Consider the following 113,457-nt stretch of genomic DNA (forward strand, 5'->3'; position numbering starts at 1 on the left):
GGCACCCTGGCCAACGACAGCTATAACTCCAGCTACGACAACGCCCAGGAAAAATCCTGGCAGGTGCGCCACGACTACAACTTCGTCGCCCTCGGTGTTCCCGGCCTGACGTTGATGAACCGCTACATCAGCGGCGACAACATCCACACCGGCACCATCACCGATGGCAAGGAATGGGGCCGCGAATCGGAACTGGGCTACACCGTACAAAGCGGCCCGTTGAAGAGCTTCAACGTCAAGTGGCGCAACTCGACCATCCGTCGCGATTACAGCACCAATGAGTTTGATGAAAACCGTTTGATCATCAGCTATCCATTGAGCCTGCTCTAACGGTCATCATTTGATTGGCGATTGCACAATCTTTGTAGCAGCTGGCGCAGCCTGCGTCCGACTGCGCAGCAGTCGCCAAACCAGGCGACTCGGTGTGTCAGTAGGAGCGCGCATTCAGAATTACGACTGCTGCGCAGCCGGACGCAGGCTGCGCCAGCTGCTACAGGGCTGCTTCTTCGCGAATCACCCGACGAATCATGTCCATCAAGGCCTGAGCCACCGGTGAATGCAGGCAGCCGTTGCGGTAGGTCAGGCCGATGGCGCGGGTGGTCTGTTTCAGCCGCAGCGGCAGGATGCACAGTTCACCGGAGGCAATCTCCTGTTCGAGCTGGTGGGCGGACACCGCCGCGAGCATGTCCGAGCGCAGCAACAACCCGCGAATGATCGCCATGTCGGCACTTTCCACCACGGGCCGTGGGGCGGCGATGCCGAACCCGGTAAAGCATTCATCAAGCATTTTTCGGGCGGGGGAGCCGGCGCGCGGCAGCACCCATTGCGTGGAGCCGAGCGCCTGGTGCAGATCGGATTGTGTCGCAAGCGGATGATCACGCCGCGCCAACACCACCATGTCTTCGTTGAACAGCGACTCGCCGCTCAGGTCGCTGGCATACGCTGCCGAGCGCAAGGCACCAAAAATGAAATCGACATCGCCGGCACGCAGTTCCGTCGCCAGCAGATCAAACGGGCTCTCATTGGTGATCACCTGAATGCCGGGGTGTTCGGCCATCAAGCGCACGATCGCTTCGGGCAGGATACGCGTGCGGCCCAAGGGCAGGGCGCCGACCTGCACCACGCCCTGCAATGCACCACGAATGGCGGTGATGTCGGTTTCGATATGACGCAATTCGTTCAGCGCCCGGCGGATCGGAAACAGGATTTCATGGCTGGCCCGGGTCGGCTGTAACCCGCGCGGCGTGCGTTCGAACAGGGTTTGACCACAACCGCTTTCCAGCACCTTAAGCGTCGAACTGACCGCAGGCTGGCTCAGGCCCAAGAGGCTGGCCACGGTCTGCATGTGGTGAGTTTCACAGAGTTTGACGAACACTTGCAGGCGCCGGGCCTGGAACAGGTACAACGGCTCGACCGCCTGTTTGTCGCCGGCGCCAAGCATTCTCGGCACGCTGTCCAGTTCAGCCAGCACACGCCGTGCGCGGGGCAACAAGCGTTCACCAAAATCGGTCAATCGCATGCCGTTGGCGTGCCGTTCGAACAAGGGCACATCAAGCCGCGCCTCCAATTCGGAAATCGAGCGGGTGACCACTGACTGGGCGCGAAACAGCGCCACCGAAGCCTTGGACACACTGCCGTGATCGGCCACCCGGACAAAGGCGCGCACGTGCATCAGGCTGGGAAGTTCAAGGGTTTCCATGGGGGGGCATGCTCGGCTGATCCGCGTTCAGCCGGACTATGCCTCTGCGCTCAAGGGGAGGCAATAAAAAAAACGCATACCTCGAACACTCGAACGCATTACTCCGTCGATGGGCCCCGGTGCGATGCTCTTTCGAACCGCAGGAGGAGCCCCCGCAATGATCGAATCATCCCAAAACGCGCTGGTTGTCAGCGCACACTCTGCCGATTTCGTCTGGCGTGCGGGCGGTGCCATCGCACTGCACGCGCAGCAGGGCTACAGCGTGCACATTGTTTGCCTGTCGTTCGGCGAGCGCGGTGAGTCCGCCAAGCTCTGGCGTAAGGGCGAAATGACCGAGTCGAAAGTCAAAGCCGCACGCCGCGAGGAAGCGCAGGCCGCCGCCGATATTCTCGGTGCCAGCGTCGAGTTCTTCGACATCGGTGACTACCCGATGCGCGCTGACAAGGAAACGCTATTCCGCCTGGCTGATGTCTTTCGCCGGGTCCAGCCGGAATTCGTCCTCAGCCATTCGCTGAAAGACCCCTACAACTACGACCACCCGCTGGCCATGAACCTGACGCAAGAGGCGCGCATCATCGCCCAGGCCGAGGGCTACAACCCGGGCGAGAAAATCGTCGGCGCACCGCCGGTGTACAGCTTCGAGCCGCACCAGCCAGAACAGTGCGAATGGCGCCCGGACGTGCTGCTGGACATCACCGATGTCTGGGACAAAAAGTACGCGGCGATCCAGTGCATGGCCGGTCAGGAACACCTGTGGGAGTACTACACCCGTGTGGCCCTGCAACGTGGCGTGCAAGCCAAACGCAACGTCGGCATCACTTCGACTCGCAATATCGTTTACGGCGAGGGCTACCAGAGCCTCTTCCCGCGTGTGACGGAGAACCTGGGATGAGCGAACACATCGGAAAAACCGGCATTGTGGTGCGCAACATCCCCCGTGCCGAGGCATCGCTGGTGAAAGAGCTGGGACGTTTCGGCGTCGCCACCATCCATGAAGCGCAAGGCCGCAAGGGCTTGCTGGCGTCGAACATCACCCCGATCCAACAGGGAACCGTCATCAGCGGTTCAGCGGTCACCGTGCTGGTCGCACCGGGCGATAACTGGATGTTCCATGTGGCGGTAGAGCAATGCCGGCCCGGCGACATTTTGGTGGTTGCCCCCAGTTCACCGTGCACCGATGGTTACTTCGGCGACCTGCTGGCGACTTCGTTGAAAGCTCACGGCGTGCGCGCGCTGGTGATCGATGCCGGGGTGCGCGACACCCATACGCTGCGCGAAATGGGCTTCCCGGTGTGGTCCCGCGCCGTCTGTGCCCAAGGCACGATCAAAGAAACCCTGGGCTCGGTCAACCTGCCGCTGGTATGCGGTGGTCAGTTGGTCAATCCGGGGGATGTGGTGGTAGCCGATGACGACGGCGTGGTCATCGTGCGTCGCGCCGAAGTGCCGCAGGTCGTTGAATCCAGCCGCGCCCGTGCTGATCTGGAAGAACAGAAGGCCTTGCGCCTGGCCAAGGGTGAATTAGGCCTGGATATCTACAACATGCGTGGCCGGCTGGCCGAGAAGGGCTTGCGCTATGTGGACAGTCTCGACGAACTTGGAAACTGAACATGGGACAAACCCGTATTCCCTGCCTGCTGATGCGCGGTGGCACGTCCAAAGGCGCGTATTTTCTGGCGAGTGATTTGCCCGATCAGCCGGCGCTGCGCGAGCAGGTGCTGCTGGCCGTCATGGGCTCGCCGGACAAACGTCAAATCGACGGCCTCGGCGGTGGCGACTCGCTGACCAGCAAAGTGGCGATCATCAAACCCTCTGCGCGCGCCGAGGCAGACGTTGATTACCTGTTCGCCCAGGTGCTGGTGGAAGAGGCTCGCGTCGATTACGGGCAGAACTGCGGCAACATTCTCGCGGCGGTCGGACCGTTTGCCATCGAGCGCGGTTTGGTGGCGGTGACCGGCGACGAAACCCCGGTGCGAATCTTCATGGAAAACACCGGGCAGATCGCCGTAGCGCATGTCCCCACGCCGGACGGAACCGTGCGCTATTCAGGCGATGCGCGAATTGATGGCGTGCCGGGGCAGGCCGCGCCGCTGATTGTCGAATTCGAGGACGTCGCCGGTTCCAGTTGTGGTGCATTGCTACCGACTGGCAATGCGCTGGATATGTTCGACGGTGTGTACGTCACGTGCATCGACAATGGCATGCCGGTGGTGCTGATCCGTGCCCAGGCGCTCGGTTGCAGCGGTTATGAAAGCCCCGAGCAACTGGACGCCGACGTCGAGCTCAAGGCCCGTATCGAAGCCATTCGCCTGCAAGCCGGGCCGCGCATGAATCTGGGGGATGTGAGCAAGCGTAACGTACCGAAAATGTGCCTGGTGGCGCCGGCGCAAGGGGGCGGGGCACTGGGCACCCGCAGCTTTATTCCGCATCGTTGCCACACCAGCATTGGTGTCTTTGGTGCGGTCAGTGTGGCGGCGGCCTGTTTGATCGAAGGCACGGTCGCGACGGGGTTGGCCAGTGTTGGCGAGGGGGAGGTGCGGCGGTTGTCGATTGAACATCCGACCGGCGAATTCACCGTGGAATTGCGTCTGAAGGAAGGGCAATTGGCCGGTTGTGGGTTGATGCGCACCGCACGTTTGTTGTTCGAGGGCGTGGTGTTCGTTCCGCAAGCGATTTGGTCGTAGTGAAGATTATTGGGCTGTCGCGCAATCTGGGGTTGATCGTGCTGGCAATGGCCATCGCCTTACCTACCTAAAAACGCGACCGCCGCTTGCGCTGGCAAGCCAGCTCCCACAGGGGACTGCGCGGTCCGTCAGTCCTCGTCATCCTGACCCTCAATCGGCCGCAGTTTGAACCGGCAAACATTCCCGCCCCGAACCATGCATTCCGTATGGTCGACCTCACCACCGCCCAATGCACCGATCAAGGCCAGGTCCAGCTCGCACACCACCGGATGAGCGGCAGCGAGGCGGTGGAACACGCAATTGTGCGCGACGATTTCCTTGTCGCCCGAGGAGCGAAAGATCACTTCGGCTTCGTATCCGGCCTGATTCATGTGCTGCACGATTTTGCCTTCGTCTACCACGTGCTGTTCGCGGTCCAGCGCCAGTTTGCGACCCATGCTGCGCATCAGCGACGCGAGCGCTTCGGGTCCGATGATGTCAGCCACTTCGTCGATCAGGACGCTGGCCAGCAACTGATACTGGCGGGGGAACAGTTCTTTCGCATGCTCGGTGAGCCGATACAGTTGCTCCGGACGCCGACCTGTCGGGCGCGTGTCCCCGCGCAGGACCAGGCCGGCCCCCTCCAGCGCCGCCAGGTGCTGGCGAATCGCGGTGCGGGTGACGGCCAATTGCTCAGCCAGCTCGTCAATGCTCATGCCATTGGCATGGTGCAGCAGCGCATTGAGCAAGTCCTGCTGGGTGCGGCCCAGTCCTTCAAGCATGGCGTGTCCTCGCTCGGTATCAGAATTTGTCCGGAAACTGTTTGACCAGTGCCGCCGTCAGCGCGTCGGCCAACGCCTGTATATGAACGCGCATCATGTGCCAGGTGCTGGCTTCGCCGGCATAGTCATGTGCGGCGATTTGATTGATCTGACTGACATGGTGCCCGCCGTGGGCCGATAGCATTGTGACCAATGTGGCTTCAGGCAAGTTGGGGTTGGCTGTGGCCAGGAAAGCGGCAATTGCCTTGGCGTTACTGGTCAATTCGGCGACGGCGGCTTGCTTGCCTTTCGCATCTTTGGCAACGGTGGCGTCGCTGTAGTGTTTCACTGCAGCCCAGTGACCGGCCAGCAGCTTGAGCAGTTGATCGGCGGCAGGCTGGCCGTAAAGCGGGGCGATGCTATTGGCGATTTGGGTGGCGTTGTTGACGACCTGCTCAGCCGCGACTTTGGCTTGCGCCCTGTCGCCTGCCTGGTTGGCAACCACGTAGTCTCTGATCCAGAAAATATGCTCGGCCCACAGGTCGCGCAATGCGAGGCGAGTGGTGAGGGCCGCGCTGTCGGCGGCGGGTGGTGTGGCGGGAGGCGTCTGGCTCCAGACGGGTTGAGCGCACAGCGCCAACAACAATAAAGCCCAGGTTTTGATATTCATCACGGCACCCTCTATTCGTGGGATGGTTCGACAATATCAATTAAAGCATCAATATATGTTTTTATTGGGCCGCAAAGAAACTTGCGGATCAACGGTCGGGTTGATCGTAATTATTGGCGCGCACCACGTTGTGGCCGCAGTGCGCAGTGTAAGAGCAGGACATCAGTAGATGTTTTTCGAGAACAGCGTGAAGGGCGTCTTGATCAGAATCTTGATGTCCAGCCACAGTGACCATTGGTTGATGTAGTTAAGGTCCTGGGCGACGCGCAGCTGCATTTTTTCCACTGTTTCTGTTTCACCGCGATGCCCGGTCACTTGGGCCAACCCGGTAATGCCTGGCTTGAGGCGATGGCGGGCCATGTAGGCGCGCACTTTGCCGGTGTAGTAGATGTTGTGGGTCACGGCATGCGGACGGGGTCCGACCAGGGCCATTTGGCCGAACAACACGTTGAACAGCTGCGGCAACTCGTCGATGGAACTGCGGCGCAGGAAGCGTCCCACCGCCGTAACGCGATCATCTTCACGGGTGGCCTGGCGCACTTCGCGGTCGTCGTGAACGCGCATCGACCGAAACTTCCAGACGTTGATCACTTCACCGTTGCACCCGTGGCGGTTTTGCTTGAACAACACCGGGCCAGGGGAGCTCAGCTTGACGGCCGCCGCGACCATCAACAGCAGCGGGCTGAGCACCATTAGGGCCATGGCCGCCAGGCTGCGTTCGAACAGATCCTTGCAAATCAGGCTGGCGGGGTGCGAGCTGATCAGGCTTTCGTTGAGGTAGATAGCCGGCATCCGCTCGATTTCCGAGATCGAATGGTTGAGTAGCACCATGCTGCCCAAATCCGGGATCCACACCACGTCGACGCTCATGTCCAGCAGGTCGATGTACATGGCTTCGATGGTGGCGGCATGCTCCATCGTCAAGACGATATAGACGCGCCGCACGTTCAGCCGGGTGATGATGTCTCGAATTCCGTCGACCCGGCCCAGTAGCGGCAAATTGCTGGGTGCCGGGCCGCTGTCGTCGGCGGCGATGAAGCCCAGGACCAGTGCGCGGTTCGGCCGGGAAAGTTTTTCCGCCAGATCATGGGCGGTCGGACTGGTGCCGATGATCACCGAGCGGCGTTCATTGCAGACCTTTCGCGAGTGCAACCGGGCGAGGAAATGCAAAGGCAGAAAACTAAGCGCCTGAATCACAAACCCCATCACCGCCCAGACCATGATGACCTGGCGCGAATAAACCGCGCTGGTTTGGGTGATGAAGGCAATGGCCCCTAGAACAGCCAGCAGGATTAGCCAGCCAGCGAGCAATCGGCCGAGCCCGGCCAACAGGCCATGCCGCTTGTGGTAGACCTGCATCAGGCTGTAGATCGGCACCGAGCCGAGCACGGTCAGAATCAGCAGAATCCGGTAATCGCTGGTCAGGCTGCCGACGCGCCACCACACGAGTAGCATCAGCAGCGAGGTGGTCAGCGTCATTGCGCACACCCACTGCCCCCAGAACGTCAGGCCGCGGCGGTGTGTCATGTGAGCGGTATAGAGCGGAGTCATGGGCTTAACCTCAGAGCAGAAGTAGTGCACCAGCACTGGACGGGCAGACACGGCGTGGCTCCCGCAGGCTTTTCCGTAGTTCGGCAGAGGCGAAGCAAGTTTTTTTGTTATGGCGTTGAGGCAGCTTTTTTTATGGCGGACTGTTTGTTGGTTTCTAATGCCTGGAAGTTATCTTTGTAACTTTCTGGTAATAAGAAAGTGGGTGTGAAGTTAAACCACGTTTTTATGAAGTGGGATGTGCCGGCGTTCGAGATCGCTGCTTGGAACACAAATCGTTTGATCGCGATTAAGAAACTGCAACAGGATCATGACCCGCTCGGCCCCAAGCGAAGATATGAAGATGCTCTCCAGTGGCGACAATGGGCCTCCAATGATTTGAAAGTGTTCGCCGGGAGTCAGGTCATGATCGGCGTGCAGTTCCGTGGATTCAACACAGCGCGCACGCAGATGCTCGATGACGCACTCGGCCACCGTCGCAGGACCATGATTAAATTCGACAATGCGACTGACGCCGCGGGTAGAACGTATGGGCGCCCAATTGTCGTTACGGCTGAGGCGGATAAACAAATACCCGGGGAACAGCGATTCCAGCCCGCTGACACGTTTTCCGCGTATCACGCGTTCACTCACCAGCTGCGGGTGAAATATCACATAGTTTTGTTGAAGCAGGTTGAGGTGGGCGCGCTCATCCTGCCGGGGTTTGCATTGCAGAAGGTACCAATTAGACCGGTCGGAACTCTGTGCTGACATGCTGGTAAACTCTTTGAATTGAAAAGTTTAGGCAGGGCAGTGGCTCTATTGAGACCCAGGAAGTTCTAATCGAATAGATTTGTTTTTTTAGAGGTGCGCAGCTGTGTATCGCTAATGAATCACAAAATGCCTCACGAAAGTGCATGAATCAATAACGTGACGCTATATCGTGCATTACATTGACATAAGCTTGAAGTGAACTTTTCAGCGGGCAAAGCTACCGCACGGTCTGCACATGGACCCGCGAAAAAATTACATTGAAAGAGATCTGCCGAACAGTCGCTAACGAGATAGTCTGCACTCGTGTCCTGTACCAACAGACCGGTATAGTTATCGGCCACTCTTGGCGAACTGTCAAACGTTCCTTGTCAAAAAGCATGCCTTTTATCCTATAGAGATTAAGCGGGTGCTTAAGTAATTGTTTTAGCGAGGGTTCACCGAAGTCGGTGAAATCACCGCAACACAAAGTCCACTGGCACCAGCACCGGAGGTAGTTGGGTTTCTCCCATGGCCGTGGGGATTTCCCGCTCGATGGTGCGCACGAATGCGTCGAGGGGCAGATCGTTTCGTCGCGGCCAAAAGGGTCCTCCAGCTCATCGCCACTCGCGTCCAGGCCAAAATACGTGTAGCTGACAATCGCCGTGAAAATCGGAATCATCCAGCCCAGGGGTTCGGCCATGGCGAAGGGCAGGAGGAAGCAGAAAAGGTAGCTGGTTCGGTGCAGCAACAAGGTGTAGGAGTTCGGCCTTCAGCTGTTTCGCATCGCGCGCAGGCTAAGAGCAAGCGGGGGCTGAGTCCAATCACTCTGCGTTACCGCATGATCGATGCGGTCTATGAAAGGGCGCGCACTCATAATCCATCGCCCAGTAACTTGAGGTATTCGGGGCTGGCGGAAAGGGAGTTGTGACCAGCGTCCGGTATCACCTTCAGCGTCGCCACGCCGGGGGCGAAACGGGTGTAGAGCTGCAGCGTGCTTGAGCGCGGTATGACCTCGTCATGCCCGGCGGCGATCAACAACGTTGGCACCGTGATGTGGGCTGCGTATCGCCAGGATTCGAATCGGTCCTTTAACAGCCACTTCACCGGAAACCACGGGAACCGCTGTTTGGCGACGCCTTCCAGGCTGTCGTAAGGCGTGATCAGAATCAGCCGCGACGCCGGGCGTTGACTCGCCAGGCGCACGGCAACGCCTGAGCCGAGGCTGCGACCGACCACTGCAATAGTCGGATGGCGGTTATAGACCGTGTCAAACAAGGTCAAGGCATCGCGCGCAATCGCCTCTTCGGACGGTGAGCCGGTACTGGCGCCGTACCCTCGGTAGTGCATCAAGTACAACGCATGTTCGGGAAACGCCTGCGAAAACCCGGCCAGGTTGCGAGAGACATCCTCGGCATTGCCGCCGAAATAGATCAGCGCATTGGGGCCGTCATGGGGCCGGACAGTCACCTGCACCTGCGCATCCTCGACAGCCAGCGTCAGCAGCGAAGCCGGTGTATCGACGGCACTGGGTTGCGGGAAGTAGATCAGGGCGCGCTGAAACACGAACAAGGCCGCACACAGCGCCAGGTACAACGCGGCAATGATGACGATGGAAAACGCCAGGGTTCTGAACATTCGACTAACTTTAGGGGGCGACATTGATGGCTCTGGAGTCGAGGACCGCTAACACGTAATCAGTGCCAGAGTTTAGTTCAACGGTATCGGGGCACACAGGGGTGGGCCACACAGGCAAATACGATGAGCCACACTGACGGATACACGCGTCGACAACTACTCACGCTGGCTGCCGGTGCTTCGGCGGTTTTCACCTTCGATCGGGCGTTGGCAACTTCTGCGCCGTCGACGGAAACAGGAGGCAAGACCATGCTGACCCGCGCCATTCCATCCAGCGCCGAGCCATTGCCCATCGTTGGGTTGGGCACGTATCGCGGCTTCGATGTCGAGCCTTCCAGCCCCGCCTACAAACAATTGCCGGAGGTGCTCAGCGCCTTGTTCAAGAAGGGTGGCACGGTCATCGACAGCTCGCCCATGTATGGCCGCGCCGAACAGACGACAGGTGAGTTGTTGTCGATCCATGAACCGCGTTCGCCGGCCTTTCTCGCCACCAAGGTGTGGACCAGCGGCCGCGAGGAGGGCATCGCACAGATGGAGCAGTCCTTTCGTTTGCTGCAAACCGATCGCATCGATCTGATGCAGATCCACAACCTGCTGGACTGGAAAACCCATTTGCCGACGTTGCGCCAATGGAAGGAACAAGGGCGCATTCGCTACATCGGCATCACCCATTACACGGCGTCGGCGTACGACGAAGTAGAAGCGCTGCTGAAGGTCGAACCGGTGGATTTTTTGCAGATCAACTATGCCCTGGACGATCGTGGTGCCGAGAAACGCATTTTGCCGCTGTGTCGTGAACGCGGTGTGGCGGTGATCTGCAACCGGCCGTTCGGCGGCGGTGGTTTGCTCGAACGATTGAAGGGCAAGCCTCTGCCCGGGTGGGGCGCGCAAGTGGGGGTCAACAGTTGGGCGCAACTGGCGTTGAAGTTCCTGTTGTCCCATTCGGCGGTGACCTGCGTGATCCCCGGCACCGGTAATCCGCGTTACATGGCGGACAATGCCGGTGCCGGTTTCGGGCCCATGCTCACGGGCGCACAGCGTGAGCAGTTGATCGATATCGTGCGTTAGGGGCGTGGGTAAAACCGTTGCGGGATGTCTTGCTCAAACGGGTAGAGCGAGAAGTAAGGCCTGGCTTCGTCGATCACCTGTTGTACCGACGGCCTGTCCATCAGCCGGTCGAAATAGGCGTTCAAGTGGCTTTGCTCTTCAGGAATCCGCTCCAGCGTACTGGCATAGAAAAGTGCCGGGGCGGCGGCGCAATCGGCCAGGCTGAACTCGTCGCTGGCCAGCCAGGTGCTGGTCGCCAGTTGACGGTCGAGCATGCCGTACACGGTCTGAAGAGTGGAGCGCTGCGGGGTCAGATTGCCGTTCGCACCGATGATGCGATCCAGGACAATGTGTTGCACTGGAGTCTGCAAATAGTTATCGCAGATCCGGTCCCACAGACGGACCTCCAACGCAGTGTCCCAATTCCCCGGAATCAAGCGGGTTTGCCCGGCAAAATAATGATCCAGGTATTCAATGATGATCGTGGATTCCGCCACATCGAACTGAGCAGTGTGATCGCGAAAAACCGGGAATTTGCCGATCGGCCATAGCGCCTGCAACTCTGCTTTTTCTTCAGCGTTGCCCAGATCAATGATCCGTTTTTCGAAGTCGACCCCGTGTTCATAGAGCGCAATCAGTACTTTGTGGCAGTACGACGACAGTGGATGGTAATAAAGCGTCAGTGACATCGTTCAGCTCCTCCCAGGAAGTGGCCTCCCTCAGCATAGTCGCCGTCCGCGACGGTCCGAATGGCGGTGCTAGACTTTTGAGGTTGAGCCCTCACCTGCGGTGTGAGGACGATAAAGCTGGAGGTATGTCATGGCTGTTCATTCGCTGGACAGGGAGCACATCAGCGTTGTGATTCGCAATTATGTAGAAGGGATGGTGTTCGCCGACGAAGTGCTGGTGCGGCATGCGTTTCATCCCGCTTGTCGCATCATTGGTCACTACCATGGCGAGCTGGAATGGTTATCGCTGGATGATTTTGTCAGCGCGATCAGGGCCGAAGGGCCGGCGCCCAAAGAGGTCAAACCGTCCTGGGAAACGATCAGCGTCGATATCACCGGGGATGCCGCCGCCGCCAAAGTGATTGATGACTACGTTGGCATGCGCTTCACGGATTATTTGTCGTTACTGAAAATCAAAGGGCGCTGGATGATTGTTAACAAGCTCTATTACCTGCACGAATAAAACCGCTGCCTGGGAGCCATCGACTCCCAGGCAGCGTTTTTCGCTTAGCGACGATCCAGCCACACGGTCTGCGCATTGCAGAACTCGCGGACCCCGAAGTGCGACAGTTCGCGGCCAAAACCGCTTTTCTTCACACCGCCGAAGGTCACGCGCGGGTCGGACGCGCAGTAGCCATTGATGAACACGCCACCTGTTTCCAGCTCAGCGGCCATCTGTTGGGCGAGTTCGACATTGCCCGTGTAAACGGTTGCAGCCAGGCCGAACTCACTGTCATTGGCCAGCGCCAAGGCATGTGCAGCGTCCCGCGCCGTGATGATCGACGCCACCGGACCGAACAGTTCCTGCTTGAACGAGGTCATCTGATCGGTGACATCGGCGAACACGGTCGGCTCATAGAAGTTGCCTGGGCCTTCAGCCTTCTTGCCGCCCATCAACAGGGTTGCGCCTTCTTCCAGGGTGGCACGCACTTGTTGATCCAGCTCATCACGCAGATCAAAACGGGCCATCGGGCCAATGTACGTGTTGGCGGCCAGTGGATCACCGACCACCAGTTTGCCCGTGGCTTCGACGAACTTGCGCGTGAATTCCTCGACAATGCCTTGCTCGACGATCAAGCGCTTGGCCGCCGCGCAGACTTGCCCGGTGTTCTGGTAACGACCGATGACGGCGGCTTTGACCGCTTCATCAAGGTCGGCATCGTTGAGCACGATAAAGGGGTCGGAACCGCCCAGTTCCAGCACGCATTTCTTCAACGCCGCACCGGCCTGAGCGCCGATGGCGATGCCGGCGCGCACGCTGCCGGTGAGGGTCACCGCCGCGATACGAGGGTCGGCAATTGCGGTGGAAACACCGTCGGGCGTGATGTTCAGAACTTCGAAAACGCCTTCAGGGAAATCGGCGTTCTTGAAGGCTTCCAGAAGCAGGTAAGCGCTGCCCATCACGTTCGGCGCATGTTTGAGTACATAAGTGTTGCCGGCAATCAGCGCTGGTACTGCGCCGCGCAGCACCTGCCAGATCGGGAAGTTCCACGGCATTACCGCGAGAATCGGCCCGAGCGGGCGGTATTCAATGCGCGCCTTGCCGCCTTCAACCAGGGTCGATTCGGCGTTGAGCATGGCCGGGCCGTGTTCGGCGTACCACTCGCAGAGCTGCGCGCACTTCTCGATTTCGCCGCGGGCCTGGGTGATCGGCTTGCCCATTTCCAGGGTGATCATGGTGGCCATTTTGTCCGCACTGTCACGAAGTGCCCGAGCCAGAGCGATCAATAACTGCGAGCGTTGCTCGACGGCTGTTTTGCGCCAGACGCGAAACCCGCCAGCGGCCCGCGCCAGGGCGGCTTGCAGGGCCGCTTCGGACTCGAAAGGGTAGTGGCCGATCTGCTCGCCTGTAGCCGGGTTGATCGAAATCGCGTGGGTAAGGCTGGAAACGCTGTTCATGGCACCGTCCTGCTGGGTGGGGATGCGCTCAGGTTACGGGGGTGTCTATTTTCTGGAAACTGAATAATACTGAGTATAACGTTCACGTTTGGAGAATGACTTGGATCTGGTTCAGCTGGAGATTTTCAAGGCGGTTGCCGAGCACGGCAGCATCAGCGTGGCCGCGCAGCACATCCATCGGGTGCCCTCCAACCTGACGACGCGGATCAAGCAGCTGGAACTGGATCTGGGCGTGGACCTTTTTATCCGCGAGAAAAGCCGCCTGCGTTTGTCGCCGGCCGGCTGGAGTTTTCTCGACTATGCCCGGCGCATCCTTGACCTGGTGCAGGAAGCCCGCGCCACCGTGGCGGGTGAAGAACCGCAAGGTGCGTTTCCCCTGGGGTCACTGGAAAGTACGGCGGCGGTGCGAATTCCCGAGTTGTTGGCCGCCTACAACCAGAAACACGCCAAGGTTGAACTGGACCTGTCCACCGGGCCTTCGGGGACCATGATCGACGGGGTGTTATCGGGGCGACTGGCTGCCGCGTTTGTCGACGGGCCGGTGCTGCATCCGGCACTGGAGGGCGTGCCGGCGTTTGAGGAAGAGATGGTGCTGATCGCGCCGCTCAACCATTCGCCGATCCATCGCGCGCAGGATGTGAACGGCGAAAACATCTACGCTTTCCGCTCCAATTGCTCGTACCGGCACCACTTCGAAAGCTGGTTCACCCAGGACGCGGCGGTGCCGGGCAAGATTTTCGAAATGGAGTCCTATCACGGCATGCTGGCCTGTGTCAGCGCCGGTGCCGGCCTGGCATTGATGCCGCGCAGCATGCTGGAAAGCATGCCGGGATGCACCACGGTAAGTATCTGGCCATTGTCGCAATCGTTCCGGTATTTGCGCACCTGGCTGGTGTGGCGCCGAGGCACGGTGTCCCGCAGCCTGACCATGTTTGTGCGCCTGCTGGAAGAGCGCGGGGTGGTGCAGCCACAACCCTGAACCCACCCCAAAACCCCTGTGGGAGCGGGCTTGCTCGCGAATGCGGACTGACATTCAAAAGGGATGTTGACTGACCCACCGCTTTCGCGAGCAAGCCCGCTCCCACAGGGGATCTGTGGTGGTCAGTAGGATTTGCGGGTACTTGCCATCCCCTCAGCCTGGCCGGCAAACCATTGCATGATCAGCGCGCATGCCGGATGCGATGCGGCCGAGGGTTGCAGGCATAGCGAATAACATCCTCGGGTCTTCAAGGGATGACCAAACGGGACGATGAGCACGCCACGTTCGATCGATTCCTCGGCCAGGCTCATGTCCGTCATGGCCACCCCCAGTCCGCGCGCGGCGGCATCCAGCGCCAATTCATCGAGATTGAAAGGGATGTGGCGGTAATCCTCCAGCGACTGGCCGCCATTGGCTGCCAGCCAGTCGATCCAGGCTTGCTTGTCCGCCGAACGATGCAGCAGCGCGAAACCCCTCAAATCCTCCACCGAGGCCAATGGCCGGGTCGGACTGCCGAGACCGGGGGCACACACCGGAATCAGCGCTTCCTCGAACAGGGTCAGGCATGCCGGATCGCTGGACGGCTCGGGCAGATAGAGGATGTAGGCGTCACTGTCGCTGGCCGGCTCGACGATCTCGGTCGCCACGGTCTCGATCGACAGGGAAATGTCCGGATGATGGCGATAGAAATCGCTCAGTTTCGGCAGCAACCAGCGAACCGCCAGCGACACATGCATGCGTATGCGCAAAGGGCGTTTTTGCGGGGACAGTCGATCTTCGAGGGTTTTCAATTGCTCAAGGATGGTGCGCGCGCTGCCCAGCACCAGTTCACCCTCCGGTGTCAGGCGAAGGCTGCGACTGCTGCGCACAAACATCGGCACGCCGAAGTGGCTTTCCAGTTGCTGGATTTGCCGGCTGACGGCGCTTTGGGTCAGGCACAGCGTGTGCGCCGCCTGCGTAAAGCTGCCGGCTTCAGCGACTTTCACCAGCGCCTGCAAGGCCTGGAGATTGGGTATGTTGCGAATTTTATCCATGCGTTTTCAGAATAGCTCGATGATTTTATAACGTTGGTTGTATCACCGAAGACCTAATAGATTCTAGCCATGACGGCCGCCATCAATCATCGTCCATGCGATTACTGCATGCGCAGGCCGGGAACGACAATCCAGGCAGGTGATGCATGAAAAATGAATGTGGCTGGATCGCGCAAACCGAAAGCATACCGGCGCGTGATCGTCTGAGCGGTTTGCAAAAAGCCGATTGGCTGGTGATCGGTGCCGGCATTACGGGCCTGAGTGCCGCCCATGCCCTCGCACAATTGCACCCTCAGGCGCGCATCGTGGTGGTCGACCGCCAGCGTGCGGCGCAAGGTGCTTCGGCTCGCAATTCCGGCTTTGTGGTGGCCCACGAACACCCGACCAACGCCGAGTTGATCGGCAGTCCGGGGTTTGCCGAGTTTGAAGTGGACACCACCATTTCTCGCGCCGCTCGTGCAGAAGTCGGCGAGATGATTGCCCGCCACGGCATTGAGTGCGACTTCAGGGACTCCGGCTATTTCTTCGCCGTCAGCGACCCCGGCAAGTTGACCCACGTCGAGGAAAAGCTGCAAACGCTGCGAGCACTTGGCGCCTCGGCGCAGTTTCTGGAAGGTGAACAACTGGCTCAAACACTCGGCACTCGGCATTACCGCGCAGCGATCTGGTGCGGCAATGGCAACGCGCTGCTGCAACCGGCGAAATACGTGAAGGGCTTGCTTGATGCGCTGCCCCAGACGGTCACCGTCTACGAAAACACCGACATCACCAGCCTTGAGCGTCTGGATAAAGGAGGTCTGCGGGCCAACGGTGTCGAGGGCAGCGTCGAGGCGAAACAGGTGCTGGTTTGTCTCAATGCCTTTGTGCCCCGCGCGGGCATCCAGGACAGCGGCACCTTTGCCATGGAACTCAGCGCCAGCCTCACGCGGCCGTTGAGTGACGCCGAGTTTCGCGACATGGGCAACGTCGAACCTTGGGGCGTTTTGTCCACCCGTCCCCTTGGCGCCACGGTGCGCCTGACCCCGGATCGTCGCGTGATGATCCGCAACACGGCGGAATACCGTTCGGGGGATTTGTCCGCCAGTGAACTGTCGATCCGCCGTCAACACCATGTACTCGGCTTGCAACGACGTTTTCCCTGGTTGGGCGAGCAAGACATCCAATACACCTGGACCGGACACCTGAGCGCCTCGCGTTCCGGGCAACCGTATTTTTCACAGGCGCAAGAGGGCGTGTTTGCCGTGGCCGGTTGCAATGGTTCCGGCGTAGCGCGCGGCACTCTGTGGGGGCGGTTGCTCGCCGAACTGGCGTCAGGCGTTGACTCGCCGCTGCTCGATTCGGTGATGCGCCGGGCACAACCCGGCTGGCTGCCACCCCGGCCACTGCTCGATATCGGTGCCATGCTGCGAATGCGCGTTGAGGCCATCCGGGCAAAGTCAGAAATCTAAAAAACCGGTTACCACAAAAGAACAAAAAGGTGATTGAACATGCGCGTTAACACTATGCCCTTGATGGTCCTGCTCACGACGTTTTCGGCAGCCACGTATGCCGACGAACAGGTCAATATTTCCAACTGGAACGGCTACATCGCCGACGACACCCTGGTCAACTTCACCAAGGAAACCGGGATCAAGGCCACTTACGATATTCACGACAGCAACGAAGTGCTGGAATCCAAGTTAATGACCGGTAACACCGGTTATGACGTGGTCAGCCCGTCGAACCATTTCCTGTCCCGACTGATCAAGGCCGGGGCGATTCAGAAACTCGACAAAAGCCAACTGCCCAACTGGAAAAACCTTGACCCGGCGTTGATGAAAAAACTCGAGGTCAACGATCCCGGCAATCAGTATGGCTACCCGTATATGTGGGGCACGGCCGGGATTGGCTACAACGTCGAGAAAATCAAAGCGATCTTTGGCAACACCGACGTCACCCGTTCCTGGAACCTGTTTTTTGATGAAAACAACATCAAGAAGTTGAGCGAATGTGGGGTGGCGATTATTGATAACCCGACGCAGGTCCTGCCGATCACCCTCAACTACCTGGGCCTGCCGCCGCACAGTCATGACCCTGCGGATTACAAGAAAGCCGAGCAGGCACTAATGAAAATCAGGCCCTACGTGCAGTACTTTCATGCCTCCAAATACATCAGCGATCTGGCGAACGGCAATGTCTGCGCGGTGATCGGTTTTAATGGCGATGTGGTACAGGCCGCCGCCAGCGCCAAGGAAGCCAATAACGGCATTAACATCGCCTATTCGATTCCTGACGAAGGCTCGACGCTATGGTTTGACATGGTGGTTCTGCCCAAGAGCGCACCCCACGAGAAGAACGGCTACACCTACATGAACTACCTGCTGACGCCGCAAGTGATTGCCAACATCAGCAACAGCATTCACTACGCCAACCCCAACAGTGCCGCGGATGAGTTCGTGGAGCCCGCCGTGAAGCAGGACCTGGCGATTTATCCGCCAAAAAGTGTGCTGGATAAACTGTTTACCGTAGAGGAACTGCCGGCGACCATCGCACGGTTGACTACCCGGTTGTGGACCAAGTTGAAGACCAATACCTGACATTTGATGAACTTCGGTTGTGCATCACGGTGAGTATCTGGCCGCTCTCGGAATCGTGATGAACGTTAGGAAGAACACATTCAGGCCACGCTGGAGGGCTCGACTTTGTAGTCCGTCTCCTACAAAAACTTAGGACTCGCCAGCGTTACTCCAAAGCCGCACCTGAGCAGAATTCGCCGCCTCTTCTTCTTGTTGTCGGTGGATCCTTATGTTCGCGTTGGGTATGCGGTTGTCTCGATTGTCGGTGTCGGTGTCGGGCGCTTTGTTGGTGCTGGGAGCCACGCCAGGTGAGGCTGAGGCTACTTGCTATTGGTACAGCGGTTGCTACAAGACAACACAGACTTGGGATCTCAATAATGATTACGACGTACGTTTCGGCACCGGTGGCGTGTACAAAGACGGCAGCGTAACTAATAGCAATGTCTTCCTCCACGATCAGGGGCGGGCAACGGGAATCACGGTCAAAGACAAGGGATTTCTGGAGGCCAGAGAGGACAGTTTGATCGAGGACAGTACTCTGCAAGCCGGTGGTGAAATTGAAGTGCAGGGCTCGGCCAAGGCCATTCGCATCACCGTCGAGGGGGGGAAGCTGGAGCTCTTTGAAAACGCTGTGGCCGAGGACAGCACTGTGCAAGCCGGTGGTGAAATTGAATTGCAGGGCTCGGCCAAAGGCATTCGAACCACTGTCGAAGACAAGGGGCGCCTGGAAGTCTTTGACAGTGCTGAAGCCTATGACAGCGTTGTGCAAGCCGGTGGTGAAATTGAATTGCTGGGCTCGGCCAAAGGCATTCGAACCACTGTCGAAGACAAGGGGCGCCTGGAAGTCTTTGACAGTGCTGAAGCCTATGACAGCGTTGTGCAAGCAGGTGGTCATCTTCAAGTCGCCAACACGAGCAAAGCCATTGGCACAACCGTTGACGGGGGAACCCTAGAGCTTTGGAACGACGCTGTGGCCGAGGACAGTACTGTAAAAAACGGTCGTATGACCGTGAGCAACTCGGCCAAAGCCATTCGTACCACCATCAATCAGTCAGGAGTAATGCATGTCGGGATGGGCACCGATGTTAAAGGCAGCATTGTCAACCAGGACGGTGTCATGCGGCTGGCTGATGGTGCCAACCCCTCTCATACGACCATCAATCAGGGTGGGCTGCTGGATCTGCAGGGTAACGCGACGCTCACTGATATCAACTACATCAGTGGTAACGTCCGCTTCGCCGCTCCTGCGACCAAGGGCTTTCACACCCTTTCTATCGACGGTGATCTGATTGGCAGCGGCCACTTTCTGATGAACACTGATTTGGCGACCGGGAATGGTGATTTGCTCAAGGTGCGCGGAACAGTCAGCGGAAAACATACGCTGGTGGTCGCCGATTCGGGCACTGAGCCTGTTGGTGCAGCACAGGGTTGGATGCTGGTGGATGGCAATGGCGGCGACGGTGAATTCAAGTTGCGGGGTGAGCACGTTGATGCGGGAGCCTATCGTTACCAGTTGCGGCAGCAGGGTAATGACTGGCACCTGGCGAGCCTAAACGTGCCAGTGAATCCAGTCGATCCAGTAGATCCAGTAGATCCAGTCGATCCAGTCGATCCGGTAGATCCGGTAGATCCGGTAGATCCGGTAGATCCGGTAGATCCGGTAGCTCCGGTAGATCCGGTAGCTCCGGTAGAACCGGTAGATCCGGTAGCTCCGGTAGAACCGGTAGCTCCGGTAGATCCGGTAGCTCCGGTAGATCCGGTAGAACCGGTAGATCCGGTAGATCCGGTAGAACCGGTAGAACCGGTAGATCCGGTAGCTCCAGTAGAACCGGTAAATCCAGTAGCTCCGGTAGAACCAGTAGAACCAGTAGAACCAGTAGAACCAGTAGAGCCAGACGTGCCAAGCACGCCAGCCGCACCCAAAGCACCAGTCGTACCAACCGATACTCCCAAACCGAAACCGCCGGTGCCCAAGGCGCAAACCCTGAGTAAAGGCGCCAACGCCGCCGTGGCCAGTCAAGCCGCCGGTGCCGCGTTGATCAGTGCCCAGATGAACGCCACCACGGCGCATTTCGCTGAGCTGCGTTCCGGTAAGGACAAGGGTGGCGTCTGGACCCGCACCTATGGCGCCAAACAACGCCTGGATACCGGCACCAGCCGTGCTTTCACGCAACAACTCAACGGCCTGGAAATCGGTGCCGACACCGCCGTGTCCCTCGACGATGGCACGCTTTATGTGGGTGGTTTGATCGGCGAGGGTCGTGGCCGGCAAGATTTCGGCGAGGCCAGCAAAGGCACGATCGACAGCACCACGCTCGGCGGTTATGCCAGCTACCTGGACCGCAGCGGGCTGTATGTCGACGGCGCACTGAAATACAGCTATCTGGACAACAACATCAGCATCACCAGCAACCTCGGCGACAAGGTCAAGGCGGACTACAAGAATCACGCCGTGAGCGCAGACGTTCAACTCGGCAAGCACATCGAACTGGGCCAGGGTTGGTTTACCGAACCCCAAGTCGGGATGCAAGTCGCGCACATCAGTGGCGGCCACTACACCGCAAGCAACGGCTTGAGCGTCGAGCAGGATTCGATGGTCTCAGTGCAAAGTCGCGTCGGCGGGACACTGGGGCGCGACCTGCAAATGGCTAACGGTGTGTCCGTCAAACCTTATGCCAAGGCTACCTGGGTCACCGAGCATGCGGGTGACAGTCACGTGAAGGTCAGCGGTGCGAAACTCGACAGTCGCCTGCCGGGTTCCCGTGCCGAAATGGCGGGCGGGGTCATGGTGACCGCGGCGGACAAACACAACGTGTTCGCTGAAGCGGGATACACCAAAGGCAACAATATCGAACAGCCTTGGGCGGCGACCGTGGGTTATCGCTACAACTGGTAATTCACCGTAAGGCGGTAGCCGCTGGGGAAGATTTCGGCAGCGGCTACAGGCAACTTCACAGCGCGCGTTTCGGCAGTCTCCAATTCGGCCGAATGAAGTGACAGGTGTAACCGTTAGGCACTTTTTCGAGGTAGTCCTGATGTTCCGGCTCTGCCTGCCAGAACGGGCCGGCGGGGACGATTTCCGTCACCACCTTGCCAGGCCACAGACCGGACGCATCGACATCCGCCGCCGTGTCCTCGGCTACATCGCGCTGTTCTTCGTTGAGATAGAAAATCGCCGAACGGTAGCTGGCGCCAATATCGTTGCCCTGACGATTGGCGGTCGAAGGGTCGTGAATCTGGAAGAAGAACTCCAGGATCTGGCGATAGCTGATCACCGCCGGATTGAATTCAATCTCGATGGCTTCCGCATGGGAGCCATGGTTGCGGTAGGTGGCGTTGGGCACATCACCGCCCGAGTAACCGACCCGGGTAGACAGCACGCCGGGGATTCGTCTGATCAAATCCTGCATGCCCCAGAAGCAGCCACCGGCCAGGATCGCGGTTTCGGTTTGCGTGGTCATAGCGTTCACTCCTCAGTATTCATTGATTTGATCAGGTTGTTACGCAGCTTCACGATTGCTTTCTGCATCTGCGTGAACTCGTCCTCGGTCAGGCCCGTCGCGCCGGCAAGACCCGTTTCCGGGCGGCCTTCGCGCAAGGCTTTGCCTTCTTTGGTCAGGTTGATCCGCACCTGACGTTCGTCCGCGGGGTCGCGCTGGCGTTGCAGGTAGCCCATCGCTTCGAGCTTTTTCAGGATTGGCGTAAGCGTGTTCGACTCCAGAAACAGCTTTTCACCCAGGCTGCCGACGGTCTGGTCATCTTCCTCCCACAACGCCACGATGGTGATGTATTGCGTGTAGGTCAGGCCGAGTTTTTCGAGGATCGGCTTGTACGCCTTGCCGAAGGCGAGGTTGGTGGAATAGACCGCAAAACACAGAAAGTCAGAGAGCTTGGGGCTCGCGGGTGCCGCTGGGTTGTCGGGTTTCATCGGTGGCCTCATTCGTCAAAGACTGCTGTCGCGCAAGGCTGAAATATACCTCGTGTGCGATGGTGTCGTAAGAGCGATAAGTTCAAGTTGATCAGCGGCAGGTGGCGGGTTCGACGCACAACTCGAACCCGCCGTGCCGGACATCACGCTGTGAGCACGTTCAAGTCCACGTCGATGTTGCCCCGCGTTGCTTTCGAGTACGGACAGATTTGGTCAGCGGTGTGGGCCAGTGTCCTGGCGATGGCGTCCGTCAGGCCGGGCACGCGCAGGGTCAATCGCGCCTGAAGGAAGTAATCCAGACCGGTCTGACCAACATCGACTTCGATGTCGACGGACATATCTGCCGGCAGCACCACGTTCATGTCATTGGCCACCAGCCCGACGGCGGCGGTGTAGCAGGCCGACCAGGCGCCGGCGAACAGTTGCTCGGCAGTCGGGTGCGGCTGGGTCGCGGCGAACACGTGCGCAGGCGTGGCGTTGCCAGGCGACGAGAGCGCGATATCGAGGCTGCCGTTATGGCCGCGCGAAGTGTGGCCGGTGCTGCTGGCGGTGGTGTGGGTTTTGCCGGTGGCCAGGACTTTTGCAATCTTGCTCATGATGATTCCCTGAGAGTTTGGTGATTTGTGTTTCGCATGCGCTTACATCGCATGCGATATATGTGGGGTTTTTAGAGACCAATATCTGGCTCGGTTACACGGTTCTTCAAGCCGTGATGACGTTCAAGGCCACGTCGATGTTGCCGCGTGTCGCTTTCGAGTACGGGCAGATCTGGTCAGCGTTGTGTGCCAGTTCCGTCGCGACCTCGTGGGACAGGCCGGGTGCACGCAGCGTCAATCGAGCCTGAAGGAAATACGCCTCACCGGTCTGGCCCAGGTCGACTTCGATATCCACCGCCACATCTTTGGGCAGTTCGACGTTCATTTGCTTGGCGGCGAGGCCGACGGCGGCGATGTAGCAGGCCGACCAGGCGCCGGCGAACAATTGCTCGGCTTTAGGGTGTGGCTGGGTGGCTTCGAACACATGCACAGGGGCTGCATTGCCGGGTGACGAGAGCTGGATGTCGACGGTGCCGTTATGGCCGCGGGACGTGACGCCGGCCGCACTCATTTTGGTGTGGGTTTTGCCGGAGGCCAGGACTTTTTCGATCTTGCTCATGGGATGAATCCTCAATGTTGCAGTAAGTTTGATTTCTGTGTCGCATGCGGTTGTATCGTATGCGATTGAATAATAATCTCGCAGACCCCGATTGGTGTCAAGGTGTAGCAGGGCGCCTTCGCGACGAGTGGTCAAAAACGAAAAAGCCCGCATAAGCGGGCTTCGGATTTCGAGTAGGTGGCCAGTGCTGGTATCTGGCTTACAAGGTTTATCAGGACTCTGACAGAACAGTGTTATGTACTTCTGCTTCACACGGCGTAAGGGCTGGATCTCAACGCGGAGATCTTTCTAACCGTGTACCCTTCGGGACGTGCCCCACGTCTCCTTGCTATCCGTTTGCGCATCAGTCTGCGTCTTCACCTACAACTTCAGAATAGCAAAGCGTGCGCGGCGTAAAGCGCGCTTTTTAGACCGATTCCATCCTTGCAAAAGCACCGCAGGACGGAAAAATACTATCGGTACAGCCTGCCCCAAAAGGCAGGCTGTCGCAGGACGCAGAATCAAACCAGATTGGTTTCAACAAATCTGCTGGTCGTCATTCAAACCTGCACGAGAGTTTATTCAGCAAGCAAACGAAAACCGGGAAAGCGAGTTCTTTTTCATGAAGATCAAGCACGTCTTTCCCGGTTTTCTGTGAAGCGCTTTTTTATGAGTGAGTCAGGTCTGACGTCACTTGATTAGTAGAACCGATCAATCACCCGAACTTCGTTCTGGTTTTGCAACGATGCCCATGCCTGTTTCAGCGTTTGCAGAACATTACCTATGAAGTCCTTGTCGGCTGCGGCTTTCTTGCCGACATAGCCCTGGCCGCGACGGTACATCTTCAGTCGGGCGAGCAGGTTCTGGTTGTTCTGGTCGAACTCCGCTTCATGAGCGTGAGGCGACAGGCAGTCGATATGAACCTGGCCCGATTTGCTGATCCACAGAATGTGGCTGTCGAGGCTGTCTTTTTGCGCCGCGAACATACGAGCCAGTTCATCGATAGTTGGTTGATTGTTCAGATTCATAATATGCCCCTTGACCATTTGGTGATTTTTCAAAGTTGAGTCGCTAATACAAGTAGCCCATCGGTTAGTTGATCCCTGGCACCGAAACCAGGACGTCAGCGGTCGGCCGTTGAATTCAACGGGGTCCCGCGTCTGCTGCATGTAGTCGTGTTGAATAACTGCTACGCGTTAGCGTCACAACGAAGAGAAGCAGCGAAAACCTGGAGGCCACTGCCGACTTTTCAGGGTCGGCCACAAGCTTCATGAGGATTGATCGCCAGCGCTTCTCGTCCTTGTACTGGACGTTCGGGCCAGGTCAGCTTCTTCAATCTGCCTTGTGGGCAGCGTGTATCCGGGAAAAACAGCTCGGCGGTCAGACGAGCTTGCTCAAACATGTTGCGGTACTCCCGATCGGGGAGATGTCTGCATCATGCAAGGCCAAATCGGAGGCGTCAACCATTATGTAGTGATTATTTTCAGGCACTACATATTGTCTGACAAAACGGATTGGAATGAAAAAGGGAGGCCGGACACGCCCGTCAGGGCGACGGCGGCGGGCATTGGAAGCGGTAGAAGGTGCAGGGATAACCGTCTACGGGCCGCTGATGCAGGGTGAATTGATCGCCTGTGAGATGAGGCATCACTTTGGCCCAGAACCGCCGTGCAGCCGGGTTCGCATCGATATGAAAAATCTGCCATTGACCGGGGAATTGGCTCAAGAGGGTGGAAGCGACAAACTTCGCGACTCCTTGGCCACGGAAACGTCGACTGACAAAAAAGTAGCCGATATTGTACTCGGCACCCTCGATGTGGGTGTCGTCATCCACGCTCACGAAACCGGCCAGCTCACCGTCCACCCTGATCAGGAACGGCCGGGTCGCGGGGTTGCGCCAGTAATCCGTTTTCGGCTGGATGCTGAAAAAACCATGCTCACCCAGTTTCAGTGGCAGCCATTCGCTGAAGTCGTACACGTAGAACTGCATCAGGTTTTCGAGGGTGTCGAAGTCGTCGCGCTGTGCGGCGTGCAGTTCTATCGAAGGCATTTGAGGGCGCTCCAGATCGCGCAGGGCCGTCCATGGCCTTGTCAGGATCACTCAGTGCGGCGCGAAGTCGTACTTCCCGCCTTTCTTCAATGCGGCGATGTAGGCCGGGCGTGCCTGGAAGCGATCGACCCAGGCCGCTACATGAGGGTAGTTGCCCAGCTTGCCCTGGGCCCTGGCGATCTCACCAATGAAGCTCATCTGGATATCGGCGGCACTGAACTCGTCACCGAGCAGGTATTCGGACTGGCTCAGTGCGGTGTCGAGGTAGCCCAGGTAATTGGCCACTTCCGAATTGATGCGCGGATGCAGCGGTGCACCGGCTTCACCCAGGCGTCCGACATACAGGTTCAACATCAGCGGCAGCATGGCCGAGCCTTCGGCGAAGTGCAGCCATTGGACGTATTCGTCGTAGGCGGGGGTGGACGGATCGGGTTGCAGGCGACCCTGGCCATGGCGACGAATCAGGTAGTCGATGATCGCCGCGGACTCGATCAGCGTCTGCGTTCCGTCTTCAATGACCGGCGATTTTCCCAGCGCATTGATCGCTTTCAGTTCCGGTGGCGCGAGATTGGTTTTCGGGTCGCGCTGATAACTTTTCAGCTCGTAAGGAATAGCCAGCTCTTCCAGCAACCAGAGTATGCGCTGGGAACGGGAGTTGTTCAGGTGATGCACGATGATCATAAATAAGATTCCTATAGGTACCGTCTTGAGCCTCACCGGGCAATCGCGTTTTGTCAGGCAAATCCCAGACGCAGCCTCGCGTTGCTCGTCAGCTGCTACGGGGAGGGTGGTGAGTCAGAGCTGTTGAGGGGATTTGTAGCAGCTGTCGAGTGAAACGAGGCTGCGATGTCTTTTCAAAAACAGGCGGTCGCCGGGTTTGAAGAACAATAGACCATCTTCGTTCATTCGAAGTGCCATCACGCCTTGTTTGCCGGTTTCGCGGGGCGTTTGCTGCCCGTAGAGGGTTTGCGCTTCGCTGGTTTGCGTTTGTTCTTCCATGGCGCAGCGCCACGCCCGGCCGGGCTGGCCGGCCCGCTGATGGTCAGGCTCAGACCGGCACAGCGGGCGACTTGCTTGCTCATCCACGCCGCCTGTTTGGTGACGAATTCTTCCAGGCTCATTTCGCCGCTCTGCACCATGTCCAGTGCCTGTTCCCAGATCGCCGTGGTGCCAGGGTCGGCAATCGCACGCGGCACGGCATCGATAAGGCTAAAGGCCGCCGGGGTGGAGGCCAGGGCTTTGCCGTTCTTGATCAGGTAACCACGGTCGAGCAGGCCTTGAATGATCGAGGCGCGTGTCGCCTCGGTGCCGATGCCGGTGGTGTCCTTGAGTTTCTGTTTGAGCAGCGGATCTTCCACCAGTTTGGCCACGTTCTTCATGGCCTTGATCAGGTCGCCTTCGGTGAACGGTTTGGGGGGCTGCGTCCACAGGTCCTTGAGCTTCACGTCGGCGACTGCGCAATCCAGCCCTTCGGCCAATGCCGGCAGGGTTTGGGGCGCGGGCGCCTCGCGGCCCTTGGCGGGGGCGAGGGCTTCTGGCAGGGCACGTTTCCAGCCAGGCTCGACGATCTGCTTGCCAACGGCGCGCAGGGCTTCACCGGCACAGTTGAAATCGGCCTGGGTGCGATCGTATTCATGATTGGGCAGGAACTGCGCCAGATACCGGGCGCGGATCAACGTGTAGACCGCCCGCTGTTTGCCCACCAGTCGATCCAGATTCTTCGCCGCTGCCGTCGGGATGATGCCGTGGTGAGCCGTGACCTTGGCATCGTTCCAGGCCCGCGAGCGCCGTTGCGGTTCCAGGTGATCGTTCAGCGCGTTCAGGGACGGATCGGCCTGGCGCAATGCGGCGAGAATGCCCGGGGCTTCGCTGTGCTGACTCAGCGGCAGGAAACCGCAATCGCTGCGCGGGTAGGTGATGACCTTGTGGGTTTCGTAGAGCGCCTGGGCGATATCGAGGGTTTCCTGGGCGCCGAGCCCGAGCTTCTTCGAGCAGACTTCCTGCAAGGTGCCCAGATCGAACGGTAGGGGCGCCACTTCTCGCATTCGCTCGGTGCGCAGCTTGATCACCCGTGCACTCGCGGCGTTGCCCATCGCTCGGGCGGCGTCTTGCGCCAGGGACTGGTTCAGGCAGCGGTCCTGATCGTCGCAAGCGTCGGATGCCGCGCGCCACTGTGCGGTGAACGCCGTACCCTCGTGCAACAGTTGCACGTCGATGGCCCAGTAGGCCACCGGGACGAAATCGGCAATGCTGCGATCGCGATCCACCACCAGTCGCAACGTTGGCGTTTGCACCCGACCCACAGGCAATACGCCCTGATAACCGGACTGACGCCCCAGCAACGTAAACAACCGGCTCATGTTCATACCGATCAGCCAATCGGCCCGGGAGCGGCCCAACGCTGAATGATAAAGGCTGAACGTCTCGGCCCCCGGTTTGAGCGCGGCCAGTGCCTTGCGGATTGACGCATCGTCCAGCGCTGACAGCCACAGCCGGCGGATTGGCCCGCGATAGCGGCAGTGCTCCACCAGTTCGCGGGCGATCATCTCGCCTTCACGGTCGGCGTCGGTGGCGATCACCAGCTCATCGGCCTCGCCGAGCAAGCGTTTGACGGCTTTGTACTGGCTGGCTGTGCGCGGCTTGACGGTCATCTTCCATTTCTCGGGGATGATCGGCAGGTCCGCCAGTACCCAGCGTTTGTAACGCGCGTCGTAGGCGTCCGGCGGCGCGGTTTCCAGCAAGTGGCCGATGCACCAGGTCACCGTGACGTCTGTTCCCAGCCAGCAGCCATCGCCCCGACGCTTGGCGCCGAGCACTGCCGCAATGTCTTTTGCCTGGGAAGGTTTTTCACAGAGGTACAGCCGCATAACCACCATCGTTCATCAAGTAGGCAAGAGGCGCACAGAATGGCCGGTGATGAGCAATCGATCAATCATTATCTGTATGGATGTACAGCAAAGCGTTGCTGCCGTCGAAACGCCCCGTTCGGCTGCGAGGCCGTAGACAAGGCGAATTTTGGGTTATACCTGACAGATGGGGTCTCAGGTGTCGGGACCGCTGCGCGACCCATCGCGGGCAAGACGGATCGCCGCACTGCACGCTCCCACAGGTTTATCACCGTCATGAGGAACGTATTCCATGAAAAGCTCCGCTCCTAGTCCTGTCATTACCATCGCCGAGCAGCCGGGCTGCCTGCTGGTGAAATTTCATGGCATTCAGGTGGCCGCGTCCGCGCGCGCACTGGTGTTGTTGGAGGCCAATTACCCACCGGTGTATTACGTGCCGCGCGAAGATATCGACGAAAAATATTTCGCCCGCACCGATCACACCAGCTATTGCCCCTACAAGGGCGATGCCAGCTATTTCAGTTTGCAAGTCCCGGGGCATGAAGGCGCGAATGCGGTTTGGAGTTATGAAGACCCCAAAGTGTCCGTTGAGCAGATTCGCGAATATGTGGCGTTCTATCCGGATCAGGTGAAGTTCGAACTACTCGACTCTGAGGTCTGAGGGTCGTTTTCCCAAAGGTACGTGGCGAGGGGGGCCTCGCCACACAGCCCCATCAGTTTTTATCGAGATCCACGTTTTTGGTCTCACGCAGACAGATCATTCCCACCACCAGGCTCACCGCAGTGATCACCACTGGGTACCAGAGGCCGTAAAAGATGTCCCCGGTGTAGACCACCAACGCGAACGACACCGTCGGCAGGAACCCGCCAAACCAGCCATTGCCGATGTGATAGGGCAGCGACATCGAGGTGTAGCGGATGCGAGTCGGGAACAGTTCGACCATCAGCGCAGCCAGTGGGCCGTAGCACATGGCCGAAATGATGATCAGGATCACGATCAGCGCGACGATCATCGGCTTGTTGATTTGCTGCATGTCAGCCTTTGACGGATAGCCGGCGAGGGTCACCGCACCGCGCAGGGCCGCTTCGTCGAAGCCGTCCAGCGTCACGTCACCGACACTGACCTGCACGCCACTGCCCGCAGGTGCGGCGGCGCTGGCGTAAGGCAGGCCTTGCTTGACCAGAAAGGTTTTGACCTTGTCGCACGGGCTGTCAAATTTCGCCTTGCCCACCGGGTCGAACTGGAACGTGCACGTCGCCGGGTCGGCCAACACGGTAATCGGCGCCTGGCGGCTGGCCTGGTCAATGGCCGGGTTGGCGTAATGCGCCAGGGATTTGAAGATCGGGAAATACAGTGCAGTGGCCAACAGCAGGCCGATCATCAGCACCGGCTTGCGCCCGACCTTGTCCGACAGCCAGCCAAAGAAGATGAAGAACGGCGCGCCGATGATCACGCTGACGATCAGCAGGCCGTTGGCCAGGGCAGGATCCATTTTCAGGAATTGCGTCAGGAAAAACAGCACGTAAAACTGCGCGGCGTAAAAGGTCACTGCTTGCCCGGCGTTGATGCTGAACAGGGCTATCAGCACGACTTTGAGGTTTTCCCACTTGCCGAAGGAATCGCGCAGGGGCGACTTGCAGAGTTTGCCTTCGGCTTTCATTTTCACGAAGGCCGGCGATTCATGCAGGCTCAGGCGAATCCAGGTCGAGATGCCCAGCAGAATGATCGAAAACAGAAACGGAATGCGCCAGCCCCAGACTTCGAACTGGTCGCCGGTGAAGTAGCGGCAGCCGAGCACCACCAGCAGCGACAGCAACAGGCCGAGGGTCGCGGTGGATTGAATCCAGCTGGTGTGGAAGCCGCGTTTGCCCATCGGTGCGTGTTCCGCGACGTAGGTGGCAGCGCCGCCGTACTCACCGCCCAGCGCCAGACCCTGAAGCATGCGCAGCACCACAAGGATGATTGGCGCGGCGATGCCGATGCTCGCGTAGGTCGGCAGCAAGCCAACGCAGAAGGTCGCCAGGCCCATGAGCACAATGGTCGCGAGGAACGTGTATTTACGCCCGATCATGTCCCCCAGTCGTCCGAAGACCAGGGCACCGAAAGGCCTCACCACGAAGCCCGCCGCGAAGGCCATCAACGCAAAAATGAACGCCGTGGTGTCGTTCACCCCGGCGAAAAACTGTTTGCTGATCACCGCCGCGAGGGCGCCATAGAGGAAAAAGTCATACCACTCGAAGACCGTCCCGAGCGATGAAGCGAAGATGACTTTGCGGGTGTCGTGGCTGATCGTCTCGACCGGCACGGCGTCCAGAGGCTGAACATGTTCTGACATTTCGGTATCCCTCTCAGTGATTGTTTTTGTTGTTCCACTGGTGTTGCGTGTTCCTTGCTGGGGTGAAGCTTAATGTCCGTGAACCAAGCGCTAACCGCGATGGCGGTGCATCAGTCACCGTAGATGTTAAATGTCAGTCCGTCATCGCGAGCAGGCTCGCTCCCACAGGGATTGTGTTGTCGTTGGATTCGAGTATTAGCTGCGCCGCTTTTTCGGCGATCATCAGCGTTGGCGAGCAGGTATTGCCCGAGGTGATGCGCGGCATGATCGAAGCATCGGCAATGCGCAATCCAGGAATGCCATGGACCCGCAACTCGGCATCAACCACCGCGTCCGCGTCATTACCCATCCGGCAAGTGCCGACCGGATGGAAAATAGTGGTGCCGATCTGCGCAGCGGCTTCGTGCAATTCTTCCTCGGTCTGCAAGCGCGCACCGGGCAAGTACTCGACCGGGTTGAACGCTTGCAGCGCCGGTGCGGCGACGATGCGGCGAGTCAGGCGAATGGCGTCGGCGGCGACACGCAAGTCCTCCGGATGGCTCAGATAGTTGGGCTGGATCAGTGGCGCGGCTTTCGGGTCGGTTGAGCAAATGTCCACCCGGCCACGGCTGTGCGGCCGTAGATCGCAGACCGAGGCGGTAAAGGCAGGGAAGGGGTGCAACGGCTCGCCGAAGCGTTCCAGCGACAACGGTTGCACGTGGTATTCGAGATTCGCCGAGGTCTGTTCCGGTCCTGAGCGAGCAAACGCACCGAGCTGACTTGGTGCCATCGACAGCGGGCCGCTGCGGTCATACAGGTAGCGCAGGCCCATGCCCATCTTGCCCCACACGCTGCCGGCGATCTGGTTCAGTGTGCGGGCGTTTTCCAGTTTGTAGATCAGCCGCAGTTGCAGGTGATCCTGCAGATTGCCGCCCACCCCCGGCAGCTCATGGGCCAGGCCGATCCCCAGTTTTTGCAGCAGCGGGCGAGGGCCGATGCCGGAGCGCTGGAGGATGCCCGGTGAGCCGACGGAGCCGGCACACAAGACGATTTCCTTGCGCGCCTTGAAGGTTTTCGCCTGACCTTGGTAGCGTGTAATGACGGCTGATGCACGGCCGTTGTCGAGCGATACGCGATCGACTTCAACGTCGGTCAGCACCGTGAGATTGGCGCGGTGGCGGATCGGTTTGAGAAACGCCTTGGCTGCGTTCCAGCGGATCCCGGCCTTCTGATTGACCTGAAAATAGCCGCAGCCTTCGTTATCGCCCTGGTTGAAATCATCGATGCTGGCGATGCCGCTTTGCTCGGCGGCGCTGCGGAAGGCATCGAGAATCGGCCACGACAGCCGCTGACGCTCGACCCGCCAGTCGCCGCTGGCGCCGTGAAATTCGGAGTCGCCGGCAAAATGGTTTTCGCTCTTTTTGAACAGCGGCAACACGTCCTTCCAGCTCCAGCCTGGATTGCCGTCCGCGGCCCAGCTGTCGTAGTCGCCGGCCTGGCCGCGCATGTAGATCATGCCGTTGATTGAAGAACAGCCACCGAGCACTTTGCCGCGCGGGTAGCTCAGGGTGCGCCCTTGCAGACCGGGTTGCGCCTGAGTCTTGAAGCACCAGTCGGTGCGCGGGTTACCGATGCAGAACAGGTAACCCACGGGAATGTGAATCCAAGCATAGTTATCGCGGCCGCCGGCTTCGAGCAGCAGCACTCGGTGTTGCGGGTTGGCCGACAGTCGATTGGCCAGCAAACAACCTGCCGGCCCGGCACCGACCACGATGTAGTCGAACTCATCAAGGGAAGTCTGCATCCCTGACCTCTTATTGTTGTTCTTGTTGTCAGTCATCCTAGTTGTTAGCTTTCGGCAAAAGAATGTTAGTTTTTGCGCAGCCGCTGTGCGTTTTTAAACAGCCTTGCCTCAAGGAAGGATCATGTTCGACTGGAATGACCTGCGGTTTTTTCTCGAGTTGCAGCGCAGCGGGCGTTTGCTCACCGCTGCCCGCCGATTGAACACCACCCACGCCACCGTCGCCCGGCACATCGAGGCCATCGAAAAGAGCCTCGGCACGGCGCTGTTCGTACAGCATGCCCAAGGCTACGAAATGACCCCGGCCGGCGAAGCGCTGCTCAAACACGCCGAAGCCATGGAAAACGTCGCGTTGCTGGCCCAGGAGGAAATCACCCAATCCACCGCGCCGCTGGGCAAGATTCGCGTTGGCGTGACGGAAGGGCTGGGCATCATGTTTCTCGCCAGCCGCATGAACGGTTTGTTCGAACGCTATCCAGGGCTTGAAGTGGAACTGGTGGCCGTGCCGCGCTTTGTCAGCATCCTCAACCGCGAAGCCGAAATCAGCATCCACCTCGAACGCCCGGCCGCCGACATGCTGGTCACGCGCAAACTCACCGACTATCGCCTGGGCCTTTACGCCAGCCAGGCGTATCTCGACCGATCAGCGCCATTGCGCAGCCGCGAAGACCTCGGTCGCCATGCCTGGATCGGCTACGTCGACGACCTGCTGTTCAGCCAGGAATTGATGTTCCTGAACAGCTTCTGCCGCAATCCGCGCGTGGTGTTTCACAGCACCAGCGTCATCGCCCAGCAACAGGCCGCGCGTTCGGGGTTGGGCATCGCCGTGTTGCCGTGCTACATGGCGAGTGCCGATCCGGATCTGGTTCCGTTGTTGCCGGAGGAAAGTATTGAACGCACCTACTGGATCAGTACCCGGCGCGAACTGCACAAGTCGGTCAGGCTGCGGGTGGTCTGGGATTATGTGGTGGGGTTGTGTGAAGCGGAGCAGGGGTTGTTGTTGGGATAGCTTCAGAGCGTGCCGACACTCTTTGGCACGGCACCTTAGCCCCGGCTTAACTGAAAATGACCTGTTAGAACTAACAGTTCATTAGAGTTCTTCGCGATAGCTTCAATCGATTTGTATTAACGGCGAGGTTGTTTGTGCTGGACTGCGCGGCGGTCCTGGCCTTCAATTTGTGAGTTGAAGACAAGGAGCTTGCAGCATGTCAGACGATACAAAAGTAAAAGGCCCGGCGTCGTACTTCCCTTCAATCGAAAAAAAATATGGGCAGCCCATCAGCCACTGGCTGGATCTGCTAGAAACACTGAGCGGCAAGAAGCACATGGAAATGGTGGCCTGGCTGAAGACAGAACATGGTTTGGGACATGGCCATGCCAATGCTTTGGTTGGGCATTATTTGGCCGCAGGTAAAAAGTGAATCTGAATGGGAAGCGGCATATTTATGTCCTCCCAATACCCATCAGATAAAACACAAAAAACTGTGGGAGCGAGCCTGCTCGCGATGGCGGCAGTACATCCAACATGGATGTTGACTGACACACCGTCATCGCGAGCCGGCTCGCTCCCACATGGATTTTTTTGACTGAAGCAATGACAACCCCAAGTACGACACCAAATCCCTGCTGGCCAACGCCAGCGAACGGAATTCATCATCAGCGGTTAAGGCGCCAGATTGAAAAATTCAACGCAGCGGCAACACAAAGCCACACAAGGTAAGGAAACAGGATCAGCCCGGTGATCATATCAAGCAGCAATGTCATCACCACCATTGCAGATACCACAAGCCAGAGTGTCGCCAGGATCACCATGCCGGCGAACATACGCTGCGCGCCGAAAAATACCGGCGTCCACAGTGTATTGAGCGCAATCTGCGCCGCCCATAAACCCAGCACCACCTGACTTCCAGGTATCAAGGTCAAGCGGTACCCGGCCCAGGCAAGCAATAGATAGATAGTTGACCAAGCGACCGGAAACACCCAGTTGGGGGGCGTGAAACCGGGTTTGGCGAGCGATTCGTACCAGTGGCCCGGTTTAAAAAAGAAGCCTGTGCTTGCCGCAGCACCGCAGGCTAGAAGAAAAATCAGAAAACTCATCGCAGGTCCTTTTCTGGAGTCGGATGTTTGGTGGGCAATGCCATGTCAGCAGCATTAAAGAGAGGACGCCCAGCGAGGCGAAAAGTTTGGTTTGATGAGCGACATTTCCCAGCGCACGGTAAGTGAGCCTGTGGGAGATGCAAAAAACTGACTGTGCATTTCGGCTTCCGTCGACCGTCAGGACACGGGCGGCCGGCATCACTGATCCACCCAGAAAATGAAAAAGTGAAAACAGTTTGCATTTTGAAAACGCTTTTCACTATAGTGAGTCAGTTGCCAATTTCGGCCCTGTAACCGCTTGGACTACGACCATCTATGAGCGCCGTTGCTGAACGCATCCTTCGTGTTTTGGAAGAGCTTGCAAACTCGCCGGAGGGCATGACGCTCTCTGAACTCACGGCTGTTCTCGATCTGCCTATCACGGCCATACACCGGTTGCTCGCGGATTTGATTGAGCAGGGCTACGTCCGCAAGGACGAAAGACGAGGTGAGTTCACCTTGACCATGAAGTTGCCATCCCTGGGGCTGCGCTTCTTGAGCGCCGGCGGAGTGGTTGATATTGCTCAGCCGATCCTTGAACGCCTGGCCGTAATATCGGGAGAGTTGGTGCGCCTGGCCGTCGTTGATGGGGAGCAACTGGTCTATGTCGCCAAGGCCCAGGGCGCACGGGAAGGGTTGCGCTATGACCCGGAGATGGGCCGCCCGGTCACCCTGTCGTGCAGTGCCGCCGGTATAAGCTGGCTGGCCGGAAAGACTGACGAAGACATCATGCGGCTTGTCTCCGGACAAGGATTTGGCCTGCCAGCCAACTTTGGTCCCAGCGCACCCACTACCTTCAAAACCCTTCTTCCGTTGATTGAAGCCGCACGCCAGAACGGCTACGCCACGACGCAAGATATGTTCTTGCCAGCAATGAGTTCCCTGGCGACGACGGTGACTACCGGCAATGGCGAAGTTGGCGCGATTCTCATTATTGCAGGACCGATGTCACGGCTCACGCAACAAAGAATGAAGGAGCTTCTGCCGGCGCTCCTGTCGACGGCCGCAGAGTTATCTGAGGCAAGTGGAGTTTCACCGATAATGCGTCGCGCATCTAACTAATCAAATTAACCTGTCAACTTTCTCGATTAAGTTGGCGGGTCAACCTGTGCCTGTGCCTGTGCGGTAAGTTAAAACTTAAACTGCAGTACTTCGTATACCTGACAATAACTAACAATAAACAGTACTGATGTTTGCATCTGCGAGCATCTTGTACAGCGGAGGTAATAAGTATGGAGAACGATTCAAACAGTTCGTCGCGGTCCATGGCGAATCGGGCAGTCACCGCTGCCACGGTCGGAACCGCTTTGGAATGGTTCGATTTCACGTTGTACGGGGTTGTTGCAGCCACCGTGTTGCCCAAGTTGTTCTTCCCTGCGATGGAGCCTGGTTCTGCGCTGTTGGCATCTTTGGCCACTTTCAGCGTGGGCCTCGCTGCACGGCCACTGGGGGCCATTATCTGTGGCCATTTGGGTGACAAGATTGGCCGGCGTAATTTGATGCTCGGCACTGTATCGGCAATGGGTATTACTTCCATGCTGATGGGATTGCTGCCGACCTATGCGCAGATCGGGATACTCGCGCCCATCTTGCTGGTGTTGCTGCGCATCATTCAGGGATTTGCGCTGGGGGGAGAATCGACCGGCGGGCAACTCATGGCGCTCGAACATGCGCCTGCGGCCCGACGCGGCCGTTATTCAGGTCTCATCGGCATGTGCGCACCGCTCAGTCAGATAGTCGCCAATGCCGTGCTCCTTCTGCTTTCAGCCTCCATGAGCGCAGATGACTTTATGAGTTACGGCTGGCGAATCCCCTTCGTCATGAGCTTTGTGTTGGTTCTAGTGGGTATCTACATACGAATGCGAGTAGAGGAGACGCCCGCTTTTGTACAGATGAAACAGTCGGCAGTCGCGACGGTCAGTAGCCCACTTCGCGACGCCTTCAGACTTCACTGGAAAACCATTCTGCGGCTGATGCTGTTCTTCTGCGGCCCTACGGCAATGTTCTATCTCGCCGTTGTGTTCACCCTCGGCTATTTGACGAATACCCTCGGTGTTCCTAAACAGACGGGGTTTACGCTGTTAATGATTGCTAATGCCTGCGCCATAGTCGGTTCAATTATGGGCGGCCTGCTCAGTGACCGGATCGGGCGCAAGCGCACTCTCCTTATCGCGTCGACCGCGACGTTTATCATGATGATGCTGTACTTTCCTTTGCTTCAAACCAAAGACTTCGCCACGATGGCGATTGCAATGGGCTTGTTCTTGGGTTTCACGCAAGTCCAGACCGGTATTCAGCCTGTTGCGTTCGCCGAAGCATTTCCGACCAATGTCCGCTATTCCGCTTCGGCGCTGGCTTTCACGGGCGCTAGCCTGTTCGCGGGTGGCCCGATTCCCATTGTCGCAACCTGGCTCTTGAACTTGAGCAACGGCTCGCCATGGGCGCTCGTGGCCCTTGTCGGAACGCTGAACGTGATCTCTTTCTGCATGATTGCAATAGGTCCGGAAACAGCGGGTGTCGACATGAATCGCCTCGATTCAGTCGACGAGGTCGCCGGCAACCAGCATGCGCAAGTGCGTCACGCGAACTCTTGATCTAATCCAGCGGTGCGCTGGTCGCACCGCTACATCGAAACCGTAAAAGCGAGAACATTGATGACCGACCAATCCAAAGGCTTGCTTGCGATCTGGAGCACGATTGCGGCGGAGGCGGAAACAGACTATTTGCACTGGCTTACACGCGAACATATTTTCGAGCGCGTCAGCGTGCCGGGCTTTCTCTCTGGCCGTGTGTTCAGGCGGCGCGACAGTCAGCCATCGCAATATTTCATGTTGTATGAGTTGGCTGTAGCCAGCGTGATGTCCAGCCCGGCGTATCTCGCACGACTCAATGATCCTACTCCCTGGACGCAACGGGTCATGCCCCAACTGATGCAGTTCCGTCGCGGTGGCGGCTCGGTCGATGTGAGTGGCGGTAATGTCGACGCACATGGAAGTCATCTCGCCATTGCGCGTTTCGATGGCGTGCTGCCTGACGCATTGACAGGGTCGAAGGGACTTCAACTGGCCGAGACGCTGGCGGAGTTGGATTGGGTCGTAAACGTTCAGATGATGACCGTGCAGACCGACGCCACGTCTATCGCCACTCGCGAGAAGTCGATGCGTAGCAGCCAGGAAGGAGAATTTTCGGGGTTGTTGATCATCCAGGCACTTGATAATGCCGCCCTGGAACGCGCCGTGAACTGCGCGCGAGAATTGCTGATGGCAGCCAATGAATTCGAGATCTACGAAGCGGTGTTCTCCTGCCACCAAGGCAACAATGAAATCTGCTAGTGGGGCGGCAACTCGTCGGTAATCTGCGGTAAAGCGGCACGTGTCTGGCTATCAGGAATAGCCAGCGTCGCACACAAACCGCCTTCCGGTCGGTTGACCAGCGTGATGCGTCCGCCCAGCCGAGTGGCGATGGTGTTGACAATGGTCAGCCCGAGCCCCGCACCCTGAACATTCCCGCGACTGTAAAACCGTTCGAACAACCGCTCGCGATCCGCTTCGTCGATGCCTGGCCCCTGGTCCTCGACGCTCAGTAAATAGAAGCCGTCGGCCTGACCCAGCTGCACGGTGATCACGCCTTGTTCGGGTGAAAAGTTTGCCGCGTTGCTGATCAGGTTATTCAGCGCAATGTCGATGGCGGCAGCGTCGGCGACGACTTTAAAGGGGCGGTCCTGGACGTCGAAGGCCAGCTCAAGGTTTTTACTCAGTATCCAGGGCGTGAGCTGTGCCAGGCAGTCGCGCACGACTTCGGCCAGGTCGATGCTGTGCAACGTCGGCGCCATGGCTTTGGGTTCCAGGCGGGCCATGGTCAACAATTGATTGACCAGGCGGCTGGTGCGGTCGACGCCGGCGATCAGAAATTCCAGGGAGTCACGGCGCTCTTCTTCGGTGCCGGCCTCCAGCAGGTTTTGTGCATGCACGCGCAGTACCGCCAAGGGCGTGCGCATTTCGTGGGCGGCATCTGCGATGAAGCGGCGTTCGCGGCCCAGCACTTCCTGGATCTGCGCCAGCATGCGATTGAGCGCCGCTTGCATCGGCTCCAGTTCACTGGGCAGCGGGGTCAGTTGCAACGGTTCCAGCGAGCCGCTGTGCCGCGCCCGCAAGGTCGCCGCCATGTTTTCCAGAGGTTTGAGGCCCCAGCCGATAGCGACCCAGATCAATGCCGCCAAAATCAGACTGCCCAGTACATTGGGCCATAAGGTATGGCGTACGATCCGATCCACTAGATCCGAACGCACGTCGTCCCGTTCTCCCACCCAGATTTTCAGATCATTTTGTTTGTCTTCAAGCAAGAAAGCGCGCCAGTGGCGGTTGGTCTGGTCGACCACATCACTGAAACCGGGTGTCGATGGCGGTGTGCTGAAGGAGGGCGCGCTGGCCGTGTGGACTAGCACTTCGCCGTGGCCATTCCACACCTGAAAAGCCAGTTTGGTTTCATAAGGGTGGCCGTCACCCCTGGGCGCTGCTTCACCCAGGGCTTTGTTGAATGCTTGATACAGCGCGGCGTGATCCTTGCTGGCCATGGGCATGCGCATCACACCTTGCAACAACCGGGCGTTTCGAGCCAATTGGGCATCATAGACTTCGGCGATTTCGTGATTGCTGTCGTGCAGATTGAGCAGGCTGATCACTGTCACGCCGACCAGCATCAGGCCAATGATGAGCGTGAGGCTGCGGCGCCGGATCGACGTCATCGACGCTCCTCCACCAGATAACCGACACCGCGAATGGTGCGGATCAGGTCGGTGGAGAATTTTTTGCGCAAGTGGTGGATGTGCACTTCCAGGGTGTTGCTTTCGGCTTCCTCGTTCCAGCCGTAAAGCAACTGCATCAGGTGATCGCGGGTCATGACCCGGCCAGGGGGCGAGAGCAGTTCGTGGAGCAACTGATATTCCTTGGGTGTCAGTGCTACCGGCTCGCCGTGATAACTGACTTGCTGGGTACCGGGGTTCAGGCTGATGCCGGCGTGTTCGATCAGCATCTGCGCGCGCCCGACACTACGCCGCAGCAAGGCTCGCAGGCGAGCCTTGAGTTCCGCCAGGTCAAAGGGCTTGATCAGGTAATCGTCAGCCCCTGCGTCCAGCCCGGCAATGCGGTCTTCGGTCGCGTCCCGCGCGGTGAGGATCAGCACCGGCAGGTTGGAACCGCTGTCCCGCAGGCGACGCAGCACTTCAAGCCCGTCCATGCGCGGCAGGCCGAGGTCGAGCACGGCCAGGTCAAACGTTTCGCTCAGCAGCGAGTGCAAGGCGCTGGCGCCATCCTGTACCCAATCGACGGTGTAACCTTCGCGGCCCAAGGCTTGATGAATGCCCTCGCCGAGGGCAACGTCGTCCTCGATCAGTAATAAGCGCACACGAACTCCTGTCAGGCGAGTTTCTTGTTCACGTCCACCAGCAATGCTTCGATCTCTTTACGCCGCCCCGCATCGGCGGATTCCCGACCTGGCCTTGGGGGGGCTTGCAGGGCTTTTTGCAGTGCAAGTTTAGCTTCGCTGTAACGCTTTTGACGGTAGAGGTGATCGCCCCAGAAGTACAGACTATCGATACCGTCCGGGTTGAGCTGCAAGGCCTGTTTGAGTAACTGTTCAGCCTTGTCCGAGTCACCGAAACCGATGGGCCAGCCCGGTACGCGGTCATACAGCGCACCCAGACTGGTGTAGGCCGAGCCTTGCAGGGCTTTCGGGTCCAGAGTCAGGGCTTTTTCCAGATCGGCTCTCGCCACCTTGACCTTGCTTAGCGCACCGAGTCCACCCTGTGCACCGGCCCAACCGCTGGTGACGATGCCGGACCAGATCCAGGCTTCTGCCACCGATGGGCGCTCCTGGGCGAACGCGGAAGTCTGGGCCGCGAGTTTTTCAAACGCTGCGGTGCGTTGCGCTTCGGGGACTTCGTATTGAATGTGCGCCCAGCTTTGTTGAATGCCCTTGAGGCGTTGCTGGTCGGCGGGGTCCAGCGCCCAGGCACTTTGGCTCAAGGCCCCCAGCATCAGGCAAGCGATGATTTTTTTCATGGTTTTAAATGCTCGTTATCGGGATTTTCGCTCAGGCGACGGATCAGCGGCAATTGCTTGCGCAAGCCTCGGTCCACCAGATTGGGCAGCAGGCTGTTCAGGCGCACGAAAAAACGCTCCGGCCAGCCCAGGTACAGGTCACGGTGATCACTCGCTATCGCATGCATCACCGCGGCCGCGACCGTTTGCGGATCATCGACGTTTGCCTTGAGCGCATCGTTCAAGGCCTGCGCCGCCGGGCTGTTCATGCGGGTGCGGGTGGCGCGCGGGGCGACATAGAGCACGCTGACACGGGTGTCCGCCAGTTCCCTGCGCAAGGCCTCGGAAAACCCGCGCAAGGCAAATTTGGTGGCGCAATAGCTGGCATAACCGGGGTAGCCGATGGAGCCGTAGGTTGAACCAACGTTCACCACCATAGCGCTCCGGGCTTGCTTGAGCATCGGCAGCAACAGTTTGGTCAAGCAGATCGGCGCGCTGATGTTCACCGCCAGCATGGCGTCGATGTCACCGTCCTCCAGTTGTTCGAGCATGGCGAATTGGTTGACCCCGGCGGCGTTGATCAGCAGGTTGATTCCACCCATGACTTCGGCGGCGCTGAGCACCCGACGTCGATCGGCCGGATCGGTCAAGTCCGCGCCGACCCAGCAAAGGTGTTGCGGATAGCGCGTCAACAATGGCGCCAACGGTTCCTTTTGCCGCGACACAGCCAGTACCTTGGCACCGCTGGCGCACAGGGCGGTTGCGATCGCCAGGCCGATGCCACCGCTGGCACCGGTGAGTACCACGCGAGCTTCATGCAGTTGCATACAGTCTCTCCTCATTGCGCGGCAAGCCACGGAACATGTCGGTGTAGAGCGCGTACACCACTTTGGAGGCGTGAATCACGGCCGCCTGGTCTGCCGGATCGTCGAGGGCATTCATCAGCCGGCGATAGGTTTGCATGTGTTCGATGTCCAGCGAGCCATGAGAGCTGAGGTAGCTGAAGGCGCTTTCCGGCAAGTCCAGGCGCTCGCGGATGCTGCCGGCCGCGTGGGTGGCCAGGGCGATGCTGGTGCCCTCCAAAACGTTGACCATCCCGAACAGGCCGACCGGGTTGTCTCGGGCGATCAGGTCGTAGAGAAAGCTGACCATCAATTCGATCGGCATGCACGGACGACCGTTGCGCACCGCGTCCCTGTCGCCGCCGCTGGCTTCGATGTCATTGAGTACCCATTGCTCGTGGCCATATTCATCCTCGATGTACTCGCAGACGGCTTCACGCAGCCATTCCAGACGCATCGGCAGACGCGCACCGCAGGCCATCATCAAGGGAACCGTGTGGCGCACGTGGTAATAGGCCTGCGCCAGAAACGCCCGGTAACTGTCCAGGCTGACCTTGCCCTCAAGGGCGTCGAGAATGATCGGCAGATTGAACAACGCATGGCGTTCTTGTTGCGTGGCTGCTTGCAGTCGGTCGAAAAAGCTCATGATGCGGATTCCTCGGAAAGTGCCGATTCAGACAGTTGCGCCCGGTAATGCTCGACGATGGCGTCACGGCGCAGTCGACCATTGGCGGTGAGCAGGCCATTGGCGGGTGTGAAAGGTTGATTTAGCCGAGTCCAGTGATGGACCTGGGCGTAATCGGGCAGGGCCTCGTTGGCTTGGGCGACGGCAGCGGCCAGTTCTTCGTCGGTGCACGCCGGGCGATGGGGCCAGAGCAGGGCATGGTTGCGCGGCATGGCTTCGCCGTAGACGAAGGCCTGGGCGATGTGGCGGCGCTGGGTCAACTCGGCCTCGACCCACTCCGGGTTCACGTTGCGCCCGAAACTGGTGACGAATTGATGCTTCTTGCGCCCATTGAGGTAGAGAAAACCTTCGGGGTCGAACTCGCCGAGGTCGCCGGTCGGCCACCATTCATTTGCATGCAGCGCCTCGCCCAGATAGCCCAGCAAGGTCGAGCCCTTGACCAGCACTTCACCGTCCTCTGCCAGGCAAACCTCTAGGTGGGGCAGGGGCCTGCCCACACTGCCGGGGCGATGCGCTCCGGGCCGATTGAGGCAGACCACTGAGGCGCACTCCGACAGTCCGTAGCCTTCGTAAACCGGCAGGCCGACACGTCGCGCGCGGTACAGCAATTCCTCGGAAACCCGCGCGCCACCAACGGCGGCAAAGCGCAATGTGCCGGGGTTGAAGGCTTTCTGCTCGGCGGCACCGACCAGCATCAACAACAACTGCGGCACCAGAATCAGGCTCTCGGGCGCACGGGCGGCCAGGCAGCCGAGCAGCCGTGGCACATCAACGCCGCTGGCACCCTCAATACCCAGGGTTTTCTGGCTGGGCACACTCAAGGTTGCGCCGGCATACAAGGCGGCATAGCAACCGAGGTTTTCCAGCAGGATCGCCAAAGGCAACAGCGCCAGGTGATGCTGCGGGTCAGTGGGTTTGCTGGCCTGATCCAGTTCGCGTGCGACGGTCAAGAGGCTTTGCGCACTCAGACACACGCCTTTGGGTGTCCCTGTGGTGCCGGAGGTGAAGGTCAGTTTGGCGGTCCATTCGGGCATGCGGTTCGAGTCAACGAAGGTCCGGCACCAGAACTCACCGGTTTTCTCGTACCCGGCCAATTGCAGTTCGGCGTCCAGTTGCGGCTCGGCAATCACCCGTTCGGCGTGGCTTTGTTCCAGGCAATGGAGGCGTTGAGCCGGGCTGAAAAACGGCGGCAACGTCAGGCAGGTCAGGCCTTCGAAGAGCGCGGCCAGGTCCCAGAGCATCGCTTCCACGCCATTGTCCAGCGCCAGAGCCAGCACCTTGATGTGTTCATTGCGCAGACGCTGCTGGCGAGTCAGCACTTGGTCGTACAGCGTGGTGTAGTCCACTTTCAGCTGATCGCCCCACAACGCAGTGGCGCCGGGAATACGTTCAGCATGGTCGCGCAGGGTCTGCTTGAAACGTTCGATTTCAGGCGACATTGCTGGATGCCTCGTTGGGCGTTGGCAACCCCAGGCGATCGAACACTCCACCGTTTTGCAGATGGATGAAGCCTGAGCGGATGTTGCCAACGTGCACCCAGGGTTTGCTGTCGTAATAGCTGCCCCAATGGTGGCGTTCATCACCCAGCCGCTCGGGATCGGCAGTGCAGAGCGTCACGGGGTTCAAGCCCAGGCGATGAAAGCTGTTGACCAGGCCGACGTTGCCGGTAAAGGCCACCCATTCCAGGTCACCCATGGCCAGCAGGTAAGTCATGGCGATGATGCTCATGCGTGCGCTGCCGGTGTCGCTGGCGGCCAGGTTGCCGGCTTCGACGATGCTTGCGCGGTCCACGGGGCCGTCGGCAATAGCGCTGATCAACGGGTCGATTGATTCGTCCAGATAACGCTCCAGAAACAACGGGCCGAGATTCGCCAAGCGAATCCCGGCCACCGCACAGAGTTCGCCCTGCGCGTTGCTCATGCCGAACAGCTCGGGCATGAAATGGCGGATGTCAGCACCGTGGGCCTTGCGGAAACGTTGCTGGATAAAATCTTCGAAGAGAGGGCGCCGGGGCTCGTCCGGCAGGGCTCTGTCCAAACTCATCTGGTCGGTTTCGGGTTTGCCGAAACGCAGGGGAAGCGCAATGTTCCAGTCAAAATCGGGCATTGGAAGACGCCTCCACGGGTCAGTTCGGGAGGAGTATCAACGGCATTACTTAAGAGAGTCTGAAGGTGGCGAAAATGGGGGAGGGGAGTTGTCTTCAGAGAGTAGGAGCCGGGACTTCCTTTACGGTTTTCACGCCGCCAGTTTCTCCATAGCGACCAGTGGTCGTTGTCACAGTCAAAAGCAGTCAGTGGCCGGAGCACTATCAACTGAGTAGCTATGCTTGGTCTATTGCCAGTCTCTGGAATCAACATCGTGAAAGGAGGTGTTGAGATGCAACTCATCACGTTGAAAATCGACAAGCCGGACGTAACGAACTTCATTTTGGGTCAGACGCACTTCATCAAGTCCGTCGAGGATATCCACGAAACGTTGGTCAATGCCGTGCCAGGTATCCAGTTTGGTGTGGCCTTTTGTGAAGCCTCTGGCAAATGCCTGGTGCGATGGTCTGGCACCGATACCTCGATGATTGAACTTGCACAGAAAAATGCGAAAGCCATCGCCGCAGGCCATAGCTTCATCATTTTCCTGGGCGACGGTTTCTATCCGCTGAACGTGTTAAACACCCTCAAAATGGTCCCGGAGGTCTGCCGTATTTTTTGTGCAACCGCCAATCCGACTGAAGTGATTCTCGCTGAGACGGAACAAGGGCGAGCCATCCTGGGCGTAGTGGATGGCTTCTGTGCCAATGAGATTGAAGGTGACGACGACATCCTGTGGCGCAAGAACTTCTTGCGGCAGATTGGCTACAAACTGTGAATTGCAGAGCGCCGGTTAATTACTAAAAAAGAGACTAAAAAAGAGACGGATTTATTTAAGAAAGGCAGGGATTTGTTTTTCGGTATTTAAATCTGCTTTCTTTTTTTACTTTTTTTCTATGATTTCCCAATCATCCAAATGCTCGTTTTTATCGACAAGATCTACATCGTCGGTTGGTGAGGGATCTATGATTTCCCAATCATCTAATTGCTCGCTTTCGATATAATTTAATGCCTTCGGCGCTTCTCCAGTCAGGTAAATTTGTACCGGGATGGGGGTGTTTCCAGTGCCGTAGTTGCTGTCGAATCTATACCGCCCCTGATGTGTATTAAGATTGTAGGTTTTTCCGAACTGACCATCAATGACTACCACTCCATTGTTTGAGTTGATCAAGTTCACTGCGTGGCCGAATCCCTTGTTTTTAACAGGGATGGATATGATGTATCGGTTGTTGACTTGGGTATTGTCAAGAAGTTGCCGGGAGAGTGCTTCGTCGGGCATAGGCAGGAAAGCCGAATAGGTTTCAGGGGAGATGTTGCATGGAAGGTAGCCTTGTTTGGTACTCTCGGCAACCCAGAAATCATTGATCACTCCCTTCACCACCGCTTCTAAATTGCGCTCCACAGCCTTGCTGCAAATAATACAATTCTGGTTAAGTGCGCCAGTGGAGAAGCACGAAAATAGATTGTTAAGCATGCCTGATATCTGGTGAGGGTTCGTGTGTTTGGCGATGTAGTCATATACCTGAAAATGACTTGTCTCTGCTGCTGATCGTAACTCCCCAGTGCGATGAATCTCATGACCTAATCCATCATCAAAATGAGGATGGTCTGATAGGTTGTTTAGCAGTTGGATGCACGCATCATTCAGTGTTCCGAATGAACCCGTAGCGCAATTATCGAAGCTTTCGAAATCTTGTGGGCTGGATACTGATTTGATAAGCGGCATTGAAATAACCCTCTTTTTATTTAGACGATATCATCGTCACGAGGTGTTTCTATTGCATATTTCGCTCATGGTGAACGGTATTTACAAAAAAGTGAAAAAAGGGGGCGGAATTATTTTCCAGAAAAAAGGGGGCGGATTTATTTTCTGATTTATTTTCTGGGAAAAAAGTAGAAAATAAATCTGTCCCCTTTTTCTTTTTTCTTGATTGGCTACAAACTGTGAATTGCAGAGCGCCGGTTAATAGCGAATCCATTCACTGATCCGCAGATCCGGTAACGGCGAAAATGTTGCAGGGCACTTGATACAGAACATGCTCTGTCGTACTACCCACCCATTTGCCCAGTCCCTTGCGATGCGCATTTCCCATGACAATCACATCGGCTCGGTGATGCGCTGCAAAGTCGGCCAGCGCTTTGCCAGGCGGCCCCTCAACGAAGTGTTGTCGCTCAGTGGGCACGCCGTAGTGGGCAGCCAATGCGATAAATGACTTCTTCAGTGACTTGCGTACATCGCTGCTGAAGCCCGGCATTGTCACTGCACCGGCGCCTGCGTCGGATATATGTGTCTGCGATAGATCGTAGGCATGCAGCAGATGCAGCTCCGCGCTGCATTGCATCGACAATCCGTTCGCGGCCTGGATGATGCGGTCGTTGATGCCAGTGATCTGAGTCTCGGGGCGCGACGGATCGACTGCCGCCACGACCACCCGCGGAAGTGGACACCTGACTTCGCTGACCAGATGCACGGGCACCGGGCATTCGCGCAACAGGTGCCAATCCAGAGGCGTAATGAACACGCGTTTGAGCGCTGACTCGTGTTGCACGTCCTTGATCACCAGGTCCGGCTGCATTTCTGCCACATGCCGAAGTATTTCTTGCAGCGCGGTTCGCGTAACAAGCACTTCGGTACTCACCACGACCCCGCGCCCCCGGATGAGATCGGCCTCATCCTTCAACCATGTTTCGTTCTCTTGCTGACAGACCTCACGAAACCGCGCACCGGCGCTCTTCAAGCCCAAGAGGTGGGAGTCTTCGATAAACACCGTGATGTGCAGCGCTGCACCAGTGGCTTCGGCGATGGCTGCCGCTCGCTCCAACGCCGGGGTGTGACGCATGGCGGGACCGGCTATCAGTAAAAGTCGTTGATATTGGCTCATGTAACACCTCCAAACGTTCCGGGATATCGAGCGCCCCCAGCACCTTTGCCTGTCACACCACCGACGATTGACTATCGCCTCAACTATCTGGACCAACACTATCAATATACGCCTGGATTCCAACATCGGCGCGCATATGGCAATTGGGGTGCGTCAGCGGCAACAGTGAGGGTCTGCCGTGACGCTTTTTTTGACTAATTCACCTTCCCGGTTACCCGCATCAGGTAGGCATCACCCGTGCGCTGGCCCTGGCCACGCTCGCGGCGTCATCGCAGACTATTCTTGATCTGGGGAACCAACGAAACGGAGAAGCCAGAATGAGCACCTTGCAACTTCACCCCGCACTGGACAATGGTATCCAACCCGCCGCCGCGAATTTCACAGGTGGCACCCTGCAATGCCTGTGTGCGACCGACAAGGTCGAGGTCAGGATCGACGCACAAACGCTGCATAACCACGCGTGCGGCTGCAGCAAATGCTGGAAACCACAAAACGCGACATTCGCCGTCATCGCCGTGGTGCCCCGAGACAAGGTCAGCGTCATTGCCCACGGCGAAAAACTCGCGATTGTCGACGAATCCGCCACCATCCGGCGCCACGCCTGCCAGCAGTGTCACGCCCATCTCTTTGGGCGCATCGAGAACAAGGACCATGCGTTTTATGGTCTGGACTTCGTCCACACCGAGCTTTCGCCACAGAGCGGATGGGCTGCGCCGGGATTCGCGGCGTTCGTGTCATCCATCATCGAAACCGGCACACCGCCAGCGCAAATGAAGGCTATCCGCGAGCGCTTGCGCTCGCTCGGCCTGGAACCCTATGACTGCCTGTCCCCGGACCTGATGGACGCACTGGCGACTCATGTCGCCAAACAGAAAGGCCTGCTCCCTACCGCCTGATTGATCGGTCGCCGCGGTTTCTTTTCCGGACCGCGGCTCCGATTCACCGGTAGAATCTTCTTCAAGCGCAATCGGCCAATTCAGGCCCTTCAGGAAAATGTCGGATTTGCCAAAAACCTCGTTAGAGTGTTCATCAATGCCTGTTCATAAGGGCCCGCCACTCGATTCGCATCGTCGCGCCAAGCAATTGCAGCGAACGAACCGGGCAAAAAAAACCGTACATCAATCGTTGTTTGAAGCATGAATCGTCCGCTGTTTGTTTCTCTGGATGGGCCCAAGGGAACCGGCAAAACCACACTGTTGGAGGCCATTACGAAAGTACTGAGGGCAGACAACAAAAAGGTGATCCGACTTTGCGAGAAAAAAAGCGATCCCTATAGGGGCGAAACAATGGCCCTCGTTAACAAGCTCGTCAGAAATCCCACCCGGGATCTGGAGTTGGGGGTTTGTGAGCGCCTTGCTGATAGCCGTACCTGGATATCCCGGCACGTGCTGGCGAAACAGCCACCAGACAGCATCATCCTGATAGATCGCTGGTACCCGTCTGATGCCGCGTTTCGCCGGATAGTCCCGTTTGCAGAAATTCTCCAGTTGAACATTGATCGAAACGTGCGAGTGCCAGACCTGCATGTCGGGGTTGTCACCGACCCTGATATTTCATGGGCGAGGGCAGCGGCACGACGACGTGGGCTGAGCAGTACGGTGATCCATAAGCTGGAAGAACATGTCGCTTGTACCAAGGCGTTCGAGCGAGCGACTGCCGATCACGGCTGGGTTTTATGCCGTAATGAAGGAACGATCGAAGACGCAACGATGCAGGTGGTTTCTGAGATCTATAGAGTCCTCGATGTCCAGTAGGCGAAGTTTGCACCTTGAATTTTGCGCCACCTCCGTGAGGCGGGGAGGCTGGCCAGATGATTCTCGGATTTATTGTCCAACGGAAATATAAATCCGTCCCCTTTTTCTGGGGTCCCCTTTTTCTGGGGCAAATGGGGCACTTGGCAGGTGACGTGCCGGCGCTCTTCATCGTGGCGGTTGCCTTGGCCATCTTGACGCCCCGCTCGCAATTGGCCGCTCGGCCCCGGACACACAATGGGGCCTGAGAGCAGGTTTGACTGTCAGGATCGGGGCGAGAATGCTTTGGCTGCCTGCGGCTTGGATAGTAGAGGTGATAACCGGTCACCGCAGGACTCCAATCGTCTAATACACGTAGCAGGCGGCCTTCCAAAATATCCTGTTCAACGATGTCTTCGGGAAGATGAGCAAGTCCGACGCCAGCAAGCGCGAAGTCTTAGCCATGAACACTCAACAGTCAGGGTTTTACTGCGTGACCATCGTCGATGTGGGGGCGCCCGTTGGTTTTTTTCCGGCACTGTAAAACTCACCGTCGTACTGGTGAGGATTTTGTGAGTCGGGTCGGCCACTTCAAGAAGAACCTTATGAGTGCCGGGCGTCAGTCCGACCAGGATAATCGGATCTTCACTGGTGTGCGCCCACGTCCCTTTCCAGTCGTCGACGGTCACGTGAAGGTGACCGAGACGCGGTGATACCTCAACAGCCGCTTTGCCAAAAACCGGCATGATCCTGGTGTGCTCTGTTTGATACTGGATAATGACAACACCGCGGGCGAGCGGCTCGGCAAGCGGTGGATAGGCAATGAGTTTGGGTGCCGTCTCGGATTCCAATGGGAGTAGTGCCGGTGGGGGATGTGTGTCTGCTACCCCTTGACCGCACGCAGCTGTGCAAAAGAAGAAACCCAAAGCAAGGGACGGCAGTTTTCCGAGGGCGACGGGCATGGCATTTTTCTCCCGCGTGATTTGATTAAAGACTAGATCATTCCCGGTCAGTGAGCAGTGACCGAAGCACCATCCGTTGTACGTCCCTGATGAGTACCTCCGTGCGGAAATCATGAATGAGCGGCCCCAGCACCACGCCATCAAGCATGGCCCGCACGGCGGCCACCGTGATGTTCAGGTCATCGACCTGGAACCGTTTGCCAGCAATACCCAGCGCAATAATGTCTTTCAAAAGCTGCGCCTGCCTGGCGCGCAATCCCTCGATTTTCTCCCTTCGAACGGGCTCCAGGCAGTAGCTCTCGCGCGTGGACAGTATGTGCCACTGGCGCCGTGGCAACGCGAACCGCAAGTAAGCGCCGAGGTAGTGCCCTAATGCAGACCTTGGATCGAAGCGGGCAAGGGGCGTTTTGCTGACGCAGTGGAGCAGGTGATATTCATGTTCCTCAATGAACTCGAACAGAAGGCATTGTTTGCTTTCGATGTAGTGATAAAGCGAACCCGCTTGCAACCCTGCGTGCTCGGCAAGCTGACGCAAGCTCACGGCCTGATACCCCTCATTGACGAACATGCGCAGAGCAACACTGCGGATAGCCTCCAGCCTGGACGCCGATGCGTTACTGACATGAGTGGTTGCAATCTTGGTCATCATGATTACCGTTGCCCGGCCCCGAACAGGGCGGCCGGGGCTGTCGTAGGGAAGCCCTTGATGGGTTCGAATTCAAAACAAGGGAAGCGTGTAGGACATCACTAGTCGCGTCTGATCCTGGGCGCCGTCACTCGGTACATCACTTCGAAGCATCGCGTTTTTCAAGCCCAATCCCAGCCCCTTGAGGTGGCCGCTTTGAATGACGTAGTCAACAATGATGTCGCGCTCCCACTCTTGAGCATCCTGTGCACCAGACTGGATGATATGGGTGCCACGGTAGTAGCCAACGGACGCTGTCAGGCCGGGGAATCCAGATGCAACGAAGTTATAGGAGTACATGCCGAACACGGTATCTTCGCCCGCCCGCAGGAAGCTCGAGACGAATCTGTCCGTAGGTAGATAAGTACTGGAGCCGGCGGCACCTTCGCCAGTGCTGGCCTGGTTCAATTGGGTGAAGTTGCTGCCGGAAGACACCCTCTGATAGCCACCGGTGAGCGAATGGCCGCCCACGTTGTAAGTGAATATCGCCGCCCAGGTGTCATTGTCTATTCGGCCCGGGGTATCGCCAAAGCCGCTGAGCGTATAGCCGGAAGCGCGTCCCTGGGCACTATCGTTTTTACCCTCCGCCCGGGTTCGGAAGTAGCGCAAATCGGTTTTGAATGTTTGCCCTTCGGCAATGGGGAACGTGTGTATCAAGCCAAGAAAGTCTTGATCGTAATAATTTTCGAGTTTGGCATGGTAATACTGTAGTAGAAGCGGCTTGCTCAATTGATAGTCTGCTCCGGCGAAGGAGAAATTGTTGCTTTCACGCCGCCCTCCGGCAACGGCCAGCCCCGAACGGTTAGTCGAAGCTCGCCCGGTGGCTTCGTTGATGCGCCCGCCAACCAGAGTCAAGTTGTCCAGGGGTTTGGAGGTCAACATTGCACCTTCGAACAATTGCGGGAGCAGTCGGCCGTCGTTCGCTACCAGGATCGGCAGTTTGGGGAGCAGCGTTCCGACCTTGAGTTCGGTGTCTGATAATTTGGCCTTGGCGGTAACACCCAGCCGGCTGAACTCATGAACAGCCTTCCCATCGCTGTCATCGGGAAACATGGAACTGCCCCGATGATTGCCTGCCCCTCCGTCCAGGCGTACGCCCAGGGTACCGAGTGCATCAAGCCCGAAGCCTAATGTGCCATCGGTGTAGCCTGACTTGAGATCCAGCATGAAGCCATTGCCCCACTCGCGTATTTTGCTTTGGCCTTGAGGACCGGGCTGATTTCTATAGTCGTTATTGAAGTAGAAATTGCGCACGTTCAGGTTTCCCTGGCTGTCCGCCAGGAAGTCAGCGAAAGCAGTGCCCGGGCCGGCCAACAAGCAGCCAATGGCGGACAGCATTAAAGGATTTACAGGGGAAGTTTTTGTCATTGTTATGTGCTCCTGTTGTTTTTTTAATTGTTGTTTTGTAGGCGCGCAGGTTTTTTCGAGGCGAGTTCAGCCTGGCCCTGACAGTTTCATCAGGGCGTACTGGGCCTCAGCGCATGTGCTTTAAAATTGACTCGAAGGTGCTGTCGGCGATTTAAACTGTCTGGGCGACAGGTGTCGGGCGCAGGCGGTAAACGAGCAAGCCGAGCCCACCACCGACGACCAGTATCGAAGCCATGATGTACATCGCTGCATGGGTATTGCCGGTCACTTGAGTCAACCAACCCACGACAATCGTGCTGAAGAAACCGGCAATATTGCCCAGTGAATTGATCAACGCCACGCCCGTCGCGGCGGCTGCGCCACCAACCACTGCACTGGGCATGCCCCAGAAAACCGGCAGGCTGCTGACCATCGCGGCCGTGCCGATGGTCAGGCCAATCATGCCGAGCAACAGGTTGTCGCCGAAATAGGTGCCGAAGGCTATGCCCAGTGCGCCGATGCAGGCGCAAATTGCCAAATGCCAGCGGTACTCCCCACGCCGGTCGGAACTACGCCCTACCAGCACCATAGTGATTGCAGCGGCCGCATAGGGGATGGCACTGAGCACACCGATCACCGCCGGTTGCTGCACGCCGCTGTTACGGATAATGGTCGGAAGCCAGAAGCTGATCACGTACTGGCCCAGCACCAGGCAGAAATACACGGCGCCGAGCAGCCAGATCTGCGGATTGACCAAGCCGTCGCGCAGGCGATGGCTCTGTTTCTGCGAAGCCTCACGATCGATGGCCGCCTGCATGCCCTGGCGTTCTTCAGGCGTGAGCCAATGCGCATCAGCGATTCTGTCGCGCAGCAGGAAGAATACTGCCGCCCCAAGGGCTACTGCAGGCAGCCCTTCGATGACAAACAGCCACTGCCAGCCAGCGTAACCCGCGACGCCGTTGAGGTTTTGCAGGATAAAGCCCGAGATAAGCGCGCCGAGCATGCTCGAGACGGGCAGGGCGGTAATGAACATCGCCGTCATCACCCCGCGTCGATGGCTGGGGAACCAGGTGGTGAGATAGAAGATGATGCCGGGAAAGAATCCCGCCTCGGCAATACCAATCAGCAAACGCAGTGCGTAGAAGGCCAGGGGCGTCTCGATGAACATCATCGCCGCCGACAAAAGCCCCCAGGTCACCATGATGCGAGCGATCCAGCGGCGAGCGCCAAAGCGGTGCAGGGCGATGTTACTGGGGATTTCGAACATCAGGTAACCGACGAAGAAAATGCCCGCGCCCAAGCCATAAACGGCATCACTGAATTTCAGATCGTCGAGCATCTGCAACTTGGCGAAACCGACGTTGACCCGGTCCAGATAAGCGACCAGATAACAGACGATCAACAGCGGGATAATCCGCCAGGCTGTCTTGCGGTAGGCTGATTTCAATGCGTGGTCGGGCATTACGCCCGCCGGGAGTGGAGGTTGGTTCATGTCTAGCCTCTTTATTGTTGTTGTCGAAGCGAAGATGAAACTCTTGTTCAGGTAGCAGGCAGTAAGCGTGTCGAAGGCCATTCGCCTGATCGGCACATGTCGTGTACCACCTGGCTAATCAGTTGCGCGATCAAGGTCCGCAAGTTGCTGGCGGGTCGCGTTCCGCAGGTGCAGATACCCAGCGTCCGGAATACGCCAGGCGCAGCGAAGGGGTGGGCAACCAAGCGCCCTTCAGCCACTTCCCGCACCGCCAGATTGAGCGGCATGATGGTCGGTCCAATGCCAGCCTCGACGGCACTTTTGAGGATGTAGACCGAGTTGACTTCCATGGCTACTGCGGCGGGCGCTCGCTGTTGCTGTTCCAAGGCCCGATCGACGATGGCCCGGGTGCTGTGACTGTGGGCCTTGCTGGGAAAGACCAGCGGCCGCGTGACGGCCTGGGCCAGGGTCACCTCGCCGGGTGGCGGCGCCTCAGGGTCGTTGGCGCGATGGATCAGATAGAGGTCCTCTTCAATCAGTGGCGTAAAGCTCACTTCCGCAGGCAATCCCGTGGGCGTGAACAGCGCGATGTCGACACTGCCACGGATCAACTGGTCGACCAGATTGCCGGTCAACTCTTCATTCAATTGCAGTTCCACCTGGGGGTATTTCCGGCCCACTGCCTGCAGCAGCGGCAGGGCAATGATCGGTGAAACGCTCTGCGGCAGCGCCACGACGATGGAGCCCGTCAATACGCCATGCCCCGGCAGGACCGCTGCCTTGGCATCGCGCAATTGCTTGAGAATGCCCAGGGCATACTCGTAGAACACCTGGCCTGCCTCATTGATGGCGATGCCGCTATTGCTGCGATGGAACAGCGTCACACCCAATTCGTCTTCCAGCGCGCACATCTGCTTGCTCAACGCCGATTGCGCGATGAGCACCTTGCGGGCTGCTCCTGAAAGGCTGCCCGCATCGGCAACGGCCAGGAAGTATTTGAGCTGGCGGATTTCCATAAGCGTACCTCTTGCAAGTCTCGGGTTTACGCCGCCGGGGTACCTCGGGCAAAAATCTTCCCGGGGTTCATCAATTGTTGTGGGTCCAGCGCTGCCTTGATGGCCGCCATGGTGTCTACCGCGTTCTGGCCAAATTCCGACAGCATGAATGATTGCTTGGTCAGGCCGACGCCGTGTTCTCCGGTGCACGAACCGTTCATGGCGATGGCGCGTTCGGCCAGACGGTGAGCGACGAGGGTTGCCCGTTCCAATTGTGCCGGGTCGGCCGGGTCGATCAGGATCACCGCATGAAAGTTTCCATCGCCAACGTGGCCGAATATGGGGGCCAGCAAGTCGTGTTCCTGCAGATCGATGGCCGTCGCCTCAATGCATTCGGCCAGTCGCGAGATAGGGACAACCGCATCGGTCGTGACCGAGCGACAACCTGGGCGCAGCGCCAGTGCGGCGAAGTAGGCATCATGCCGTGCCTGCCAAAGTCGGCTGCGGTCTTCAGGGTGCAGCGCCCATTCAAAGTCCTGTCCACCCTGTTCGTCGGCGAGCATGCGTAGCGTTTCCACCTGTTCCTTGACGCTGGACTCGGAGCCATGCAGTTCGAAGAACAGGGAAGGGGCCTCTTGCAGCGTGGTCTTGCTGTAGGCATTGAGCGCGCGAACCGTCAATGCGTCGATCAGTTCAATGCGCGCCATCGGTATGCCCAACTGGATGGCCTGGATAACCGTGCGCACCGCGTGATCGACACTGGGAAAATTGCACACGGCCGCCGAAATGGCCTCCGGGATCGGGTGCAGTTTTACCGTCAGTTCGGCAACGGTGGCCAAGGTGCCGCCGGAGCCCACCAATAGGTGAGTCAGGTCATAGCCTGCCGACGACTTGCGTGCCCGGCCGCCGGTCTGCAGCACACGGCCATCGGCAAGTACGGCCGTCATGGCCAGGACGTTTTCGCGCATCGTTCCGTAGCGCACCGCGTTGGTACCCGAAGCTCGGGTGGCCGCCATGCCGCCCAATGAAGCATCTGCACCCGGGTCGATCGGGAAGAACAAGCCGGTCCCGTGCAAGGCGGCATTCAACTGTTTGCGGGTCACCCCTGGTTGTACCGTGACATCCATGTCGTCGACGCGCACTTCGATGATCTGGTTCATGCCCGACACATCTATGCAGATGCCGCCGTGTACCGCATGTAACCACCCCTCCAGAGAGCTGCCGCTACCGTAGGGGATGATCGGCACTCGATGGGTGTGGCAGGCCTTCTGCACGCTGACGATCTCTGCAAGGCTGTTCACAAAGGCCACCGCTTGCGGCGGCATGGGATCAAGGGCGGAAATGTCACTGCCGTGGTGCTCACGAACACTCGCTGAAGAACTGAACCTGGCACCGAGCAGGGCAGTCAGTTCTTCGAGCAGCGCTGATGGCAGCGATTTGAATTCAAACGTATTGATCGCAGGGCCTTGCATGCAGGGATCTCCTGTTGTTTTTGTTCATGCCGAGCGACGTTGGAGTACGAGGCATCCGGCACGGGGAGTGGAGTTGGCTATATCTTAGCCGCATGGACGGGCTTGCGGTTATGCAGAATAGAGATGGCCCTATCCCTGGGGCAGATGGTGGCCCCAACGGTTCTTGGGGTAGTCCGCTGCCTGCGCGGGCGCTTTTTTCCGGCATAAGGAAAACCGATACCTGCTTAATGACTTCACAGACGACGCTGGGCAAGCGTTTGCTTTAAGTTCGACGCTACCGACTTGACGGTAGTAGCGGCGATTGACTCGCTATAGCCGCCATACTAATAAATCAAAGGAATTGAACATGGCCATGCGTTTCGATGACAGCGGGTTCTCCCGCCGCTCGCTGCTCAAAAAAAGCTCCGTCGTGCTGACAGCCAGCGCCGCGCTCAGCATGCCGATCCTCAGTCAGGCCGCCTCAAACAGTGGTCAGCAGAGCGCAGACAAACCAGGCAGCGATCAATCACCAGGTCCGGTTATGGATGCCCAACAACTCACTCTGTTGTCTCAGCCCAAGATCGATTGCCACCATCATGTGATCGACCCGGTCCAATTCCCCTATCCCGCGGACGCTACCTACCAGCCGGCAGGACCTGAGGTCGGTCCTGCGGCGTATTACGAGCAGGTCATGCAGGCCTATGGCATTCGCCATTCAGTGATCGTGCAGCCGACCTCCGCTTATGGCTACGACAACAGTTGTCTACTGGACACGCTGGCGCGCAACAAGGGGCGCCATAAAGGTGTGGTCGTCGTGCCGAGCGACATCTCCAGCGAGACGCTCGCGCAGTACAAGGCGCAGGGTGTAATCGGTGTGGCACTCAACGCTGCGCTGCTGGGCCCCGAGCGTTTTCTGAAGGTCGATACCCTGATGGGGCGCTTGGCCGAGCTGGACCTGTTTGCCCAGATCCAGGTGAAGGACGATCAGTTGCTCGCGCTGTTGCCCTTGCTTGAGCGCACTCGTGCGCGTGTGCTGATCGACCACTCCGGCCGGCCCGATGCCAGTGCCGGCTTGCAACAACCGGCCTTCCAGGCACTGCTGTCTCTTGCCGGCAACGGACGTACCTTCGTCAAACTGTCCGGGCTGTCGCAATACTCCAGGCAGAGTTACCCCTATGCCGATGCCCAACCCTACCAACTGGCATTGCTGCAGGCATTCACTGCCGAAAACTGTATGTGGGGCACCGACTGGCCGTTCTTGCGCGCGCGTCAAAACATGGAGTTGGGCACCGTTCTGACAAACTTCGGCGAGATGTTCCCGAATGCCAGCGACCGCCAGCAGATACTTTGGGAGACCCCCAAACGCCTGTTCGGCTTTACTGCCTGACCAATACGTCACGATTGACTCGGATGGGTAGGCAGTGCCCAGGGCCGGATGAGGGCTTAGTTGACCATCACCTCGTCCAGTGCCTGCTCGAGGGTGCTGACCGTGCGCTCGATATTTTGCAGTTTTTCGAGTCCGAACAGACCAATGCGGAAGGTCTGGAAGTCGGCCGGCTCGTCGCATTGCAACGGCACTCCGGCGGCGATCTGTAGGCCGTGGTTGGCAAATTTCTTGCCGCTCTTGATGTCGGCATCATCGGTGTAGCTCACCACTACGCCAGGGGCCTGAAAGCCGGCTGCGGCCACGCTTTTGATGCCTTTTCCGGTCAACATTGCGCGCACCCGATCACCCAGAGCCTGTTGTTCGTCGCGGACCTTGTCGAAACCGTAGGCTTGCGTCTCTTTCATCACTTCGTTAAACCGCGCGAGGGAATCGCTGGGCATGGTCGCATGGTAGGCATGTCCGCCCTGTTCGTAGGCCTGCATGATCTGAAGCCACTTTTTCAGGTCGCAGGCGAAGCTGCTGCTCTGCGTCTGTTCGATGCGTTCGAGGGCCAAAGAACTGAACATCACCAGGGCGCAGCAAGGGGAGGCGCTCCAGCCTTTCTGCGGTGCGCTGATCAGCAGGTCGACTGCGCATTTGTGCATGTCAACCCAAAGCGTGCCTGAGGCAATGCAGTCCAGCACGAACAGGCCACCCACCGCATGCACGGCGTCGCCGACGGCCCGCAGGTAATCGTCGGGCAGGATAATCCCTGATGAGGTTTCAACGTGGGGGGCGAAGACAATCTGCGGCTTCTGCGCCGCAATGGCTGCCAGCACTTCGTCCAGAGGGGGAGGGGCGTAGGCAGCCTGGCGACCCGTGTCGACCGGTCGGGCTTTCAGCACCGTGGTGTCCGCCGGGATGTTGCCCATCTCAAGGATCTGGCTCCAGCGATAACTGAACCAGCCGTTGCGTATCACCAGGCATTGCTGGTCGGTGGCAAACTGTCGCGCCACCGCTTCCATGCCGAATGTGCCGCTGCCCGGCACCACCGCAACAGCCTGGGCGTTGTAGACCTGTTTCAGGGTCCTGGAAATGTTCTTCATCACGCCTTGAAATGACTGCGACATGTGGTTGAGCGAGCGGTCGGTGTAGACCACTGAGTACTCGACCAACCCCTCGGGATCGATACTGGGATATAGCTTTGACATGGGTGACTCCTTTGGCAGAGATGTCAGTGGTATCGACCCTGCCCTAAGCCTTGGCAAATGACAAGATTGCCCGGGATTGAATTGCGACTTCTGTCGAAAGGTTGAATCCACAGCCAATAGCGGACATTCAGTCCAGGCTATTGGCCAATGATCGGGACAGTTCGTCCCCGTCTCTCAATTGACTTTGTTCAATTGTGGCAACTGCCACTTGCCCGAAAGCACGTCCTCTGAAGGCTGGTAAAGGCGCAACATCACGTAGAAACCGCCTTCGGCTGCCGGAAGCCAGTTAGCGGCATTCTCTCCCTGCGGTTTTTTGTGGGTGTGAGTTATAACTGGTAAATCCAGGCTGATCAGGTACAGTTTTGTACCTGATCGCCGGCTATACCCTGTAACTCTCGGCAATCGTGGATACATAAGGATTAGTACCGAACATGACCGCCCGAGCCTTGCGTATCGGGTATCTGGTCCACAAATGGCTATGGTGGCTTGCCATTGAAGGTCATCTGGGCACTGCTCGACCTGATTTCCATCGTCGTATTGGGTAGTGGTCTGTATCTCTGGTGGGGCCGACGCAAGGTACCGTTGGAAAAGCGCCTTGCAGAGCTGAATGCCAGTGGCCTGGCAACGGAGGGCAGGGCATGAGGCGCGGTCTGTGGATGATATTTCGTTGGCCGCTGCTGCTGGCTCTGCTGAGCTTTCTCGGTTTGCTTTCGGCTTTAATCGGCGATGAATTCTATGACGTGGTGTCGTGGCTCAGCCTGGGTGTGCTTTTGCTGCTGGTCGGGGTGGTCTGGATACGCATGCGTCGTGTAAAACGACCGCGTTCGTGATCGTAATCGGCGTTCTGCTCGCAGAGTGGGGGGCGAAACAGTCGTTACGATTTTCTTTCCCCACTGATACCGGTGCCTCTCTGTTTCAGGCTCGATCATTACAACTATTGGCTGGACGTATGCGCGGCTTGACCGTCCGCTTTTGGCCGTTCTCTGCCGGTCGTAACTACGGCGTGTGCTGGTCCATTCAGTTTTCAAGCTGCGAAACACGCGCTCCATCGGGCATTATCCCAGCAGTTTCCACGAGGGAATTACCTGGTTGCTATAAACCACTTTTTTGAGTTGTTAACCTCAGTGGTTTACAGATCAAAAAATTGGTTTGCAAGGTGTCTAGCGAATCCACTGTGATTCAAGGTGCGTTGACGATGTCGCCTAAGGTGAAATGGACCTTGTCGCGCCCACTGTTCTTGGCCGCATACAGTGCCTTGTCGGCTTCGTTGAGCCAGTCTGCGGCGTCGGTCATTGCACTGCAGCACGATGCCAAGCCGATACTCAGGCTGACTCGCAGCTCAGGCAGTTGCTCATTGCGGTAGTTGCCCATTGCCCCTCGCAGTCGCTCCATAATTTCGCCGGCCTGGCTCAGTGGGCTGTTGGGCAGGATCACACAGAACTCGTCTCCACCAAAGCGACCGGCCAGGTCACCTTGGCGAAGGTTTTTCTTAAGTTCGGCGCTCAGCTGGCGTAGCACGCTGTCGCCAACGAGATGGCCGTAAGTGTCGTTGATCTGTTTGAAGTGATCGACATCAATGATCGCGATCACCGTTTCGAAGCTCTCCTGCCGGAAGGCGAAAAACTGCAGATGAAGCAAATCCTTCCACGCCCCATGATTGAGCAGGCCGGTGAGACTGTCGGTACAGCTCAGGGCGCTAAGACGGCGCTTGTGGTCGGCGAGCTTAATGGCCAGGCGATAACAGACCCAGCCCAGCGCTAATGGGTAGAGCGTCAGCATCGGCAAGCAGGCGTAGATCTGTAGGGCGGTTGCAGTAAGTTGCACCTGCGGGCCGAACAGTGTTATCGCAAGCAGAATTCCGACAACTTGGGCCAGCGCGCCATGCACGAATAAACGCTGGCCGCCTGCAGCGACGTTGTTCATCGTCATCATCGAAAGGATGGTGACGGCAGGCAACGGATTGAACTGCATGGTCGCGGTCCAGAACCCGCCCATCACTGAGTCGTAGAGTAAGTTGCGCCGCTCCGCCTGATACGGCTCACTAGCACGGGTGGCCAATTGATAGGCCAGATGCGGCCAAACCAAGCCGTTGAAAAGCAACAGTACCCATACCCATCCCGGCAGGCCCAGCGGCGCAATGGCGGCCAGTACGCTCAGCATGCCAATCGCCAGGCCAATAAGGCGTGGCAAGTAGATTCGTTTGGCAAAAGACTTTCCTTTGCCAATCTTATTTTCCATTATCCCATCACCATTCATGTTTCGCTCCCTCGATAGTTATTGTCTTCAATATTAACGCGAGGGTGAAGAGCGACCTTGCAAGCGCTCTCAAGGCTTAGGCAAACCGCTCTAACTCCTGGCCTGCCACGATCGTACAAGCCTCGCTGGCCTTTCGATCATAATATTGAATCGCCAGCAGAGCGACTTCTGAATCGGTCCTGGTTTCATAGGCACATCTGACGGGCTGTTTTTGGCCGATTTCTGCCTGTCGCGACCGGTTGAATCCACAAGTGAAACCCGGCCAGTGAGCCGTAATGCTGTTCACTTAAGTCAACGCGAACCTTGTAGCAGCTGGCGCAGCCAGCGTCCGGCTGCGTAGCAGTCGTGAAATCAAACGATGCGGTGTTTCAGGAAATCAGCGCGTCGAGGATTTACGACTGCTACGCAGCCGGACGCAGCCGGACGCAGGCTGCGCCAGCTGCTACAGAATTGTGTCGCTCCTTAAATGAACAGCATTAGGCCCGTGAGCCGGGTTTTTTGTTCTCGCCATTCGTCTATTGCCGGGCACTTACAGTGTTTCCCCTACCTCTCATGTTCAAGCACGGACATTTACATAACTATCGGAGACCAGCATGGACATTGATGAGAATGCACCGGGAAACATATCGCAGCATGGCGGTACGAGCAGCACGGATAACGAAACGGGTCATGACCCCAAGCGGTCTGAAGTTCCGTCGAAAACGGCCGAGGTCGACGCACCCAATAATCCAAAGCAGGACCCCGCAGCTAAAGAAAACTCGTACAGTCCCGACTTCAAATCAGAACCTGAACATAAGCCGGTTCAAGATGCCGATATTGATACTCAGGGGGGTTAGTAACATCTCCCGAATCAGTACGCAGACTCAGCATGGAAATTGATGAGGATGCAGCTGGAAACATCTCCCGGCAGGGTGATGATCCAAAGCGAAATGAAACCGAAGTCCCGCCTGCTGGGTAATTGCACAGTCGTGACAGGCAGAAACGCCCCAGGCTGTGAAAAAACGCGGGCACAGCTGAAGACTGCGTTGCTGCGTAAAATCTTTCGGCGCTCGGTTGATCAGCAGACCAAAAAATTGCCTGGAAACTCGATTTTCGTCCCGATCCTGACAGTCAAACCTGCTCTTAGGCCCCATAGTGTGTCCGGGGTCGAGCGGTCAATTGCGAGTGGGGTGTCAAGATGGCCAAGGCCAACCGCCACGATGAAGAGCGCCGGCACGTCACCGGCTAAATCGTTCAGCGGCTATTTCGTAGTTTAGTGTTTTTCGAGGGCGGCTATTCACTGCGCAAAGCAGCCACCGGATGCAGGCGGGCCGCCCGCAGTGCCGGAGCCAGGCCGGCGAGAATGCCGAGCACCGCCGCCAGCAGCAGCGCCAGTAGCAGAAACAGCGGCTGCAGCGCCAAGGGCAGGCTCGGCATGGCCAGGTGCAGTAGCCCGAGCAGGAGGCCCATCAACAGCAGACCCAGCAGACCACCGGCCAGGGACAGCAGTGTCGCTTCGGCGAGAAACAGCCCGAGCACCTGCCGCGGACTGGCACCAATCGCCCGCAACAGGCCGATTTCCGCCGTGCGCTCGCCCACAGTGGTCGTCATGATGGTGAGAATGCCGACGGCGCCGACCAACAGGGAAATGCCCCCCAAGGCAGCGATGGCCAGGCTCAGGGTGCCGAGAACGCGATTGAAGCTGCGCAGCATGTCGTCCTGGGTGGTCAGACTGAAGTCCTCCACGCCGTGCCGTTCGCCGAGCACCTGGCGAATCTGCCGACTCAACGTTCGCGAAGTGGTGCCGGCGCTGAACACCACATGGACTTTGACCACCCCGGTGCGGTTGAACAGGCTTTCGGCCCAATCCACCGGGATGTAGGCGATATCGTCGAGGTTGAAGCCGAGTAACTGGCCCTTCTGCGCCATCACGCCGATCACCCGGAAACGCACGCCGCCGACGCGGATCAGCTCGCCCAGCGGATTGCGTGCACCGAACAGCTCGACACGCAGCTGATGGCCGAGCACCACATAGGGCGGCGAACGACCGTCACGGGCCAAGGGCAGGAACTCGCCCAGGCTCAGTTGCATGCGCCAGGCCTGCGCCAGCTGATGGCCGCCACCGATTATGTCGCTGCGCCGGCTCAGTTGACCGAACTGGATATCCCCGCTGCCCTGAATGATCGGCACCGCCGCCTCGACATGTGGCAAGCGCCGCAGGGCGTCGGTATCACTGATTGTCAGTGGCCGTACGCTGCCGAGCAGACCGCCGAGGCCGCTGGTCTGGGTCTTGCCCGGGCGCACGGTGATGATCCGCGTACCAAACTGCGAGAAGTTCTCCAGCACATAGCCGCGCACGCCTTCGCCTATGGCCGTGAGCAGCGCCACGGCGGCTATCCCGATCGCTACCCCGAGCAGGGTCAGCAGGCTGCGCAAGGGTCGACAGGTCAGCGCCGAGCTGGTCAGCCGGAAACCATCTAGCCAGCGCATCAGTGCGCTCCCGGCGGGCGTAGCGCCGCCACCGGCTCCATCGCCGAGGCCCGAGCGGCCGGCAGCCAGGCGAACAGCAGCGCCGTGCCGAGTGCCAGCAGCACCGCGCTAGCCCGCGCCCACCAGGGTGCATAGAGCGGCAGATCGAACGCCAGGCGCCCCAGCCAGAGCAAGGTTTCGGCCAGAAGTAGCCCTGCCAGCGCCCCCGTCAGGGCGAGCAACGCCGCCTCGCCGAGGAACAGCAGGCGCAGCTGCGCCGCCGTCACACCTATGGCTTTGAGCAGGCCGATTTCGGCGCTGCGCTGGCTCACCGCAATCCAGGTCACGTTCATGATCAGGATGCCTGCCACCAGCAGGCTGATCGCGGCAATCCCGGCCACCGCCAGGGTCAGCACCGCGAGTATCTCGTCGAAGGCGCTGAGCAGGCTGTCCTGGCTGATCAGGGTGATGTCTTCCTCACCCTCGTGGCGCTCCTTGAGCGCGGCGAGTATCAGCCGCTTGCTACGGTCGAGAAAGCTCGGACCACGCACCTCGACAAACACCCGCAACAACCCCTCGCGATTGAACAAGGCCTGGGCACTGGCCACCGGGATGATCAACATCTCGGCGAAATCCATCCCCAGGGATTCGCCCCGCTCACTGAGGATGCCGACCACTCGGAAGCGCCGGTCGCCGGCGCGCAACCATTCACCCAGGGCCGGGCGCGCACCGAATAGCTCGCGCCGGAGTTTGCCGCCGATCACGCAGACGGCCTCGGCCTGCTCAGGGTCCAGCGCCGGCAGGGGCTGGCCCTGGACGACCGTCAGTTGGCGAATGGCGAAGAAGTCCCGGGTGGTGCCCAGGGTCAGCACCTCACGATTGCGGTTGCCGACTATCACCTCCATCTGCCCGGCCTGCAGCGGCGCGACCCGGCGGATGCCTGGCAACTGGGTGATGGCCTGGACGTCCTGCAAGGTCAACTCGTGCGGCGTCAGGCCGGTGAGCGGCGGCATGCGCCCCGTGGTTTCCTTGCGGCCCGGGAAAACGATCAGGATGTCGCGCCCGAGCAGCGAAAACTCGTTCAGGACGAAGGCCCGCGCCCCCGCGCCAAGACCGGTGAGCAGATTGACCGCAACCACTCCGATAGCGATGGCCAGCAGCAGCATCAGGCTGCGCGAGCGATGCCCACGCAAGGCGCCGAGCCAGAAGCCCAGGGTATCGGCGGCGCGCATCAGGCCAGCGCCAGCTGTGGAGCAGCACTGTGGATCCGCCCGTCACGCATGTGTAACTGGCGCTGCGCGCGGGCGCCCAGGCTGGCGTCGTGGGTCACCACTATCAGGGTCAGACCCTCGCCGTTGAGCTCCTCCAGCAGGCTGAAGACCTCGGCGCCGGCCTGGCTATCGAGATTGCCGGTGGGCTCGTCGGCCAACAACAGCGCCGGTTGCATGACCATCGCCCGGGCGATGGCGACGCGCTGGCGCTGACCACCGGATAGCTCGGCCGGGCGGTGGGCAATGCGCTCGCCCAGCCCCAGGCGCGCCACCAATTGGCTGCTGCGCTTATGCCGTTGCGCCGCGCCGATGCCGGCGAGGACCATCGGCAGCTCGATGTTTTCCAGTACCGTCAGCCGTGCGATCAGGTGGTAGGACTGGAACACGAAACCTATCAGGTGGCTGCGCAATTGGGCGCGTCGCGCCTCGCTCAGCGTCGCCGTGGCCTCGCCCTGCAGCCAGTATTCGCCGGCGCTCGGCGCATCGAGCAAACCGAGGATATTCAGCAGGGTCGACTTGCCCGAGCCCGACGGGCCCATCACCGCCATGTAGTCACCGGCGGCGATGTCCAGATCCAGGCCGTCCAGCCCCATCACCTGCTGCTCGCCCAACTGGAAGCTGCGGCTGCCGCCGCGCAGACGGATCATTGCTCAATCTCCGCCGCATCCATCGGGATCACCGCCACGGTGTCCTTGAGCCCTTCCTGCTCGAGGCTGGCGACTATACGCGTGTCCTCGTCCAGCCCTGCGAGCACCTCGGTCCAGCGCCAGTTGCTCAACCCGGTTTGTACCTCCACCTCGCGCAACACCCGGGCTGTCGGGTCATATCGCAGCACACGCTGTCCCTCCAGCAGGGTCTCGGTGGGGATGCGCAAAGCACGTGCGCGCTGCTCCAAGAGGATCTCGACATCGGCGCTATAGCCGGTGAGCAGGACCAAGTCGGCCGGCGGCTGGTCGAAGCGCACCTCGACATCGACGGTGCGCGCCTGCTTCTCCAGTTCACGCACATAGGGCGCGATGCGACTGACGCGGCCGGCGAAATGCTGGCCACGGAAGGCATCCAGGCTGATCCGTACGGCGGTTCCGGGGCGAACCCGGGCAGCGTCCACCTCATCGATCGGCGCCTCGACATACAGGCAGCTGTCGTCGATCAGGTCGACCGCCGGCGGCGTGGGAATACCCGGCGGCGAAGGGGTGACGAACTCGCCGAGTTCGCCGTTGATTTCTGCGACTATGCCGGCGAATGGCGCCCGCAGTGTCGCCTGCTCCAGCAGCGAACGCTGTAACTGCAGGCTGGCGTCGGCCTCGCGGATCAGCACGGCACTGGCACTGCACATCAGCTTCGTCAGGTGAGCCTTGGTCTCGGCCTGATCGAGGCGATCGGCGGCAACCAACTTGCGGTCGGCCAGTTGGCTCAGGCGATCGAGGTCGCGCCGGTCCAGATGAGCCTGCTGGCAGCGCTGTTCGCGGGCGTTGCGTTGGGCCTCCAGCCGCGCCTCGGCCTTCTGCAGCCGGGCCTGCTGCTCGTCCTGCCGCAGGCGCATGAGCACCTGACCCGGCTGGACCCGCTGGCCTTCGCTGATCAGCAACTCGGCTACCTGGCCGCCGACATTGAAGGACAGATGCGAACGTCGACAGGACTTCAGCGTACCCGCGCGAGTGTTGGCCACCAGCGTCTCCACCGGTCCCCGCTCAACCTCTAGCAGCCTGACCGGCAATGGCTGTGGTCGACTCAACCAGCCACCCAGCACCACCAGACAGGCCAGCATCGACGAGCCAATCAATAATTTGCGCATGGACGGCACCTCCTCCCCACATGGCTTGAGCGTAGGTCAGGAGGGTAAAAGCTCAACGCGAAACGTCATTTATTCGACGGTTTTCTTGCGCTTTTCAGACGAGCGTCAGATAAATGGCGAAATGAGATTTGTTTCTCTCGAAACGGCTATTTCCCAGCCATGCCAACTTAATAATATTCCTTGCCGCGGCGACGCTACGACGTCGAAATATCCCCGGAAACTGTGCCTCGCTTTGCCCATACCTGAATGTCTTCAACCCCTGGCGGACTTTCAGATGGAACCCTCTACGCAGCCTGGTTTAAGGTGGGCGTAGACAGGAATGGATTTCTCACTGGAAGGACACGACACTTATGGAAATCGCTTTTTCCCTAATCAACGAGCGTTTGAACAATCGCCGATTCACAGTAGCGAACAACACCAAAGGTCTATCAGGTGCCGGCACGATATTTCATTACTTTGTAGAAGACGGTGCTATTACCAGCCGCTACCAAGGCGGACGGATCCGTATAGGAAACCAGGTTGGTCGCGTGACAGGCCCCGATACCATTGAACTTCTTTACCACTGTTTAACTACGGATGGTGAGCTTCTTGCTGGTTGGTCGCGCGGCACGGTGGGGGCTGATCAAACTGGGCGCACGACTCTCCACTTCGTTTGGGGTTGGTTGTCCGGTGCGACTGGAGGTGGCGAGTCTGATTACGTCGAGCTTGTCGAGTAGCTAAACGGTTTTACTTACATTGGCAGACACTCATCGACTGGCTGCGAGGAGCGGTCCCTCGACTGCTCATCCGCGCTCGCGCGGCCAGTGAAGCACAAGCGTTACGATGAAAGGATGGAACGTCAGGAGTTCACCTTTGAGTATCAGCTTCTAACCGATTCTGTTGAAAAAGTCGGTTTTCAGCCTGAGTAAAATCAAGCACAGCTACCACCGGACAGCCTACTCACCACTTTGTAGAAATCGGCGCTGAATCGCTGACGGTGGTAGCCGACCGAGGCTATTACAAAGGTCTGGAAATCCTTGCGTGCGAGCAAGCCGGCATCACTAACTTCGTACCGAAACCCCTGACCTCTGGCAGCAAAGCCGAAGGCCGATTTGGTAAGCAAGACTTCATCTACGTTGCTGCATCGGATGAGGAACATGAGGGGGTAATCGACGCGATGCAGGCTCGGCTCGAACATGATCCGGCGATGATGAGGGTTCGCCGACAGACCGTTGAACATCCTTTTGGAACGCTCAAATACTGGATGGGAAGTACCCACTTCCTGACCAAAACCCTGCCGCGGGTGAGCACTGAGATGAGCCTTCATGTGCTGGCTTACAACCTCAAACGAATGATGAGCATCTTCGGCATCGCAGGACTGCTGGAGGCGATCTATCCACTAGGCAATACTCCCGAATAGTCAAAGCGTGGGTGACAGCCATTGGCCTTGACCCAACGATGTACGGTACTCACACGCGACGGCGAACCAAGGCATCGTTGATCTATCGCAGGACAAAGAACGTGAGAGCAGTTCAACTCTTGCTGGGACATACGAAGCTTTAAAGCACCGTCAGGTACTTGGGCATCGAGGTCGATGATGCCCTGGAAATGGCAGAGCAGACAGAAGTCTGACCATCCAGCACCAACAGCAAGGGCCGCGAAGGTGTTTTAACTTCATCTATGTGGTTTACCTGATGCGAACGGGGCGCATGACGGCGCTGCGAATACGGAGGATCCACCTTCTTGTGCTGATGAATGTGCTCGGCATCCTGTTTCTGGCCAAGGCGATGGTCTTGCTGTCCTGGTGATGCGTTGCCATGCTGACTTCGACGTAGCAGGCAATTCACTGCACTGAAGCCTTCAAGGGCTCTTGATTTGTGGGATTACTAGATTTTTTCCAACCCGCCTGAAAGATCAGTTGAGAAATTCAATGTCATCAGTTGTCAGTGTTGAAACACTTTGGATCGTTACGCCGCATGGGCGGCTGTTTACTCGACGCTGGTTCCCGGCGGGTGAGGAGGGCAGTCAGCTAAAACCGCCAATTATTCTTTTTCATGATTCCCTTGGATGCGTCGAATTATGGCGAGACTTTCCCGAACGGCTCTGTCAGGCAACGGGTCATGAAGTCATTGCCTACGACCGACTCGGCTTCGGGCAGTCGGATCCACACCCCGAGAGTTTGCCGATGCATTTCATACGCGACGAAGCCGAGCGCTTCTTTGCCTTTATCAAATCCGCGTTGCAAATCGACCGCTTTGTTGCCATGGGCCATAGCGTTGGTGGTGCGATGGCGGCGTGTTGCGCATCCTTGTATCCGCAGAGCTGCGTTGCATTGATCACCGTTTCTGCACAAGCGTTTGTTGAGGAGCAGACGCTGCGCGGTATTAAAGAAGCCAAGGTGCAGTTTGAAGATCCGGGGCAAATGGTGCGCCTTGAGAAATATCATGGCGATAAAGCGCAGTGGGTGCTGTCCGCCTGGACGGATACTTGGCTTTCGGCGTCGTTCAGCGGATGGACGATTGAAGACACCATCGATGTGATTCATTGCCCGCTGCTTGCGTTTCATGGGGAACAGGATGAGTACGGATCCGCGTTACATCCCATGCGCATTGCCGGGCTCACGAAGGCACTCGGGAAATATCTGATTCTGGAAGATTGTCATCATGTCCCGCATCGAGAAGCTCCAGACCTCGTTTTGGATGCAGTAGGCCGGTTACTCGAAACAAGCCGCTGATGAGTGATTGCGCAGCGGTGAGTACTATCGTCACGAGCGGCGGCTACCCGTTCATTGCGTCTGCTTCATAGGTCAGCAGGGTCTCGCTCAGAATGACCTGCGCCCCCTCGAACTCGTATCGTTTCACCGCCCCCTCCAGTTGCGGGAAACGGTTGGCAAACGCACCGCGCAGGACGCCCGCATGTGTCGCGAAATACGGCACGGCCTGCGCATCAAAGTCACCCAGGAGCTCATCGAGATGTCGGCAAATCGCCTGCAACTCGCCAACGTCGATGGCTATTGGGGCTGCTTCGACCGCACAGGGCAGTTTCTCGCGCAATTGCCCCAGCAATGCCTCCAAAGGCGCAGTCAAATCTTGCAGACAGACCTGCAGCTCATCGAGTGGCCTGTTTGCACGCAATGCCTGCTCCAATGCATCTGCCGCCTGCGCGACGGTGTTGGCACCGATGGTCGCTGACATGCCCTTGCAGCTATGGGCCAGCAACTCGGCCGTCTCCAGTTCACCTACCGCCAGCGCCGCGCTCAGTTGCGACAGCAAGGAGCTCTGACCGGTCAGATAGCTATTCAACAAATCCAGATACAGACGGTGTTTGCCCAGCACTCGACGTAGCCCGGCCGCCACGTCCACACCACAGAGATTCAAGTCCCCATCGGAGGTGATATCGGTCGTTTGGGTGCCTACAGCCTCTGCCGTTGCGCCGGTAGGCTCGATCCAGCGCAGCAAAGTACGGAACAGTACGTCTGGGTCGATCGGTTTGACGACAAAATCCACCATGCCTGCGTCCCTACAGCGTTCGCGATCGGCCAGCATGGCGTTGGCGGTCATGGCAACGATGGGCAGATCACGCTTGCCTGGCAAGGCACGTATGGCACGCGTCGCGCTCACGCCATCGAGTACGGGCATCTGCATGTCCATCAGCACCAAGTCGTAGCCGCACGTTTGCACCCGGTCGACGGCAATTTCTCCATTGCCAGCAATATCGACCAGCAATCCGGCATCGCTCAGCAGTTCGCTCGCCAGCTGCTGGTTCAGTGCGTTGTCCTCCACCAAAAGTACCCGCGCACCGAAAATCGCCGCCATGCTGCGGCCCATGGGAGCCTCCTGCGAAACACCGTGACGGGCGCTGTTATTGTCATCCACCGCCAGCATCCGGCCGCTGTGCGGGTTTGGCAGGTTTTTGCGCGCTTCTGACACGATGCCAACCCGAGCGGTGAACCAGAATGTCGAACCCTGGCCCATGACGCTGTCCACGCCAACCGTGCCGCCCATCAATTCGGCCAGCTTCTTGGCAATCGCCAGACCCAGGCCGGTGCCGCCGTATTGGCGGGTAGTCGAAGTATCGGCTTGCTGAAAGCTTTGGAACAGGCGCCCCATTTGCTCTTCAGACAGACCGATGCCGGTGTCCTTGACCGCAAAATACAGCAGCGCATCGGACTCGCTGCGCTCCTGTAAACGAACCACGATTGAGATCTCACCCTGTTCGGTGAACTTGACCGCGTTGCCGGCAAAATTGACCAGGACTTGCCCCATGCGTAGCGGATCGCCCATCAGCGTGGTCGGGACGTCGCTGGCCACATCGAGGATGAGTTCCAGGTTGCGCTGCGCGGCCCGCGTACCGACCAGGTTCACCACGTTGTCGAGCAGCTCCTCAAGGGTGAACTCGGTCTGTTCGACATTGAGCATGCCGGCTTCGATCTTGGAAAAATCGAGCACGTCGTTGATGATGCCCAGCAAATGCTTGCCAGACTGCTGGATCTTGTCGATGTAATCGCGCTGGCGCGGGTTCAATTCGGTTTTCAGCGTCAGGTAGCTCATGCCGATGATCACGTTCATCGGCGTGCGAATCTCATGGCTCATATTGGCCAAGAAGTCGCTTTTGTGTTGGTCGGCGACCTGAAGTTGACGATTCTTTTCCTGGATTTCGGCGATCAGGCTGGCTTTCACCTTCATGCTGGCGGCTTGCTGCGCGAGCACATCCGTCAAGGCAGCAGTGCGTTCATCGACCTTTTGCTCCAATTGTGCGTAATACGCTTGCAGCTGTTCGAGCATTATTTTCAATGCGTACAACAGGCTGGAGCGGTCGCTGGCTTTGGTGTGCAGTGTCACTGTCAAATCACCGGCTGCCACCTTGCGCGCAATATCCGCTGCATAGGACGGCTCACCACCAATCTGCCGCACAATCATGCGGGTAATCAGCCAACCGATCAGGATGACCAGCGCAATGCCGCCTATCACCAGGCCCACCATTGTCTGGCCGATCCGCCCCACGATTACATCGGCTTCGGCGATCCCGTGACTGGCGGTATCCTCGTTGATCTTGATCATCGTCTCCAAGGTTGTCTGCAATACCGTGTAGTACGGCATAACCTCAACCTGCAGCACCGCGAGCCCCTCCAGATTCCTGTTCGCCACCCCCAATGCCAGCGCTTTCTGCGCCGCCTGGATATAGAGCGGCCATTGCTGGTCGAACACGCTCAAGTTTTGTTTCTCGCCATCAACCAGTAACGTCTGGCGATACGCATTCATGAGGTCGACGATGTGGCGCTCCGACGCCTGGTTTTTCGGTGTCAGGGACGCCATCACTTTCAGGTCGGTTTCCGTGCAAGCCCTGTAAATCCGGGCCATATTCTCCTTCAGTTCACTATTGGCATACCCCAGATCGCGGATCGGCACCAGACGGTCGGCGTACATGCTGGCCATCATGTCGGCAACCTTGTAGATATTCATGTAGGCGAGTACGCCAATCATCAATGCCATTGCGGAAACTGCAAGGAACGTGAAGATCAGTTTTGCCCCCAGCTTTAACTTCATGAACCACTGCATACTTTCTCTCCGGCCACATAGCGTGAAACTCATCACACTGTGCTCTATGTCCGGCAGAACCGGCGGTTGCACGTACTGGTACTTGTCCCCCGAAGACGGCTGGCCATGGGGTTAACTTGCGCAATTGAGCGCTGCCGAGTCGATCATAACCAAGACTCCGCAATAAGTCGGTCGAGCTTCCCCCAATCAGCCATACCCAATATCCTTGTGGTATTGAGGCCGCGTATTAGGGCATGCCCCATCCAGCATCCGCTCTGAATTGGAATGTATTGCGCCCAGCCGAGCAATGAAAAACGATGATTTCCTTGAAAGGGTCTGGTGCAGTGAGCAGCTATACGCGAAGAGAGAGTAAGGCCGCCCGATAAAGGCAGTGGATTTGCTCCCGTCGAGTTGCTATTTGTTATGCAGTGAAGCCCAAGAAGAATGCGATAGAAGAAACGGCATGTAGCGACGAAGCTGAGCCGCACTCATCTGCGGCACACCTGTCAGGTATATAGGGTACCAACGCGGGATATAGGCTTTGCCTGCAAACTCGATCTGCTTCGTCCACGGAATGAACTTGGCTGTTTGCTTCCTTTGAGCGTGACAGCTCTGCGTCTCCCTGTCGGGCACTTCTAACTGACCCGGATGCTCAGTATTCAATGTCGAGCAAACAGCGTCTGCCTCTCTCTTAACCTTGAAGAAACCATGCTTACTAGCTGAACCGCTTTCTACAAGATCAACGACCCTGTATCGCTTGCTGCCATCGCCCAGTGTGGTGGTCTCATCACTCTGAATCTTGCGTGCATGGTTGCTTTCCGTGATTGCACATGCGGTGGGTTTTTAGAGTAAAGCGGCTGAAAAACGACGGATCAGCTACAAACTATTAAAAAACAATGGTGATCACATGAGTTGTCTTGTTTGTGCAGGTGTCGCAGAACGCATTCAGTGTCATGGCGCATGGGCGAAGAGAGATTGTCCGGCCGCCCGTGATCGCTATGGCATTGCAGATGCACTCGTGTTGGCGATGATCGAGGAGGGACAGATTTTCGATGTGAGCAAAACAAGGATTTGGCTTACCATCAAGCCTGTCTGAACGCGGCCCTGCGGGTCTGTGAAACAAGCGAGGGCCGGCGCTTAAAGGGTGCCTTTCATAAGTTTTCAGCGTTATTCATTGTTCAGCGAAGTGCAGGTCAACCTATTTCAGAGCGGTTTTGTCGAGGAGATGCCTTACTACGGCAGCTCTTGGCTATGCCGACGCAGAACGGTAAGAACAGCACGAGAATGGTGATGTTACCTGGCAAGTTGTGGCCCGCCGCACCGCCTGCCTTACGTCTGATAAACGCCGTCTTGGTGGCCTGCTTGGTCAGTGCATTTATCTATTTGAATTTTTAGTACCTGTTGCTGGCTCGTAGGGATGAACGAATTGCCTCTCAGGTCACTAGGCCCAGCCAACTTGAGAAACGCCACAACAGAGTTTTCAGATGCTCAGTGACACCCAATTCTGGAAGCTGTTACGCCAAGAGTTGCTCCCTCTCAAGCGTCTGGGCCTCAGGCAGCGCGCCAAGTGTCTAGCATCGGTTGTTTCTGTCGGGAGCCAAGATGTCATGACTTACTCCGAGCGCCCGATGCATTTCATTTCCTGCCTGCCCCGGTCAACCTCGACGTTATTGTCGTCTGTGCTGTTTCGGCTGGATAGAAAAGACGGGGCGTCAACCGAAATGGCTGGTAGCAGAAGCCGTGAAAAAACCGGCCTAAATCTACGCAGCAGCGTTTTCCTGACACTTTCTAGCCAGCTGCAGGCTGATAGCCCTCTTCGAGCTTTTGAAAACTGACTTGTCGTGGACGAAGTAGCGCTTCCCGTAGAGATCCGCAGGTCAGAAAACCAGATTCTTACGCGGTTGCAACGGAATCCGGCCGCTTTGGCCGACGTGCTAACTAAGTGAAACCTTGATCCATTGTCCATCAGCGCATGACGAACCGAGTCAAAAACATGACAGAAGAACTTATGCCAAGTCCGCCATCTCCTTCTAGCCCTTCCGTCGCGCCCCGTTTTGGACTCGGCAAGAAAATCGGGATTGTGTTCCTGGCGCTGCTGCTGCTCGGGCTTGGCAATATCCTGGTCGTGCACGCCATGTTCGCGGAATTCACCGGTTTTGACGAAACGATGCGGGTTGCGGGCAAAATGCGTTACCTCGGTCACCGGATGGCGCTCAACACCAGCAGCTTTTTGAACGGATGGTCTCCCGGCAAGGAGGCTGCGATATCAGACATCAAGAGCTATGAGGATGCGGTCAGAACGCTGATGCACCGAGGAAATACAAATAGCGATCAAATACGGCGAATGACACCGCCACAGCAGCTCAAATTAGAAGAGATCAGAATCGCCTGGCAGCGCTACCGCGAAGATATCGAGTCGGCGCTGCTGCGTGACGGTACCTCCCGTCCGGATGCAAGGCAGATGGGCGCTCTTGCCGAGAGTTCACAACGTTTGCTCGACGATGTCGATCAGCTGATGGTATCACTGATAAAGGAGATGCACCGCGAACAGGAAGACGAGCTAAATATCGCTTATCTGTTGTTGGTGGTGGACATACTGTTCCTGGGCGGGATGTGGTTGATTGTCCGGCTAAGCTTCGTTCGACCGGTGCTGAGGCTCGCGCAGGGCAGTCGCGAACTGGCAAACGGCAACTATCAAGTCCATATCGAACACCAGCCCAATGATGAGGTGGGGCAGTTGGTGGATGCCTTTAATGACTCCGCGCGGCGGATCGGCACCCTGATTGGTAACCTCGAGCAGGAACACCTGAACCTCATGCGTGCTGAATCGATGTTTCGCGGCGTGGCTGAAACTTCAGCAGTCGGCGTCTACATAATCCAGGATCATAAATTCGTGTTTGCGAATACACGACTCGCTCAGATGTTCGGCGTTGAGCAACATAGGCTCCTTGAATCGCTCGGTGTGTTCGACCTGGTGGCGGAAGGTGATCACGATCTGCTCGAAGCCAATGTGCCAAAACGCTTGCACCCAGATGGCAGGATCGAGGGCCTGGCCAGCGAATACCAAGCGCGCAGGAAAGATGGATCGTTGTTCGATCTGGCGGTGTACGGATCGGGTATGTCACTTAACGGACGACCCGCAAAGATTGGCATCGCCATGGACATCACTGAGCGTAAGGCGGCTGAAGAAGTCATCCGCAAACTGGCGTTCTACGACCGAATGACCGGTTTGCCAAACCGCCGAATGATGGAAGATCGGCTGGGACAACTGATCGCGCTCGCCAAACGGGAAGAACGTAAGCTGTCGTTACTGTTTATTGACCTGGACAAGTTCAAGGCGGTCAATGACCAACACGGGCATGAGGCCGGAGATTGGTTATTGGCCCAGGTCGCATCCCGTATGAGGTCTGTACTGCGTGAGTCTGATACCGCCTCGCGAATTGGCGGTGATGAATTCGTCATCCTCCTGCCGGATGCCGGGAATGCAGAAGATGCCGTTGTGGTCGCGGAGAAAATCCGCCTGATACTTGAACAACCTTTTGTCATGGATAACGGTGTAACACTCTTCATTTCATCAAGTATCGGCGTGGTGATATATCCCGACTTGGCTGACAATTTGCGCGATTTGCTGCGCTATGGCGACGAAGCCATGTACCGCGCCAAGAGAGGCGGCAGGAATGCCGTCGAGGTGTTTACCCTGTTGCAGCTGACCGAAAACTGACCCAGGTGTTCAACTGCTTCTGCTCAATTTTTGAGCAGGAGAACACAGGGTGATCAGCTTGGAAATGATGGGCAAAATTCGGCGCATGTATTTTCGCGACAAGCTGTCGCTGCATCTAAGCGCTCCATGAAACGTAAGCGTCGCTTTTTCTTGCCGTATTCGGCAAGGGCTATTCATTCATTGCCATGGTCAGATCGGCGAACATCACAGCTGGCGGGTTCTGGAAGAATGAGGAGCTATCCGTTGTGTTATGTGGGTAAACGAGTGACGCAATCCCTGCCCAATACGCGGTCTACATCAAGAAGCTTTCTCTGCTGATGGCTTCCTAGTTGATGCAAAACCTGCAGAAGCTCCAGTACCGCTCAGCTTCGACACTACGACTCATTTCTTCTATCGCATTCTTCTTGGGCTTCACTACGGCTCATATAGCAGTCTGGAAGTCTTTGGTCTTGATGCCTGTCCAGGATGAGATAGCCGCGAGCAACGTGACTCGCTGGATTTGCGCTTCCACTGTCTTGGTTATGCTCCATTGGTCTTGCGTTTACCACAACGAATCGAACGGACATCTTGTCTCCCCCTAGGTACGACGTTTAGGTTTAGCGGGGGCATACCAGTATTTAAAGTCTTGGGAAAAAGATGACAATCAAGCAACGCAACGGCGTTTTTCAAGGTGGCTGTGCTTGATTTTACTCAGGCTGAAAACCGATTTTTTCAACAGAATCGGTCGACTACGGCCCTTCGCGACAGTCAGAAATCGTCCAAAAAATGAACGGTCAGCACCAGGCAGCTACCGGCAAAAAGCAGCTAACGGGATTTAGAGAGGAGAGAGTAGGCCATTCACATTAGTGGTTTTTATGGCAAGTATCCTCAGCCCAAGCGCTTGCCAGTCCAACCCTTACGTTTTTCGATAGTTATTACAAAGGTACGATTGCAGCGCTCCGGGTGCCGGCAAACGCACTCGTGCCGAGCCAGCGCCACAGGTTTTCCGCATCCTGCACGGCACCGTCCACACGCAACTCACGCGACAGAAGAACCTCCCTGGGTGTGCGGTCGCCAGTCCACACTTCGGTCAACGCGCGCACGCTAGAGTCCACGACGAGTGTGAGTTCGCGACCAGGGTCGTCGCGGCACAGATCGGCCACGCCATGTTCGACCACCAGCCACCACTCTTGCTCGCCGGAGCGTGCGTCGCGGAACCTGAATTGAATGATCACCGCTCGGGACGGGAACGTCTCGATGCGCGCGAACCGGCGCACGTCCCACATGAGCAGGCCCGCGTCGAGTTCGTCATCGCGAAGGCGACTGCCGATCCAGCGCGCACCCCAATGGCCGAGCGCCATGATGATGGGGCGCAAATCCTCGCCTGCCTCGGTCAGGCTGTACTCCCAGACTTTGCCTGCGGCCGTGCGATGTACGACACCGATCTCTTCCAGGTGGCGCAGCCGCTGAGCCAGCAAACTGGTGGACATCCGGGGTACGCCGCGGTGCAGTTCATTGAAGCGTTTACTGCCGCACAGCAGCTCGCGCACGACCAAGGGCGTCCAGCGTTCGCACAGTGCTTCAGCACCGCGTGCGACGGTGCAGAACTGACCGTAGCTTTCGTCCATCGCCTCTCCTCCGCAACTACAACACTTCAGATTCTGAACTAGTCCCGCGACTTCACCACGCGCACGCTGAAGCCCTCGATAGCCCAACGCCACAGGAGAACGTCATGACCACGATAGCCATCATTCAGCGACCGCCCGTGCTGCTCGATCGCAGCGCGACGATCGCCCGAGCCGTGCAATCGGTCGCTGAGGCCGCTGCGGCGGGAGCCTCGCTGATCGTTTTACCCGAACAGTTTATTCCAGGTTACCCGTCATGGATCTGGCGGCTGGCGGCGGGAAGGGACGGGGCTTTAATGGGCCAGTTGCATGCGCGGCTCCTGGCCAACGCCGTCGATATTGCGAACGGTGACCTGAGCGAGTTGTGCGAGGCCGCCCGCGCTCACGCCGTGACGATCGTCTGCGGCATCAATGAATGCGAGCGGCGCAATGGCGGCGGCACGCTCTACAACAGCGTAGTCGTTATCGGTACGAACGGCGAAGTGCGCAACCGTCACCGCAAGCTGATGCCAACCAATCCCGAGCGCATGGTGCATGGCTTCGGTGATGCAAGCGGGTTGCGCACGGTCGATACACCGGTCGGCCGTGTTGGCACACTCATCTGCTGGGAAAGCTACATGCCGCTGGCACGCTATTCACTGTATGCCCAAGGGGTGGAGATCTACATCGCACCCACGTATGACAGTGGCGATGGCTGGATCAGCACGATGCGCCACATTGCACTCGAAGGCCGCTGTTGGGTGCTTGGCAGCGGCACCTTGCTTCGCGGCAGCGACATTCCCGATGACTTTCCGGCTCGCATGCAACTGTTTCCCGATCCGCAAGAGTGGATCAACGACGGCGACTCGGTGGTTGTCAACCCTCAAGGCCGCATCGTGGCCGGTCCGTTACACCGAGAGGCAGGCATTCTGTATGCGGACATCGATGTCTCAGTCGTGGCGCCAGCGAGGAGGGCGCTCGACGTCACCGGGCACTATGCACGTCCTGACATTTTCGAACTGCAGGTTCGACGCACGCCGGCGACAGCGGTGCGCTACATCGACGGCTGACTTGCGGCAGCGAATGGGCGGTATGCGTAACCACTGATCAAGGAGTCATTCCATGAGCATTCAAAGGTCGTACACAGGCAGTTGTTTTTGCGGTGCAGTCGAGTTCACCGTCAGCGGTGAACCGGCCGCCATGGGTTATTGCCATTGCGAGTCGTGTCGGCATTGGTCAGCAGGGCCGGTCAATGCCTTCACGCTGTGGAAACCCGGCGCGGTGCAAGTCACTCGGGGGGCAGACAGCATTGGCACCTACAACAAGACTCCGCAGAGTTATCGCAAATGGTGCAAGCACTGCGGCGGGCACCTCTTCACCGAACACCCGGGGATGGGGCTTATCGACGTGTATGCCGCGCTCATCCCGGATCTCGCGTATTCGCCAGGCGTTCACGTCCACTATCAGGAGACCGTGCTGCACATCAAGGATGGATTGCCCAAGCTGAAGGATGTCCCCCAGGAATTAGGGGGATCGGGTGTCAGCATGGACGAATAGTGCCAGCACGCTTTTACTGATCGAGGTGGCATGCACGCGAAACCGGCATACCACCTCGACACCGCTGGATCAGTTAGCCATTCGCCGCTCCTGGCCAGCCGGCCTGATGCAAGGCTTTGAGCAGCGTCTCGCGATCCAGGCCCGATACGACATGGCCGTTGCCTTCGGCGGTGTCGGAGGCCAGCAAGGCGTTGATGATGGCTTCTTCCACCGCTTCGGTGGCGGCCAGGAACAACTCGCTGATGTGGTCGTTGTTGACCATGCTGAGGTTGTCGGTCGTCGGCGCGCGCTTACTCTCATAGGCGGCCGGCGGCACCCGGTTACCGGTGGCGAAGGCGATGAAGATGTCACCGCTATGGTCTTCGTTACCACCACCGGTGCGGGCGAGGCCGAGGCTGGCGCGTTGTGCCAGGCGCGTACATTGGTGCGGTAGCAACGGCGCATCGGTGGCCAGGCAAACGACGATCGAACCCATGCCTGGGTGCGGCAGCGAAGCCTTGAGAAACGGCGAGTCGACCTGTTCCATGTAGCGTCCGACCGGGTAGCCGTCGACGCGCAGTTCGTTACGGATGCCGTGGTTGGCCTGGACGATGGCGCCAACGGTCCAGCCGCCCTGTGCGTTGCTCAGACGCCGTGATGCAGTGCCGATGCCGCCCTTGAATTCATGACAGATCATCCCGCTACCGCCGCCGACGGCGCCTTCCGTTACCGGCCCGCCCTTGGCCGAACGCAGGGCCTCGGCCACATGTTCACTCTTCACATGGAAGCCGTTGATGTCGTTGAGCAGGCCGTCGAAGGTCTCCAGCACCACCGGCATGTTCCAGTAGAGGCGCCCGTCATCTGGCTGCTGTTCACGGTCCAGCACCACCAGCGCATCGCGTACCACGCCCAGGCTGTGGGTGTTGGTGAAGGCGATGGGACTGGTCAACAGACCCGCCTCGCGAATCCACTCCAGACCGGTGGCGTCGCCGTTGCCGTTCAACACATGGACGCCGGCAAAGCATGGTTGCTGGCTGGTGGAACCGGCACGCGGTTCGATAACAGTGACACCGGTCAGGATGTCGCGGCCGCTGGCGGTGCGTCCTCGCACATTGCTGTGGCCGACCCGTACACCGGGCACATCGGTGATGGCATTGAGCGGGCCGGGTGGCAGTTGGCCGAACTGAATGTTCAGATCGCGGGCACGCGGTTTCATCGTCATTTTCATGATCTCTCTTTTGTTTGATTGGTTTCAGGACGGGGCTTGGTCAGTCATGAGCAGAACAGCGTCTGCCCATCAAGCGCCGGTCTTGACCGTGTTCCACGCGCGGGTGCGCACGCGCTCCAGCTTCAGCGGCAGTGGTTCCAGCGGAAATAGCGTGTCCAGCACTTGCTTGGTCGGATACACACCCGGGTTGTCGCGGATTTTCTGCTCGACAAGCGCGGTGGCGTCCTTGTTGGCGTTCGGATAGCTCAGGTAGTTGGATGACTCGGCGATGACTTCGGGGCGCAGCATGTAGTTGATGAAGGCCAACCCTTGCTCCGGGTTCGGTGCATCGTTGAGCTGCACCAGACTCTCCACCCACACCGGGGCACCTTCGCGGGGAATGCTGTAGACGAGCTTGCGATGGTTGCCGGCCAGCTCGGAGGCCTTTTGCGCATCGGCGACACCACCGGCCCAGCCCAGCACGACGCAGATGTTGCCATTGGCCAGATCAGAGATGAACTTGGAGGAATCGAAGTAGACGATATGGGGCCGCAGTTTCAGCAGCAGTTCCTGGGCTTTTTTGTAATCCTCCGGGTTCTGGCTGTTATAAGGCAGCCCCAGGTAATGCAACGCGATGGGAATGACTTCGCTGGGGGCATCCAGCATGGCCACGCCGCATTGACTCAGCTTGGCCAGATTGTCTTCCTTGAAAATCAGGTCCCAGGAATTGACTGGCGCATCCGGGCCGAGTATCGATCTGACCTTGTCCGCGTCATAACCGATGCCCGTGGTACCCCACAGATAGGGGGCGGCATAGCTGTTTCCGGGATCGTTGCTTTGCAATTTGGCGAGGATGTCGGGGTCGAGGTGGGACCAGTTGGGCAACTTCGAGCGATCCAGTTTTTTCAGCACGCCCGCTTTGATCAGGTTCGGCAGCAGGTCGCCACTGGCAACCACGACGTCATAGCCGCTGCGGCCGGCCATCAGTTTGCTTTGCATGACGTCGCTGTTGTCGAACACATCGTACACAGCGCTGATGCCCGCTTCTTTCTCGAAGTCTTTCATCGTGTTCGGGGCAATGTAGTCATACCAGTTGTAGATGTGCACGCTGGATTTGGCAGGCTCGTCGGCCTTGGCGCAGGCCAGGCCGACACTGAACAGCGTGACCAGGACGAAGGGCATGTAGCGAGTCGATTTCATCGGGATGCTCCAGAGCATGAGTGCCGGGTCCAGGGACACGGGCACTGCTCCTGCTAGTGTGTGAATTTTTGTTGTGGTTGGATCAAAATCGAATCAGGCCGGAACAATCGCTGTGGTTCAGGGGATCAGCCATTCACGGCGACCATCACCGTGCTCAAGTTGTTCGCCGTTAAGGAGCAGGCGGCGGTCACTGAGGTAGTCGTAGTCGAGGCGGGCGGTGCGCAGCAGGTCCAGATCAAGCGCTACCACCTGACGGCACTCTTCGCGTCCTGCTTCGAATAAGGTTCGCCCGAAGGGATCGATCACGGCACTCCCACCGGCGAACACGAGGCCTTCATCGCCGTCGCCGACTCGATTCACCATCACCGCGAAGGCCTGGTTTTCCTGGGCACGAGCCATGATCGCGGTGCGGTGGACAGGGCCGTAGGGATCCATGTTGCCGTTAGTGATCAGGATCAGTTCAGCGCCGAGTTGGCCGAGGGCTCGCGCACTTTCCGGCAACTCAATGTCGTAGCAAATCAGCAGTCCGACACGCACGCCTTTCCAGAGCGCAGTGGCATAGCGGTCTCCCGGCTGGAACAGGCCGCGTTCCGACGGCCAAAGGTGAGTCTTGCGATAGTGCAAGGCGATCCCTTGTGGCGTTATCAGCAGGGAGGTGTTGTAAAAGATGCCGCCGTCGTTCTCAGCCATGCCAACCACCACCGCGACGTTCTGTTCGCGTGCGGCGCGCAGCACGGCCTGGACACTTGGCCCGTCCAGGGGCTCGGCGACTTCGGCCAGCTGTTGCGCGCTGGCGAAGCCCATCAATTGGGTCTCTGGAAAAATCAGCAGATCGGTATCCACTTCGCAGGTAGCGATGGCCTGCAAGGTACGCTCCAGGTTATAAGCGGTATCGCCATCGCGACCGCCAAGTTGTACGAGTTCAATCTTCATCGGTGATCCTTTAACGTGTTGTGGGCTCGCCATCGCCAAACTGAACAGCACCTGCCAGGGCTGGATGAAGTATGGAGAGCCGTAAAACGGAAAGTAATCACATCGATGGGGTAACCCCGTATGGGTAGAGTCACGAGCATTACCTTGCAGGACATGTCCTGGCACCAGGCAATGGGCCGGCTGATTGAGGGGCTTGACCGGCCCGGTTTCTGGCTGGCCCTGGTGCGTCTGCTGGATCGATACATTCCGGTGGACAGTTGGGTCGTGCTGATTCTCAGCAATGGTCGCCCGCAGGTGCTCGCAGAATGCCCGGGCAAGGAGGGTGGGCCAGACCCGCTCTTTCAGGATTACCTCAAAGGCCTGTATCTGCTCGATCCCTTTTACCTGGCCAACCGGGAAGCACCGCAGAACGGTTTGTTCTGGCTGGCCGACGTGGCGCCGGAGTGCTTCGAGCAGACCGACTACTACCAACGCTACTTCCGCCTCAATATCGTTGCCGACGAAGTCCATATCAACGTCCAGCTCGACGCGGAGCGCACCCTCAGCCTGTCACTGGGAAGCGAGGCCCGTTTCAGCCCGGAGCAGATCGCCTTGCTCACGCTCATTCAGCCGTGGGTCGCCGCCCTGATGCGTCAGCGCATGGCATTCGAGCGGGAGGTACTTGAGCAGAACGTGTTGCCGACGCCAAGCTGGCAGAACTGGCTGGACTCTACTGACAAACAGCTGGAGACGCCGCTCTCCGCCCGGGAACTGGAAGTCGGCCGGCTGATGCTCAGCGGCTGCTCGAACAAAGAGATCGCGCGCAAGCTGGCGATTTCCGCCGAGACGGTGAAGGTCCATCGCAAGCACATGTACAGCAAGCTGGGGATTAAATCCCAGTCCGAGCTGTTCTCGCTGTTTCTGAATGCGCAGAGTTGAAGTCTTCGTGTTTGGGCGAGTTTCGGACTTGATTCAGCGAGTGATTTGCCTCGATTTGCGGGCGCTTAAACAACAAAAATCTCATCTGTTTAAACGAAGCCTTCTGTTACCACCCAGAGGCTACAACGCCTTGCGTCATCGCCTACGGGTAAGACAGAATCCGCCGGCTTGTGCGTCTATGACCTGGGTTCTATCGTGTTCTCGTCGCTGAATAACAGTGATGGGTTTGGTAGACCCTCAGCATCGACGCATAGCGTCACCTTCGGCGGTCCTTTGTCAGGACTGCGTTTTATGGTGGCCATGCGCAGGGCTCCTTCGGGGGCGCCGGTTCCGATGCCCGGTCTACCAACCTTCGTATGGCCGCCACCCTCCGTTTGGTAGCGAGAGGGTGATGGCTCCAATTAAGTAGCATCGGAGTTTCATCTATGTTCAAACCAACGCCAAACCCACCGGACACCGATCCGGCATCGCCCTACGAATCCCTCGATTCCAAAAAATTCCACGAAGCCGCCGAACGCGCCCTCGACCACTACCTCAACCCGGCGGCCCACATCATGGCCAGCACTAACGAACCCGAACCCATGTTCCTCGCCAACCCCAAGTACGACACCGAATCCCTGCTGGCCAACGCCAGTGAATCACTGGGCTCGGCCACCACCATGCTCAGCAATTTCGCGGCGCTATTGGAGAACTCGCATCGCAAGACGTTGCTGGGGATTACGCAAGTGGTGATGTTGGGGGAATTGGCGGTGAATCAGGCGTTGGATAAGGTTGAGTTGAAGGAGTAAGTACACAGCCTCGGCCGTAATCGGATCAGTACGGGTTACTACCGATTGCGGCCCCAAGATCGCCTATCGTTCCAGCCAGTCGGAATGAACCTGCGCAAAGCGCTCTTGCAGCCATTCAATAAAAGCCTGAACCTGCGGCGCCAGGTGCGTCCGGCTTGGGTACAGCACCGACACTGGTCGAGGGGCTGGCCGATAGGGTCTTAGAATCTCCACTAATGCGCGACTGTCCAAATGCTCGGCCACAGTGATGCCTGGCGCCTGGATGATTCCGAAGCCCGATACGCCACACTGAACGTACGCATTCGACCCGGTGACGGTAATACCTGCGTTACTGACAAACGTTCGATCCTGACCCTTGACCGAAAAGTGCCAGGGCAAAGTCCTGTTGCTTTGACCGGACAGGAAGTTGACGCCCCGATGGGAGACCAGATCGTCGAGTGTCTCGGGTTCGCCGTGCTCGTGCAGATACTCGGGCGCTGCGCACGTCACCATGGTTGCCATTCCGACCGGGCGGGTGATCAAGGTCGAGTCCGGTAAATCACCGATACGCAACGCACAGTCGATGCCTTCACCAATCAGGTCAACGGCTCGATCGGTCACGCCCAGGACCATGTTGATACCGGGGTAGGTGGCGGTGAATTCTTTCAGGCTTTTGATGAATTCCATTTGCGCGAATGCGGTCGGGATATCGACGCGAAGTCGGCCCGCGAGTGTTGCGCCGGTGCGATCAAACATCGAGGTCGCGGCAGATATATCCCCGAGAATTTCCTGCGCCCGCTCATAGAACCGCTCGCCCTCGGCGGTGAGCGCCACCTTTCTCGTGGTGCGTTGGAACAGGCGCACGCCCAGTGACGTCTCCAGCTCCTGGATGTAACGGGTGACCTGAGGCCGCCCGATGTCCAGCGACTCGGCGGCTTTAGTGAAGCTGCCAAGTTCAGCAAGCCTGGCGAACAGTCGCATCGATTGCAGCAGGTCCATGACGTTTCCATGCGGGCCCCGACTGACTCACGGAGCTCAAAATGATTGTTATCTCAGAATAGAACAATCATGTCTTTTTCTGCGCATTTATTGCGCGGCGCCAAAAGCGAAAGATGTGCCCCAGGCAGAACCGATTCCGGTTTGCGGCCCATAGACGTGCATTTGGAGATTCATGATGAAGGCTTGGCTATTGAAAGATTTCGGACTCGACAACCTGCAATTGGGAGAGGTCGCGACCCCGCAACCACAGGGCGGTGAGCTATTGGTCAAGGTTGGCGCTGTCTCGCTCAACTTTCGCGACAAGGCTATTGTTGATGGCATCTATGAGCCGCATAAGGTGCCCAAGTCACTGATCCCGGTGAGCGATGCAGCCGGCACCGTGGTGGCGGTCGGTGACGGCGTAACGCGCTTCAATATCGGTGACCGGGTCAACTCGCATCTTTACTCCCGTTGGCTGGATGGCGAGCCAGGCCCCAACGAACCCGATTACTGCTTCGGCTCGCCGTTGCCTGGCGGTTTGGCCGAATACATGATTATCCACGAAGACAGCGCCGTGGCTGCGCCAGACAACATGAGCGACGAAGAGGCCGCAACACTGCCGATTGCTGCGCTCACGGCCTGGTACTCGTTGGTTGACTTTGGACACATTCAGCCAGGGCAAACCGTGTTGGTTCAAGGCACTGGCGGTGTGTCCATATTTGCCGTGCAGATCGCTACCGCGCTTGGCGCGAAGGTGATCGCAACGTCGAGTAGCGACCAGAACCTGCAAACCGTGAAGGGGCTGGGGGCCGTGGCGGGAATCAACTACAGAACGACGCCGAACTGGGCGGACGAAGTGCTGAAGCTGACCGAAGGCAAGGGCGTGGATCTGCTGCTCGATGTGGCGGGTGGCAACGGCATCAATCAATCGGTCGCAGCGACCAAGGCATCCGGGCGGATTGCGCAGATCGGCTTTTTGACCGGGCAGACCGTTGAACTCAATCTGATGCCACTCATTTTCCGCCAGACGACCATTCGCGGTATCGCCGTGGCGCCGCGCTCATCGTTCGACCGGATGAATACGTTCCTCAATGAACACAAGATTCGTCCTGTGATCGACCAGGTGTATCCATTCGAGCAAGCACGAGAAGCTTACGAGCATCTCGCGAAAGGGGCGTTTGGGAAGGTTGTCATCAAAATCGCTTGAGACTGTTGACGGCGCTGATGGGCTTATGTCCATCAGTTCAGCCGAACCGCACTTTGTAGCAGCTGGCGAAGCCTGCGTTCGGCTGCGTAGCAGTCGTAAAACATGAGTTTGCGGTCTGCCTGAAACACCGCATCGGCTGATTTCACGACTGCTACGCAGCCGAACGCAGGCTTCGCCAGCTGCTACGGTTCGCGTTAAGGCTTAACTGATCGGCATTAGCCGATATGGCTGGTCGCGCGCCCGGTCATCTCAGTACTGAATTCACGCGCCACGACCAGACTGATGAATGTAACTCATGAACCCTTGCCGATTTACCCGTCTAGTGCCCATCCCTTAGCTCGCTTAATGTTTGAACAGCGGCATTGCACGCCCTGAGTGCACCAAATCCTGTTTTCCGTGTCGGGCGTGGAGGGAGAATCGCAGTGAGCAACGAGCATGATCCGCTTCGCCGCACGGTAGTCGCTGCGCTCGCGAGCGCACCACTTCTGGCATTGGCCGGCACGGTAAACAACGACGAAGCGCCTCGCTCGGGTTCGCGCATCCTCGTGGCGTACTTCTCCCGCTCCGGCAATACCCGTGTCGTGGCGGGTCTCATCCAGCGAGGTCTGCGTGCGGATCTCTTTGAAATCCGCCCGGCGAAGAACTTCCCCGAGGATTACCTGGAAACGGTGGAGCAGGCACGCCAGGAGCGCGAGCGGTTTCGAACCCGCCCTGGAAAACAAGGTTCGGCAAATGGCCGACTACGACATTGTGTTAACCGCATTGAAGATATCCACGGCATGGCGGACTTCATCACACAGTACGCGGGTGTTGATGGGAAACGCCTGGGCCTGCTCGGCATCTGCGGCGGTGGTGGCTATTCGTTGGCCGCAGCGCAAACCGACAAGCGATTCAAGTCGGTGGCGACGGTGAGCATGTTCAACTCGGGACGGGTGCGTCGAAATGGCTACAACGACTCTCAACTGGACACGATTCAACAACGCCTGCAACAGGCTTCCGCAGCCCGCGCCCAGGAAGCGGCCGGCGGCGAAGTGCTCTACTCAGGGGATGCCAATCTCACCGACGAGCAGATCGCCAAACTGCCGTTCGACTTGTATCGCCAGGGTTACGAGTACTACTGGAAGACGCACGCGCACCCTCGTTCGACCTTCAAATACACCACGAGCAGCCTGTTGGACCTGATGCGCTTCGACGCCACCCAACAGATCGAACTGATTAATCAGCCGTTACTGATGATCGCGGGCAGCAAGGCCGACAGCCTGTACATGACCCAGGATGCGTTCCCCAAAGCCACGGGCACTCAGGACAAGGAATTGTTCATTATCGACGGCGCAACACATATCGAAACCTACTGGGTGCCCCAGTATGTCGACGCCGCTGTCGGCAAGCTGACAGGGTTCTACGCAAGAACCCTGTAATTCGCTGTTCATTTGACACAAATGGAGAGGGTTTCAAATGCTCGCCGCTGATTACATGGGATGATCCCGTGCTCCTCATGAGAGGTTCTCATCAATGCCCCGAGCCAATCTCAACGACCTGCAAGCCTTCGTGGTCATCACCCGCGAAGGCAGCTTCACCCGCGCCGCCGCACAGCTGGGCGTCTCGCAGTCCGCCCTGAGCCATACAATGCGCGCTCTGGAAACACGGCTTGGCGTTCGGCTGCTGACCCGAACCACGCGCAGCGTATCCCCCACCGAGGCAGGCCAGCGGTTATATCACTCCATGGCGCCACGGTTTGAAGAAATTGAACTTGAACTGGCCGCCGTCAGCGAGTTTCGTGATACCCCGGCCGGCAACGTGCGGATTTCAGCCTCCGAACACGCGGCGAACAACACACTTTGGCCCAAGCTTTTAAAGGTGCTTCCCGATTACCCGGATATCAAGGTCGAAATCACCGTCGACTACGCCCTGTCCGACATTGTCGCGCAGCGTTACGACGCAGGAGTGCGTCTGGGCGATCAAGTGGCCAAGGACATGATTGCCGTGCCGATCGGTCCGTCGTTGCGAATCGCAGTCGTGGGATCACCTGAGTATTTCAAACAGCAGCCTTTTCCGAAGGAACCGGGTGATTTGGCCTCACACAATTGCATCAATTTGCGACTGCCCACCCATGGAAGCCTGATGCAATGGGATTTTGAAAAAGACGGTCACGAACTGAAAGCGCGTGTCGAAGGGCAATGGACGTTCAACAGCAGTGGGCCGATCCTGCGCGCTGCCGTGGCGGGTTGCGGGTTGGGTTTCTTGCCGGAAGATATGGTGTCCAAGGAGCTTGCCGACGGAAGTCTTGTGCGGGTACTGGAGGATTGGTGCCAACCTTTTTCTGGCTACCATCTCTACTACCCTAACCGCCGTGAGCACTCGTCAGCGTTTGGGGTAGTGGTTGATGCGCTGCGCTATGAGCGCTGAGCAGTCAATCATTAAGGTGCTTTGGCGGCAGGCATCAATCTATGGCTAGACTCAATCACCTACATAGTAAGACGGGGGCATCATGAACTTCATTCTCTGGGTCATTCTCGGCACCAACGGTGCACAACCCGCGACAGCGGTCGACCATGCCGAATACAAGAGTATGGAGGCGTGTCAGCACGCAGCCGATCAGATCAAGGAATCACTCGGAGGGGTTCAGTTCCAGATTCACACCCTCTGCACACCCACGGATAAGACAAAATAAAGCGCTTAGCACCTGTGTTTGTAGCAGCTGCCGAGCCTGCGAGGCTGCGTCCGGCCGCGCAGCGGTCGTAAACCCGTGTACTCGGTTTTACCTGAACCACCGCGTCGCCTGATTTCACGACCGCTGCGCGGCCGGACGCAGCCTCGCAGGCTCGGCAGCTGCTACGGGGCAGGGGAGGGTTTCGATTGAAGTGCTGGCCCCGGATAGTCCGTCGTCACCAGAGGGGAGGTTAGTAAGCCTGCCTCTGATTGAGGCAGGCCATTGAAACGACGGGATCAGCGAACCATGCACGGACGCTTGTTGTTGAACTCCCAACCCGACACCAGATAACGCATCGCGGTAGCATCATCGCGGGCGCCCAGGCCCATGGTTTTGTAGACTTCATGGGCTTGCATCAGCGCGTCCCAGTCCAGTTCGACGCCCAGGCCCGGCTTCTTGGGTACTTCCACTAAACCGCCTTTGATCTGCAATGGCTCTTTGGTCAGGCGCTGACCGTCTTGCCAGATCCAGTGGGTATCGATGGCGGTAATGTTTCCGGGGGCAGCGGCTGCGACGTGAGTGAACATGGCGAGCGAGATATCGAAATGGTTATTCGAGTGAGAGCCCCACGTCAGCCCCCATTCCTTGCACATCTGTGCCACACGAACCGATCCCTGCATCGTCCAGAAATGCGGGTCGGCCAAGGGGATGTCGACGGATTGCAACTGGATCGCATGCCCCATCTGGCGCCAGTCAGTGGCAATCATGTTGGTGGCAGTGCGCAGGCCCGTGGCGCGGCGGAACTCGGCCATCACTTCGCGACCTGAATAGCCATTTTCAGCCCCGCACGGATCTTCGGCGTAGGCCAGAACGTGATGCTGATCGCGGCACAGGGCCACGGCTTCCTTCAGTGACCAGGCGCCGTTTGGATCGAGGGTGATGCGTGCATCAGGGAAGCGTTCCGCCAATGCCGTGACGGCGGCGATTTCGTCTTCGCCTCGAAGCACGCCGCCTTTGAGTTTGAAATCCTTGAAGCCGTAACGTTCATAGGCGGCCTCCGCAAGCGCAACCACCGATTCCGGAGTCAGTGCTTCTACGTTGCGCAGGCGGAACCATTCGTTATCGGCATCCTGTTCCGAGCGATAGCCCAGGTCAGTCTTGTTGCGGTCGCCGACGTAAAACAGGTAACCCAGCATTTCAACGGCATCGCGTTGTTGCCCTTCGCCCAGCAGTGCCGCGACAGGCACTTGCAAGTGCTGACCCAGAAGATCCAGCAAGGCTGATTCCACTGCCGTCACGGCATGCACTGCGATGCGCAGATCGAATGTTTGCAGGCCGCGACCACCCACATCGCGGTCGGCGAAGGCGTTTCTGACTTTGTTCAACAGACTTTGATAGTTGCCAATTGACTGGCCGCTCAGCAAGTCGCGGGCATCCTCCAGCGTTTTGCGGATGCCTTCACCGCCCGGCACTTCACCGACGCCGACGTGACCCGAACTGTCCGTCAGAATCAGAATATTGCGCGTGAATAACGGGCCGTGAGCACCGCTCAAATTGAGCAGCATGCTGTCATGTCCCGCCACCGGAACGACTTTCAGGTCGGTGATTACAGGTGCACCGGTGGTTGCCTGGGGATGATTCAAAGCGTCCATACGTTCATACCTTTCTTGTAGTTGGGGGGGTAATTAGCCTGCGTGTTTCACGGTGGTTGCCGGGGCGGGAACGGGGCTGTCAGTCACGCCTTTGAGTTCAATACGTTTGATTTCGCCAACGATGAACAGGTAGCTGATGGCCGCGACCAGCGCGTTGGCACCCACAAATACCAAAGCCATTTTGAAAGAGCCGGTGGCGGCAATGATGTAACCGATGATGATCGGCGTGGAGATCGAAGACAGGTTGCCAAAGGTGTTGAACAAGCCACCTGACAGGCCTGCGATTTGCTTCGGCGAGGTATCCGACACGACGGCCCAGCCCAGTGCGCCGATACCTTTGCCGAAGAACGCCAGCGCCATGAAGCACACCACCATCCAGTCAGCATCGACGTAGTTGCAGATGATCATGCTCATCGACAACAACATGCCGCACACGATGGGGGTCTTGCGTGCCACGCTCAGAGAGTTGCCGCGACGCAGCAACGTGTCCGAAATCACGCCACCCAGGACACCGCCCAGAAAGCCGCAGATGGCCGGTAGCGACGCAATAAACCCGGCCTTCAGAATGGTCATGCCGCGTTCTTGTACGAGATAAACCGGGAACCATGTGAGGAAGAAGTAGGTAAGGGCGTTGATGCAGAACTGACCGATGTAGATACCCATCATCATGCGGTTGGTCAGAAGCTGACGGATGTAATCCCACTTGGGGCCACTGTCCTTTTTCGCTTTCGAATCTTCCAGGTCGACCAGTCCACCGTTGTCGGCGATGTATTTGACCTCGGCGGCGTTGACCTTCGGGTGGTCCTTTGGCCCGTAGATCACCTTCAGCCATATCAGCGAGAACACGATGCCCAAGGCGCCCATGACGATGAACACGTGCTGCCAGCCGAACGTGTAGACGATCCAACCCATCAGCGGTGCGAACAGTGCGGTCGCAAAGTATTGCGCCGAGTTGAAGATGGCTGACGCGGTCCCGCGTTCCTTGGTCGGAAACCACGTGGCAACGATCCGTGCGTTACCCGGGAACGAAGGCGCTTCCGCCAGACCGACCATGAAGCGCAGCAGAAACAGCAGCACCACGGCGGTGGAGATCCCGAATTCGCCGATATAACCCTGCAACAGGGTAAACAGTGACCAGGTGAAAATACTCCCGGCGTAGACTTTCTTTGAGCCGAAGCGATCAAGGAGCCAGCCGCCCGGGATCTGGCCCAGAACATAAGCCCAACCAAACGCTGAAAAGATGTAGCCGAGAGTCACGGCGTCCAGCCCCAGGTCTTTTTGAATACTGGAGCCGGCGATGGAGATGGTGGCGCGGTCGGCATAGTTGATCGTCGTCACCAGGAACAGCATGAGCAGGATCAAATAGCGGACGCGGGTTTGCTTGGGTTCTTGCATGGTTGACGCTCCCACGAATTATTTTTGTGCGGGTAGACCGGTCAGGTCGACGATATCCGTCATGTGTCGTTGTAGGTTGTCGTACAACGATAGCGCTATCATTAAACAGATAGCGCTATCATTTCAAGCGCCATTTGGCGGGATTTTCAAAATTGAATCAGGTGCTGGCGCGTTCGATCAGCTCGAAGCCGGTATCCATCTGGCTTACGGAGGAATCACCATCGCCGGAAAATCTTCTGAGCAGCGCTTCGGCCACTTCGCGGCCCATTGTCGCGGCATTGACGCTGACGGTGGACAGGGCGGGGTGGGCGAATTTGGCATTGGTAATGTCGCCAAATCCGAGCACGGCGATGTCTTGAGGGACGCGCAAGCCCTGGCTGGCGGCTTCCGCAAGCACGCCGAAGGCTAGCGTATCGGAACTGCAGAAGATCAGTTCGGGAGGGGATGCGCGCAGCTGAAGTCGTTTCAAGCCTTCTCTGCCCACTTCCCACGTTGCAGGCAGCGGCAGGATTTCTACCGGCACGTCGAGCAGGTCATGCTGCTTGAGTCTTTCAATCAGGCCATTGCAGCGTCGAATGGCTCGTGGGTCATCCACTGAAATAACCGAGAATCGTCGGTAGCCCTTCGCAAAAAAGTGATCAGCGACGAGCGCACCGACTTTTTCATGAGAAAAACCGACTTGTATATCCAGCGCTGTATCGCTGAGGTCCCAGGCTTCAACGACCGGAATACCGGCTGATGCAAGCCGGTTTCTACTGGCTTCAGTGTGGAGGGTGCCTGTCAGAACGATACCGTCCGGACGTCGGCCCAGAATGGCTTCGAGCAAGACTTCCTCATTTTCAGGGGAATACCCGGTCGGCCCCAGGAGCGATTGATAACCAGCCTCGGTCAGCCGATCCATGATGGCTTGTACCGCGCCGGCGAATATGGAGGTGCCTATGGTGGGAAGCAGAATGGCAACCAGTCGGCTTTTGCTAGAGGCGAGGCTACCGGCCAATAGATTGGGCACATAGCCCATCTCACGCACCGTTTCCAAAACGTGCTGCCTGGTGGCATCACTCACCAGCTCCGGGCGGTGCAAGGCGCGCGAAACTGTAATAGGTGAAACACCTGCTTTGAGAGCCACGTCAGCCACGGTGAGCGGAGATTCAGAGTTGCCATTGGCGGCGGCAATCTCACGTTTCGACTTTTTGGCCACAAAGCACCCGGCAATTCAACGAAGTAAGAACAGTAGCGGATGTTAGCGGGCTTTTTGCGGCCATACCATGAGGTACGCCTGGTTTTGGGTGCAAAGTCAGGTGTCCAGAATGGCCTATGTGGCCGATAGCTGGCTCCCCAAAAGCTCGCCTGCGCAGCCTTCAGAAGTAACAAAATAACTCACGGATATTTACCTGTAGGGTGGATCCTTATAAGATGAAAAACGACATGCTCCTCTCCATCAGGCTTTGAGTTGACTATGCTTGTGGCTATTCAGCGTATGAAAAAGAATCTTGGCCGATTAGGATTATAATCATGCGAAACCAAATGCGAAGCTATAAGCGACGACTCGATGCAAGCTCAATTAACGCTGCATCTAATTATAATACGTTGAGTGTCTAAACGATGAGTAGCGCTAATTTATCGGCTGATAACTCTAATGCATTTAGCATAGTTATAGTAAATTACAAAACACCAGAAATCACCAAGATATGTTTGGACTTGCTGCACCAACATCTGGGTGATAGCGTCCCGATATGGGTAGTTGATAACTATTCTGCCGATGAAAGCACTGAGTATTTGAAGTCACTTGACTGGATTAATTTAATCGAACGCTCAATCACTGAGCCAGAGGCAGGTCATATCGCGCATGGCAAAGCACTTGATCTGGTTTTGGAGCGAGTTGAAACTGATTATTTATTCCTCTTGCATACAGATACATTTGTGTTCGATAAAAATGTTTTCCCAATGATGCTGAATAAGTGCGTTAATAATAAAAAGGTCGTAGCCGTCGGTTGTGTGGAACAATTAAATCGTGGAACCACGCGAACGCTTTGGCGTTTTAGCTCGCGACTATTCAAGCACCATTTCAGACGGCTGAAAATTTCTATAGGGTTACGCTCCAGAGAACCAAAACCCTACAGAGAAGTGTACTTGAAGAGTTTCTGTACGTTGTGGAACTGCAAACTTATAAAACAGCACGGCCTGCATTTTTCGATGGACGATCGTGTTCCTGGTTATACCCTTCAAGACCGCATGACCGAGCTTGGCTATGCTGTTGAAATGTTATCGCCGCGTAAAATTTTCAGCTATCTGGATCATATTCAGTCTGGTACTGTCGCAGCGGCCGGGGGCTATGAATCGACTCATAGGCGAACCAAAATGTACAATAATATTCTTAAGCGTTTGAACAAGGAAACCAGCAAAGCATGAGTCAATCAGGCGTGCGCAAGCAATGCGGTTGACTCTGTTTTAATTCATTCAACAGGTTTTTTTGTATTAAGTTATTGGAGCGGTAATGGCACCCATCACTCAAACACTACCCATCACCCTCTCATCGGGGCTTGATTTCGACCAAAACGCCGCCAGCGCCTTTGGTCATTCATTGGCCAGCCACTATGTTCAGGCTACGCCATTTCCGCACATCGTTATCGATAACTTCTTGCACGAAGACCTGATTGCAAGTATATGCTCGAACTTTCCTGTCGAGCCAACCAACAACGAAATGCTCTACGAGCGCGGCTATAAAGGTCAGCTAAAACGTCAAATCAGTCCCAATGAATGCAGCCCTTTTCTCAAGACCGTTTTTAACGCGTTTAACTCGGCGCCCATGTTGCAGTTTCTTGAAAAGCTCACAGGCATCGAAGGTTTGATACCCGATCCCTACTTTAGCGGTGGCGGGCTGCACGAAACCAGGAGTGGTGGTTTCCTTGGGGTGCACTCGGATTTCAGGCTCAACAAAAAGCTTAATGTTGAGCGTAGACTGAATATCATCATTTATCTGAATGAAAACTGGCAAGAGGAATACGGCGGTCATCTGGAACTTTGGGATGTCAATATGAAGACCTGCCTTAAGAAAGTTCTACCGATTTACAATCGCTGCGTCATCTTCAATACAGACAAAGACAGCAATCATGGGCACCCAGAGCCTTTGACTACTCCAGAGCACATCACGCGCAGGTCTATAGCGCTTTATTACTACACCGCGGGAACCATGGCGATCGATCCCGCACAAAGAAACAAGACCCACTACAAGCCAAGACCCAAAGATCGTTTAAGCCTCAAGTACTACGTGAATAAACTCATCAAGAAGAAAAACTAAGCTACGAAACGCCCGTTGAACGATTTAGCCAATCGATGAGGGTCAGCGCAACGCGCTGGCTCTTCTTTCCACCACCTTGAAACTCAAGCGTACGGATGTTCCCTGTAGTTCATGGTGGGTCAGACTGGCTTCTCCACCAAAACTTTCCATGATCTGTTTCACCATAATCAGCCCTATACCCAGCTTGCCTTGCTTGGTGGTGTAGAAGGTTTTGAACGCCATCAATTCTTGTTGCCGTAACGTTCCATTGCCGGTGTCACCAATGATGAGATGCAGCCATTGATGGGGTTCATCCACATTGGCCTGGATGGTTAATTTCCCCCCGCCGTGCATAGCCTCTATAGCATTGGCAATGACGCTATTCAAAATTTGAGAAAGCAAAAGTGGATTACTGATGATCCGCAGGGTGGGCTCATTCTTGAACTCGAGCTGGATTCTTGACTGAGCCAATTGCGCGTTGAAGCCGGCCAGCGTGGCCTGGACCACAATCATGGGGTCCACCAGTTCTGCCTCTCCACGAATAGGTCGCAAGCACAGCAGCAATTCGTGCACCCACTGCGACATCCGATCCACTTGGCCGACAATGTCGTCGATATTCTTCCTGGCAGGTTGGCCGTCCATGTCGCTCGCCAATTCTGCGCTGGAGCGGATGCAGGCAAGTGGATTGCGCAGACTATGAGCGACCGCCGTGGACATTTCGACCAGGCCCATATAGGTCTTGTTGGCGACGAGCTGAGCTTCCTGTGATGCCAGCTGAATCGATGCCCCTCGAACAATCCAATACAGCCCGAAGTAAAGGAGCAGCCCGCCGGCCGCCGTAGTCAGCCAGATTATCCAGTGGCCACGATTGAGCCGCTCGATCAGATCGGCCGGCTCCTTGTAAATTTCCACCACTGCCAGCGTATTCCCCAGATCATCTACCAGGGGGATGTAGCTCTCGATGAAGAACATTTTGGGAGCGAGCAAAAATTGCTGTTCAGGACGGAGTTCATCGGCGTTGCTGTATTTGGTGGAAACCCGGTCTTTGGAGCTGAATGCCGCTTCAAGGGGTTTGTCGTTCAGAAATTTTTGTCCAATAAGCTGCGGATTGGTCGACCACATCACTGTCCGAAGAGGGGAGTAGATGCTGATCAGGAGCGAGTCCGGCAGGTGCGAAAGGTGGTCGAGGAACTCGGAGCGGGCACGTTGCCTGTTCTGCGACATTTCTTCCGACAGCATCCCATAATGGGTGGCTGCCAAAACGTCGCCCATGCGCATTCCGGCTAAGCCGTGGTGACGTATCTCACCCAGGGCGATGGTCTGGATAAATTGCGCTGACAGCAGGGCGTCGCGCTCCAGGCTTTCGATAACCAGGAATCGGGTCGTCACCGAACCCAGTCCAATGGCTATCACGCTGATCAGGATGAAGCTGATGATCGAAAACCATCGCAAGAGGTTGGGTGGGTTGGTCGGCGCAATCGGGTCGGCCGCCCCCCGATCCAAGCGTCTGAAAATAGCTGAAGCTGGCTGAATGGAGCGTGTCCTGTGCATGCGGCTTATCCCGGTTGTGCTGCTCGAACCACTTGATGAGTTCTCGATGAATACCCAGCATTCTCTGTGCCAGCCAACCCGTCATCGTTCTGTTTAGTGCCTGCGACGGAGCAAATGGACTTTTCAGGCATGCGTCAGCCCGAAAGAAAACGCATGGCTGGGGAACTTCAGCCAACTTTGGGGGCAATCCCCCTGTGAAGGGGCCTGTCAGGACACGACCTGCTGTTATGGCCCGGCGTTGCTGGGCGTGGGTAGTGCCCGGTTTTTTGGTTCGCCGCAGGCCTTCAAACGCATGAACCATGCACTGGCTTTTTTGCTGCTCGTGTCTGCCTGGCTGACTGTACGGGTGTAGGTCGAACAATTCCTGTCGATGTGCACCTCGTTCCACTTCTGAGTCGACTAAGGGAAAACTTTAGCCGGGTTGAAGATTTCCCCCCCGCAGATGCTGTTCGTCTCAATACCGGCGCGGCGTCTACTCAATTACCTTGCGTAGACAAGCGGCGAGGCGTGGTCGCGGACTGTTCCATTGAGTTCGCCTGGCGTTTTGCCCCATAACAACAAGAGGCCTTGCTATGTTCATACCCAACATCCAATACATCTCACTCGCAATCCGCCTGAGTGTGGCTAATAGCTGCACGGCAACTTCCCGCTGTCGGCGTTTTTTGTGGCTGGTTTGATTCTGCTCTTATAAAAACAGTGCCCAAGCACATCAAGATGTGGAGATGTCAGATGTATGAGGTAAAGCAATTTCGCCGTGGGCTTGGTATTGCCGGCGTGTTGGGGTTGATCTGTTCGCCGTGGGCGGCGCATGCCGAAGTTGTGGATGACAGTCACTTTAAAGTAGATACACGTAACTTCTACCTGCACCGCAACTACACCAATAACAATGCGCCCGTGTCTGAAGTGCATAGTTGGTCTCAGGGTTTCGATGCGCAATTCACCTCCGGCTACACCGATACGGCCTTGGCCATCGGCCTGGATGTGGATGCACAATACGCCGTGCGCCTGGATTCGTCGGGCAACGATGGTTCGTTGCCGTACAGCGTAAGCAATCAGCAGACGGCCCCTGACTACAGCCGCGCCGGTGCGACCTTCAAGGCGCGCTACAACAAGACCGAGTTGAAGGTCGGTGATCTTCGCCCGCAATTACCGGTGGCGTTCGATGACACCAGTCGGCAGTTGGACACCATCTACCAAGGGGCCGTGGTCGAGTCCAGGGAAGTCGATGGGTTGATGCTGACCGGCGGCCGTTTCTGGTCTGCCGTTACACGGGAATCTTCTAACCACGGGAAACTGTACAAATTTGGCACCCCCGCCAATCTCGACAGTGACGGCCTGGACTTTGCCGGAGCCACTTACGACATTACCAAGAACTTACAAGCCAGTTACTTCTATGGCGTCTTGCAGGATATTTATCAGCAGCACTATTTTGGCCTGATGCACATGGCTGATCTGGGCAATGGCTACAAGCTTAAAACCGACTTGCGCTACTTCAATAACAATGAAGCCGGCAGTGCTTTGGACGGTGAAATTGATAACCGTTCCTACGGCGCCTTGTTCAGCTTGCTCAAGAGTGCACACATGTTTGGCCTCAGTTACCAGCGCATGCTCGGTGACAGTGTGTTCCCGACGATGAACGGTTATATCCCGCAACCCTACCTGGTGCATTGGGGGTCGGTAGGCTTTATCCGTCCCGATGAAAAGTCATGGGGTGCGCGCTACAGCTATGACTTTGCCGGGATGGGCGTGCCGGGGCTGAAGTTCTTCACCCGTTACTACAAGGGAACTAACTGGGACCGCGGCGGCAACTTGAGCGACAACGAGGAAAGCGAACGTTATCTGGGGCTCAACTACGTGGTGCAGAGCGGGGCGCTGCAAGGCCTGGGCCTGGACCTGCGCAACATCGATGTGAAACAGAAGTACGGCTACGACTACAACGAGTTCCGTTTCGCCACGACTTACACCTGGAAGTTCTGGTAAACGCTGTCGCCGAGCGCGACTCGCTGGTGTTTTACCCCATAACAATAAGAGGCCTGACTATGTGTGAACCCATCGTTTTTTACATCTCTCATGCAATCCGCCTGCCTGCGGCAGGTAGCTGCCCAGCAATTTCCCAGTCGGTGTCTTGCGCACCTTCACCCGGCGCGCTGCGCGCTTGAGCGGATTCCAAGAGGAGCAAACACTAGTGAATATTCAGGTCGATAACGCGGTCCTGCAGAAGAAGAAAACCTACATTTACGAGTGGTACGTGGTCGGTTTGTGCATGATCGCCTACATCTTTTCATTCGTGGATCGGCAGATCCTGGCGCTGATGATCGAGCCGATCAAAGCCGACCTGCAGATCAGTGACACCCAGTTCAGCTTGTTGCACGGTCTGGCTTTTTCATTGTTCTACGCGTTCATGGGCATGCCCATCGCCTATCTGGCCGACCGCTTCTCCCGACCGAAGATCATCGCCGTCGGTGTGGTGTTCTGGAGCCTGGCGACTGCCGCCTGCGGCCTGAGCAAAAACTTCCTGCACATGTTCCTCGCCCGCATCGGCGTTGGCGTCGGCGAAGCGGCCCTGTCGCCTTCGGCCTACTCGATGTTCAGCGATATGTTCCCCAAGGAAAAACTCGGCCGCGCAGTGGGTATCTACTCGATCGGCTCGTTCGTCGGTGGTGGTCTGGCCTTTCTGGTCGGTGGTTATGTAATCGCCATGCTCAAGGACATGAACACCATCGAGGTCGCTTTTCTTGGTGCGATGAAGGCCTGGCAACTGGCGTTCTTCATTGTCGGCTTGCCCGGCATCCTGGTAGGTCTGTTGATCTGGCTCACTGTGCGCAACCCGGCGCGCAAAGGCCTGCAGGTCGATGCACAGGGTCGGGCCAAGAAGGTTGCGATGAGCGATGGCTTTCGCTTCCTCGGCCGCCACCGTGCCACCTTTACCTGCCATTACTTGGGCTTTTCGTTTTACGCCATGGTCCTTTTCTGCATGATGAGCTGGAGCCCGGCGCTGTATATCCGCAAGTTCGGCCTGTCGCCAATGGAGGCAGGCTACATGCTCGGCACCGTGCTGTTGCTGGCCAACACCGCCGGGGTGCTGTTCGGTGGATGGCTGACTGACTATCTGGCCAAGAAAGGTCATCAGGACGCGGCGATGCGCACTGGCGTGATCGGTGCCCTCGGCATGGCGGTGCCGGCCGTGCTGTTCCCTCAAGCCGATCAACTGTGGCTGTCGGTGACTCTGTTGGTGCCGGCGATGTTCTTCGCCTCGTTCCCGATGCCAGCGTCCACGGCGGCGATGCAGATCCTCGCGCCGAATCAGGTGCGTGCGCAGGTCTCGGCGGTGTTTCTGCTGATCAGCAATCTGTTGGGGTTGGGCCTGGGTACCACGCTGGTGGCGCTCTTGACCGACCGTTACTTCGGTTCGCCAGCGGCGGTGGGCTCGTCGATGTCGCTGGTGATTTGCGGCGCGTCGGCATTGACGGTGCTGTTGCTATGGCGTGGTTGCCGTCACTTCCGCGAAAGCTATGCCCGGGAGCACCCGATCCAGGCGTGACATAAAAAAGTCCATGTTCGGTACCCCGGCCTCGCTGCGTTTCCACGCAGCGGGGCCGATCCGCTTCAGGTCAGGAGAATCGCTGATGTTGAATGACGTACACCTGCTGGAACGGCACAGCCTGCTCAGATCGGCCGATTACCGTGAGATCAGGGACAAGGTCAGCCATTACCTGTGCCCGCACAGCTTCAACGTCTTGCGAGATGAGCCGATTTACACTCGGCTCAATGGCGTATTCTTCGGCGATTCGGCGCTGCTCGACTTGCGCTATGGCGCGCCGGTGGAGATCACCATCGGTGACATTGCCGATCAATATCTGTTTCGCATTACCTTGCAGGGGCATTGCGAAGTGGCCCACGGGCGGCGCAGCGCGGCGATGCAGTCGGGTTACCTGAGCGTTTCCTCGCCGTTCGCGCAAAGCCGCATCGTCACCGATGGCCAATGCCGCAACTTGATCCTGCGCGTGGACCGTGATGCCCTGGAGACGCAACTGCAGCGCCTGCTCGGTCGCAGCCTGCGGCAGTCGGTGATCTTCGATGTCAGCGTCGACCATTTAGGCGCCGGCGTGGTCAGTCTCTTTCACACCCTGGACTACATCTGCCGGCTTTACGGCAGCGGCGTGGACGGTTCGCGCATCGCCAGCGGCCTGTCCGAATACCTGATGCAACTGTTGCTCACACAGTTGCCGCATAACTACTCCGCGGATCTTTTGTTCGATTCGCGCGCGCCGCTGCCGCACCACGTGAAGAAGGCCCGCGACTATATCGAGGCGCACCTCGACGAACCGATCAGCCTGGCAACCCTGAGCGAGCTATGTGGTGTCTCGGTCCGCACCTTGCAGAACGGCTTCAAGCAGTTTCTCCAGCAAGCACCGGTCGAGTACATCCGTGACCGTCGTCTGGCGCTGATCCATGAGTCGCTGAAGCAGGGCAGGGCCGGTGAGACCGTCACCGATATCCTGTTGCGTCACGGCATCAACAGCTTCGGGCATTTTTCCAGCGCTTATCGGCAACGCTATGGCTGCCTGCCGTCGGACACCCTGCGGCGACAGAAGCATTGAGTCATCTGCGTAATCCGTCAGTCGGCTGCGCAATCGGAGGAGTTCGTGACAGTGCGGCTCGATAGGATCGAGTCTCTAACAAAAAGGAGTATCTGCATGAATATTACTGTGCTGGGTGGTGGTCACGGCTGTTACGCCGCTGCTGTCGAAATGGCTGAAAAGGGGCACCAGACCCGCCTGTGGCGTCGGGACTCCGCCGCGCTGAAGGAACTGCTGGCCATCGGCAGCCTGACCATCAAGGACTACAAAGGCACTCGCCAGTTATCCGTCGGCCAGCAGGGCGACATGCTGTCGTTCACCGACGACCTGGCCGAAGCCCTGGCCGACGCACAATTGGTGATCATCCCGCTGCCATCGACCACCCACGAAGACCTGGCCAAGCACGTCGCACCGCACCTGCATGACGGTCAAGTCGTATTCCTGCCACCGGGCACCTTCGGCAGCTACGTGTTCGCCAAGGCCATGGCCGATGCGGGCAACCACAGCAAGGTCGCCTTCGCGGAAACCGGCACGCTGCCGTACCTGGTGCGCAAGCATGGCGCCAGCGACCTGGTGATCAGTTGCTACGCCACCCGCCTGCCGACCGGCGTGTTCCCGAGCAACCTGTCCGAGCACGCCTTCGCTGTGCTGCGCGAGGCCTACCCGAGCGTCGAGCCGATTGAAGACGCCCTGAGCGGTGCGTTGATGAACGCAGGTCCCATCATCCACCCGCCGCTGATCATGATGAACGCGGGCCCCCTGGAGCATTTCGAGGCCTGGGACATTCATAACGAAGGCACCCAACCGTCGATTCGTCGCGTGACCAACCAGCTCGATGCCGAGCGCATGGCCGTGCGCGAAGCACTGACCTACGGCGCGCCGCATTTCCCGCTGGCCGACCACTACAACACCACCGACGGCGATGAGTGGATGTACGGTCGCGGCGCCCATGGCAAGTTGACCGACAGCGGCGACTGGCGCGAAGACATTGACCTGCAGAAGCATCGGTACATGCTGGAAGACACCCGCCTGGGCCTGTCCTTCCTGGTGTCCGTCGGCCGCTGGGCCGGTGTGCCGACCCCGGTGGCGCAAGGCCTGCTGAGCATTGCCTCGGTTGTCGCTGCACGTGATCTTTACGCTGAGGGTCGCACCCTGGAAAACCTCGGTCTGGCCAACCTGAGCCGGGCGCAGATGACCGAGCTACTGACCAAGGGCTACAACTAATGAACGCCGCGCTGCCTCAAGTCAGCGTCGTCGGTGCCGGCCGGATGGGCGAGGGCATTGCCTTGGCGTTCATCCATGCGGGCCTGCCGGTCACCCTCATCGACATCAAGGATCGCGCCGAAGATGAGCGGCAGATCTACTTCGAGCGTGTGCGAACCAACATCCGCAGTGAACTACAGATGCTGGTACGCCTAGGCATGCTCCAGCCGGAACAGGCGGACATCGCGATATCCCGGTTGACGCTGCAATCCAGGTCCCGGGCCGCAGCGGCATTGCGCCTGTGCGACCTGGTGTTCGAAGCCGTGCCGGAAGTCATCAAGGTCAAGCAGGAAACCTTCGCCTGGGTCAGCGAGCATGTCCCGGCGTCGGCCATCATCGCGTCGACCACGTCGACCTTTCTGGTTACCGAGTTGAGCGAAATGGTCAGTGAGCCGCAGCGCTTCGTGAACGCGCACTGGCTCAATCCGGCGTACCTGATGCCGCTGGTGGAAGTCAGCCGCAGCGCAGCAACCTGCCCACAGGTGGTCGAACGGCTGCTGCAACTGCTCAAGCAGATCGGCAAAGTGCCGGTGGTGTGCAATCCGGTGGCTGGCTATATCGTGCCGCGCATCCAGGCACTGGCAATGAACGAAGCCGCGCGGATGGTGGAAGAGGGCGTGGCCAGCGCAGAAGATATCGACACCGCAGTACGCGTCGGCTTTGGTTTGCGCTTCTCGGTGCTGGGCCTGCTTGAGTTTATCGATTGGGGGGGAGGCGACATTCTCTACTATGCCTCGCGTTACCTGAGTGGGGCGCTGGCACCACGATTCGAGTCGCCACAGGTGATTACCGACAATATGCAAAACGGCCGCAATGGCTTGCGCGATGGCCAGGGTTTCTACGATTACCGTGATCTGGACGTGGACGCCTACAAGCAGCAGCGTATCGGCGCCTTTGTCCGCAAGCTTGAGGTGTCGGGGTTGACGCCAGTGTTCGATGGCGCCTTGAGTCGGGCCTGAGCCCTGGGCCCGAATACTCTTCAGATAAAACACCAAACCCTGTGGGAGCGAGCCGGCTCCGGGCGGCGTTCCGACGATGGCGGCAGCCCATTCAACATGGATGTTGGCTGACACACTGCTGTTGTCGCTCCGCCGCCCGTACCCACTGCCTGACCTCAACCTGTATGGCATAAGCCGGCGCCTCCACAACATTGAAATCCTGGGTGTAGCGCAGGGCAAATCCTTCTGCCCCCCATTCCTGAAACTGCTGCACATGCTTTAGCTCGTGCGCCCAGAGTGCGATGTTTTCTTCGGCGGTTTCAGCGTCCCGGAAAAGGATGATATCGATCAGCGTCAAGGCCCCGATATCGGGGTTTTGCAGCATGGCCGTGGCTGCGCTGAAATGGCCGTTATCGCTGACTTTGTAGCGCACGGCATCGAGAACGCCGGGATCGTACCAACGCAGCAGTTGCTCCCGGATGTGCGGTGGAATGGGTTGGAGGCCGGCCATGGCGGCTTCATCGCGAGCTTGGGTCAGCCACAGCGCCAAGGCGGGTGCCGCGTACTGGTAGAGGCCATCAGGCAGGGGGGCGAGCAGCTGTCCCATGTCTGGCAAGCAGAAGCAGTCGTCCAGACACACCTGTTGTTCACCCGTCGGGCAGACGTTGGTCTGGGCTGACACTTCCAGCGTCAGGCAAAGAACCAACAGCGTCACCAGGCGCAGGGTGATGGGCGGCATTGGGCGCTCCAGAGACGGACGCAGGGCGAACAGTGGATCACAACCGGCATAGTGAGTGTGGCCTGGAGGTGGGTGGAAGCAATCAATCGATAATCGCACGCTTTTTGTTGCGTCGTGTGTGCTTGCAGTACCCGATGTCTTGGTAGGGGAAAATAGAGTTTTCCCTTTGTATTCATTCGGTTATGAATTTTTATCTCGCTTTTATGAGTGGCTGGACGCTACAAAGTCAGCGCAAGGCTGACGACAGTCTATTGACCGGGTTAACTGGTTCGTACATTTTGATTGGCGATTGCTTTGCCCTGCTAAGGCCTCAATAAAAAAAATTAGAGGAAACTCCCATGCTGAACAGTCTACCGACTCTCAATGCTGCCTCCCCACCTCTGCTCTGCACCTCGAATGGTTTCGCATCGTCTCAAATAAACTTTTTAGTTGCCGCTTCAAGTTAGAGCGTCCTCAGGTAATTCTACGATCCGATATTGGCCTGCCTTTCGTGGGTGCTATCGCGTCGCGAGGCCTGCTGCAATAAAAAGTCTGAGAGATTCAAATAATGAAAAGAATAGTGGATCTGTATTTCAAGCTGTTGAAACTGTTAATTGTGCTTTGCATGTTAGCGATGGTTGTGCTGGTTTTCGGAAACGTCGTTCTACGCTATGCCTTTAATTCCGGTATCAGTGTGTCTGAGGAGCTGTCGCGCTGGTTCTTCGTATGGATGATTTTTCTTGGTTCCATTGTGGCACTCAAGGATCGCGCCCACCTTGGCATGGACAGCCTGGTCAAGCGGCTTCCTCCCCTGGGTCAACGAGCCTGTCTGGTGGCGGGACACATGCTATCGCTGTTTATCTGTTGGCTGATCTTCAGCGGAAGTTGGCAGCAGGCAGTGATCAACCTGGATGTGGTCGCTCCAGCATCAGGCCTGTCCATGGCTTTGTTCTATGGTGCAGGTCTGGTATTCGGTGCCAGCGCCGCTGTCATCATCGTTTACGAACTCTATCTGGTGCTCTTCGACAAACGCGGTGAAGACGTCAACGATGTTGGCGAGACAATGAAGCGGACTGCGCAACATGGCAATCCCGGGAGCACCCGCCCATGACTCTGGCTATCTTCCTGGGTTCGCTGCTCGGTTCCATGGCTTTGGGTATATCAATTGCCTTTGCTTTACTGCTGGTCAGTGTGGCGTTGATGTTCCACCTGGATTTGTTCGATGCACAGATCATCGCGCAGAATTTGCTTAATGGTGCCGATAGTTTCCCTCTGATGGCCGTGCCGTTCTTTATGTTAGCCGGCGAAATCATGAATGCGGGTGGCCTGTCCAAGCGTATCGTCAATATCGCCATGGCGCTGGTCGGGCATAAGCGTGGCGGTCTTGGCTATGTAGCGATCATCGCCTCTTGCCTGCTTGCCTCGCTCTCCGGTTCAGCGGTAGCGGATGCTGCAGCGCTGGCGGCATTGATGGTGCCAATGATGGTACTGGCAGGGCATAACCGAGGTCGCTCGGCCGGATTGATCGCCGCCGGTGGCATCATTGCTCCTATCATCCCTCCGAGCATCGGTTTTATTGTCTTCGGCGTCGCGTCCGGGGTCTCGATCTCCAAGTTGTTTCTCGCAGGTATTGTGCCGGGCCTTATGCTTGGTGTGGCACTGGCTATCGCCTGGTGGTTTATCTCGCGTAGCGAGAATGTCGAGACACCACCCAAGCGTTCGCGTGCCGAAGTGCTGCGTACATTAATCGACGGCAGTTGGGCACTGGGCCTGCCACTGATCATTGTATTTGGTCTCAAATTCGGCATCTTCACGCCGACAGAAGCGGCGGTAGTGGCAGCGGTCTATTCGCTCTTCGTGGCGCTGGTGATCTACCGGGAAATAAAAGTCAGCCAGTTGTATGAGCTTATTCTGTCATCGGCCAAGACCACCTCTGTGGTGATGCTGTTGGTGGCTGCCGCTATGGTTTCATCCTGGCTGGTGACTATTGCCGATCTGCCCGGCCAGTTGGCGGCGATCCTTGAACCGTTCATGAGTAATCAGACCCTACTGTTGGTCGTGATTATGTTGCTGGTCATTCTGGTCGGCACAGTCATGGACATGACGCCGACCATCCTCATCCTGACGCCAGTGCTGATGCCCGCGGTTACCCAGGCAGGTATCGACCCGGTCTATTTCGGTGTTCTGTTTTTGATTAATAACGCGATTGGCCTGATCACCCCTCCTGTAGGCACGGTGCTCAACGTGGTATGCGGAGTATCCAAAATAGGAATGGATGAAATCATACGGGGTGTCTGGCCCTTCCTGCTTGCGCAACTTACGGTGCTGTTCCTGCTGGTCCTGTTTCCGCAACTGGTCCTGGGGCCGCTGAAATTTTTCACAGGGTAATACCGGTGGAAGCTGTGTAACGCCACATCTAATAATAATGAACGGAGAATAAGATGAATAAGTTGATGAAGACCCTGCTTGCCAGCGCCTGTGCTACTGGACTGCTTCTGGCCAGTGTTGCCAGTCACGCTGATGAAGTTCGCGAACGCACGCTGCGTTTCGCTTTCCAGAATGTCAAAGAACACCCGCAAGGCCAGGGCGCACAGAAATTTGCCGATCTGCTCAGCGAGAAGAGCGCAGGAAAACTCAAAGTACGGCTGTTCCCGGGCGGTACCCTGGGGGGGGACGTGCAGACTGTTTCCGCCTTGCAAGGCGGCACGCTGGATATGACCGTGCTCAACTCCGGTATTCTGGCCTCCCAGGCCGCTGATTTTGCGATGCTTGATTTCCCCTTTCTTTTTAACAATGTAAATGAAGCACACGCGGTGATCGACGGGCCGGTCGGGGAAAAGCTGGCCGCACAGTTGGATAGTAAAGGTCTGGTTGGCTTAGGCTATTGGGATCTGGGTTTTCGCCAGTTGACCAACAACAAACATGCGGTGACCAAGATGGAGGACATGCAGGGTCTGAAGATCCGCGTGATCCAGTCGCCAATTTACCTGGAAACCTTCTCTGCCCTGGGTGCAAACCCGGTGCCGATGGCATTCCCCGAGGTCTATACAGGTCTTGAGCAAAACACCATCGACGGTCAGGAAAACCCCTTCACCGTGATTGAGAGCAATAAGTTTTTCGAAGTACAAAAGTATGTATCGGTGACTGGCCATATCTTCAACCCGCAGTCGCTGATTATTAGTCAGAAGACCTGGAATGCTTTGAACAACGACGAGAAGGCGCTGATTCGCGAAGCCGCTACCGAAGCGCAGAAGTACCAACGCGAAGTGACCGCTGCCAGCATGGACAAGGCGCGCGCTGCGATCGAAGGCAAAGTTGCGGTCAATGACATTTCTCCTGAGGAGAAAGATCGTTTCCGCGCACGCGTACAGCCGGTTATCGACAAGTTCTCCAAGAGCTTGAACCCTGACCTGGTGGCAATGATGTACAAAGAAATTGCCAAGGTGCGCTCGGCTCAATGATCTGAAGTGTCATGCATACCCCACAAGGGTGTGCTGGCATGCCTGCTGATGTGACGCCTGCTCAGAGACCCGCTCCCGAGCAGGTGTCAAATCAGCGAATTTGTCGCAACACCGCCCGTACCCACCAGAAAATTCCTGTGTTTTGTTGGTGCTTAAACAACAAAATTCCCGCCTGTTTAAACGAAGCCTCCTGTTACCACCCAAAGGCTACAACGCCTTGCGTCATCGCCTACGGGTAAGACAGAATCCGCCGGCTTGTACGACTGTTGGGGCGGTTATATCGTTTTCCGGTCACTGAAAAACAGTGATCGGGTTTGGTAGCCCGCTTGTGACAGTCGTATGGCGACACCTTATGGAGTCTTTTTTCTGGACTCGGTTTTTTATGGTGGTCATGCGTGGGGCTCCTCTGTGAGCGCCGGGTTTCCTGTCGCAACCGGTCTACCAACCCACGCATGGCCGCCACCCATCGTTTGGTAGCATGGGTGATGGCTCCTTAAAATTTGTGACGGGAGTTTCATCTATGTTCAAACCAACACCCAACCCACCGGAATCCGATCCGGCATCGCCCTACGAATCCCTCGATTCCAAAAAATTCCACGAAGCGGCCGAACGCGCCCTCGACCACTATTTCAATCCGGCGGCCCACATCATGGCCAGCACGAACGAACCCGAACCCATGTTCCTTGCCAACCCCAAGTACGACACCGAATCCCTGCTGGCCAATGCCAGCGAATCTCTGGGCTCGGCCACCACCATGCTCAGCAATTTCGCGGCGTTATTGGAGAACTCACACCGCAAGACGTTGTTGGGAATTACGCAAGTGGTGATGTTGGGGGAATTGGCGGTGAATCAGGCGCTGGATAAGGTTGAGTTGAAGGAGTAAGTACACACCCTCTGTGGCGGTCGGATAGTCCGTCGTCACAGAGGGGGGTAGTCAGTTGGCATCTGTATGCATGACGTATTAGCTTTCGATAAAAAAGCCCCATGGCTGACAGTGGCGACAGGCAGAAATCGACCCTCTGCAGACGCTCGGCCTTCTCCGGTGCCAGCGGCAGCTTTGTGGGTGCTACGGTTACGTGCCCAAAATTTTCGAGCTTTGGCTCGTCGGCCATAGCGACCGGTGGCCCAATTAAGAAGCGGACATGCCGACGTTAGTGTTTGACATAAGAGGCTCGACCTGGATTGATGGGGCGAGTCCTCTCGATGGAATGGTTAGGCATCGGGTTGCGTACTTACTGAATGGGTTGGTACACCATTCTATCCACAGGGTGTTCCATCGTGTTTTCCATCCATTTGAGTGCCTGGTCAGTTCCTTAAGAAGAGCCGCAGTGGTCGAGGCTTGAAGCGCCACGGGCAACGTCTCCGGTTTTTTTGTTTCTACTCTAGGTGGCCATCACGCTGCGGTTTCGGCCGCTGGCCTTGGCGGTATAAGGGCTGCGATCAGCCGCCTCGAACAGCTGCTCAACGCCCTCGGTTCCACCGGCGAATTCCACGACGCCAGCACTGAATGTCACCGTGACCGTCTCGCCGGCCAGCCGCAGTGGGTGCGTCGCCAGGTGCTGCCGGACGCGTTCCAGCACCAGCACCCCCTGAGCGGCACTCGATTCAGGGAACAGGATGGCGAACTCCTCGCCGCCGACCCGCGCCGGGCTGTCGATATCGCGCAACTGCGTACTCAAAACCTTCGCCAACACTTGCAGCACATAGTCGCCTTCTGGATGTCCATAGCGATCGTTGATCTTCTTGAAATGGTCTATATCAATCAGTGCCAGCGCACTCGGGCGCAGGCTGCGCATGGCCCGTTGATGCTCGTTGGCCAGCAGCGGAGTAAAACCGCGGCGATTGAGCAAACCGGTCAACGGATCGTGCAGAGCCTCGCGCTGCCAGTGCTGCCCAGACGCATCGGTTTCCAAAAAATGATGGTATTTCAAGGCCAGACTCAGGCTGACATAGGTGGTGGAGAAGACGAACCCCTGCAACATGAAGTGCGCCTCCTCTGCGCTTAACTCACTGAAAGGCCCCAATTGTTTGGCGCTCAGCGCCACTATCGCTGCCACCGCCAGCAGCAATGCAAGGTAGACGCCCCCCACCGGTACCCGGAAGACCAAGAAAAACAGGCCCGGCAAAATGAAATAGAACCAACCGTTGACGCCCCAGATGTCCAGCGCCAGCAGCACTCCGCAAAACAGCAGGTTTGCTAACACCCAGCCCCATTCACGGCCATGCGGAAGCTGCGCTGGCCAAGCCTGGTACAAGGGGTAGATCAGTAATATCCCGAGGCTGTCGGACAGAATCAGATTGCGCAGCAACCCCGCCGCCTCGGTCGATGGAATATAACCGCCCCACGCCAGGTTGAGCACAATCAGCAGGCCACCGATCGCGGTCGGCAAAAAACACACAAAAAAGCTAAAACGCGCCAGGTCACTCGCACGCTGCAAGCCAGCAGGTAACTTCCCTTTCAAAAAGCGCGCCGCGAGAAAGGCAACCAGGGTGTCGGCGGCGGCGGCAATCAATACATGCCAGGACTGCCAGAGCGCGCCCTCGTGCCTCATCCCCGGGTAATTCGCCAGCAGGCTGACAAGAAAAATTACCGGCAACGCCAACCCGCCAACCCGCAGCACCAGAATCAGACCGACTCCCGAGGCCAACCAGAGCAGGGTGATATTGCTCGGCTGCAGGGAAAACAGCAGCATGCCGAAGCGCGCGCACAGGTAATAAACCAATCCGCCGAGGATCAGCTGCATCCACTGCTTAACCGCTAGCATTTTGATTGCGCCCACTCACGACTGAGGCAAGCAACTCCACGCCACCGTTCGACAATGGCGGCGCTACAGTCACCGCCACCACCCCACAGAGCATCAAGCGGCTCAGCTTGCTCGACTGTTCCAGCTGAACCCGCGCGCCACTCATCTTCGAGGCGCATGGATTCGTCGCGAATAGAGAGATAGAGCGATATCACCTCTTCTTTCGCTAGCAAACCACGAAGTTGGTCAACGATTTCCTGCGTCAAAATGAAATCTCCATTTTTTTCGCGACGCTCAAACAACCGTTTAGCAGTCATTGTGGGTCGTTGACGGACATTCAAGTGGCCTAACGCCTACAACAGCGTCTGGCAAATGCGCGGCGCTTGTATCGGCGCCGGTCAATGGCTCGTAGTAGCTTAGTTCCAAATGACTGCTTTGGGCGGGAAACATAAGGGCAATAGACGGCTATGGCCGAGTTCCAGTCATTGAATCGAATTCCACTAATAACGGCTTACGACTTGATGCATTCCAGTAATTTCTGTCCACATTGAATGACCGGAATTGGCCGATTCGTGCCTGTAGCAAAAGGCTGTTGCCGGCCAGAAGCAGTTGCCCCCATAGGCTCGCATATTCGCTGTTTCACCTGCTTGCGCGCCTTGTCTGCTACTACTCTTACCCAGTGCTTGGAGTCCGAGCGTTTCAAAATTTCACCCGGTGAGGTGCGGGTCGCTTTCGTGCTGAACTCGGGAAACCGTAACAGCCGTTTTTCTTATCCCCGCACGTGATTGCTGGCACCGTCCAGTGATGCCACAATGCCATGAATCATAAGCACGCCAAGCATTAACCGCGACTCACTGACGATCAACATGCCCAGTCTCTGTTGCTGCTCTATCACGCCACGCGAGCCGGAGCGACTTCTGTCGACTCAGCTGCGTCGGCTGCTGTTTTTCGTGCTGCTCTCAGCCCAGGCAGCATGGGCGAACCCAGTCAACCAACAGGATGACGTCCTGCAGGTGATTGACGTACAGCTTCGTTGGAAACATCAGTTCCAGTTCGCTGGCTACTACGCCGCCGTCGCCCAAGGCTATTACCGCGAAGAAGGTCTGGAGGTGCGCCTACACGAAGGTGGCCCCGGCATCACACCCGTCGAAGAAGTACTCTCCGGGCGCGCCCATTACGGCGAAGCCAACAGCGAATTGCTCTACGCACGTTTGCACGGCAAGCCCTTGGTGGCATTGGCGGTGATTTTCCAGCATTCCCCCTCAGTGCTCCTGGCGCGGGCCGACAAAGGTGTTCACACCGTGCACGACCTGATCAGCAAGCCGGTGATGCTGATGGATGCACAGACCGACGCCGACTTTCTGGCCATGTTCCGCCACGAGGGCATAGACCTCGAGAAACTGAAATTGCTGCCCAGCAGTTATAACGTTGAGGACCTGGCCAACGACAAAGTGACGGCCTTCAACTCCTACCTGACCAACGAGCCCTTCTACCTGCAACAGCGCGGTATCGACTACAACGTGATCTCGCCTGTCACCTACGGGATCGACTTCTACAGCGACATCCTGTTCACCAGCCAGGCCGAGATCGACGAACATCCACAACGGGCCGAAGCCTTCCGCCGCGCCAGCCTGCGTGGCTGGCGCTACGCGATGGACAACCCCGAGCCAATCATTGACCTGCTGCTCAATCAGTATTCGGTGGAGAAAACCCGCGCACACTTGCAGTTCGAAGCCCAAGCCATGCGTGCGCTGGTGCTGCCCGACCTGATCGAGATCGGCCACATGAACCCCGGACGCTGGCAACGTATGGCTGAAGCCTTCCTCGAACTGGGCATGGTCACCAGCATCGACGGTCTGAAAGACTTCATCTACGATCCCAACCCCCCACAGCTTGTCGAGCGGCTGCGCAAGATTATTGTCATGATCAGCATTGGCTGCGCTCTGGCGCTGATTTTCACCCTGGCCCTATTGAAAGCCCAGCGCCGCCTGCGCAACGAGATCAAGTTACGCAAACTGGCCGAAGAGGAAGTGCGCAAGCTAGCCTTCAATGACAGCCTGACTGGCTTACCCAATCGCAACAGTTTTATTCCCTTCGCCAATCAGAAGCTGCTCAGCGCCAAGCGCCGTGGGGAACACCTGGCGCTATGCTATATCGACCTGAACCACTTTAAGCAGATCAATGACTGTTTCGGCCACCAGGCTGGCGATGCCATCCTGATCCACGCGGCTTGGGCCATAAAATCCAATATTAGAGAGTCCGATTTAGCCGCGCGCATGGGCGGAGACGAATTCGTCGTGTTGCTCGACGGCGCGCATCACAGACGCGATATCCAGCGCGTCACCCAGGAAATCTGCAAGGTCATCGCCCAGGCCATTCCCTGGAAAAACAGCCAGATCAAGGTCAGCGCCAGCCTTGGCGTGGCGCTGTACCCGGAAGATGGTGAACTGCTCGACGAGCTGATTTTCAAGGCCGATACCGCCATGTTCCGAAGTAAAGCCAGTATCACTGCGCAGGGCTGAGAACCTGTTTACGAACTGCACGTCCCGCGCGTTGCAATCAGCGTAATCATCGGTCATGGGGTCAGGGAATTATTGAATGGGAAGATCTCAAACACATTTTCAGTTGCCTGATAGTCTTCAGGAATCCCCAGAAGAGACGCTTATGACGATAAAAGGCTACTGCTCTGCTGCGGTTTGCGTGTGCGTTCTTTTTTGCGTGACGCTGTGCGTTAGCGCCGAGAATCTGGTGATCTATGGCGACAATAGCTACCCGCCGATTATTTACCTGGATAACGATCAGACCGCTGGAATCCTGCCGGCGATCTTCGCCAGACTGGAAAAAGATACCGGCGATACCTATGAGCTGCGCTTATTGCCATGGAAGCGAGCGTTGAAGAATGCTCAAAATAGCGACGGTGGTATCACCAATATTTCGCGTAACGAGGCTCGCGAAAAGTTCTACGATTTCTCACTACCGATTTACGACGACGACATCAGTTTGGTGGTTTTGAAAGGCCATGAGTTTGACTTCAATACGCTCAAAGACTTGCAGGGCAAGAAGCTCGGCGGTCTGTCTGGTGCCAGCTACGGTGAAGTCGTTGATCAGGCCATCAGTAACGGCGAGCTGCATGTGGAACGTGAAAACGGTGGGCAATCGAGACTGCTGAAGTTACTGGCCGGCCGCATAGATGTGGCGATTATTGGCAATGGCATTGCCGGGCTTGAAGTCATACTGGCCTCGGACCCTGGGCTTGAGGCCAATCGAAACCAATTTGTGATGCTACCCAAACCCCTGGTTCGCGACCCTCTACATTTGGCCTTTAGCAAAGCCATGAATGTGCAGCCGGCACTGGAGCGCTTCAATAAGGCGCTAGTGGCGCTAAAGCGCACAGATGAATATCAGCAATTGATTGGTATAAAGCCTTAGGAACCCTCACAAAAAGGGGCAAAAACCTGGTGCAACGCTCGCCCGCGAAGAGGCCTCCTATCGAGGCATTCTCACACCACGGCTTTGGCCTCAGCCTTGATAGCTGATTTGCGGTACGTCAGCAAAACGATGCCGGTGACCACAATCACCCCGCCCAGAACCTGTCCCGCACTGAGCATTTGATCCAGCACAATCCAGCCCATCAGCAACGTCGCCAAAGGCTCGATGTTCATTACCGGCGCATTGCGTGGCATGTCCAGCCGAGGCACCGAAATGAACAGCACGATAAAACCGGTGCCGTACAGCACCACCAAGGTGGCGAGGGCCAGCCATCCTGTCGAGGTCGCAGGCAGGTTTAGTCCGCCTGGCAGGGCGCCAGTCATTCCCGCGAGATTGACGCTGCTGAAGACGATAAAAATGGTCAACAGACTGCGCACCGAACCACGTACCTGAGACAACTTGTGGTCGGTGATCCACAGCGCGCAGGCGAACACGCTGGCGGCGCAGAATGCGAGCGCGACGCCCGGCAGCCATTCCGGGCCGACGTTGGTCGTGGT

At 57.6% G+C, this 113,457-nt stretch carries 103 protein-coding genes and 8 pseudogenes (1 of these 111 only partly in view); 51 read left to right on the forward strand and 60 right to left on the reverse strand.

Translation table 11 applies throughout. From position 1 onward, the window contains the following. The coding region (locus tag J2Y56_RS10350) for an OprD family outer membrane porin (RefSeq protein ID WP_310349988.1) at positions 1 to 330 on the forward strand (330 nt) is incomplete at its 5' end. 160 nt (positions 331 to 490) lie between these two features. Here J2Y56_RS10350 and J2Y56_RS10355 read toward each other — a convergent pair. After that, positions 491 to 1,699 (reverse strand): LysR family transcriptional regulator, encoded by a 1,209-nt coding sequence (locus J2Y56_RS10355; protein ID WP_310337848.1) that lies wholly within the window; start codon positions 1,697 to 1,699, stop codon positions 491 to 493. Positions 1,700 to 1,856: 157 nt separating this feature from the next. Between J2Y56_RS10355 and galB the strand changes: the two genes are divergently transcribed. From galB to J2Y56_RS10370, 3 genes are read left to right on the forward strand one after another with little or no spacing between them, the layout of a single operon-like run. Beyond that, complete coding sequence (galB, locus tag J2Y56_RS10360) at positions 1,857 to 2,591, forward strand: 4-oxalmesaconate hydratase (protein WP_310337702.1); 735 nt, start codon at positions 1,857 to 1,859, stop codon at positions 2,589 to 2,591. Further along, complete coding sequence (locus tag J2Y56_RS10365) at positions 2,588 to 3,304, forward strand: 4-carboxy-4-hydroxy-2-oxoadipate aldolase/oxaloacetate decarboxylase (RefSeq protein WP_310349990.1); 717 nt, start codon at positions 2,588 to 2,590, stop codon at positions 3,302 to 3,304. The genes galB and J2Y56_RS10365 overlap by 4 nt, the downstream gene beginning before the upstream one ends. Positions 3,305 to 3,306: 2 nt before the next feature. Further along, entirely contained in the window at positions 3,307 to 4,380 is a 1,074-nt protein-coding gene (locus tag J2Y56_RS10370) for a 4-oxalomesaconate tautomerase (RefSeq protein WP_310337704.1), read from the forward strand. Positions 4,381 to 4,508: 128 nt separating this feature from the next. On the opposite strand, the gene J2Y56_RS10375 is transcribed toward J2Y56_RS10370, so the two are convergent. The 6 genes and pseudogenes from J2Y56_RS10375 to J2Y56_RS10400 form a co-directional block, all read right to left on the reverse strand. After that, a complete protein-coding gene (locus tag J2Y56_RS10375; RefSeq protein ID WP_310349992.1) occupies positions 4,509 to 5,141 on the reverse strand; it encodes an HTH domain-containing protein in 633 nt (210 codons plus the stop codon). Between the two features lie 19 nt (positions 5,142 to 5,160). After that, the gene (locus tag J2Y56_RS10380; protein WP_310349994.1) at positions 5,161 to 5,790 is read right to left on the reverse strand and encodes a hypothetical protein; all 630 of its coding nucleotides are present in this window, start codon (positions 5,788 to 5,790) and stop codon (positions 5,161 to 5,163) included. Between the two features lie 162 nt (positions 5,791 to 5,952). Beyond that, positions 5,953 to 7,341, reverse strand: coding sequence for an undecaprenyl-phosphate glucose phosphotransferase (locus tag J2Y56_RS10385; protein WP_007944967.1), 1,389 nt, complete (start codon positions 7,339 to 7,341; stop codon positions 5,953 to 5,955). A gap of 210 nt (positions 7,342 to 7,551) precedes the next feature. After that, positions 7,552 to 8,091, reverse strand: a complete 540-nt coding sequence (gene rfaH / locus J2Y56_RS10390) for a transcription/translation regulatory transformer protein RfaH (RefSeq protein WP_007944966.1) — start codon at positions 8,089 to 8,091, stop codon at positions 7,552 to 7,554. Positions 8,092 to 8,543: 452 nt separating this feature from the next. After that, positions 8,544 to 8,836, reverse strand: a pseudogene (locus J2Y56_RS10395) (bestrophin family ion channel); the annotation flags it as partial. Positions 8,837 to 8,940: 104 nt separating this feature from the next. Then, positions 8,941 to 9,729 (reverse strand): alpha/beta fold hydrolase, encoded by a 789-nt coding sequence (locus tag J2Y56_RS10400; protein WP_310349997.1) that lies wholly within the window; start codon positions 9,727 to 9,729, stop codon positions 8,941 to 8,943. A gap of 99 nt (positions 9,730 to 9,828) precedes the next feature. Between J2Y56_RS10400 and J2Y56_RS10405 the strand changes: the two genes are divergently transcribed. Next, positions 9,829 to 10,773, forward strand: coding sequence for an aldo/keto reductase (locus tag J2Y56_RS10405; protein WP_310350000.1), 945 nt, complete (start codon positions 9,829 to 9,831; stop codon positions 10,771 to 10,773). Here J2Y56_RS10405 and J2Y56_RS10410 read toward each other — a convergent pair. After that, entirely contained in the window at positions 10,770 to 11,441 is a 672-nt protein-coding gene (locus tag J2Y56_RS10410) for a glutathione S-transferase family protein (RefSeq protein ID WP_310337713.1), read from the reverse strand. The genes J2Y56_RS10405 and J2Y56_RS10410 overlap by 4 nt on opposite strands. Before the next feature lie 130 nt (positions 11,442 to 11,571). Between J2Y56_RS10410 and J2Y56_RS10415 the strand changes: the two genes are divergently transcribed. Beyond that, on the forward strand, positions 11,572 to 11,943 hold the full coding sequence (locus tag J2Y56_RS10415; protein WP_310350001.1) for a nuclear transport factor 2 family protein: 372 nt from the start codon (positions 11,572 to 11,574) through the stop codon (positions 11,941 to 11,943). Between the two features lie 44 nt (positions 11,944 to 11,987). On the opposite strand, the gene J2Y56_RS10420 is transcribed toward J2Y56_RS10415, so the two are convergent. After that, complete coding sequence (locus tag J2Y56_RS10420) at positions 11,988 to 13,379, reverse strand: aldehyde dehydrogenase family protein (protein ID WP_310350002.1); 1,392 nt, start codon at positions 13,377 to 13,379, stop codon at positions 11,988 to 11,990. Between the two features lie 100 nt (positions 13,380 to 13,479). On the opposite strand from J2Y56_RS10420, the gene J2Y56_RS10425 reads away from it, so the two are divergent. Next, positions 13,480 to 14,358, forward strand: a complete 879-nt coding sequence (locus tag J2Y56_RS10425; RefSeq protein WP_310337716.1) for a putrescine utilization regulator PtrR — start codon at positions 13,480 to 13,482, stop codon at positions 14,356 to 14,358. A 122-nt stretch (positions 14,359 to 14,480) separates the two neighbouring features. Here J2Y56_RS10425 and J2Y56_RS10430 read toward each other — a convergent pair whose 3' ends face one another. Beyond that, a complete protein-coding gene (locus J2Y56_RS10430; RefSeq protein ID WP_310350004.1) occupies positions 14,481 to 15,392 on the reverse strand; it encodes a LysR substrate-binding domain-containing protein in 912 nt (303 codons plus the stop codon). Positions 15,393 to 15,538: 146 nt separating this feature from the next. Between J2Y56_RS10430 and J2Y56_RS10435 the strand changes: the two genes are divergently transcribed. The 3 genes from J2Y56_RS10435 (at position 15,539) to J2Y56_RS10445 (ending at position 20,843) form a co-directional block, all read left to right on the forward strand. Next, the gene (locus tag J2Y56_RS10435) at positions 15,539 to 16,840 is read left to right on the forward strand and encodes an FAD-dependent oxidoreductase (protein ID WP_310350006.1); all 1,302 of its coding nucleotides are present in this window, start codon (positions 15,539 to 15,541) and stop codon (positions 16,838 to 16,840) included. 39 nt (positions 16,841 to 16,879) lie between these two features. Continuing rightward, positions 16,880 to 17,968: a polyamine ABC transporter substrate-binding protein gene (locus tag J2Y56_RS10440; RefSeq protein WP_310350008.1), complete on the forward strand. Its 1,089-nt coding sequence runs from the start codon at positions 16,880 to 16,882 to the stop codon at positions 17,966 to 17,968. 208 nt (positions 17,969 to 18,176) lie between these two features. Next, complete coding sequence (locus J2Y56_RS10445; RefSeq protein WP_310350010.1) at positions 18,177 to 20,843, forward strand: autotransporter outer membrane beta-barrel domain-containing protein; 2,667 nt, start codon at positions 18,177 to 18,179, stop codon at positions 20,841 to 20,843. 55 nt (positions 20,844 to 20,898) lie between these two features. Here J2Y56_RS10445 and msrA read toward each other — a convergent pair whose 3' ends face one another. The 9 genes from msrA to J2Y56_RS10490 form a co-directional block, all read right to left on the reverse strand. Continuing rightward, on the reverse strand, positions 20,899 to 21,408 hold the full coding sequence (gene msrA / locus J2Y56_RS10450) for a peptide-methionine (S)-S-oxide reductase MsrA (RefSeq protein ID WP_310337725.1): 510 nt from the start codon (positions 21,406 to 21,408) through the stop codon (positions 20,899 to 20,901). 5 nt (positions 21,409 to 21,413) lie between these two features. Next, positions 21,414 to 21,875, reverse strand: a complete 462-nt coding sequence (locus J2Y56_RS10455; RefSeq protein ID WP_007946253.1) for a MarR family winged helix-turn-helix transcriptional regulator — start codon at positions 21,873 to 21,875, stop codon at positions 21,414 to 21,416. A 143-nt stretch (positions 21,876 to 22,018) separates the two neighbouring features. Further along, complete coding sequence (locus tag J2Y56_RS10460) at positions 22,019 to 22,471, reverse strand: Ohr family peroxiredoxin (RefSeq protein ID WP_310337727.1); 453 nt, start codon at positions 22,469 to 22,471, stop codon at positions 22,019 to 22,021. Between the two features lie 106 nt (positions 22,472 to 22,577). Beyond that, a complete protein-coding gene (locus J2Y56_RS10465) occupies positions 22,578 to 23,030 on the reverse strand; it encodes an Ohr family peroxiredoxin (RefSeq protein WP_007946255.1) in 453 nt (150 codons plus the stop codon). A 677-nt stretch (positions 23,031 to 23,707) separates the two neighbouring features. Then, positions 23,708 to 24,037 (reverse strand): hypothetical protein, encoded by a 330-nt coding sequence (locus tag J2Y56_RS10470; RefSeq protein ID WP_007946256.1) that lies wholly within the window; start codon positions 24,035 to 24,037, stop codon positions 23,708 to 23,710. Positions 24,038 to 24,258: 221 nt separating this feature from the next. Continuing rightward, a complete protein-coding gene (locus J2Y56_RS10475; RefSeq protein WP_007946257.1) occupies positions 24,259 to 24,411 on the reverse strand; it encodes a hypothetical protein in 153 nt (50 codons plus the stop codon). Between the two features lie 144 nt (positions 24,412 to 24,555). Further along, entirely contained in the window at positions 24,556 to 25,059 is a 504-nt protein-coding gene (locus J2Y56_RS10480; RefSeq protein WP_310337731.1) for a GNAT family N-acetyltransferase, read from the reverse strand. 51 nt (positions 25,060 to 25,110) lie between these two features. Beyond that, on the reverse strand, positions 25,111 to 25,740 hold the full coding sequence (locus J2Y56_RS10485) for a glutathione S-transferase (protein ID WP_310337733.1): 630 nt from the start codon (positions 25,738 to 25,740) through the stop codon (positions 25,111 to 25,113). A gap of 236 nt (positions 25,741 to 25,976) precedes the next feature. Beyond that, positions 25,977 to 27,926 carry a DNA topoisomerase III gene (locus J2Y56_RS10490; RefSeq protein WP_310350012.1) on the reverse strand — a complete coding sequence of 650 codons (1,950 nt, stop codon included), beginning with the start codon at positions 27,924 to 27,926 and terminating at the stop codon, positions 25,977 to 25,979. Between the two features lie 271 nt (positions 27,927 to 28,197). Here J2Y56_RS10490 and J2Y56_RS10495 point away from each other — a divergent pair, with 271 nt between their 5' ends. After that, positions 28,198 to 28,566 (forward strand): DUF427 domain-containing protein, encoded by a 369-nt coding sequence (locus tag J2Y56_RS10495; RefSeq protein WP_007946264.1) that lies wholly within the window; start codon positions 28,198 to 28,200, stop codon positions 28,564 to 28,566. A gap of 52 nt (positions 28,567 to 28,618) precedes the next feature. On the opposite strand, the gene J2Y56_RS10500 is transcribed toward J2Y56_RS10495, so the two are convergent. Together J2Y56_RS10500 and J2Y56_RS10505 are read right to left on the reverse strand one after the other, a co-directional pair. Continuing rightward, complete coding sequence (locus tag J2Y56_RS10500) at positions 28,619 to 30,241, reverse strand: MFS transporter (RefSeq protein WP_310337736.1); 1,623 nt, start codon at positions 30,239 to 30,241, stop codon at positions 28,619 to 28,621. A 133-nt stretch (positions 30,242 to 30,374) separates the two neighbouring features. Beyond that, on the reverse strand, positions 30,375 to 32,024 hold the full coding sequence (locus J2Y56_RS10505) for a GMC family oxidoreductase N-terminal domain-containing protein (RefSeq protein ID WP_310350013.1): 1,650 nt from the start codon (positions 32,022 to 32,024) through the stop codon (positions 30,375 to 30,377). 121 nt (positions 32,025 to 32,145) lie between these two features. On the opposite strand from J2Y56_RS10505, the gene J2Y56_RS10510 reads away from it, so the two are divergent. After that, positions 32,146 to 33,030, forward strand: a complete 885-nt coding sequence (locus tag J2Y56_RS10510) for a LysR family transcriptional regulator (RefSeq protein WP_310350015.1) — start codon at positions 32,146 to 32,148, stop codon at positions 33,028 to 33,030. Positions 33,031 to 33,226: 196 nt separating this feature from the next. Beyond that, positions 33,227 to 33,442 carry a DUF4287 domain-containing protein gene (locus J2Y56_RS10515; RefSeq protein ID WP_310337741.1) on the forward strand — a complete coding sequence of 72 codons (216 nt, stop codon included), beginning with the start codon at positions 33,227 to 33,229 and terminating at the stop codon, positions 33,440 to 33,442. 235 nt (positions 33,443 to 33,677) lie between these two features. Here J2Y56_RS10515 and J2Y56_RS10520 read toward each other — a convergent pair whose 3' ends face one another. Next, on the reverse strand, positions 33,678 to 34,118 hold the full coding sequence (locus J2Y56_RS10520; RefSeq protein ID WP_310350017.1) for a tryptophan-rich sensory protein TspO: 441 nt from the start codon (positions 34,116 to 34,118) through the stop codon (positions 33,678 to 33,680). Between the two features lie 315 nt (positions 34,119 to 34,433). On the opposite strand from J2Y56_RS10520, the gene J2Y56_RS10525 reads away from it, so the two are divergent. The 3 genes from J2Y56_RS10525 to J2Y56_RS10535 all read left to right on the forward strand — a co-directional run bounded on the left by J2Y56_RS10525 (position 34,434) and on the right by J2Y56_RS10535 (position 37,489). After that, entirely contained in the window at positions 34,434 to 35,219 is a 786-nt protein-coding gene (locus J2Y56_RS10525; protein WP_310337744.1) for an IclR family transcriptional regulator, read from the forward strand. Between the two features lie 170 nt (positions 35,220 to 35,389). After that, on the forward strand, positions 35,390 to 36,751 hold the full coding sequence (locus tag J2Y56_RS10530) for an MFS transporter (protein WP_150780799.1): 1,362 nt from the start codon (positions 35,390 to 35,392) through the stop codon (positions 36,749 to 36,751). A gap of 60 nt (positions 36,752 to 36,811) precedes the next feature. Further along, positions 36,812 to 37,489 carry a hypothetical protein gene (locus J2Y56_RS10535; protein WP_310350019.1) on the forward strand — a complete coding sequence of 226 codons (678 nt, stop codon included), beginning with the start codon at positions 36,812 to 36,814 and terminating at the stop codon, positions 37,487 to 37,489. Here J2Y56_RS10535 and J2Y56_RS10540 read toward each other — a convergent pair. From J2Y56_RS10540 to J2Y56_RS10570, 7 genes are read right to left on the reverse strand one after another with little or no spacing between them, the layout of a single operon-like run. Next, a complete protein-coding gene (locus tag J2Y56_RS10540; RefSeq protein WP_310337750.1) occupies positions 37,486 to 38,901 on the reverse strand; it encodes an ATP-binding protein in 1,416 nt (471 codons plus the stop codon). The genes J2Y56_RS10535 and J2Y56_RS10540 overlap by 4 nt on opposite strands. Next, positions 38,898 to 39,560 (reverse strand): response regulator, encoded by a 663-nt coding sequence (locus tag J2Y56_RS10545; protein ID WP_310350021.1) that lies wholly within the window; start codon positions 39,558 to 39,560, stop codon positions 38,898 to 38,900. The genes J2Y56_RS10540 and J2Y56_RS10545 overlap by 4 nt, the downstream gene beginning before the upstream one ends. Before the next feature lie 11 nt (positions 39,561 to 39,571). Then, on the reverse strand, positions 39,572 to 40,216 hold the full coding sequence (locus tag J2Y56_RS10550; RefSeq protein ID WP_310350023.1) for a tetratricopeptide repeat protein: 645 nt from the start codon (positions 40,214 to 40,216) through the stop codon (positions 39,572 to 39,574). Continuing rightward, positions 40,213 to 41,022: an SDR family oxidoreductase gene (locus J2Y56_RS10555; protein WP_310337754.1), complete on the reverse strand. Its 810-nt coding sequence runs from the start codon at positions 41,020 to 41,022 to the stop codon at positions 40,213 to 40,215. Before J2Y56_RS10555 ends, J2Y56_RS10550 begins: the two co-directional genes overlap by 4 nt. After that, positions 41,009 to 41,683, reverse strand: a complete 675-nt coding sequence (locus J2Y56_RS10560) for an iron-containing redox enzyme family protein (protein WP_310337756.1) — start codon at positions 41,681 to 41,683, stop codon at positions 41,009 to 41,011. The genes J2Y56_RS10555 and J2Y56_RS10560 overlap by 14 nt, the downstream gene beginning before the upstream one ends. Beyond that, positions 41,680 to 43,161 (reverse strand): AMP-binding protein, encoded by a 1,482-nt coding sequence (locus J2Y56_RS10565; protein WP_310350025.1) that lies wholly within the window; start codon positions 43,159 to 43,161, stop codon positions 41,680 to 41,682. Before J2Y56_RS10565 ends, J2Y56_RS10560 begins: the two co-directional genes overlap by 4 nt. Next, positions 43,151 to 43,828, reverse strand: a complete 678-nt coding sequence (locus tag J2Y56_RS10570; protein WP_310337760.1) for a thermostable hemolysin — start codon at positions 43,826 to 43,828, stop codon at positions 43,151 to 43,153. Before J2Y56_RS10570 ends, J2Y56_RS10565 begins: the two co-directional genes overlap by 11 nt. A gap of 270 nt (positions 43,829 to 44,098) precedes the next feature. Here J2Y56_RS10570 and J2Y56_RS10575 point away from each other — a divergent pair, with 270 nt between their 5' ends. After that, positions 44,099 to 44,584, forward strand: a complete 486-nt coding sequence (locus J2Y56_RS10575; protein ID WP_310350136.1) for an adenosine-specific kinase — start codon at positions 44,099 to 44,101, stop codon at positions 44,582 to 44,584. Positions 44,585 to 44,689: 105 nt separating this feature from the next. On the opposite strand, the gene J2Y56_RS10580 is transcribed toward J2Y56_RS10575, so the two are convergent. The 3 genes from J2Y56_RS10580 to J2Y56_RS10590 are packed head-to-tail and all read right to left on the reverse strand — an operon-like array spanning position 44,690 to position 46,688. Further along, positions 44,690 to 45,532 (reverse strand): hypothetical protein, encoded by an 843-nt coding sequence (locus tag J2Y56_RS10580; RefSeq protein WP_310350028.1) that lies wholly within the window; start codon positions 45,530 to 45,532, stop codon positions 44,690 to 44,692. 49 nt (positions 45,533 to 45,581) lie between these two features. Further along, on the reverse strand, positions 45,582 to 45,785 hold the full coding sequence (locus J2Y56_RS10585) for a hypothetical protein (protein WP_310350030.1): 204 nt from the start codon (positions 45,783 to 45,785) through the stop codon (positions 45,582 to 45,584). Then, on the reverse strand, positions 45,786 to 46,688 hold the full coding sequence (locus J2Y56_RS10590) for a universal stress protein (protein ID WP_007946286.1): 903 nt from the start codon (positions 46,686 to 46,688) through the stop codon (positions 45,786 to 45,788). Between the two features lie 317 nt (positions 46,689 to 47,005). Here J2Y56_RS10590 and gfa point away from each other — a divergent pair, with 317 nt between their 5' ends. Further along, positions 47,006 to 47,584, forward strand: a complete 579-nt coding sequence (gfa, locus tag J2Y56_RS10595; protein WP_007946287.1) for an S-(hydroxymethyl)glutathione synthase — start codon at positions 47,006 to 47,008, stop codon at positions 47,582 to 47,584. 240 nt (positions 47,585 to 47,824) lie between these two features. Beyond that, positions 47,825 to 48,442, forward strand: coding sequence for a dTMP kinase (locus J2Y56_RS10600; protein ID WP_150780809.1), 618 nt, complete (start codon positions 47,825 to 47,827; stop codon positions 48,440 to 48,442). A gap of 286 nt (positions 48,443 to 48,728) precedes the next feature. Here J2Y56_RS10600 and J2Y56_RS10605 read toward each other — a convergent pair. The 7 genes and pseudogenes from J2Y56_RS10605 to J2Y56_RS10635 form a co-directional block, all read right to left on the reverse strand. Next, a pseudogene (locus J2Y56_RS10605) lies at positions 48,729 to 48,869 on the reverse strand (LysR substrate-binding domain-containing protein); the annotation flags it as partial. Continuing rightward, positions 48,823 to 49,521 (reverse strand): DUF6130 family protein, encoded by a 699-nt coding sequence (locus J2Y56_RS10610; protein WP_405046848.1) that lies wholly within the window; start codon positions 49,519 to 49,521, stop codon positions 48,823 to 48,825. The pseudogene J2Y56_RS10605 and the gene J2Y56_RS10610, both read right to left, overlap by 47 nt. Then, positions 49,418 to 50,029 (reverse strand): TetR/AcrR family transcriptional regulator, encoded by a 612-nt coding sequence (locus J2Y56_RS10615; RefSeq protein ID WP_007946291.1) that lies wholly within the window; start codon positions 50,027 to 50,029, stop codon positions 49,418 to 49,420. The genes J2Y56_RS10610 and J2Y56_RS10615 overlap by 104 nt, the downstream gene beginning before the upstream one ends. Before the next feature lie 69 nt (positions 50,030 to 50,098). Continuing rightward, positions 50,099 to 51,433, reverse strand: a complete 1,335-nt coding sequence (locus J2Y56_RS10620) for an OprD family porin (RefSeq protein WP_310337769.1) — start codon at positions 51,431 to 51,433, stop codon at positions 50,099 to 50,101. A 151-nt stretch (positions 51,434 to 51,584) separates the two neighbouring features. Further along, a complete protein-coding gene (locus J2Y56_RS10625; protein ID WP_310337770.1) occupies positions 51,585 to 52,904 on the reverse strand; it encodes an MFS transporter in 1,320 nt (439 codons plus the stop codon). 47 nt (positions 52,905 to 52,951) lie between these two features. Next, positions 52,952 to 53,899: a LysR family transcriptional regulator gene (locus J2Y56_RS10630; protein WP_310337771.1), complete on the reverse strand. Its 948-nt coding sequence runs from the start codon at positions 53,897 to 53,899 to the stop codon at positions 52,952 to 52,954. Positions 53,900 to 53,925: 26 nt separating this feature from the next. Further along, positions 53,926 to 55,350, reverse strand: a complete 1,425-nt coding sequence (locus tag J2Y56_RS10635) for an FAD-binding oxidoreductase (RefSeq protein ID WP_007946295.1) — start codon at positions 55,348 to 55,350, stop codon at positions 53,926 to 53,928. 346 nt (positions 55,351 to 55,696) lie between these two features. Between J2Y56_RS10635 and J2Y56_RS10640 the strand changes: the two genes are divergently transcribed. Next, entirely contained in the window at positions 55,697 to 56,716 is a 1,020-nt protein-coding gene (locus J2Y56_RS10640) for an amidohydrolase family protein (protein ID WP_310350035.1), read from the forward strand. Positions 56,717 to 56,772: 56 nt separating this feature from the next. Here J2Y56_RS10640 and J2Y56_RS10645 read toward each other — a convergent pair whose 3' ends face one another. Then, positions 56,773 to 57,906, reverse strand: a complete 1,134-nt coding sequence (locus J2Y56_RS10645) for an aminotransferase class V-fold PLP-dependent enzyme (RefSeq protein WP_310350036.1) — start codon at positions 57,904 to 57,906, stop codon at positions 56,773 to 56,775. Positions 57,907 to 58,080: 174 nt separating this feature from the next. Then, positions 58,081 to 58,320, reverse strand: coding sequence for a DUF1214 domain-containing protein (locus J2Y56_RS10650; protein WP_310350038.1), 240 nt, complete (start codon positions 58,318 to 58,320; stop codon positions 58,081 to 58,083). 63 nt (positions 58,321 to 58,383) lie between these two features. Between J2Y56_RS10650 and J2Y56_RS10655 the strand changes: the two are divergent. Continuing rightward, positions 58,384 to 58,548 (forward strand): annotated as a pseudogene (locus J2Y56_RS10655) (PepSY domain-containing protein); the annotation flags it as partial. Continuing rightward, positions 58,545 to 58,736, forward strand: coding sequence for a hypothetical protein (locus J2Y56_RS10660; protein ID WP_310350040.1), 192 nt, complete (start codon positions 58,545 to 58,547; stop codon positions 58,734 to 58,736). The pseudogene J2Y56_RS10655 and the gene J2Y56_RS10660, both read left to right, overlap by 4 nt. A 349-nt stretch (positions 58,737 to 59,085) precedes the next feature. Here the strand turns inward: J2Y56_RS10660 and J2Y56_RS10665 are convergent, their stop codons facing one another. Then, complete coding sequence (locus tag J2Y56_RS10665) at positions 59,086 to 60,144, reverse strand: diguanylate cyclase (RefSeq protein WP_150780818.1); 1,059 nt, start codon at positions 60,142 to 60,144, stop codon at positions 59,086 to 59,088. A 611-nt stretch (positions 60,145 to 60,755) separates the two neighbouring features. Between J2Y56_RS10665 and J2Y56_RS10670 the strand changes: the two genes are divergently transcribed. Then, a complete protein-coding gene (locus J2Y56_RS10670) occupies positions 60,756 to 60,998 on the forward strand; it encodes a hypothetical protein (protein ID WP_007944285.1) in 243 nt (80 codons plus the stop codon). A gap of 436 nt (positions 60,999 to 61,434) precedes the next feature. Here J2Y56_RS10670 and J2Y56_RS10675 read toward each other — a convergent pair whose 3' ends face one another. The 4 genes from J2Y56_RS10675 to J2Y56_RS10690 are packed head-to-tail and all read right to left on the reverse strand — an operon-like array spanning position 61,435 to position 65,676. After that, positions 61,435 to 62,631, reverse strand: a complete 1,197-nt coding sequence (locus tag J2Y56_RS10675) for an ABC transporter permease (RefSeq protein WP_310350042.1) — start codon at positions 62,629 to 62,631, stop codon at positions 61,435 to 61,437. Next, positions 62,631 to 63,842 carry an ABC transporter permease gene (locus J2Y56_RS10680; protein WP_310350044.1) on the reverse strand — a complete coding sequence of 404 codons (1,212 nt, stop codon included), beginning with the start codon at positions 63,840 to 63,842 and terminating at the stop codon, positions 62,631 to 62,633. Before J2Y56_RS10680 ends, J2Y56_RS10675 begins: the two co-directional genes overlap by 1 nt. Next, on the reverse strand, positions 63,842 to 64,528 hold the full coding sequence (locus J2Y56_RS10685; RefSeq protein WP_150780821.1) for an ABC transporter ATP-binding protein: 687 nt from the start codon (positions 64,526 to 64,528) through the stop codon (positions 63,842 to 63,844). The genes J2Y56_RS10680 and J2Y56_RS10685 overlap by 1 nt, the downstream gene beginning before the upstream one ends. Then, positions 64,525 to 65,676, reverse strand: a complete 1,152-nt coding sequence (locus tag J2Y56_RS10690) for an efflux RND transporter periplasmic adaptor subunit (protein WP_310350046.1) — start codon at positions 65,674 to 65,676, stop codon at positions 64,525 to 64,527. Before J2Y56_RS10690 ends, J2Y56_RS10685 begins: the two co-directional genes overlap by 4 nt. Before the next feature lie 350 nt (positions 65,677 to 66,026). Here J2Y56_RS10690 and J2Y56_RS10695 point away from each other — a divergent pair, with 350 nt between their 5' ends. The 4 genes and pseudogenes from J2Y56_RS10695 to J2Y56_RS10710 all read left to right on the forward strand — a co-directional run bounded on the left by J2Y56_RS10695 (position 66,027) and on the right by J2Y56_RS10710 (position 68,389). Then, a complete protein-coding gene (locus J2Y56_RS10695) occupies positions 66,027 to 66,392 on the forward strand; it encodes a hypothetical protein (protein ID WP_007947159.1) in 366 nt (121 codons plus the stop codon). Positions 66,393 to 66,631: 239 nt separating this feature from the next. Next, a pseudogene (locus J2Y56_RS10700) lies at positions 66,632 to 67,075 on the forward strand (transposase); the annotation flags it as partial. Next, positions 67,048 to 67,287, forward strand: a pseudogene (locus J2Y56_RS10705) (tyrosine-type recombinase/integrase); the annotation flags it as partial. The pseudogenes J2Y56_RS10700 and J2Y56_RS10705, both read left to right, overlap by 28 nt. A 298-nt stretch (positions 67,288 to 67,585) precedes the next feature. Continuing rightward, complete coding sequence (locus tag J2Y56_RS10710; protein ID WP_310350049.1) at positions 67,586 to 68,389, forward strand: alpha/beta fold hydrolase; 804 nt, start codon at positions 67,586 to 67,588, stop codon at positions 68,387 to 68,389. Positions 68,390 to 68,432: 43 nt separating this feature from the next. On the opposite strand, the gene J2Y56_RS10715 is transcribed toward J2Y56_RS10710, so the two are convergent. Continuing rightward, positions 68,433 to 71,201 (reverse strand): MCP four helix bundle domain-containing protein, encoded by a 2,769-nt coding sequence (locus J2Y56_RS10715; protein ID WP_310350051.1) that lies wholly within the window; start codon positions 71,199 to 71,201, stop codon positions 68,433 to 68,435. 1,984 nt (positions 71,202 to 73,185) lie between these two features. Between J2Y56_RS10715 and J2Y56_RS10720 the strand changes: the two genes are divergently transcribed. Next, entirely contained in the window at positions 73,186 to 74,913 is a 1,728-nt protein-coding gene (locus J2Y56_RS10720; protein WP_310350053.1) for a diguanylate cyclase, read from the forward strand. 914 nt (positions 74,914 to 75,827) lie between these two features. Here J2Y56_RS10720 and J2Y56_RS10725 read toward each other — a convergent pair. Further along, positions 75,828 to 76,520, reverse strand: coding sequence for a helix-turn-helix domain-containing protein (locus J2Y56_RS10725; protein ID WP_310350055.1), 693 nt, complete (start codon positions 76,518 to 76,520; stop codon positions 75,828 to 75,830). A 104-nt stretch (positions 76,521 to 76,624) separates the two neighbouring features. Between J2Y56_RS10725 and J2Y56_RS10730 the strand changes: the two genes are divergently transcribed. Both J2Y56_RS10730 and J2Y56_RS10735 read left to right on the forward strand, forming a co-directional pair. Next, a complete protein-coding gene (locus J2Y56_RS10730) occupies positions 76,625 to 77,566 on the forward strand; it encodes a carbon-nitrogen hydrolase family protein (RefSeq protein ID WP_310350057.1) in 942 nt (313 codons plus the stop codon). Positions 77,567 to 77,618: 52 nt separating this feature from the next. Next, a complete protein-coding gene (locus J2Y56_RS10735) occupies positions 77,619 to 78,053 on the forward strand; it encodes a GFA family protein (RefSeq protein WP_310337800.1) in 435 nt (144 codons plus the stop codon). A gap of 73 nt (positions 78,054 to 78,126) precedes the next feature. On the opposite strand, the gene J2Y56_RS10740 is transcribed toward J2Y56_RS10735, so the two are convergent. The 3 genes from J2Y56_RS10740 to J2Y56_RS10750 all read right to left on the reverse strand — a co-directional run bounded on the left by J2Y56_RS10740 (position 78,127) and on the right by J2Y56_RS10750 (position 81,372). Then, the gene (locus J2Y56_RS10740) at positions 78,127 to 79,248 is read right to left on the reverse strand and encodes a P1 family peptidase (RefSeq protein WP_310350138.1); all 1,122 of its coding nucleotides are present in this window, start codon (positions 79,246 to 79,248) and stop codon (positions 78,127 to 78,129) included. 81 nt (positions 79,249 to 79,329) lie between these two features. Further along, positions 79,330 to 80,439: a polyamine ABC transporter substrate-binding protein gene (locus tag J2Y56_RS10745; RefSeq protein WP_310350140.1), complete on the reverse strand. Its 1,110-nt coding sequence runs from the start codon at positions 80,437 to 80,439 to the stop codon at positions 79,330 to 79,332. Between the two features lie 117 nt (positions 80,440 to 80,556). After that, positions 80,557 to 81,372, reverse strand: coding sequence for a carbon-nitrogen hydrolase family protein (locus tag J2Y56_RS10750; protein WP_310350059.1), 816 nt, complete (start codon positions 81,370 to 81,372; stop codon positions 80,557 to 80,559). A gap of 120 nt (positions 81,373 to 81,492) precedes the next feature. On the opposite strand from J2Y56_RS10750, the gene J2Y56_RS10755 reads away from it, so the two are divergent. Together J2Y56_RS10755 and J2Y56_RS10760 are read left to right on the forward strand one after the other, a co-directional pair. After that, the gene (locus tag J2Y56_RS10755; RefSeq protein ID WP_310350061.1) at positions 81,493 to 82,290 is read left to right on the forward strand and encodes a helix-turn-helix transcriptional regulator; all 798 of its coding nucleotides are present in this window, start codon (positions 81,493 to 81,495) and stop codon (positions 82,288 to 82,290) included. 425 nt (positions 82,291 to 82,715) lie between these two features. After that, positions 82,716 to 83,078 (forward strand): DUF6124 family protein, encoded by a 363-nt coding sequence (locus J2Y56_RS10760; protein ID WP_150781778.1) that lies wholly within the window; start codon positions 82,716 to 82,718, stop codon positions 83,076 to 83,078. Positions 83,079 to 83,141: 63 nt separating this feature from the next. On the opposite strand, the gene J2Y56_RS10765 is transcribed toward J2Y56_RS10760, so the two are convergent. Beyond that, positions 83,142 to 84,056, reverse strand: a complete 915-nt coding sequence (locus J2Y56_RS10765) for a LysR family transcriptional regulator (protein ID WP_310350062.1) — start codon at positions 84,054 to 84,056, stop codon at positions 83,142 to 83,144. 175 nt (positions 84,057 to 84,231) lie between these two features. Here J2Y56_RS10765 and J2Y56_RS10770 point away from each other — a divergent pair, with 175 nt between their 5' ends. The 5 genes and pseudogenes from J2Y56_RS10770 to J2Y56_RS10790 all read left to right on the forward strand — a co-directional run bounded on the left by J2Y56_RS10770 (position 84,232) and on the right by J2Y56_RS10790 (position 87,913). Beyond that, complete coding sequence (locus J2Y56_RS10770; protein WP_310350142.1) at positions 84,232 to 85,242, forward strand: NAD(P)-dependent alcohol dehydrogenase; 1,011 nt, start codon at positions 84,232 to 84,234, stop codon at positions 85,240 to 85,242. Between the two features lie 422 nt (positions 85,243 to 85,664). Further along, positions 85,665 to 86,013, forward strand: a pseudogene (locus J2Y56_RS10775) (flavodoxin); the annotation flags it as partial. After that, positions 85,998 to 86,660 (forward strand): annotated as a pseudogene (locus tag J2Y56_RS10780) (alpha/beta hydrolase); the annotation flags it as partial. The pseudogenes J2Y56_RS10775 and J2Y56_RS10780, both read left to right, overlap by 16 nt. Positions 86,661 to 86,754: 94 nt before the next feature. Beyond that, on the forward strand, positions 86,755 to 87,648 hold the full coding sequence (locus tag J2Y56_RS10785) for a LysR family transcriptional regulator (RefSeq protein WP_310350064.1): 894 nt from the start codon (positions 86,755 to 86,757) through the stop codon (positions 87,646 to 87,648). A gap of 82 nt (positions 87,649 to 87,730) precedes the next feature. After that, positions 87,731 to 87,913 carry a hypothetical protein gene (locus J2Y56_RS10790; RefSeq protein WP_150781771.1) on the forward strand — a complete coding sequence of 61 codons (183 nt, stop codon included), beginning with the start codon at positions 87,731 to 87,733 and terminating at the stop codon, positions 87,911 to 87,913. A gap of 275 nt (positions 87,914 to 88,188) precedes the next feature. Here the strand turns inward: J2Y56_RS10790 and gudD are convergent, their stop codons facing one another. The 3 genes from gudD to J2Y56_RS10805 form a co-directional block, all read right to left on the reverse strand. Continuing rightward, positions 88,189 to 89,544: a glucarate dehydratase gene (gene gudD / locus J2Y56_RS10795; RefSeq protein WP_405046849.1), complete on the reverse strand. Its 1,356-nt coding sequence runs from the start codon at positions 89,542 to 89,544 to the stop codon at positions 88,189 to 88,191. A gap of 33 nt (positions 89,545 to 89,577) precedes the next feature. After that, positions 89,578 to 90,939, reverse strand: a complete 1,362-nt coding sequence (locus J2Y56_RS10800; protein ID WP_310350066.1) for an MFS transporter — start codon at positions 90,937 to 90,939, stop codon at positions 89,578 to 89,580. Between the two features lie 157 nt (positions 90,940 to 91,096). Beyond that, the gene (locus J2Y56_RS10805; protein WP_310350068.1) at positions 91,097 to 92,137 is read right to left on the reverse strand and encodes a LacI family DNA-binding transcriptional regulator; all 1,041 of its coding nucleotides are present in this window, start codon (positions 92,135 to 92,137) and stop codon (positions 91,097 to 91,099) included. Between the two features lie 404 nt (positions 92,138 to 92,541). Here J2Y56_RS10805 and J2Y56_RS10810 point away from each other — a divergent pair, with 404 nt between their 5' ends. Together J2Y56_RS10810 and J2Y56_RS10815 are read left to right on the forward strand one after the other, a co-directional pair. Beyond that, complete coding sequence (locus tag J2Y56_RS10810; RefSeq protein ID WP_310350070.1) at positions 92,542 to 93,348, forward strand: glycosyltransferase; 807 nt, start codon at positions 92,542 to 92,544, stop codon at positions 93,346 to 93,348. 85 nt (positions 93,349 to 93,433) lie between these two features. Next, positions 93,434 to 94,237, forward strand: a complete 804-nt coding sequence (locus tag J2Y56_RS10815; RefSeq protein ID WP_310350072.1) for a 2OG-Fe(II) oxygenase — start codon at positions 93,434 to 93,436, stop codon at positions 94,235 to 94,237. Positions 94,238 to 94,279: 42 nt separating this feature from the next. Here the strand turns inward: J2Y56_RS10815 and J2Y56_RS10820 are convergent, their stop codons facing one another. Beyond that, positions 94,280 to 95,767 carry a HAMP domain-containing sensor histidine kinase gene (locus J2Y56_RS10820; RefSeq protein WP_310350075.1) on the reverse strand — a complete coding sequence of 496 codons (1,488 nt, stop codon included), beginning with the start codon at positions 95,765 to 95,767 and terminating at the stop codon, positions 94,280 to 94,282. A gap of 235 nt (positions 95,768 to 96,002) precedes the next feature. Between J2Y56_RS10820 and J2Y56_RS10825 the strand changes: the two are divergent. The 6 genes and pseudogenes from J2Y56_RS10825 to J2Y56_RS10850 form a co-directional block, all read left to right on the forward strand. Then, a pseudogene (locus tag J2Y56_RS10825) lies at positions 96,003 to 96,119 on the forward strand (LysE family translocator); the annotation flags it as partial. Positions 96,120 to 96,496: 377 nt separating this feature from the next. Next, entirely contained in the window at positions 96,497 to 97,747 is a 1,251-nt protein-coding gene (locus J2Y56_RS10830; protein ID WP_310350077.1) for an OprD family outer membrane porin, read from the forward strand. A gap of 205 nt (positions 97,748 to 97,952) precedes the next feature. Further along, on the forward strand, positions 97,953 to 99,308 hold the full coding sequence (locus J2Y56_RS10835; protein WP_007944690.1) for an MFS transporter: 1,356 nt from the start codon (positions 97,953 to 97,955) through the stop codon (positions 99,306 to 99,308). Positions 99,309 to 99,393: 85 nt separating this feature from the next. Continuing rightward, the gene (locus J2Y56_RS10840; RefSeq protein ID WP_310337831.1) at positions 99,394 to 100,368 is read left to right on the forward strand and encodes an AraC family transcriptional regulator; all 975 of its coding nucleotides are present in this window, start codon (positions 99,394 to 99,396) and stop codon (positions 100,366 to 100,368) included. A gap of 96 nt (positions 100,369 to 100,464) precedes the next feature. After that, entirely contained in the window at positions 100,465 to 101,571 is a 1,107-nt protein-coding gene (locus tag J2Y56_RS10845) for an NAD/NADP octopine/nopaline dehydrogenase family protein (protein WP_310350079.1), read from the forward strand. Continuing rightward, positions 101,571 to 102,569 carry a 3-hydroxybutyryl-CoA dehydrogenase gene (locus J2Y56_RS10850; protein ID WP_310350082.1) on the forward strand — a complete coding sequence of 333 codons (999 nt, stop codon included), beginning with the start codon at positions 101,571 to 101,573 and terminating at the stop codon, positions 102,567 to 102,569. The genes J2Y56_RS10845 and J2Y56_RS10850 overlap by 1 nt, the downstream gene beginning before the upstream one ends. Positions 102,570 to 102,660: 91 nt before the next feature. Here J2Y56_RS10850 and J2Y56_RS10855 read toward each other — a convergent pair whose 3' ends face one another. Then, positions 102,661 to 103,287 carry a DUF4157 domain-containing protein gene (locus J2Y56_RS10855; protein WP_007944694.1) on the reverse strand — a complete coding sequence of 209 codons (627 nt, stop codon included), beginning with the start codon at positions 103,285 to 103,287 and terminating at the stop codon, positions 102,661 to 102,663. Positions 103,288 to 103,834: 547 nt separating this feature from the next. Between J2Y56_RS10855 and J2Y56_RS10860 the strand changes: the two genes are divergently transcribed. From J2Y56_RS10860 to J2Y56_RS10875, 4 genes are all read left to right on the forward strand, one after another. Continuing rightward, positions 103,835 to 104,377: a TRAP transporter small permease gene (locus tag J2Y56_RS10860; protein ID WP_310337838.1), complete on the forward strand. Its 543-nt coding sequence runs from the start codon at positions 103,835 to 103,837 to the stop codon at positions 104,375 to 104,377. Further along, the gene (locus tag J2Y56_RS10865; protein WP_007944696.1) at positions 104,374 to 105,654 is read left to right on the forward strand and encodes a TRAP transporter large permease subunit; all 1,281 of its coding nucleotides are present in this window, start codon (positions 104,374 to 104,376) and stop codon (positions 105,652 to 105,654) included. Before J2Y56_RS10860 ends, J2Y56_RS10865 begins: the two co-directional genes overlap by 4 nt. Positions 105,655 to 105,707: 53 nt before the next feature. Next, entirely contained in the window at positions 105,708 to 106,727 is a 1,020-nt protein-coding gene (locus J2Y56_RS10870) for a TRAP transporter substrate-binding protein (RefSeq protein WP_310337841.1), read from the forward strand. Positions 106,728 to 107,247: 520 nt separating this feature from the next. Further along, entirely contained in the window at positions 107,248 to 107,610 is a 363-nt protein-coding gene (locus tag J2Y56_RS10875) for a DUF6124 family protein (protein WP_310350086.1), read from the forward strand. A 499-nt stretch (positions 107,611 to 108,109) separates the two neighbouring features. Here J2Y56_RS10875 and J2Y56_RS10880 read toward each other — a convergent pair whose 3' ends face one another. Both J2Y56_RS10880 and J2Y56_RS10885 read right to left on the reverse strand, forming a co-directional pair. After that, positions 108,110 to 109,492: a diguanylate cyclase gene (locus J2Y56_RS10880; protein ID WP_310350088.1), complete on the reverse strand. Its 1,383-nt coding sequence runs from the start codon at positions 109,490 to 109,492 to the stop codon at positions 108,110 to 108,112. Continuing rightward, complete coding sequence (locus J2Y56_RS10885) at positions 109,486 to 109,788, reverse strand: hypothetical protein (protein WP_310338201.1); 303 nt, start codon at positions 109,786 to 109,788, stop codon at positions 109,486 to 109,488. The genes J2Y56_RS10880 and J2Y56_RS10885 overlap by 7 nt, the downstream gene beginning before the upstream one ends. A gap of 696 nt (positions 109,789 to 110,484) precedes the next feature. Between J2Y56_RS10885 and J2Y56_RS10890 the strand changes: the two genes are divergently transcribed. Further along, positions 110,485 to 111,993, forward strand: coding sequence for an ABC transporter substrate-binding protein (locus J2Y56_RS10890; RefSeq protein ID WP_310338204.1), 1,509 nt, complete (start codon positions 110,485 to 110,487; stop codon positions 111,991 to 111,993). A 76-nt stretch (positions 111,994 to 112,069) separates the two neighbouring features. Beyond that, entirely contained in the window at positions 112,070 to 112,900 is an 831-nt protein-coding gene (locus tag J2Y56_RS10895) for an ABC transporter substrate-binding protein (RefSeq protein ID WP_081502762.1), read from the forward strand. Positions 112,901 to 112,971: 71 nt separating this feature from the next. Here the strand turns inward: J2Y56_RS10895 and J2Y56_RS10900 are convergent, their stop codons facing one another. Beyond that, positions 112,972 to 113,457, reverse strand: partial view of a DMT family transporter gene (locus tag J2Y56_RS10900; protein WP_310350091.1) — the 3' portion only. It continues 474 nt past the right edge of the window; 486 of the gene's 960 nt are visible here — the last part of the coding sequence; its start codon lies beyond the right edge, outside the window — the gene reads right to left on this strand; it ends in the stop codon at positions 112,972 to 112,974.

Source organism: Pseudomonas sp. BE134 (assembly GCF_031456105.1).
GTDB lineage: Bacteria > Pseudomonadota > Gammaproteobacteria > Pseudomonadales > Pseudomonadaceae > Aquipseudomonas.

Bases quoted from the DNA above. Each gene is read 5' to 3' on its own strand.
- J2Y56_RS10355 (WP_310337848.1), bottom strand. From the start codon at position 1,699: ATGGAAACCCTTGAACTTCCCAGCCTGATGCACGTGCGCGCCTTTGTC.
- galB (WP_310337702.1), top strand. From the start codon at position 1,857: ATGATCGAATCATCCCAAAACGCGCTGGTTGTCAGCGCACACTCTGCC.
- J2Y56_RS10365 (WP_310349990.1), top strand. From the start codon at position 2,588: ATGAGCGAACACATCGGAAAAACCGGCATTGTGGTGCGCAACATCCCC.
- J2Y56_RS10370 (WP_310337704.1), top strand. From the start codon at position 3,307: ATGGGACAAACCCGTATTCCCTGCCTGCTGATGCGCGGTGGCACGTCC.
- J2Y56_RS10375 (WP_310349992.1), bottom strand. From the start codon at position 5,141: ATGCTTGAAGGACTGGGCCGCACCCAGCAGGACTTGCTCAATGCGCTG.
- J2Y56_RS10380 (WP_310349994.1), bottom strand. From the start codon at position 5,790: ATGAATATCAAAACCTGGGCTTTATTGTTGTTGGCGCTGTGCGCTCAA.
- J2Y56_RS10385 (WP_007944967.1), bottom strand. From the start codon at position 7,341: ATGACTCCGCTCTATACCGCTCACATGACACACCGCCGCGGCCTGACG.
- rfaH (WP_007944966.1), bottom strand. From the start codon at position 8,091: ATGTCAGCACAGAGTTCCGACCGGTCTAATTGGTACCTTCTGCAATGC.
- J2Y56_RS10400 (WP_310349997.1), bottom strand. From the start codon at position 9,729: ATGTCGCCCCCTAAAGTTAGTCGAATGTTCAGAACCCTGGCGTTTTCC.
- J2Y56_RS10405 (WP_310350000.1), top strand. From the start codon at position 9,829: ATGAGCCACACTGACGGATACACGCGTCGACAACTACTCACGCTGGCT.
- J2Y56_RS10410 (WP_310337713.1), bottom strand. From the start codon at position 11,441: ATGTCACTGACGCTTTATTACCATCCACTGTCGTCGTACTGCCACAAA.
- J2Y56_RS10415 (WP_310350001.1), top strand. From the start codon at position 11,572: ATGGCTGTTCATTCGCTGGACAGGGAGCACATCAGCGTTGTGATTCGC.
- J2Y56_RS10420 (WP_310350002.1), bottom strand. From the start codon at position 13,379: ATGAACAGCGTTTCCAGCCTTACCCACGCGATTTCGATCAACCCGGCT.
- J2Y56_RS10430 (WP_310350004.1), bottom strand. From the start codon at position 15,392: ATGGATAAAATTCGCAACATACCCAATCTCCAGGCCTTGCAGGCGCTG.
- J2Y56_RS10435 (WP_310350006.1), top strand. From the start codon at position 15,539: ATGAAAAATGAATGTGGCTGGATCGCGCAAACCGAAAGCATACCGGCG.
- J2Y56_RS10440 (WP_310350008.1), top strand. From the start codon at position 16,880: ATGCGCGTTAACACTATGCCCTTGATGGTCCTGCTCACGACGTTTTCG.
- J2Y56_RS10445 (WP_310350010.1), top strand. From the start codon at position 18,177: ATGTTCGCGTTGGGTATGCGGTTGTCTCGATTGTCGGTGTCGGTGTCG.
- msrA (WP_310337725.1), bottom strand. From the start codon at position 21,408: ATGACCACGCAAACCGAAACCGCGATCCTGGCCGGTGGCTGCTTCTGG.
- J2Y56_RS10455 (WP_007946253.1), bottom strand. From the start codon at position 21,875: ATGAAACCCGACAACCCAGCGGCACCCGCGAGCCCCAAGCTCTCTGAC.
- J2Y56_RS10460 (WP_310337727.1), bottom strand. From the start codon at position 22,471: ATGAGCAAGATTGCAAAAGTCCTGGCCACCGGCAAAACCCACACCACC.
- J2Y56_RS10465 (WP_007946255.1), bottom strand. From the start codon at position 23,030: ATGAGCAAGATCGAAAAAGTCCTGGCCTCCGGCAAAACCCACACCAAA.
- J2Y56_RS10470 (WP_007946256.1), bottom strand. From the start codon at position 24,037: ATGAATCTGAACAATCAACCAACTATCGATGAACTGGCTCGTATGTTC.
- J2Y56_RS10475 (WP_007946257.1), bottom strand. From the start codon at position 24,411: ATGTTTGAGCAAGCTCGTCTGACCGCCGAGCTGTTTTTCCCGGATACA.
- J2Y56_RS10480 (WP_310337731.1), bottom strand. From the start codon at position 25,059: ATGCCTTCGATAGAACTGCACGCCGCACAGCGCGACGACTTCGACACC.
- J2Y56_RS10485 (WP_310337733.1), bottom strand. From the start codon at position 25,740: ATGATCATCGTGCATCACCTGAACAACTCCCGTTCCCAGCGCATACTC.
- J2Y56_RS10490 (WP_310350012.1), bottom strand. From the start codon at position 27,926: ATGCGGCTGTACCTCTGTGAAAAACCTTCCCAGGCAAAAGACATTGCG.
- J2Y56_RS10495 (WP_007946264.1), top strand. From the start codon at position 28,198: ATGAAAAGCTCCGCTCCTAGTCCTGTCATTACCATCGCCGAGCAGCCG.
- J2Y56_RS10500 (WP_310337736.1), bottom strand. From the start codon at position 30,241: ATGTCAGAACATGTTCAGCCTCTGGACGCCGTGCCGGTCGAGACGATC.
- J2Y56_RS10505 (WP_310350013.1), bottom strand. From the start codon at position 32,024: ATGCAGACTTCCCTTGATGAGTTCGACTACATCGTGGTCGGTGCCGGG.
- J2Y56_RS10510 (WP_310350015.1), top strand. From the start codon at position 32,146: ATGTTCGACTGGAATGACCTGCGGTTTTTTCTCGAGTTGCAGCGCAGC.
- J2Y56_RS10515 (WP_310337741.1), top strand. From the start codon at position 33,227: ATGTCAGACGATACAAAAGTAAAAGGCCCGGCGTCGTACTTCCCTTCA.
- J2Y56_RS10520 (WP_310350017.1), bottom strand. From the start codon at position 34,118: ATGAGTTTTCTGATTTTTCTTCTAGCCTGCGGTGCTGCGGCAAGCACA.
- J2Y56_RS10525 (WP_310337744.1), top strand. From the start codon at position 34,434: ATGAGCGCCGTTGCTGAACGCATCCTTCGTGTTTTGGAAGAGCTTGCA.
- J2Y56_RS10530 (WP_150780799.1), top strand. From the start codon at position 35,390: ATGGAGAACGATTCAAACAGTTCGTCGCGGTCCATGGCGAATCGGGCA.
- J2Y56_RS10535 (WP_310350019.1), top strand. From the start codon at position 36,812: ATGACCGACCAATCCAAAGGCTTGCTTGCGATCTGGAGCACGATTGCG.
- J2Y56_RS10540 (WP_310337750.1), bottom strand. From the start codon at position 38,901: ATGACGTCGATCCGGCGCCGCAGCCTCACGCTCATCATTGGCCTGATG.
- J2Y56_RS10550 (WP_310350023.1), bottom strand. From the start codon at position 40,216: ATGAAAAAAATCATCGCTTGCCTGATGCTGGGGGCCTTGAGCCAAAGT.
- J2Y56_RS10555 (WP_310337754.1), bottom strand. From the start codon at position 41,022: ATGCAACTGCATGAAGCTCGCGTGGTACTCACCGGTGCCAGCGGTGGC.
- J2Y56_RS10560 (WP_310337756.1), bottom strand. From the start codon at position 41,683: ATGAGCTTTTTCGACCGACTGCAAGCAGCCACGCAACAAGAACGCCAT.
- J2Y56_RS10565 (WP_310350025.1), bottom strand. From the start codon at position 43,161: ATGTCGCCTGAAATCGAACGTTTCAAGCAGACCCTGCGCGACCATGCT.
- J2Y56_RS10570 (WP_310337760.1), bottom strand. From the start codon at position 43,828: ATGCCCGATTTTGACTGGAACATTGCGCTTCCCCTGCGTTTCGGCAAA.
- J2Y56_RS10575 (WP_310350136.1), top strand. From the start codon at position 44,099: ATGCAACTCATCACGTTGAAAATCGACAAGCCGGACGTAACGAACTTC.
- J2Y56_RS10580 (WP_310350028.1), bottom strand. From the start codon at position 45,532: ATGCCGCTTATCAAATCAGTATCCAGCCCACAAGATTTCGAAAGCTTC.
- J2Y56_RS10585 (WP_310350030.1), bottom strand. From the start codon at position 45,785: ATGGATTCGCTATTAACCGGCGCTCTGCAATTCACAGTTTGTAGCCAA.
- J2Y56_RS10590 (WP_007946286.1), bottom strand. From the start codon at position 46,688: ATGAGCCAATATCAACGACTTTTACTGATAGCCGGTCCCGCCATGCGT.
- gfa (WP_007946287.1), top strand. From the start codon at position 47,006: ATGAGCACCTTGCAACTTCACCCCGCACTGGACAATGGTATCCAACCC.
- J2Y56_RS10600 (WP_150780809.1), top strand. From the start codon at position 47,825: ATGAATCGTCCGCTGTTTGTTTCTCTGGATGGGCCCAAGGGAACCGGC.
- J2Y56_RS10610 (WP_405046848.1), bottom strand. From the start codon at position 49,521: ATGGCGTGGTGCTGGGGCCGCTCATTCATGATTTCCGCACGGAGGTAC.
- J2Y56_RS10615 (WP_007946291.1), bottom strand. From the start codon at position 50,029: ATGATGACCAAGATTGCAACCACTCATGTCAGTAACGCATCGGCGTCC.
- J2Y56_RS10620 (WP_310337769.1), bottom strand. From the start codon at position 51,433: ATGACAAAAACTTCCCCTGTAAATCCTTTAATGCTGTCCGCCATTGGC.
- J2Y56_RS10625 (WP_310337770.1), bottom strand. From the start codon at position 52,904: ATGAACCAACCTCCACTCCCGGCGGGCGTAATGCCCGACCACGCATTG.
- J2Y56_RS10630 (WP_310337771.1), bottom strand. From the start codon at position 53,899: ATGGAAATCCGCCAGCTCAAATACTTCCTGGCCGTTGCCGATGCGGGC.
- J2Y56_RS10635 (WP_007946295.1), bottom strand. From the start codon at position 55,350: ATGCAAGGCCCTGCGATCAATACGTTTGAATTCAAATCGCTGCCATCA.
- J2Y56_RS10640 (WP_310350035.1), top strand. From the start codon at position 55,697: ATGGCCATGCGTTTCGATGACAGCGGGTTCTCCCGCCGCTCGCTGCTC.
- J2Y56_RS10645 (WP_310350036.1), bottom strand. From the start codon at position 57,906: ATGTCAAAGCTATATCCCAGTATCGATCCCGAGGGGTTGGTCGAGTAC.
- J2Y56_RS10650 (WP_310350038.1), bottom strand. From the start codon at position 58,320: ATGTATCCACGATTGCCGAGAGTTACAGGGTATAGCCGGCGATCAGGT.
- J2Y56_RS10660 (WP_310350040.1), top strand. From the start codon at position 58,545: ATGAGGCGCGGTCTGTGGATGATATTTCGTTGGCCGCTGCTGCTGGCT.
- J2Y56_RS10665 (WP_150780818.1), bottom strand. From the start codon at position 60,144: ATGGAAAATAAGATTGGCAAAGGAAAGTCTTTTGCCAAACGAATCTAC.
- J2Y56_RS10670 (WP_007944285.1), top strand. From the start codon at position 60,756: ATGGACATTGATGAGAATGCACCGGGAAACATATCGCAGCATGGCGGT.
- J2Y56_RS10675 (WP_310350042.1), bottom strand. From the start codon at position 62,631: ATGCGCTGGCTAGATGGTTTCCGGCTGACCAGCTCGGCGCTGACCTGT.
- J2Y56_RS10680 (WP_310350044.1), bottom strand. From the start codon at position 63,842: ATGCGCGCCGCCGATACCCTGGGCTTCTGGCTCGGCGCCTTGCGTGGG.
- J2Y56_RS10685 (WP_150780821.1), bottom strand. From the start codon at position 64,528: ATGATCCGTCTGCGCGGCGGCAGCCGCAGCTTCCAGTTGGGCGAGCAG.
- J2Y56_RS10690 (WP_310350046.1), bottom strand. From the start codon at position 65,676: ATGCGCAAATTATTGATTGGCTCGTCGATGCTGGCCTGTCTGGTGGTG.
- J2Y56_RS10695 (WP_007947159.1), top strand. From the start codon at position 66,027: ATGGAAATCGCTTTTTCCCTAATCAACGAGCGTTTGAACAATCGCCGA.
- J2Y56_RS10710 (WP_310350049.1), top strand. From the start codon at position 67,586: ATGTCATCAGTTGTCAGTGTTGAAACACTTTGGATCGTTACGCCGCAT.
- J2Y56_RS10715 (WP_310350051.1), bottom strand. From the start codon at position 71,201: ATGAAGTTAAAGCTGGGGGCAAAACTGATCTTCACGTTCCTTGCAGTT.
- J2Y56_RS10720 (WP_310350053.1), top strand. From the start codon at position 73,186: ATGACAGAAGAACTTATGCCAAGTCCGCCATCTCCTTCTAGCCCTTCC.
- J2Y56_RS10725 (WP_310350055.1), bottom strand. From the start codon at position 76,520: ATGGACGAAAGCTACGGTCAGTTCTGCACCGTCGCACGCGGTGCTGAA.
- J2Y56_RS10730 (WP_310350057.1), top strand. From the start codon at position 76,625: ATGACCACGATAGCCATCATTCAGCGACCGCCCGTGCTGCTCGATCGC.
- J2Y56_RS10735 (WP_310337800.1), top strand. From the start codon at position 77,619: ATGAGCATTCAAAGGTCGTACACAGGCAGTTGTTTTTGCGGTGCAGTC.
- J2Y56_RS10740 (WP_310350138.1), bottom strand. From the start codon at position 79,248: ATGAAACCGCGTGCCCGCGATCTGAACATTCAGTTCGGCCAACTGCCA.
- J2Y56_RS10745 (WP_310350140.1), bottom strand. From the start codon at position 80,439: ATGAAATCGACTCGCTACATGCCCTTCGTCCTGGTCACGCTGTTCAGT.
- J2Y56_RS10750 (WP_310350059.1), bottom strand. From the start codon at position 81,372: ATGAAGATTGAACTCGTACAACTTGGCGGTCGCGATGGCGATACCGCT.
- J2Y56_RS10755 (WP_310350061.1), top strand. From the start codon at position 81,493: ATGGGTAGAGTCACGAGCATTACCTTGCAGGACATGTCCTGGCACCAG.
- J2Y56_RS10760 (WP_150781778.1), top strand. From the start codon at position 82,716: ATGTTCAAACCAACGCCAAACCCACCGGACACCGATCCGGCATCGCCC.
- J2Y56_RS10765 (WP_310350062.1), bottom strand. From the start codon at position 84,056: ATGGACCTGCTGCAATCGATGCGACTGTTCGCCAGGCTTGCTGAACTT.
- J2Y56_RS10770 (WP_310350142.1), top strand. From the start codon at position 84,232: ATGAAGGCTTGGCTATTGAAAGATTTCGGACTCGACAACCTGCAATTG.
- J2Y56_RS10785 (WP_310350064.1), top strand. From the start codon at position 86,755: ATGCCCCGAGCCAATCTCAACGACCTGCAAGCCTTCGTGGTCATCACC.
- J2Y56_RS10790 (WP_150781771.1), top strand. From the start codon at position 87,731: ATGAACTTCATTCTCTGGGTCATTCTCGGCACCAACGGTGCACAACCC.
- gudD (WP_405046849.1), bottom strand. From the start codon at position 89,544: ATGGACGCTTTGAATCATCCCCAGGCAACCACCGGTGCACCTGTAATC.
- J2Y56_RS10800 (WP_310350066.1), bottom strand. From the start codon at position 90,939: ATGCAAGAACCCAAGCAAACCCGCGTCCGCTATTTGATCCTGCTCATG.
- J2Y56_RS10810 (WP_310350070.1), top strand. From the start codon at position 92,542: ATGAGTAGCGCTAATTTATCGGCTGATAACTCTAATGCATTTAGCATA.
- J2Y56_RS10815 (WP_310350072.1), top strand. From the start codon at position 93,434: ATGGCACCCATCACTCAAACACTACCCATCACCCTCTCATCGGGGCTT.
- J2Y56_RS10820 (WP_310350075.1), bottom strand. From the start codon at position 95,767: ATGCACAGGACACGCTCCATTCAGCCAGCTTCAGCTATTTTCAGACGC.
- J2Y56_RS10830 (WP_310350077.1), top strand. From the start codon at position 96,497: ATGTATGAGGTAAAGCAATTTCGCCGTGGGCTTGGTATTGCCGGCGTG.
- J2Y56_RS10840 (WP_310337831.1), top strand. From the start codon at position 99,394: ATGTTGAATGACGTACACCTGCTGGAACGGCACAGCCTGCTCAGATCG.
- J2Y56_RS10845 (WP_310350079.1), top strand. From the start codon at position 100,465: ATGAATATTACTGTGCTGGGTGGTGGTCACGGCTGTTACGCCGCTGCT.
- J2Y56_RS10850 (WP_310350082.1), top strand. From the start codon at position 101,571: ATGAACGCCGCGCTGCCTCAAGTCAGCGTCGTCGGTGCCGGCCGGATG.
- J2Y56_RS10855 (WP_007944694.1), bottom strand. From the start codon at position 103,287: ATGCCGCCCATCACCCTGCGCCTGGTGACGCTGTTGGTTCTTTGCCTG.
- J2Y56_RS10860 (WP_310337838.1), top strand. From the start codon at position 103,835: ATGAAAAGAATAGTGGATCTGTATTTCAAGCTGTTGAAACTGTTAATT.
- J2Y56_RS10865 (WP_007944696.1), top strand. From the start codon at position 104,374: ATGACTCTGGCTATCTTCCTGGGTTCGCTGCTCGGTTCCATGGCTTTG.
- J2Y56_RS10870 (WP_310337841.1), top strand. From the start codon at position 105,708: ATGAATAAGTTGATGAAGACCCTGCTTGCCAGCGCCTGTGCTACTGGA.
- J2Y56_RS10875 (WP_310350086.1), top strand. From the start codon at position 107,248: ATGTTCAAACCAACACCCAACCCACCGGAATCCGATCCGGCATCGCCC.
- J2Y56_RS10880 (WP_310350088.1), bottom strand. From the start codon at position 109,492: ATGCTAGCGGTTAAGCAGTGGATGCAGCTGATCCTCGGCGGATTGGTT.
- J2Y56_RS10885 (WP_310338201.1), bottom strand. From the start codon at position 109,788: ATGACTGCTAAACGGTTGTTTGAGCGTCGCGAAAAAAATGGAGATTTC.
- J2Y56_RS10895 (WP_081502762.1), top strand. From the start codon at position 112,070: ATGGGAAGATCTCAAACACATTTTCAGTTGCCTGATAGTCTTCAGGAA.